Annotated in this window: 63 protein-coding genes, 3 tRNA genes and 1 other RNA gene; 21 read left to right on the forward strand and 46 right to left on the reverse strand. The window is 66.1% G+C overall.

Annotated elements, in window-relative coordinates; translation table 11 throughout:
- Positions 1 to 86: 86 nt before the first annotated feature.
- From O3932_RS06135 to O3932_RS06150, 4 genes are all read right to left on the reverse strand, one after another.
- The gene (locus tag O3932_RS06135) at positions 87 to 1,436 is read right to left on the reverse strand and encodes an MFS transporter (RefSeq protein ID WP_371536971.1); all 1,350 of its coding nucleotides are present in this window, start codon (positions 1,434 to 1,436) and stop codon (positions 87 to 89) included.
- 237 nt (positions 1,437 to 1,673) lie between these two features.
- Positions 1,674 to 2,390 carry a 2-C-methyl-D-erythritol 4-phosphate cytidylyltransferase gene (ispD, locus tag O3932_RS06140; RefSeq protein WP_371537083.1) on the reverse strand — a complete coding sequence of 239 codons (717 nt, stop codon included), beginning with the start codon at positions 2,388 to 2,390 and terminating at the stop codon, positions 1,674 to 1,676.
- Positions 2,374 to 2,892, reverse strand: coding sequence for a CarD family transcriptional regulator (locus O3932_RS06145; RefSeq protein WP_009647929.1), 519 nt, complete (start codon positions 2,890 to 2,892; stop codon positions 2,374 to 2,376). Before O3932_RS06145 ends, ispD begins: the two co-directional genes overlap by 17 nt.
- Positions 2,893 to 3,257: 365 nt before the next feature.
- On the reverse strand, positions 3,258 to 3,995 hold the full coding sequence (locus O3932_RS06150) for a phosphoglyceromutase (RefSeq protein ID WP_021612715.1): 738 nt from the start codon (positions 3,993 to 3,995) through the stop codon (positions 3,258 to 3,260).
- 257 nt (positions 3,996 to 4,252) lie between these two features.
- Between O3932_RS06150 and O3932_RS06155 the strand changes: the two genes are divergently transcribed.
- Together O3932_RS06155 and O3932_RS06160 are read left to right on the forward strand one after the other, a co-directional pair.
- Positions 4,253 to 5,479, forward strand: a complete 1,227-nt coding sequence (locus O3932_RS06155; RefSeq protein ID WP_371536975.1) for an OmpA family protein — start codon at positions 4,253 to 4,255, stop codon at positions 5,477 to 5,479.
- 45 nt (positions 5,480 to 5,524) lie between these two features.
- On the forward strand, positions 5,525 to 6,013 hold the full coding sequence (locus tag O3932_RS06160; RefSeq protein WP_371536977.1) for a hypothetical protein: 489 nt from the start codon (positions 5,525 to 5,527) through the stop codon (positions 6,011 to 6,013).
- Positions 6,014 to 6,072: 59 nt separating this feature from the next.
- Here the strand turns inward: O3932_RS06160 and O3932_RS06165 are convergent, their stop codons facing one another.
- Positions 6,073 to 6,402: an Lsr2 family protein gene (locus tag O3932_RS06165; RefSeq protein ID WP_291452611.1), complete on the reverse strand. Its 330-nt coding sequence runs from the start codon at positions 6,400 to 6,402 to the stop codon at positions 6,073 to 6,075.
- Between the two features lie 228 nt (positions 6,403 to 6,630).
- Here O3932_RS06165 and O3932_RS06170 point away from each other — a divergent pair, with 228 nt between their 5' ends.
- Both O3932_RS06170 and O3932_RS06175 read left to right on the forward strand, forming a co-directional pair.
- Positions 6,631 to 7,092, forward strand: coding sequence for a MarR family winged helix-turn-helix transcriptional regulator (locus O3932_RS06170; protein WP_009647919.1), 462 nt, complete (start codon positions 6,631 to 6,633; stop codon positions 7,090 to 7,092).
- Positions 7,083 to 8,315, forward strand: a complete 1,233-nt coding sequence (locus tag O3932_RS06175; protein ID WP_371536980.1) for a chloride channel protein — start codon at positions 7,083 to 7,085, stop codon at positions 8,313 to 8,315. The genes O3932_RS06170 and O3932_RS06175 overlap by 10 nt, the downstream gene beginning before the upstream one ends.
- 346 nt (positions 8,316 to 8,661) lie before the next feature.
- On the opposite strand, the gene O3932_RS06180 is transcribed toward O3932_RS06175, so the two are convergent.
- The 8 genes from O3932_RS06180 to topA form a co-directional block, all read right to left on the reverse strand.
- Positions 8,662 to 9,864, reverse strand: a complete 1,203-nt coding sequence (locus O3932_RS06180) for a PLP-dependent transferase (protein WP_371536983.1) — start codon at positions 9,862 to 9,864, stop codon at positions 8,662 to 8,664.
- A 305-nt stretch (positions 9,865 to 10,169) separates the two neighbouring features.
- Positions 10,170 to 11,213: a ferrochelatase gene (hemH, locus tag O3932_RS06185; protein ID WP_371536985.1), complete on the reverse strand. Its 1,044-nt coding sequence runs from the start codon at positions 11,211 to 11,213 to the stop codon at positions 10,170 to 10,172.
- A gap of 323 nt (positions 11,214 to 11,536) precedes the next feature.
- Positions 11,537 to 12,007 carry a Dps family protein gene (locus tag O3932_RS06190; protein ID WP_009647448.1) on the reverse strand — a complete coding sequence of 157 codons (471 nt, stop codon included), beginning with the start codon at positions 12,005 to 12,007 and terminating at the stop codon, positions 11,537 to 11,539.
- 2,086 nt (positions 12,008 to 14,093) lie between these two features.
- Positions 14,094 to 14,166 (reverse strand) — tRNA-Thr (locus O3932_RS06195).
- Positions 14,167 to 14,352: 186 nt separating this feature from the next.
- The gene (locus O3932_RS06200) at positions 14,353 to 15,966 is read right to left on the reverse strand and encodes an alpha/beta hydrolase (protein WP_314570165.1); all 1,614 of its coding nucleotides are present in this window, start codon (positions 15,964 to 15,966) and stop codon (positions 14,353 to 14,355) included.
- 35 nt (positions 15,967 to 16,001) lie between these two features.
- Positions 16,002 to 17,195 carry a DNA polymerase III subunit delta' gene (locus tag O3932_RS06205; RefSeq protein ID WP_371536987.1) on the reverse strand — a complete coding sequence of 398 codons (1,194 nt, stop codon included), beginning with the start codon at positions 17,193 to 17,195 and terminating at the stop codon, positions 16,002 to 16,004.
- Positions 17,192 to 18,187 carry a dTMP kinase gene (tmk, locus tag O3932_RS06210; protein ID WP_371536989.1) on the reverse strand — a complete coding sequence of 332 codons (996 nt, stop codon included), beginning with the start codon at positions 18,185 to 18,187 and terminating at the stop codon, positions 17,192 to 17,194. Before tmk ends, O3932_RS06205 begins: the two co-directional genes overlap by 4 nt.
- On the reverse strand, positions 18,187 to 20,970 hold the full coding sequence (gene topA / locus O3932_RS06215; RefSeq protein WP_371536992.1) for a type I DNA topoisomerase: 2,784 nt from the start codon (positions 20,968 to 20,970) through the stop codon (positions 18,187 to 18,189). Before topA ends, tmk begins: the two co-directional genes overlap by 1 nt.
- A 398-nt stretch (positions 20,971 to 21,368) precedes the next feature.
- Here topA and O3932_RS06220 point away from each other — a divergent pair, with 398 nt between their 5' ends.
- The 3 genes from O3932_RS06220 (at position 21,369) to O3932_RS06230 (ending at position 24,235) form a co-directional block, all read left to right on the forward strand.
- Positions 21,369 to 22,403: a DUF1266 domain-containing protein gene (locus O3932_RS06220; RefSeq protein WP_371536995.1), complete on the forward strand. Its 1,035-nt coding sequence runs from the start codon at positions 21,369 to 21,371 to the stop codon at positions 22,401 to 22,403.
- Positions 22,404 to 22,595: 192 nt separating this feature from the next.
- On the forward strand, positions 22,596 to 23,654 hold the full coding sequence (locus tag O3932_RS06225) for a DUF1266 domain-containing protein (RefSeq protein ID WP_371536997.1): 1,059 nt from the start codon (positions 22,596 to 22,598) through the stop codon (positions 23,652 to 23,654).
- Positions 23,655 to 23,809: 155 nt separating this feature from the next.
- Positions 23,810 to 24,235: a YjdF family protein gene (locus tag O3932_RS06230; RefSeq protein WP_371537000.1), complete on the forward strand. Its 426-nt coding sequence runs from the start codon at positions 23,810 to 23,812 to the stop codon at positions 24,233 to 24,235.
- A 383-nt stretch (positions 24,236 to 24,618) separates the two neighbouring features.
- Here O3932_RS06230 and O3932_RS06235 read toward each other — a convergent pair whose 3' ends face one another.
- The 4 genes from O3932_RS06235 to O3932_RS06250 form a co-directional block, all read right to left on the reverse strand.
- Complete coding sequence (locus tag O3932_RS06235; RefSeq protein WP_371537003.1) at positions 24,619 to 27,240, reverse strand: DUF6493 family protein; 2,622 nt, start codon at positions 27,238 to 27,240, stop codon at positions 24,619 to 24,621.
- Positions 27,237 to 29,690 (reverse strand): DUF6493 family protein, encoded by a 2,454-nt coding sequence (locus O3932_RS06240; RefSeq protein ID WP_371537006.1) that lies wholly within the window; start codon positions 29,688 to 29,690, stop codon positions 27,237 to 27,239. Before O3932_RS06240 ends, O3932_RS06235 begins: the two co-directional genes overlap by 4 nt.
- Positions 29,687 to 31,081: an SWIM zinc finger family protein gene (locus O3932_RS06245; RefSeq protein WP_371537008.1), complete on the reverse strand. Its 1,395-nt coding sequence runs from the start codon at positions 31,079 to 31,081 to the stop codon at positions 29,687 to 29,689. Before O3932_RS06245 ends, O3932_RS06240 begins: the two co-directional genes overlap by 4 nt.
- Positions 31,082 to 31,259: 178 nt before the next feature.
- A complete protein-coding gene (locus O3932_RS06250) occupies positions 31,260 to 32,960 on the reverse strand; it encodes a methyltransferase (protein ID WP_371537011.1) in 1,701 nt (566 codons plus the stop codon).
- Between the two features lie 66 nt (positions 32,961 to 33,026).
- On the opposite strand from O3932_RS06250, the gene O3932_RS06255 reads away from it, so the two are divergent.
- Positions 33,027 to 33,995 (forward strand): DUF808 domain-containing protein, encoded by a 969-nt coding sequence (locus tag O3932_RS06255; RefSeq protein ID WP_009647411.1) that lies wholly within the window; start codon positions 33,027 to 33,029, stop codon positions 33,993 to 33,995.
- Between the two features lie 174 nt (positions 33,996 to 34,169).
- On the forward strand, positions 34,170 to 34,853 hold the full coding sequence (locus O3932_RS06260; RefSeq protein ID WP_009647407.1) for a superoxide dismutase: 684 nt from the start codon (positions 34,170 to 34,172) through the stop codon (positions 34,851 to 34,853).
- A gap of 1,209 nt (positions 34,854 to 36,062) precedes the next feature.
- On the opposite strand, the gene O3932_RS06265 is transcribed toward O3932_RS06260, so the two are convergent.
- Positions 36,063 to 36,152 (reverse strand) — tRNA-Ser (locus O3932_RS06265).
- 228 nt (positions 36,153 to 36,380) lie between these two features.
- On the opposite strand from O3932_RS06265, the gene O3932_RS06270 reads away from it, so the two are divergent.
- A complete protein-coding gene (locus O3932_RS06270; RefSeq protein ID WP_371537014.1) occupies positions 36,381 to 38,390 on the forward strand; it encodes an OPT family oligopeptide transporter in 2,010 nt (669 codons plus the stop codon).
- Between the two features lie 253 nt (positions 38,391 to 38,643).
- The gene (locus O3932_RS06275) at positions 38,644 to 40,254 is read left to right on the forward strand and encodes a glycoside hydrolase family 2 TIM barrel-domain containing protein (RefSeq protein WP_371537016.1); all 1,611 of its coding nucleotides are present in this window, start codon (positions 38,644 to 38,646) and stop codon (positions 40,252 to 40,254) included.
- Positions 40,255 to 40,415: 161 nt separating this feature from the next.
- Here the strand turns inward: O3932_RS06275 and O3932_RS06280 are convergent, their stop codons facing one another.
- Positions 40,416 to 44,990, reverse strand: coding sequence for an acyl-CoA dehydratase activase-related protein (locus tag O3932_RS06280; RefSeq protein ID WP_371537019.1), 4,575 nt, complete (start codon positions 44,988 to 44,990; stop codon positions 40,416 to 40,418).
- Between the two features lie 424 nt (positions 44,991 to 45,414).
- Between O3932_RS06280 and O3932_RS06285 the strand changes: the two genes are divergently transcribed.
- Both O3932_RS06285 and O3932_RS06290 read left to right on the forward strand, forming a co-directional pair.
- Positions 45,415 to 45,771: a hypothetical protein gene (locus O3932_RS06285; protein ID WP_314735947.1), complete on the forward strand. Its 357-nt coding sequence runs from the start codon at positions 45,415 to 45,417 to the stop codon at positions 45,769 to 45,771.
- On the forward strand, positions 45,735 to 46,385 hold the full coding sequence (locus O3932_RS06290) for a nucleotidyl transferase AbiEii/AbiGii toxin family protein (protein WP_371537021.1): 651 nt from the start codon (positions 45,735 to 45,737) through the stop codon (positions 46,383 to 46,385). Before O3932_RS06285 ends, O3932_RS06290 begins: the two co-directional genes overlap by 37 nt.
- A gap of 308 nt (positions 46,386 to 46,693) precedes the next feature.
- Here the strand turns inward: O3932_RS06290 and O3932_RS06295 are convergent, their stop codons facing one another.
- Together O3932_RS06295 and modA are read right to left on the reverse strand one after the other, a co-directional pair.
- Positions 46,694 to 48,715: an ABC transporter permease gene (locus tag O3932_RS06295; RefSeq protein WP_371537024.1), complete on the reverse strand. Its 2,022-nt coding sequence runs from the start codon at positions 48,713 to 48,715 to the stop codon at positions 46,694 to 46,696.
- Between the two features lie 9 nt (positions 48,716 to 48,724).
- Positions 48,725 to 49,525 (reverse strand): molybdate ABC transporter substrate-binding protein, encoded by an 801-nt coding sequence (gene modA, locus O3932_RS06300; RefSeq protein ID WP_371537026.1) that lies wholly within the window; start codon positions 49,523 to 49,525, stop codon positions 48,725 to 48,727.
- Positions 49,526 to 49,867: 342 nt separating this feature from the next.
- Between modA and O3932_RS06305 the strand changes: the two genes are divergently transcribed.
- Positions 49,868 to 50,380, forward strand: coding sequence for a molybdopterin-binding protein (locus O3932_RS06305; protein ID WP_009649162.1), 513 nt, complete (start codon positions 49,868 to 49,870; stop codon positions 50,378 to 50,380).
- A 209-nt stretch (positions 50,381 to 50,589) separates the two neighbouring features.
- Here O3932_RS06305 and O3932_RS06310 read toward each other — a convergent pair whose 3' ends face one another.
- The 16 genes from O3932_RS06310 to moaA all read right to left on the reverse strand — a co-directional run bounded on the left by O3932_RS06310 (position 50,590) and on the right by moaA (position 70,607).
- Complete coding sequence (locus O3932_RS06310; RefSeq protein WP_371537028.1) at positions 50,590 to 50,814, reverse strand: hypothetical protein; 225 nt, start codon at positions 50,812 to 50,814, stop codon at positions 50,590 to 50,592.
- Positions 50,815 to 50,984: 170 nt separating this feature from the next.
- Positions 50,985 to 51,515 carry a choline-binding protein E gene (locus O3932_RS06315; RefSeq protein ID WP_371537031.1) on the reverse strand — a complete coding sequence of 177 codons (531 nt, stop codon included), beginning with the start codon at positions 51,513 to 51,515 and terminating at the stop codon, positions 50,985 to 50,987.
- Positions 51,516 to 51,657: 142 nt separating this feature from the next.
- Positions 51,658 to 52,314, reverse strand: coding sequence for an RloB family protein (locus O3932_RS06320; protein WP_371537033.1), 657 nt, complete (start codon positions 52,312 to 52,314; stop codon positions 51,658 to 51,660).
- 8 nt (positions 52,315 to 52,322) lie between these two features.
- Positions 52,323 to 53,639 carry an AAA family ATPase gene (locus O3932_RS06325; protein WP_347716136.1) on the reverse strand — a complete coding sequence of 439 codons (1,317 nt, stop codon included), beginning with the start codon at positions 53,637 to 53,639 and terminating at the stop codon, positions 52,323 to 52,325.
- A 193-nt stretch (positions 53,640 to 53,832) separates the two neighbouring features.
- A complete protein-coding gene (locus O3932_RS06330; protein ID WP_371537036.1) occupies positions 53,833 to 55,446 on the reverse strand; it encodes an MBL fold metallo-hydrolase in 1,614 nt (537 codons plus the stop codon).
- Positions 55,447 to 55,611: 165 nt separating this feature from the next.
- A complete protein-coding gene (locus O3932_RS06335) occupies positions 55,612 to 57,642 on the reverse strand; it encodes an MBL fold metallo-hydrolase (protein ID WP_371537038.1) in 2,031 nt (676 codons plus the stop codon).
- Between the two features lie 78 nt (positions 57,643 to 57,720).
- Positions 57,721 to 58,335, reverse strand: a complete 615-nt coding sequence (locus O3932_RS06340) for a molybdenum cofactor guanylyltransferase (protein WP_371537040.1) — start codon at positions 58,333 to 58,335, stop codon at positions 57,721 to 57,723.
- A gap of 23 nt (positions 58,336 to 58,358) precedes the next feature.
- Positions 58,359 to 59,183: a HesA/MoeB/ThiF family protein gene (locus O3932_RS06345; RefSeq protein ID WP_315293576.1), complete on the reverse strand. Its 825-nt coding sequence runs from the start codon at positions 59,181 to 59,183 to the stop codon at positions 58,359 to 58,361.
- A gap of 3 nt (positions 59,184 to 59,186) precedes the next feature.
- Entirely contained in the window at positions 59,187 to 59,606 is a 420-nt protein-coding gene (locus tag O3932_RS06350; RefSeq protein ID WP_371537043.1) for a molybdenum cofactor biosynthesis protein MoaE, read from the reverse strand.
- Between the two features lie 100 nt (positions 59,607 to 59,706).
- Complete coding sequence (locus O3932_RS06355; protein ID WP_315293575.1) at positions 59,707 to 60,699, reverse strand: MoaD/ThiS family protein; 993 nt, start codon at positions 60,697 to 60,699, stop codon at positions 59,707 to 59,709.
- 408 nt (positions 60,700 to 61,107) lie between these two features.
- Complete coding sequence (narI, locus tag O3932_RS06360; protein WP_371537045.1) at positions 61,108 to 61,884, reverse strand: respiratory nitrate reductase subunit gamma; 777 nt, start codon at positions 61,882 to 61,884, stop codon at positions 61,108 to 61,110.
- Positions 61,885 to 61,889: 5 nt separating this feature from the next.
- A complete protein-coding gene (narJ, locus tag O3932_RS06365; RefSeq protein WP_371537047.1) occupies positions 61,890 to 62,579 on the reverse strand; it encodes a nitrate reductase molybdenum cofactor assembly chaperone in 690 nt (229 codons plus the stop codon).
- Positions 62,576 to 64,126, reverse strand: coding sequence for a nitrate reductase subunit beta (gene narH / locus O3932_RS06370; RefSeq protein WP_009648489.1), 1,551 nt, complete (start codon positions 64,124 to 64,126; stop codon positions 62,576 to 62,578). Before narH ends, narJ begins: the two co-directional genes overlap by 4 nt.
- On the reverse strand, positions 64,126 to 67,896 hold the full coding sequence (locus tag O3932_RS06375; RefSeq protein ID WP_371537050.1) for a nitrate reductase subunit alpha: 3,771 nt from the start codon (positions 67,894 to 67,896) through the stop codon (positions 64,126 to 64,128). Before O3932_RS06375 ends, narH begins: the two co-directional genes overlap by 1 nt.
- 69 nt (positions 67,897 to 67,965) lie before the next feature.
- Positions 67,966 to 69,318 carry an MFS transporter gene (locus tag O3932_RS06380; RefSeq protein ID WP_371537052.1) on the reverse strand — a complete coding sequence of 451 codons (1,353 nt, stop codon included), beginning with the start codon at positions 69,316 to 69,318 and terminating at the stop codon, positions 67,966 to 67,968.
- A gap of 224 nt (positions 69,319 to 69,542) precedes the next feature.
- Complete coding sequence (moaA, locus tag O3932_RS06385; protein WP_371537054.1) at positions 69,543 to 70,607, reverse strand: GTP 3',8-cyclase MoaA; 1,065 nt, start codon at positions 70,605 to 70,607, stop codon at positions 69,543 to 69,545.
- 169 nt (positions 70,608 to 70,776) lie between these two features.
- Here moaA and O3932_RS06390 point away from each other — a divergent pair, with 169 nt between their 5' ends.
- The 3 genes from O3932_RS06390 (at position 70,777) to moaC (ending at position 74,010) form a co-directional block, all read left to right on the forward strand.
- Positions 70,777 to 71,817 (forward strand): zinc-dependent alcohol dehydrogenase family protein, encoded by a 1,041-nt coding sequence (locus O3932_RS06390; protein WP_371537057.1) that lies wholly within the window; start codon positions 70,777 to 70,779, stop codon positions 71,815 to 71,817.
- 310 nt (positions 71,818 to 72,127) lie between these two features.
- The gene (gene glp, locus O3932_RS06395) at positions 72,128 to 73,417 is read left to right on the forward strand and encodes a gephyrin-like molybdotransferase Glp (protein ID WP_371537060.1); all 1,290 of its coding nucleotides are present in this window, start codon (positions 72,128 to 72,130) and stop codon (positions 73,415 to 73,417) included.
- Positions 73,418 to 73,536: 119 nt separating this feature from the next.
- Complete coding sequence (gene moaC, locus O3932_RS06400) at positions 73,537 to 74,010, forward strand: cyclic pyranopterin monophosphate synthase MoaC (RefSeq protein ID WP_371537063.1); 474 nt, start codon at positions 73,537 to 73,539, stop codon at positions 74,008 to 74,010.
- A gap of 159 nt (positions 74,011 to 74,169) precedes the next feature.
- On the opposite strand, the gene O3932_RS06405 is transcribed toward moaC, so the two are convergent.
- Positions 74,170 to 74,661 (reverse strand): molybdenum cofactor biosynthesis protein B, encoded by a 492-nt coding sequence (locus tag O3932_RS06405; RefSeq protein ID WP_009648501.1) that lies wholly within the window; start codon positions 74,659 to 74,661, stop codon positions 74,170 to 74,172.
- Between the two features lies 1 nt (position 74,662).
- On the reverse strand, positions 74,663 to 76,021 hold the full coding sequence (gene tadA / locus O3932_RS06410) for a tRNA adenosine(34) deaminase TadA (RefSeq protein WP_371537067.1): 1,359 nt from the start codon (positions 76,019 to 76,021) through the stop codon (positions 74,663 to 74,665).
- A gap of 182 nt (positions 76,022 to 76,203) precedes the next feature.
- Between tadA and upp the strand changes: the two genes are divergently transcribed.
- Together upp and O3932_RS06420 are read left to right on the forward strand one after the other, a co-directional pair.
- Positions 76,204 to 76,842 carry a uracil phosphoribosyltransferase gene (upp, locus tag O3932_RS06415; protein ID WP_009647279.1) on the forward strand — a complete coding sequence of 213 codons (639 nt, stop codon included), beginning with the start codon at positions 76,204 to 76,206 and terminating at the stop codon, positions 76,840 to 76,842.
- 230 nt (positions 76,843 to 77,072) lie between these two features.
- Positions 77,073 to 77,627 carry a YagU family protein gene (locus tag O3932_RS06420; protein ID WP_009647280.1) on the forward strand — a complete coding sequence of 185 codons (555 nt, stop codon included), beginning with the start codon at positions 77,073 to 77,075 and terminating at the stop codon, positions 77,625 to 77,627.
- Positions 77,628 to 77,761: 134 nt separating this feature from the next.
- Here O3932_RS06420 and O3932_RS06425 read toward each other — a convergent pair whose 3' ends face one another.
- The 5 genes from O3932_RS06425 to O3932_RS06445 all read right to left on the reverse strand — a co-directional run bounded on the left by O3932_RS06425 (position 77,762) and on the right by O3932_RS06445 (position 81,439).
- Entirely contained in the window at positions 77,762 to 78,583 is an 822-nt protein-coding gene (locus O3932_RS06425; protein ID WP_009648263.1) for a MetQ/NlpA family ABC transporter substrate-binding protein, read from the reverse strand.
- Positions 78,584 to 78,674: 91 nt separating this feature from the next.
- On the reverse strand, positions 78,675 to 79,421 hold the full coding sequence (locus tag O3932_RS06430) for a methionine ABC transporter permease (RefSeq protein ID WP_296502859.1): 747 nt from the start codon (positions 79,419 to 79,421) through the stop codon (positions 78,675 to 78,677).
- Entirely contained in the window at positions 79,418 to 80,440 is a 1,023-nt protein-coding gene (locus tag O3932_RS06435; RefSeq protein ID WP_371537071.1) for a methionine ABC transporter ATP-binding protein, read from the reverse strand. Before O3932_RS06435 ends, O3932_RS06430 begins: the two co-directional genes overlap by 4 nt.
- Before the next feature lie 151 nt (positions 80,441 to 80,591).
- A complete protein-coding gene (locus O3932_RS06440; protein WP_299240644.1) occupies positions 80,592 to 80,963 on the reverse strand; it encodes a CrcB family protein in 372 nt (123 codons plus the stop codon).
- On the reverse strand, positions 80,960 to 81,439 hold the full coding sequence (locus O3932_RS06445) for a CrcB family protein (protein WP_371537074.1): 480 nt from the start codon (positions 81,437 to 81,439) through the stop codon (positions 80,960 to 80,962). Before O3932_RS06445 ends, O3932_RS06440 begins: the two co-directional genes overlap by 4 nt.
- A gap of 81 nt (positions 81,440 to 81,520) precedes the next feature.
- Between O3932_RS06445 and gluQRS the strand changes: the two genes are divergently transcribed.
- On the forward strand, positions 81,521 to 82,435 hold the full coding sequence (gluQRS, locus tag O3932_RS06450) for a tRNA glutamyl-Q(34) synthetase GluQRS (RefSeq protein ID WP_371537077.1): 915 nt from the start codon (positions 81,521 to 81,523) through the stop codon (positions 82,433 to 82,435).
- Between the two features lie 134 nt (positions 82,436 to 82,569).
- Here gluQRS and O3932_RS06455 read toward each other — a convergent pair.
- Both O3932_RS06455 and ffs read right to left on the reverse strand, forming a co-directional pair.
- Positions 82,570 to 82,642 (reverse strand) — tRNA-Arg (locus tag O3932_RS06455).
- A 118-nt stretch (positions 82,643 to 82,760) separates the two neighbouring features.
- Positions 82,761 to 82,856: signal recognition particle sRNA small type (gene ffs, locus O3932_RS06460), an RNA gene on the reverse strand.
- Positions 82,857 to 83,066: 210 nt separating this feature from the next.
- On the opposite strand from ffs, the gene O3932_RS06465 reads away from it, so the two are divergent.
- Complete coding sequence (locus O3932_RS06465; RefSeq protein WP_371537080.1) at positions 83,067 to 83,630, forward strand: YbaK/EbsC family protein; 564 nt, start codon at positions 83,067 to 83,069, stop codon at positions 83,628 to 83,630.
- The last annotated feature ends 389 nt before the right edge of the window (positions 83,631 to 84,019 follow it).

Here is an 84,019-nt window from a genome sequence, read left to right on the forward strand (position 1 = left end):
CAATAGACGACACGTCCCCGACGCCCGAGACTCACTCGGTCGCATCGGGGACGTGTCACGTGTGGGCGTGGGGCCTCGCCGAGGCCTCAGTCCGCCATGTGGTCGAGCGTGGCACGCTCAGCTTTGACGGGAGCGGTCAGGGCCAGGCCCACGCCGAGGATCAGCATGATGCCGAGGATGCCCCAGTAGGTGTAGTCCGCGCCCGCGGGGGTCATCCGCTTACCGATCATGAGGAAGAGGCCGTACATGGCGGGGGCCATGAAGGACACGGCGCGGCCGGTCGTGGCGTAGAGGCCGAAGACCTCACCCTCGCGACCTGCGGGGATGATGCGCGACAGGAAGGAGCGCGACGCAGACTGGGTGGGGCCAACAAAAACACACAGGATCAGGCCGAGGCTCCAGAACACGATGGGTCCGTGGGCGTGCAGGAAGAAGACGCCGAACCCGGCGACAACCATTGCGGTCAGGGACAGCATGATGACGTTCTTCGGGCCGATCTTGTCGTCCACCCACCCGAACGCCACGGTCGCCAGGCCTGCAACGATGTTCGCGGCGATCGCGAAGATCATGACATCGCTGGCGCTGAAGCCGAACGCCGTCTTGGCCAGGACCGCGCCGAACGTGAAGACGCCTGCCAGGCCGTCGCGGAAGACGGCTGAGGCGATGAGGAAAAACAGGGTGTGCGGGGCTTCGCGCTTGAGGGTGACGACCGTGCGCCACAGGAGCTTATAGGAGTCGAGGATCGTCTCATGGTCGTCCGCCGTCGACACCTTCTGAGGCAGCGGCGGGTTCTTCAGGACGGGGATCGCGAAACCGCCCAGCCACAGGGCGGCGATCACCATGGAGATGCGGATGTTGAGGTGATCGTCGGCGGGCACGCCCAGCACGTTCACGCCAATCAGGCCGACGTAGAGGATCAGCAGCAAGACGATGCCGCCGATGTAGCCGGCCGCCCAGCCGAAGCCCGAAATCTTGCCGCGGTCTTCCTTCTCACCCAGGTGGTTGAGCATCGCGTTGTAGTTCACGGAGGCGAACTCGAAGAACACGTTACCCAGGCCCAGCAGCGCAATACCCAGCATGAGCGCGCCCTTAGGGCCGAGGACCGACGCCGGGTGCACGAAGTACATGGCGAGCATGCAGACCACGACCGCCCCCGTGAACCATCCGAGCCAGACCCCGCCACGGCCTCGTCGATCAGCGCGCTGACCGGTGATCGGGGCGAGCAGCGCAATGAACAGGCCCGCGATCGTCATGCCGTTGCTCAGCCACGTCGCGGCCGTCCCCGCGTCCGTGAAAACGCCGTCGCTGGTCAGGTACGTCGTGAAGACAAAGGTCGTGGCAACCGCATTGAAGGCGGCGCTGCCCCAGTCCCAAGCCGCCCAATCGACGACTTTGCGCGTGATGACGCGGCGATGGGTGGCGGGCGTGGTGCTCATGGAATCGGGCTCCTTCGCTCGGGAGTGCTCGGTGGCGCTGGTGCGCCCAGGGCGAAACTACCACGTTTCGCGGCGCACCCCCTCTTCGGACCGCAGTGGGGACGAGGCCGTGGACACCTCGCGGGGAACACCTGGCTGCGCGGGCGGGCGCGAATGCGGAGGTCAGAGCCATCGCAGGCCACCATCAACGGTATGACAGGCGCGACGGCCTTCCGTCAGACAAGATCCGCCGCGCCGCTAGGCGCTCGGCTCCTCGGCTGCGAGAAGCTGGGCGAGGGCGAGGTCCAGGGGGCGTGTCACCTTCAGGGAGCGTTCATCACCGGCAACGGTCTGAACGGAGCCTCCAACGGCCTCGACGAGGCCCGCGTCATCCGTGGCTGCCACGGCCTCGTCGGCGCTTCGGGAGGCACCCGCCTCGTGGGCGCGGGTGAGCACGTCCCATCGGAAGCCCTGCGGGGTCTGCACGGCCACCATGTCAGCGCGCCGGGGCGTGCCCGTGACGAGGCCCGAGGCGTCCACAGTCTTGAGCGTGTCCGTGACGGGCAGGACCGGGATGACGGCACTAGCGCCGCCGCGCACCGCGTCGATGACGCGCGCGCTCACCTCCGGGGGTGTCAGGGGACGAGCCGCGTCATGCACGAGGACGACCGCGTCCGCATCGCGGTGCCCGAGGGCAGCCAAGCCCAGGGCGACGGATGCCTGGCGGGAGCGGTCAGAGCCAGTGACCACGAGGACGTCCTCGATGTCGGCCAGGGCGGCGCGGAAATCCTCGATGGACGAGGCCGGGGCAGTCACGACGATCATTCCCACTCCCCCGGCGCGTAGGCCGCGGGCCGCCCACCAGACCAGGGGGCGACCCGAGAGGGAAACGAGAGCCTTGGGCAGCTCGCAGCCGAGGCGCGAACCCGAACCGGCGGCCGTCAGGACCGCGCAGGCTTCACTCAGCTGCGGCATTGTCATCGATCTCGATGCGCCCCTCAGCCAGGACGGCGTCGAGACGCGCGGCGGCCTCCGACTTCTCAATGTTGCGAGCCAGGGCCAGCTCGGAGGTGAGGATAGAACGTGCCTTCGTCAGCATGCGCTTCTCGCCCGTGGACAGCTTCTTCAGGTCATCGCGGCGCGTCAGGTCGCGCACGACCTCGGCGACCTTAACAATATCGCCGGTCGCGATCTTCTCCTGGTTCGCCTTGAAACGGCGCGACCAGTTGGTGGGTTCCTCAAGGTAGGGGGCGCGCAGGACGGTGAGGACTTCCTCAAGCCCATCCTCGTCAACGATGTCACGGACGCCGACCAGGTCGACATTCTCGGCGGGGACCTGGATTTCAAGATCACCCTGGTTCACGCGCAGCTTGAGGTATGTTCGCTCTTCACCACGGATGGTGCGCGTCATGACCTCTTCGATCGTTGCTGCGCCGTGGTGCGGGTAGACGACCGTCTGACCGATTTCGAACGACATGGAAAGACTCCTGAATGCTCGCGTGGATAGCACGGCCTATTCTACCAGTTGCCTGACGAATATCCCCGAGACAGCATGAAAAGCCTACGTTACACGCACTAGAGGAACGGCACAAACCAGCTTCAAGTACGACCACAATGCGACCATGCTTGCGGCCCCGGTCACGATCACATGGTCAGGTTTAGGGAATGCGCCACAATGCTCATTAGCCCCCGAAACACGGCATTTTTCAGGTATCCGCACGCCGTCCATGCCACGGCAGACACGCCTCCACCGGGTCCTCGCTGACCATCCACACGCCGCGACCGAGGGCATGACGAAACCCCGGCCTCGTCCACGCAGACGATGCCGGGGCCCCGCGTTGCTCACTTACCCTGGTTGGCGACCGCGGCGATCTTCGCCTCGGCCTCAGGATCCAGGTAAGTGCCACCCTTCTTGATGGGCTTGAGGGTCTCCTCGTCGAGCTCGTACACCAGCGGAATGCCGGTGGGGATGTTGACGCCGGCGATATCCTCGTCGGAGATCTCATCCAGGTGCTTGACGATGGCGCGCAGCGAGTTGCCGTGCGCGGCGATCATGACGGTCTTGCCGGTCTTGATCGCGGGAACGATGGCCTCGTCCCAGTAGGGCAGCAGACGCGCGATGACATCCTTGAGGCACTCGCTCATGGGAACGGGCTCGCCGGCGTAGCGGGGATCCTGATCCTGCGAGAACTCAGAGCCGGCCTCAATGGCGGGCGGAGCCACGTCGAAGGAACGGCGCCAGAGCATGAACTGCTCCTCGCCGTACTCATCGCGAATTTCCTTCTTGTTCTTGCCCTGAAGCGCACCGTAGTGGCGCTCGTTGAGACGCCAATTGCGCTCAACGGGGATCCAATGGCGATCAGCGGCGTCGAGAGCCAGGTTCGCAGTCATGATGGCGCGACGCAGCATCGACGTGAACAGGAGGTCCGGGAGAACGCCGGATTCCTTGAGGAGCTCACCACCGTGGGTAGCCTCCGCGCGGCCCTTGTCCGACAGCGGAACATCCACCCAACCGGTAAAGAGGTTCTTTGCATTCCATTCGCTCTCGCCGTGGCGGAGCAGCACCAGTTTGTAGCTCATGTCTCTATTGTCCCACAGACAACGCCCAGCTCCTACATTCCATGTCGTTGATCACGACACAGGTTGAGCAGTTCCCCCACGTCAGGGACGAGGCCGGGGCCGTTTCCCCGGTTTCCCACCCCCTGGCGCACCCCGGGGTCCCCCTGATTAACCCCTGAACGCTCTTTCCTTTTTCCCCTGAGATCGTTGAAGACCTGCAGCTTGACATGATTACCGGAACAGTATGCGCCCCCCGTTTTGTCCCGTACGGTTAAACCATGACCATCACACGACGCACTCTGACAGCGGCCGCGCTCATCACCGCGGCCACCCTCGCTCTGGGCGCCTGCGGTTCTTCCAAGCCGAAGACCACCGAGACCACCACCCCCACCGCGGAGGCCACCACCGCCGAGCCGACACAGTCCCCGACTGCCTCAGCCACGGCCTCGTCCACCCCGACGGTGCCCGGATACCGTCCCGGAGAAATCCCCCCAATCCCCCTGTTCTCCCTGCCCGCTATCGATGTGTTCGCCTCCAACGCCGACAAGGCCGTCATCGATTCCGCTTCCTCGCAGCTCTCCTCCGTCGAAGGCGTGACCGTCTCGCCCGCCAAGTGCGACGGATCATCCCTGATCTCCGGTTCCACGATCTTCGGCGGCGACGGATCGGCCGTCTCCTCCTCTGCCAATGGCACCGTCGTTAACGCCGGTGACGGCTCCGGCGTCATCACCGAAGGCTCGACCACGATCACCTACGCGGGCGACGGCTCGGGCACCTACACGAACATGGCGACCATGCTCACGATCACCGTCGACGCTGACGGCTCCGGCACCTACACCACCCCGGACACCACCTTCACGCTCGACGGCAAGGGATCGGGCACCTACACGAACACCAGCTCCGACGAGACCATCACCAACGACGGCAACGGCTCCGGCACGCACACCACGCGCACCGTCACCGTCATCAACAACGGAGACGGCACCGGCAGCTACACGAGCCCGAGCCTGACCATCATCAACAACGGTGACGGCACCGCCCAAGTCAACGGCCAGAAGGTCACCGACGCGCCGAAGGTCGACAAGGCCGCCAAGCTCGGCAAGTTCCCGGCCGTCGAATCCCTCAAGCCCGTCGAATCCTGTGGCACGCTCATCACCCTGGAGGACGGCGTTCTCTTCGACTTCGGCAAGTCTGAGATCCGCTCCGACGCCTCGCAGACCCTCAAGAAGCTCGCGGACGTGCTCAACAACGCGAAGGTCCCCGCCGCCCACATCTACGGTCACACCGACTCCATCTCGGACGAAGCCTTCAACCAGCAGCTCTCCGAGGCACGCGCGAACGCCGTGTCCGGCGAACTGAAGAAGGACGGCGTCACCGCGACGATGGACGCCACCGGTTACGGCGAGTCCAAGCCCGTGGCCCCCAACGAGAACGCGGACGGCTCCGACAACCCCGCCGGTCGTGCGCTCAACCGCCGCGTCGAAATCTTCATCCCCGCTTTCTAGTACCCTGACCAAGGTGTAACTTCGATCCAACGAAAGGGAGACGCCATGTCTATCAAGTCCCTCCTCCCCGCCGCTGCCGCCGTGGCCGTGGCAGCCCTGGCCCTGACCGGCTGCACCCAGAACAACGCCGCCCCGGCCGAATCCTCCTCATCTTCTGCCGCGCCGGCCGCCTCCGCGCCCGCTTCCTCCGCTCCCGCAGGTTCCGCCGATTCCTCGGCCACCCCGGCTCCCGCCGCGCCGTCGGCTGGCGCTGCGGACACCTCCGCACCCATCACCTTCGACGAATCCAACCAGCACCTGACGATCCCCGCTGGCGTCACGAAGGTCATCGTCAACGGCTCCAACAACGCGATTGAGGGCGGCTCGGTCGCCGACATCACGGTGAACGGCTCCAACAACGACATCCACGTCGAGGCCCTCACCGCCACGGCAGCTTTCACGGGATCCAACAACACAATCACGTTCGAGAAGGCCACCAACTTCAAGGTCACCAGCGACACCGGTGCGAATAACACCATCGAAGGCGTCGAGTGACACCGACTAAATAATCGGGGGGTGCAGGTTGTCCTGCACCCCCCGATGACATGTATCGATCAGGCATGCGCCTTACGGTACGCCTCGACAATCGGAGCGGGAATGCGACCACGATCAGAAACATCGAGGCCCTCCCCCTGCGCCCACGCACGGATCTTCGCGTTCTCCAGGCGCTGGTTCGGGTTGCCCGCATTGCCGCGGCGGCGAGTCGAGCCAACCTTACGGCCAGCCTTAATGTACGGCTGAATAGCCTCGGCGAATTCCTCGAAATGCGCGCGGTTCAGATCAATTTCGTACGAAGCGCCGTTAAAGGCGAAACGCACCGTCTGATCGGCAGGCGAGCCATCGAGATCGTCAACAACTTCCACGACCTTCGTCGTCTTCTTCATATTCTATTCCTCCTGAGGGATCAAGAATTCCACATTCCAACCATCAGCGGAATTCATATTAATTAGAATAACGCAATACCCACTCCCTTTCTCATTATTCACATTCCATGTCAAACGTGACTTATATAGCACCGATTGATAGCTACCGGTAATTGAAAGTTATACTCGTCATCAGACGCACGAGGCTGGGGAGGCCACGCGACTCACCCAACGAGACGAGGAGACACAGTGAGCGGAGCACACCACCACCGAGCGGCGGCATGGGAGCTCTACTTCACCACCACCGCTCGCCTGACCGAACGCATCGAAGCCGCCCTCAAATGCCAGTCGGGCCTGTCGATGCCCGAATACTCAGTCCTCCTCATGACCGACCGCGCCGGCGAAGCAGGCATCCGCCCCTCCGTCCTCGCACACAAGGTCGTCTTCTCCCGCTCACGCCTCACCCACACCATGAAGCGCCTCGAATCACGCAACCTCATCTCCCGCCGCCCCTGCCAGGGCGACGGCCGCGGAGGCCTTGTCTTCCTCACCGACGCCGGCAAGCGCCTCTTCGATGAGGCCGCCATCGTCCAGCGCGACGTCATCCGCCGCCTCTTCCTCAACGAGATCACACCCGAGGAAATCGACATGCTCACCGGCCTCTTCAGCCGTGTCAGCGAGCGCATCAACAACGACACGCCATGTCCGTAACAACCCGGCGATTCGCAGTCGCCACCCTGTTCACCGGAGTCATCGCCGGCCTCGTCGGCCTGGCGTGCATCCACCTGCTGCACTGGATTCAGGCCCTCGCCTGGGACATGCACTCCGGGACTCTCCTGGAGGCCGTCAGCGCAGTCTCCCCGGCCCGCCGTGTTCTTAACCTGGTGCTCGGCGGCATCTTCGGTGCCGCGTCGTGGTTTTTTCTCTTCCGGCGCTCCCGCGCAATCACGTCCGTATCGGCGGCCGTGGGCGGCACCCCCATGCCGCCCCTGCGCGCCACCTGGCACGCCCTGACCCAGGTGCTCATCGTCGGCCTCGGCGCATCCGTCGGACGCGAAGTCGCCCCGCGCGAAATGGCCGCCGCGTTTTCTGCGGCCGCCGCCGACCGCCTGAAACTCACCCCCGGAGACCGACGCATCATCGTCGCGTGCGGCGCAGGTGCGGGCCTGGCCGCCGTCTATTCGATTCCCATATCCGGGGCGATTTACACGCTCGAAATCCTGCTCGTGTCGCGTTCGAGGCGCGCTGTCGCCGCCGCGTTCTGCACGTCGGCCATCGCCGTCCTCATCTCCACGGGATTCACGAGGCCCACACCCTTTTACTCTGTCCCCACCCTCACGCCATCACTCTCCCTGACCGTGTTCGCGGCCCTCGTCGGGCCGCTACTGGGGGCCGCCGGGTGGGCCTTCAAGCAGGCAGTCGCCCGCGTCGGTGCCGCCCGCCCGCGCGACTGGCGGCTGCTCGCGTCACTTCCCACCGCCTCGTTCGTCGTCGGCGTCATCGCCGTGTGGGTGCCCTCCGTGCTCGGCAACGGGCAGGCCAGCGCGCAGACCCAGTTCGACGCCGTCTGGGCGACCGGTGCTGGCCTGGGCATCGCCGCACTGGTACTCGCCGCCAAGACGGTCACGACCTTCCTCACGATCCGCGCCGGCGGCTGGGGCGGCGTCCTCACCCCCGCCGTCGCCCTCGGCGCTGGCATCGGGGCCGTCATCGGCCTGCCCTGGGCAGCCGCATGGCCAGGCTCGCAGGTTGCCGCCTTCGCCTTCATCGGGGCCGCCGCATTCCTCGGCGCGTCCATGAACGCACCCTTCACCGGCCTCATCCTGGTCATCGAGTTCACCGCTCAGGGACCCACAATCCTCGTCCCCGCAACCCTCGCTGTCGGCGGTGCCACCGCCGCGACCGCTTGGCTCAGCCGCCGCTCCAAGGCCTAGAGACTAGTTCCCAACCGATTAACAGCGCCTGGGCGGCAGCCCGCCCGCCATCCCCACTCAACGATGCCCGGGGGCAGCGGCCCGCCCGCTCGCCGTCCGCGCTGCGAGCCTTCGGCTCGGCGCGTCGGCTCGAAGCCCGTCCAGGCCCCGCCGCCGCCCCCGGGCACCACAGTCATACTCCCCAACCATGCCGCACGTAACTCGATCCCAAGTGCTTCAATTTTGAAATCGCATGCCCGGAATTTCAACGTTCTGGGTATAACCACAAACTGACCCGAGTCAATCACGTGCGAGTTTTGGTGATGCACCCGGGCTGCCCCTGCCTCGTGCCTGCCCCACGCACCCCTCAGATACCGGCGAGCGCCTGCTCCAGATCCGCGATCAGGTCACCCACGTCCTCCAGGCCAACCGCCAGGCGCAGGAGCGTGCCAGGTACGCCGCCGACCCCGCCAACACGCGTCGAATGCGTCATGATCGCCGGGTGCTCAATGAGGGACTCCGGCGCACCCAGCGACGCGGCCAGCGCGAAGATGCGCGTGCGCGTCGTCAGCTCAAGGGCCGCCTCCTCCGTGGCAACCTGGAAGGACAAAACCCCGCCAATGCCTCGTGGATTCTGACGCTGGGCCAGCTCGTAGCCCGGGTCCGAGGCCAGCCCCGGATAGTGGACCGCGCTCACCTTCGGGTGGGAGGCCAGGAACTCGGCGATCCTCTGTGCGTTCTCGCAGTGGCGCTCCACGCGCAGAGCCAGAGTCTTCAGGCCGCGGTGCGCCAGGTACGTGTCGCGCGGGGACGGCACGTGACCGAGAGCCATCTGAAGCTTCACGGCCTCGGCCGCCGCGTCGCGCTCGCCGAAAAAAGGCTCGACGTGCGCGGGCAGCTCCAGGCCATCGCGCAGGATGAAAGCTCCGCCGATCACGTCGGAGTGGCCGCCCACATACTTGGTCGTCGAGTGCACGACGACGTCCGCACCCAGCTCGAGGGGCCGCTGCAACACCGGCGTCGCAAACGTGTTGTCCACGATCAGCAAGCCGCCCACCTCGTGCGTGAGGGCCGCAATCGCGGCGATGTCAGTAACCAGCAGGAACGGGTTCGAGGGCGTCTCGACCCACACGATCTGGGGGCGCTGCGCGCGAATCACACGTTCGGCCTCGGCCAGGTCAGTCAGATCCACGGCCTCGGAAGTGATGCCCTCGGCGGGCTTGATGACGCTCAGGAGCTTGTGCGTTCCCCCGTACACGTCAGTCGAGTGCACGACGTGGTCGCCGGGGCGCGCCAGCAGACGGATCACCGTGTCCTCGGCGCTCATGCCCGACGGGAACGCGAAGCCGTGCGTCGCCCCCTCCAGCGCGGCGAGCGCCCCCGCGAAGGCGTTGGTCGTCGGGTTGCCACAACGCCCGTACTCGTATCCGCTGCGCAGCTGGCCCGGCCGGTCTTGCACGTACGTCGACGCGACGTGCATCGGCGGTACCACGTCCCCCGTCACGGGGTCCGGGTCAAACCCGGTGTGGATGGCCAGCGTCGCGAAGTCGGTACAGTCAGTCGTGCTCATACCGTCACGGTACGAGGCCGTGGCTGACCACGCCGGAGGGGTTCGACCGCCGGTCGTTTGTGACAGCATCCGAGGGCAGCGCCGGGCGCTGCTCACACATCCACGTTGCCAACCGGATCGCCACGCTCGCGGATAGGAAAAGAGCTGACGGATAGGTTATGAACACGCGGATAGCTTAGTAACCTATCCGCAAGTGAATAACCTATCCGCATAGGCACAACCTATTCGCGATACGCACACAAACTCTCTCTCATGTGCACGCGGTCGGATCAGCCCCGCGTCTCCTCTCGGATTGACGTGCGCTTCTACACCCAGCCGGCGAGCGCGATGCGCGCTTGCTCTTCCAAGGCAGCAACCGCGCCATCGGAGTCGTTCGCCCACGGCACGTAGTGGAAGTCCCCGCCCCCGGCCTCGACGAACGTCTCACGGTTCAGCTGATCAATCTCCTCGAGCGTCTCCAGGCAATCCGCCATGAAGCCCGGGCAAATGACGTCCACGCGCGGGCACTTCGCGGCGCCCAACTCAGCCATTTCCTCGATCGTCTGCGGGCCGAGCCACTGCGCGCGCCCAAACACAGACTGGAAGGTGGCCGTCAGGGAACCCATCGCCAGGCCGAGGCGCGACTCAAGGGCCGCGACCGTGTGGCGGCACTCGGCGCGGTAGGGGTCCCCGGCCTCGTCCATGGCGACCGGGATCGAGTGGAAGGACACGACGACGCGGTCCCCTATCAGGAAGTTCGGGCGACCCACCCGCTCCCAGTGGCGCTCGAGCGCGATCGCAAGCGCCTCGATGTACGCGGGGGCCGCGGGGAAGGAACGATGCAGGCGCATCTCGAAGCCATCGCGGTTGCGGCCGATCCACTGGGCGACCGCGTCGTTGATCGTCGTCACCGTCGAGGCCGCATACTGCGGATACGCGGGAAGAATCGCGACCCGGCGCACCCCGTCGGCATGCAGGCAGTCCAGGACCGAACCGATAGAGGGCTGCCCGTAGCGCATCGCGACCTCGACGCGCACGCCCGGCAAGCGCTCGCCGAGGCGGCGGGCCTGCTCACGGGTGTAGTGCATGAGGGGCGAACCCTCCTCCATCCAAATGCTGCGGTACTTGGCGGCGACCTCGCGGGGGCGCACGCGCAGAATGATGCCCTCGAGGATGGGCTTCCACAGGAGCGGACTCATCTCGATGACGCGACGGTCGGACAGGAACTCGCGCAGGAACGCGCGCACCGGACCAGGCTCGGGGGCGGTCGGCGTCCCCAGGTTGACTAGAACCAGGGCGGGCTGTGCCTCACCCTGTTGCGCATGGATCGACGTCGAGGTGGTCGCTGCTACGTCCTGGGAATTCGTCACTCCACCAGCCTAATGTTCACGCTTCCCCATGTCGCTGACGCTGTGTCACCTTCCGGAGAGAGCGTTCGCGCCGTTCCCCTTCCTCGTCGCGTTCCTCCCGGGCACAGACGAGGCCTCGGCAGCCTAGCGCGATACCTGCAGCCCACACCGCGCTCACATACCACAGAACGCCAACCGCATTCGGCTCGGGGCACCATCACCCCATCCACCGCGATGGGCGAACTCACGCACACACAAGGGTGCCCCACCTGTGACAGGCGGGGCACCCGATGTTATTCACGCGAGCCTACGCGACCCGCTCCCTCCTCACGGAGGTGTCAGGCTCAGGCCTGGCCGTTCTGGGAACGGATGAACCACGCCTGCTGCTCGAAGCGACGGATGTAGTCGTTGAGAATGTCGGCGGAGGCGGAATCCTCGGCGTCAACCTTCTCGTGGACGTCGCGCATGGTGCCGACGGTCGCGTTGATGGCGGCGACGGCGAGTTCCTCGGCGTCATCGGTCTTGATGATCGTCTCGGGGACGGTCGGGAGGGTGTTGCGCTGGGCGACGACCTCGGGCAGGCCATTGGGGACGACCTGGAGGGCGCGCATGCGCTCGGCGATCTCGTCGGAGGCCTCGCGGGCGATGTCAACGACATCGTCGAGGTACAGGTGCAGCGAGCGGAAGCCCTCGCCGGTGATGTTCCAGTGCAGCTGCTTGCCCACGAGGGACAGCGCCGTCACGTCGGTGAGGACCTTCTGCAGGTTGCCTGCGAGAACGTCGGAAGCCTTGAAACCAGTGGACTCAACGGTCATGATGAATCTCCTCTACGTATCATTTCGGTGCGGGGTTGGCCCTTGTGAGGCCGTGCCCTTCAGACACATCCATGATGGTCCCTTGGTCCCACAATTTCTAGCGCTGTCCACTGTTTAGTCAAATGTTTCACGATACTGTCAAACTTGGGAATAGAGCCGTCGTTTTAGGCGTTTTTACGTCATTAGGACCTTTGCCCTATGGGATAGGATCGCCTTACCAATCTTCGCCGAGGTCACGGTTGCTTCATGCGGTCGGGCATCGCCTCGGGTCTGTGGGCGGCGGCAGGTATTACTCACGCCGTCAGGTCGAGCGCGCATGCCTCATGCCCATATGGATGGCGTTGGGGGACGACGCCGTTGCAGAGCATCGCAGGCACATCCCATGCCCGTGCGGGCGGAAAGCATCGACAAACCGGAGAAGAACCGTCAATCTGGATAGGTTACGGCGTTCTGGATAGGAAAATAACCTATCCAAAAGAGCAGTTCCCATCCAGAACGCAACTTCCCATCCAGAACACGCGAACCAACCTAATGCGAGGCCACGGATCGAACCAGTTCCGTTCTTTCACGGATAGGTTACGACGATGCGGATAGGTTATCGCCATGCGGATAGGTTAATAAGCTATCCGCATGCTCATAACCTATCCATGAGGCAACAACCTATCCGCGTACGCAACGACCCCCGGCCGGCAGGCACCGCGAAGGCTTGACCGAACCGCTTCTGACGCGCACGTTAACCCGATAGGTGACTGCCTGGGCGAGCTACCCACCATGCCTCAATAGGGTTTATCTGCGTATTGAATGGTTAATACTGCCAATAGATGAGCCCAGCTGCAACCACTGACCCGCACGATCTATTTCACCGCAACGTGATCAGTCCTCGCGAAGCAACTCAGCCCCACCCGGGTTCCCTAACCCTCACGTGGACCCCACGTTATATCCGAACCCACCATTTCGCACGTGACCCCTCTAATCCGCACGTTAACCCGCTAATGCGTGCGTGGGAAGTCCCGCCCACGCACGGAATAGCGGGTTTGTATGCGACGTAGCGGGTTACCGCTCGCAACATCGGGTTCGCGCGCGAACAACACACCATGACCGACACAGTTTTGCCCAAAACGCAGACCGCCTCGCCCACAACAGCCCATTTTCAGCATTTTTCACCGAGGTGGTCTGCACTTTGGGCACCACACCAGCACGAACCGCGACCTCACCACCACCAAACGCGAGGAATTTCGCTACACGAGGGTCCGACACGTCGGCGACACGCGCCATACACCACAAAACAGCTCGGACATGCAGTGAGACGCTCGCGCACGGGGCGTCGCTACACCCGGGTTATAGGACATGTCGTGTTGCTGGGTTTGCACCTTGCATACCTTGGCATGCCCTTCTCGTCCGCACGTGGGCCTGCTATTCCGAGCCTGGGCAACCCCGCCCACGTACGGAACAGACGGCCCACGTGCGAAACAGCGGGTTCACATGCGGGACACGTTGGAACCCAGGTCACTGTCGCACACAGCCAATCCATGACGGATCACGGGACAGCCACACACAGGCCCGCGATGCAGCATTCACAGGAACGAGGCAAACACGACCACCTACAACAGCGACTTTCCCGCGCCGCACAGCCGACAAGTCACCACCCCAGCAACACGATTTGTCCATCCTCCAAGTTGGCTCACACCAGCTACAACACCAACTTTCCCGCATCAACAAGCCAAAAAGTCACCACAAAACCAACACGATTTGTCCTGTAACCCAAAACCCCACCAGCACCAGTGCGCAGGCTGCCGGAGGGCCAGACTGCGATGCCCGCGGGCGGCGGCAGGGCCTGGCCGGACAACGAGCCGACGCGCCGAGCGAAGCTCGCGGCGCGGACGGCGAGCGGGCGGGCCGCCGCCCACGGGCACACCAAGCAGCCCAGCCGCGATAGTGGCAGGGTGCGAAGCCCATCCCGGGGCACCCGCAGCCACGTGCGCCCGCAGCTCGGGACACCCAGACCCACCGCACGCTCGCCCGCGCACTCAGCCCAGGCCTCGTACATAGACGAAAGCGCCCACCCCTGTAGGGGTGGACGCTTCTGAGCCGCCTGTGGGAATCGAACCCACGACCTATTCATTACGAGTGAATCGCTCTGCCGACTGAGCTAAGGCGGCCGTGCCTGCCGTTCCGCCGTTTCCGGGGCGCGCAGGCAACGGCACAACTCTACTGGACGAACGGGTCGTTACGCAAACCAGGACGACCAACCAAGCAATGTCGTGGGTCACTACCTACCGGGCCGAATGGACCTACCGGACCAGCTGGACCTACCGGACCGACTGGGTCTACCGGACCGATTGGACCTACTGGCAGGTGAGTCCGTTCTGGGGCACGTTGCCCTTGACCAGGTAGTCTTCGACGGCCCTCACGACGCACTGGTCGGCACCGCGACGGTACGCGGTGTGGTTCCAGCCCTCGACGGTGATGAGGACACCGGAGTCGAGCTGTTCGGCCAGGCGCTGCGCCATCGGGTAGGGAGTGGCGGGGTCGTGCGTGGTGCCGATGACGAGGATGGGGGCGGCACCGGTCGCGTGAATGGGCTGACGGTCGGCGTGCTCGGTCGGCCAGGCGGACAGGCCGGCGGAGGGGTAGCCGACGTAGCGGCCCAGAATCGGCAGTTCGCTCTTGAGCCCATTGACGCGCTCGATCCACTGGTCGGTCGTGCCTTCGGGCTCGTAGTCCAGGTTGTTGATCGCGTTGATCGCATCGGCTGAGTTGTCGGCATAGGTGCCGTCAGGGTTGCGCGAGTTCATGAGGTCGGCGATGTCGAGCAGCGCACTGCCGTCGCCTCGGCGCACCGCGTCGGCGTACGCGTCAGAGAGTTGGGGCCACCACTGGGTGTTGTACATGGCACCGATCATGGCGGTGATGGCGAGGCTCTCGGTGAGCGGGCGGTCGGGGTCGCTGGTGGGAAGCGGGGCCTTGTCGAGGGATTCGAGGAAGGCTCGCACGTTCGAGATGCCTTCGTCCTTGGTGCGTCCCATCGGGCACGTGGACTGGGTGGCGCAGTCGGCGATCCACTGCTGGAGGGAGGCGTCGAGGCCGCGCATCTGCATGGCGGAGACGTCTTCGATGCTGAGCGAGGGGTCGAGGGCCCCGTCGAGGACGAAGCGTCCGACGTTTTCGGGGAAGAGGCCCGCGTAGGTGGCACCGAGGAAGGTGCCGTAGGAGTAGCCCAGCAGGTTGAGCTTGTCCTGGCCGATGACGGCGCGCACCATGTCGAAGTCGCGCGCGGCGCTGACCGTGTCGATGTGTTCGAAGATAGAGCCGGAGTGGTCGCGGCACCCGTCGGCGAGGTCGCGCGAGCCTTCTTCGGCCTCGGCAATCGCGGATTGCGGGCTGTCGTCGACGCCGTCGGTTTCGGCACCGGCGTTGTATTCGTCCTTTTCCTCGTCGGTCATGCAGAAGACGGGGGTGGAGTCGCCGACGCCGCGCGGGTCGAGCGCGACGATGTCGTAGGCCTTGACGACGGATTCGCCGAGGCCCTGGGCCGAGTAGTACGGCAGCGCTGAGACGACGGGGCCGCCGGGGCCGCCGGGGTTGATGAAGAGCGCGGGTGCATCCTTGGCCCCGGAGCGGTGGATGGCGAGGGCGAGGGTGATCTGGTCACCGTCGGGGTTGTCCCAGTCCAGGGGCGCTTTGAGGAACGCGCACTGGTACTCGTTCGGGTCGGAGCTGTTGACGCCTCGGTAGCTGTCGAAGGTGCCTTGCGCGCACTTGCCCCACGTGATGCCCTGGTTGTAGTACGCCTGGATGTCTCCGCCTTGGACGTCGATGGGCGCGGACGAGGCCGTGGCGGTTTTGGTGGGTGCGGGTGTCTTGAAGCGTTGGATCCCGTAGTAGCCGACGATGGCCAGGATGATCGCGACAACTGCGAGGATCGCGACGGCTGCGGCCGCGATTGAGCGTGTTTTCATGGCCCCGATTGTAACGGAGTTTGTGCGGGCGGAACTTAGGCCTGGGGGCGCAGCGAAATCGCCATGTCTTCGAGGACGAGGAGGGGGTTGCCGTTGGCGACGAGGCGCTTGCGCGCGGTTTCGATGTGGTCGACGCGCGCGAGGGTCTGGTGGGGCGTGGAGTCGTGTGCGATCTGGTGTACGAGGTCGGACAGGTCCGTGTTGATGAGTTCGCCGTCTCCCCCGACTTGGACCATGAGGACGTCGCGGTAGATGGCGAGCAGGTCGATGAGGGCGCGGTCGATGGCGTCGGTGAGGGCACGTTTGGAGCGGCGTTTCTGGTCTTCTTCGAGCTGACGGAGCATCGCGCGCGAGGCTTTGGTGGCGCTTTCGCCTTCCTCCATGCCGAGTTGGCGCAGCAGGTCGGCTTTTTCACGGACGTTGCGGTCGCTGACCTGCGCGTCGGCCTGGGCTTTCGCTGTTTCGAGGAGTCGGTCGGCGGCCATGACGGCCTCGCCGACGCTGCGCACGGAGGCGGGCGCGGTGATGATATTGCGTCGGCGCTCGCGCATCTGGGGGTCGCGGGCGAGCGCGCGGGCTAGTCCGATGTGGGATTGGGCGGCGCGCGCGGCTTCGAGGGCGACCTCGGGGGTGGCGACGCCCTCGTGCACGAGTAGGTCGGCGACCGCGGTCGCGGTGGGGATGCGCAGGCCGAGGTGGCGGCAGCGCGAGCGGATCGTGGCGATCATATCCTCGGGGCTGGGGGCGCACAGCAACCACACGGTGTGTTCGGGCGGCTCCTCGATGGCCTTGAGCAGGGCGTTCGCGCCGGATTCGCCAAGACGGTCGGCGTCTTCGACGACGATGACGCGCCACAGACCTTGGGAGGGCGAAGACTGCGCCTGCAAGACGAGTGAGCGGGCGGTGTCCACGTTGATGATCGAGGTCTCGGTGGCCGCGAAGAGCACGTCCGCGTTCGTGCGTCCCATGGTCGTGCGGCAGCCGGGGCACTGCCCGCAGCCGGGTGTCGCTCCGGTGCACTGAAGGGCGGCCGCGAAGGCGCGGGCTGCGACCGAGCGGCCGGATCCGGGCGGGCCGGTGATGAGCCACGCGTGGCTCATGGAGCGGGCTTCGTCGGAGGCACGCCCGCTGCCTCGGGAGGCGACGATTGCGCGGGCGGACGCCGCGGCCTCGCTGAGCTTAGCGACCGCCGCGTCCTGACCGACCAGCGAGGACCAGACGCTCATCATTCATCCCACAGCGCGCCCTGGGACTCGCCCAGGGCACCCACCATGGTCGCGGGCTTACGCGAGGACCGTTTCTCGGTGCTGTCCTTGTGCGAGGCCTTGGCGGCGCGACGCTTCCGGGTGGCGGTGGGCGCGGGGGCGTCAACGAGGACGGGGGCTGCCTCGTCGGTGGCGGTTTCCTCGTCCGTGGTGTCGGGGGCCGAGGCCTCGGGGGCGTCGGCGGGAGGGGCTTCGTCGGTCGACGCCTCGGGGGAGGCAACCTCGGGAGCGGCATCCTCGGACTCAGCGGGAGCCTCAGCCGGAGCCTCAGCACCAGCGTCCGGCGCGGTCACCGATCCGGCGGAGCCGTCCACGGCCTCGTCGATGGTGCTGGAACCGCCGTCGAAGCGCTCGACGAGGACGCCGCGGATCTCGGAGAAGACCTCGTCGACCGTGCCGACCGCGTCGATGACGACGATGCGCTCGGGCTCGGCGTCGGCGAGGCGCAGGTATTCGTGGCGCACGCGCTCGTGGAAGTCCATGGACTCGCGTTCCATGCGGTCTGGGGCGTCGGTGCGGCGGCGCGCGCCGACCTCCGGAGGCAGGTCCAGGAGGAAGGTCAGGGACGGGTAGAGGCCCTGGGTCGCCCACGCGCTCAGGGAGGCGATTTCGTCGACGCCGAGGGAGCGGGCCGCGCCCTGGTAGGCCAGCGAGGAGTCGATGTAGCGGTCCCCCAGCACGACCGCTCCGCGCTCGAGGGCGGGGCGGATGACCGTGGCGACGTGGTAGGCGCGGTCGGCCGCGTACAGGAGGGCCTCCGTGCGCGCATCCACGTCCTCGGGGCCGTTCTGCACGAGACGGCGGATCTCCGTTCCCAGCTCGGTGCCGCCCGGCTCGCGGGTGACGATGACCTCGCGGCCACGGCTCTCGAACCAGTCGCGCACGGACTGGATCTGCGTGGACTTCCCCGAGCCGTCGCCACCCTCGAAGGTGATGAACATTCCTCGCGCCGCCATCAGCTGTCCTTCTTCGTCGCGGCCTTCTTGGTGGCCGTCTTCTTCGCCGTGGTCGTCTTCTTGGCCGCGGTGGTTTTCTTCGTGGTCGTTTTCTTCGCCGTGGTCGTCTTCTTGGTCGTTGTCTTCTTCGCGGTCGTCTTGCGCGTGCGCTTGGGGGCGGGTCCCTTGGCTCGCTTGTCGGCGAGGAGCTCGTAGGCGCGCTCGGCCGTCAGGTCCTCGACCGTCTCGGCGCGCGGCACGGTCACGTTGGTCTCGCCGTCCGTCACGTAGGGCCCGAAGCGGCCGTCCTTGACGGTGACCTTCTTGCCCGAGATCGGGTCCTCACCGAACTCGCGCAACGGCGGGCGGGCGGTGCCACGGCCGCGGGTCTTGGGCTGGGCGTAGATGGCCAGGGCCTCGTCCAGGGTGATCGTGAGCAGCTGGTCCTCGGAGGCCAGCGTGCGCGAGTCCGTTCCCTTCTTCAGGTAAGGGCCGTAACGGCCATTCTGCGCGGTGATGACGTCGCCCGAGGCCGGGTCGGTGCCCACTTCGCGGGGCAGGGACAGCAGATTCAGCGCGTCCTCAAGGGTGACGGTGGCGATGTCCATGGTCTTGAACAGGGAGGCGGTGCGAGGCTTGGCGGCCGTCTTCTTCGTCTTCTTCGCGCCTTCCTCGGCGTCCTCGGCTGGCTCGGGCAGGACCTCGGTGACGTAGGGGCCGTAGCGGCCGTCCTTGACGATGATCGTGTGGCCGGTTGCGGGGTCGACGCCCAGCTCGCGCCCGTCGTCGGCGGCGCGGGCGAAGAGCTGGTCGATAAGTTCGTCCGTCAGCTCGTCGGGGGCGACCTCCGGCGGCACGTTCGCGCGCGTCCCATCGGACTTTTCCATGTAGGGCCCGTAGCGGCCCACGCGCAGCGTCACCCCGCGGCCCAGGTCGATGGAGTTGACGGCGCGCGCATCAATGTCGTCGCCCAGGGAAGCGACGTCGTGGCGCAGGCCGCCGTGCTCGCCCGTACCGTCGGGTCCGAAGAAGAATCCGGTCAGGAAGTCCGTTCCGTTCTCCTGGCCTGCGGCGATGCGGTCCAGGTCACCCTCCATGGAGGCCGTGAAGTCGTAGTCGACCAGGTTCGCCAGGTTCTCCTCGAGCAGGCGCGTCACGGAGAACGCCAGCCACGTGGGCACCAGGTACTGGCCGCGGTGCGTCACGTACCCGCGATCCCCGATCGTCTGGATCGTAGCCGCATAGGTGGAGGGACGGCCGATGCCGAGCTCCTCCATGGTCTTGACCAGCGTGGCCTCCGTGTAGCGGCCCGGGGGCTGAGTCTCGTGGCCGTCGGGGGTGGCCTCGGTCAGCGTCGCGGCGTCGCCCTCGGCAACGTCCGGCAGGGTCTTCTCCGCATCGTTCTTTTCCGCGTCGTAACGCCCCTGGTCACGCCCCTCCTGGTAGGCCAGGCGGAAGCCTGGGGAGGTGATGACCGTGCCCGAGGCCGAGGACAGCACGTCGTGACGCTTACCGTCGACCTCGATGCCGGTGAGCACGCGGATCGTCGCCGTGTAGCCAACCGCGTCAGCCATCTGCGAGGCGACCGTGCGCTTCCAAATCAGGTCGTACAGCGCCAGCTGCTGCTTCGACAGGGAACCCGCCACCTCGCCCGGCGTGCGGAAGTGGTCGCCGGCGGGACGGATCGCCTCGTGCGCCTCCTGCGCGCCCTTCGACGTGGTGCCGTACAGGCGCGGGGACTCGGCCACGGCCTCGGCCCCATAAAGCTGGGTGGCCTGCTCGCGGGCGGCGTGAATCGCCTGGCTGGACAGGGCCGTAGAGTCGGTACGCATGTAGGTGATGTAACCGGACTCGTAGAGGGACTGGGCGGTGCGCATCGTCGAGGACGCGTTCCAGTGCAGCTTGCGCGACGCCTCCTGCTGGAGGGTCGACGTCGTGAAGGGGGCTGCCGGGCGGCGGCGGTAGGGCTTGCGGGTCACCGAGTCGATGACCGAGGCAGGGGCAGCCTCCAGCGCCTGCGCATAAGCCCGGGCCGTGGCCTCGTCCAGATGCAGGACGCCAGCCTTGACGGCCTTCGCGCTCAGCTCGCCCTTCTCGCTGAAGTCGGAACCGGTCGCGATGGCGTGGCCGTCCACGGAGGCCACGCGCGCGCCGAAGGCCTGGCCCGCCGACGTGAAGGCCGTGTCGATCGACCAGTACTGGGCGCTCACGTGCGCCATGCGGTCGCGTTCCTTGGCGACCACGAGGCGCGTGGCCACCGACTGCACGCGGCCGGCCGACAGGGACGGGCGGATCTTGCGCCACAGGAGGGGCGAGACCTCGTAGCCGTAGAGGCGGTCGAGGATGCGGCGAGTCTCCTGCGCATCCACGAGGTCGGTGTCCAGATCGCGCGTGTTTTCCAGGGCGCGCTGGATCGCTTCCTTCGTGATTTCGTGGAAGACCATGCGGCGCACGGGAACCTTCGGCTTCAAGACCTGCAGGAGGTGCCACGCGATAGCCTCACCCTCGCGGTCCTCATCAGTTGCCAGGAAGAGTTCGTCGGATTCCTTGAGGAGCTTCTTGAGTTCGGTGACCTTTTTCTTCTTATCCGGGTTCACCACGTAGTACGGCTTGAAGCCCTCGTCCACGTTGACAGCGAAGCGGCCGAATGGCCCCTTCTTCATATCCTTGGGCAGCTCGGAGGGCTGCGGGAGGTCACGGATGTGGCCGATGGAAGCGGTTACGTGGTAGTCGGGACCCAGGTATCCCTCAATGGTGGCGGCCTTCGCAGGAGACTCCACGATCACGAGCTTCGTCGCTGACATTCCCTGTCCCTTCCCCGTTACTTCCCCAGTATTTGTAGCACCTCACCGGCGGGTCTACGCGCCGAGGCATCTGGGAGGACCTTACCGCGTCCCACCCACATCTGGGTACCTGGGCCGCCTCCGCGCGTCTCACGCCTGTCGCGTTTGACATGGACGAGGCGGGGGCTGATTCTCGCGCGCGCGTATTGCGCTACGACGGCAACAAACGCATCGCGGTCGGCTTGTCGTGGCTGGACCACCCCCATCGGTTCCTCCGATCACGCTCACCCCTCGCAGGCCCCTCTGCCGATTTTTCCTCCGGATTCTCCGTCACCTGAGAAAACAAGCAAGGACCTGGGTGCCAAGGGTCCGGTCGTCATCTCCTATGATTGTGGCGAATTCTCCTGCCGTCGGGCACAATGCGAGACGTGATCCTACGCTTCCTGTCTCAGATTCCAGCCCCCGTGTGGTTCGCCCTCGGCGTCTTCGCCCTGTGGTGTTTGCACGGCCCGCTCGACGATCTTGTCGCCATCGCGCGGGGCAGGATTCCCACGCCCTCCGACCTGCGAAAGGCCGGCAAGACGAAGGAATGGAAGAAGGCCAGCGCGGAGCACGTGCCGGTCGTGAGCGGGTCGCGCGCCTCGATGGCGTCCGATCCGCACGCGAGGCTGCTTGCTCCCTCGTTCCCTAACGCGCTGTGCAACGACAACCCGGTCAACGTCCTAGAGGTCGCCAGCGTCGAGGATACCCGGAAGATGCTCGAAGACAGCTGGGGGATCATGAACCGCGCCGACCTCGTCACGCGCATCTATCGGCTCCTGTGCGGCGACCATAGCAAGGGGTACGCGGCCCTGCGCAGCAGGTGTGCCGATCCCGAGTGGGTGGAGCGCGTCCTCGAGGACCTGGACAAAACCGTTGACAAGTCCACGATGGACGTGGAGATGTGCTGGCGCATCCATCGTTTCCTGAATAATGATCGGGGCATCCAGGACGTGGAGTTCGCGGCCTGGGATTTGATGCGCGCGGCGATGCTGACACGGTCGGGCTTCGCGCTCGGCTGGCTCAGTGAGGACGAGGCATGGGACACTCTCGCGCTCATCAACCACGCGCTGCAGATGCACTATTCCTCGTGGGACGAGGCCTGGGAGGCCTACCGTCTCGGCCGCTGGCTGTGGGCGGCCGAAGGGCCGGAAGAGGAGGCGGCCGACGACATGCATGATCGCGCCCGGGGCGCGTACCTGCTGGGCAAGCGCGGCCTGTGGAAGTCCCTCCCGTGGGATGCCCCGATCCCTGAGTCCCGCTTCCTCCTGCTCGACGCAGTCGCCGCCACCGGTCGCCTGCAGGTGCTCTCCGTCAGCAACTGGCGGAAAGCCTCGGCCTGGGAGCGGGAGCTGGACGCGCAGGCGCGCTGGCGCACTCCCCTGGCGATGGGCGGAAAGCCCATCGTCCACTGACGCGCCGCGAGCGCGCCCGGTCCGGCCTGCCCCAGCCACGGCCTCGTCCCACGATGAAGCCCACGGGTTCGCGCAAAGCCCTGAGCACCGACATCCGCACACGGACCCCGACTGTGCGCCACCACCGGCAGAACGGTCGGGGTCCGCGCACGTCACCCAGGCCTCGTCCATACCCGCGCGCATAACGTTTGTGTGAGCGAGTCTCCATCGGGCACAATCGTGACCGTGATTCCTAATGTCGTCTCTGAGATGCCCATCCCCGTGATGTTGGCGGTCATCGTGGTGCTCGTCGGCCTGCCGATCATCTTCATCAAGGACGCTCTGACCCGATCCAAGGGGGCCATGCCCGCGCCGACGGACGTGCGCAAGGCCGGCAAAGGCAACGAGTGGGACAAACTCAACAAGCATCACACACCCAAGTTGCGCGGATCGCGCAAGGCCCTGGCGACCGACGTCCATGCGCGCTTGCTCGCACCGTCCTTCCCCTACGCGCTGTGCCACGGCAACCCAGTCGACGCGCTCGCTGTGTCCGAACCCAGCTCCACTAAGGAGATGCTGTCGCGCGACTGGGAAGTCACAAACCGCCTAGAGCTGCTCCGCCAACTCTATTGGCTCCTCCAGGAGGGACACCGCAAAGACTTTGGACACACGCGCGAGCAGTGCGGCAACCCCTCGTGGGTGAAGAACCGCCTCGCGCGCCTCAACGAGGTCGCCGACGAGCAGACGGACGCGTGGGAGGAACGCTGGCGCATCCACCGCTTCCTCAACAACGACCGCGGCATCAACGACGTGGACTTTGGCGCGTGGGACTTCATCCGCGCGGCCATGCTGATCCGCGCGGGCGCTGCCCTCGGGTTCATCACGGACGAGGAAGCCTGGGACACCCTCGCGATCATCAACCACGCGCTTCACATGTCCTACTCTTCATGGGACGAGGCCTGGGATGCCTTCCGCCTCACCCGCTGGCTGTGGGCTGCCAAAGGGCAGGCACAGGAGGCCGAGAACGACCTGCACGACCGCAACCGCGGAGAGTTCCTTATCGGAAAGAACGGCCTGTGGACTGCGATCCCCTGGGACCTCCCCTCCCCCACGTCTCGTTTCCTCCTGCTCGACGTGCTCGCAACCGAGGGCGGCCTGCACCTGCTGTCCCCCTCGGGCTGGGAGGACGCCTCGGCCTGGGAGAGGGAATTCGACACCCAGACGCGCACCCGCGCCCCCATGTCCATCGGCGGCAAGCCGATCGTCCAGTAGCCACGCCGCCGCGCACAGGACGTAGAATAAGTCGTCAGTCCTGATACGCGAACCGCACAGTCCAGTAGGAAGTCTGGACGATGCCTCGCATCCGTCGCTGCCCCGAGCAGAATCCAGCGTCATCGGGTCCACCGTGGTGTACCTGGAGACGAGTAATGAAGACGGAGTCCACACTATATTTCAATGGTCAGTTCTGGGTCGGTGTCATTGAGCGCCACGAGGCCGACCGTGTTCGCGCCATTAGAATCGTGTTCGGCGCGCAGCCCTCAGACGCGGAGTTCTACGAGTTCCTTCTCGCTCACGCTAACGCGCTTCTGTGCCGCCTCGACGAGGCCGCTTGGACGCCCGATATAGCCCAACGCCAGACGACACACCACAACACTAAGCGCGCACAGCGCCAAGCGTCTCGCCTCGCTCGCCGTGCGCTTCCTTCCACTGCGTCACAGGCATCGATTCAAGCGGAACGCGAACGCACGGCACGAGAACGAGCTTCCACGACCAGGCAGGAGAAACGAGAGAAAGCTGAAGAGAAACGCCGACTCGCCCGCCTGAAAGCGAAAGCTCGCCACCGCGGCCACTAACGACTGCGCGTTAACCCCTTGATACGCACGTAAACCCCATTACCTGCGCGTGGGCGGCGCTGCCCACGCGCATATCATCGGGCCCACGTGCGGATCATCGGGCCCACATGCGGAAGTGGGCGAACACGTACGGCCATGAAGTGGATAGGAAAGCACGAACTGGATAGCTTACGACGTTGTGGATAGGAAAATAACCTATCCAGAATCGCGGTTCCTATCCAAATCGGCATTTCCTATCCAGAACGCGCAGCCCGCTCCCTCCCTGGTGGAGGACGCCGCGATGCAGGCCCCGCGCCAGCAATCCCGCAGTAGCAGGCGCCCGCGCACACAACGACGCTCAGTACGTCAGGAACCCCCAGCGGATCAGGTCGCGCAGGGGCACCTCAATCTCGGCGCGGACGCGCCGCGCTGAGTGTTTCCGCCGCCTCGCGCGCGAGGTCAGTCGGGGCATCAGGCAGCGCGTCGAGCGCCCGCAGCGCCTTGGCCAGGGCACTCGATCCCTTCATCTTGGAGCGCAGCTCATCGGGCACGCACACCCTCATGCCGTAGTCGCCCGCGAGCGCCACCAGGGCCTCGACCATACGATTCGCACCCCTGACGCCGACCAAGGAGGGCAGCAGTGCGGCGATGGTCTGGGCGACGCGGTAGCCGGCCAGCGCCGAGATGGACGCGCAGTCGGTGAGCGTCTGGGTGACCCTCCCGGGTCCGAACCACCCGTTGCGCAGCAGGTAGCCGAACTCACCAGCCATGGCCGCCGGGTCGTATCGCCCGGTGTCGGCGAGGCGCGCGATGGCCTCGGCGGCGATGGCCCGATAGTGTGCCTGCGCGGCGGTGGACGCCCACGCCAGGGCCGAGTAGGTGGGCGCGCCCGGCGCCCGCCACCCCTCTCCCAGCGCGCGAACGATCACCTCGAAGGCAGTGATGACCTGCGGGAATTTGACAAACGTGCCCTGGAGGACGGGCATCGCGTGGGCGGCCAGAATATCCGGGTTGTGCTGGAGGGCCCAGGCAGCCCACGCGTAGGCGACGCCGCTCGACCGGTAGTCCCCGGATTCCAGGAGCCGCCCGGTGAACTCGGGAGCCACCCCCGCGACGTTTGCGAGGGCGCCCGCCAGCGAGTCCTCGCCCGTGGCTGGAGTTTGCCCGGGGATCGCCCACGTCTCGCGCATGTCATCGGTCTTGGTGTACTCGCCGCGCACGACGCTCACCGGCTTTTGATAGGGGGCGCGGATAATCTGGCGCTCCCACTGCACCTCCATGGGTTCCAGCGGCTCGGTCAGGATCGGGTCGAAGCGGTACATGTCCTGACCGTTCGGCTTGTCGTAGGGCTTGTCCCCCAATGCGACGCGCAGCTGCTCGTGCAGGAGGCGGACCGGGCCGCGGTGCTGCTCCCACTGGCTGCCCTTGCGCCGGTAGCCGCGGAAGTGGCCGGCCTCGGGCGCGTCCTTCACCTCCACGTCGCGCAGGAGCCGCGAGGCCAGGTAGGACAGCTGGTTGGCTCCCTTCCAGTTGGGGGCGCTGCGCCAGTACTTGGCGAGCAGCGCCTTGTCGGCCTCCGCCAGCTCGATGCCCTCGCTGCTGATGCGCGTCAGGAGCGCGGGCAGGGCGGCGCCCGCGGCCGCGTCCTCGAAGAGGGCGTGCAGCGCCGCGACGGCCGCGTCGTTATTGGCGGGAAGCTCGGCGGTGTGCGTCGTGCGCGGCAGGTCCGCTGCGGGGGCGTCTGGGAACGTCCACGAGGCCTGGGTTCCTTCCCCGGTTTCGCTTCCCTGGGTGCTGGCGCGTGGGGCGGCCGTCCCCGCAGGCCCAGCCCCGGCCTCGTCCGCAGGATCACCGGAACCGTCAGAGTCCCCGGAACCAGTGGGGGCCGCGACGAGCGCGGCGGCGCGGTCTCGTAGGTCGAGGGGGAACTCGGCCCCAGCGACCACGTCACTGACGGCGGCCGCGCACCCGGGATGGGCCTTGACGAGGGCGGCGAGCAGGCGCAAGTGCGCGCGCAGCAGCTTCTTCTCGGAGCGCGCGAGGACCCGGGCGCTGACCTGCACGAGCGCGTCCACCTGCTCCACCGACAGCTCCCCGACGAGGCCCACGAGGGCCTTGTGCGCCAGGGACACCGTCGGCGAGGGACCGGCCCCGAGCAGGGCGATGAGGTCCGAGGCCGCCTCGAGCTTTTCCTCGTGCGTCGGTTCGAGCGCCTCCCAGGCCCGCGAGAAGACGCGGGCGTTGTATGCGGAAAAGTCACGCCGCTGCGCCGCCAGACACTCGGAGAGGATGCGAGGCCGCAGCTGCGGGAGGCGCGTCGCCATGTAGTGGACGAGGTCGTGGCTGTGCAGGCGCTCGAAGTCGCCGCCGGGCGCGGAGGGGTCCTCGCGGTACATCCACACGAAGAGGGCGGAACCCGGCAGGGCGCCCTCGACGCGGAAGAACTGCCAGAACTCGTGGTCCAGGAAGGTCGGGTTCTCCTCGAAGAAGCGCTGCGTTTCATCCGAGGTGGGGTGAGGCGCGGGAACGATCCTGCGCGCGAAGTACTCCAGGGAGGGCGCGGAGGTCAGGTGCGCTCCACGCTCAGCCAAAATGGTGCGGTAGGTGTGCCAGAAGGCAACGCCGCCGGGGCTGCCGGCGGCCTCCTCGAGCCACTCGCCGCTGCGCTGAGCCGCGCCGCGCCTGTGGGCGGCGAGCAGACGCTCCAGGTCTGCTCCCTCGCGCGGGTCACCGCCGCGGCGGCCCGACCACCGGGCACCGTAGTCGTCGCCGGCGTCATCGCTCCCAGCCAGGGCGGCGCGCAGGAACGCACACATGCACACCGTGTCCTCGGGGACCGCGTCCCACTCCCACTCGACGGCTGGCGGAATGAGTCGCGCGAAGGACACGGACTTGAACAGGGAACGCCGGTCCTTCTCCGAGACCCCCTCCAGCACCCGCTCGTAGGCGTCGATGGCGCTCTCCCCAGAGGCGAGGAGGCGCTTGAGAGCCGCGCGGCGCTCGGCCAGAGTCGCAGGCGCGGTCATTGTCCCTTCTCTTTCAGCGTGCGAGCATACCTGGCCGTCTGGGAGGTCCCTCGGAAAAGGGCGAGCCAGCCAACAAGTTCCTCGCCCAGCAGCGGCGCCCACCCCTCGGCCTGCGCCCGCGCGTACTGCGCGGTCACGGCACCCAGCAGCTGTCCGATGCCCGTGCGCCCACGCTCAAGCCCGGGGAGCAGCGCGAGCGCCAGATCCAGTGCAAGGCGGGGGTCCACGTTCCCCAAATCCTTGAACGCCTGCGCCCACCGGTTCAGTTTCACGGTGTGCGCCACAGCCGTGAAGCCGACCACGGCCTCGTCGAAGGAGAGGTCCCCGCGCGCCACCAGGGAGGCCAGGGCCTCGACGCCAAGCGCACGCGACTCGACCTCGCGTTCGCCCATCGCCTGGCCAAGAAGCCCCGCGGACAGCGAATCCCAGCGTCCGCCGTGCTCACACAGGGCCCGGTAGCACTCACAGGTCAGCTGGGTGTTGTCAAGCACGTACCACTGCGAGGCGAGCAGGCAGACGGCGAAGTGGCGTACCAACGCGGGGTAGATGTAGCGGTGGGCAGTAAAATCGCCCGAAGCACTCGCAATATCCGCAAGCGCGCTCAGCTCCGCTCCCGCCGCGCCCGTCTGCGCACCGACGATACGCGGGGTAAAGAACGCATAGACGGGCGAGCCGTCACGCGCGACCTTCGGCTTCCCGCTGCGCGACTCGTAGGCGGGGTGCCCCTCCCACGCAACGGAGAGGGAGGACAGGTAGCCCTCGGCACGTCTGCGCACCACCCCCTCAAGGGCGAGGCGAATGCGGGCAACGGCGGAGGACGGCAGGTCCTCCTCCCGCTCCTCCACGAACGCGAGTGCGGCCACGCAGTCCGGGTGCTCAGTGTCTACGCGCAGCAGCGCCTGGGTGAGGTCGGCTGGAAGGGGTGTGGCGTTCCCATTGTCCAGGGCACGGCGCACGAGCGTCAGGGGATTCACGGCTCCCCGATCATCGGTCGGCGTCGCCAGGAGGCGGTACCGCTGCCCGCGTGCGAGCAGGCCCGCGACCTCGATGATGCGCTCTCGCATGAGGGTGGGCATGTTCTCCGATTCCAACCACGTGGTGGCTGTGGCCAGCGGGTTGCGCGCGCCCTCCTCTCCCCCATCGAGGGCTATCTGCAGGAGACGTCCGAGCATACGCTCGTACCCAAATCTGCGCGTGGTCAGGCGCCGCACGAGCGGGCGCAACGGTTCCAGCGCACTCGGCTCGAACTCGAGGGATGTCAGGAACGCGAGCAGCAGCTCGTATTCGAGCCCCATCTGTGCCTTCTCGGCCAGGACGCCGACCCGCCCGCTCGCGTCCTCCGCGCTCATCGGTACCAGGTCGGCCACCTCCCGGAGAGGCGGCAGGAAGGCTTCAGGCTCGACCTGAGTCCGCGCCTCGTGGACGAGGCCGGGGCCGGGCCGGTCGCCCACCGTTCCGGCGGACACGAACTCTCGTGCCTCGGGGGTAACCAGCGGGTCCAGGTCAGCCTGGCTCACGATGGCTGCGACGCTCTCGCGCGTCAAGAGGCTGGCGGTCACGTAGTCGCGTGCGAGGCCCAGCGCCGCCCGCTGCACTTGCGCGTCCGGGAAGGAGAACGCAACGCCGAGCAGGGGTTCGGCCTCGGTGCTTTCCACGGCCCCGAGGCCGTCACGCAAGACCCCCAGCACTCGCAGGGCATTCGCCTTCGACCCCATGAGCGCGCCCTCGCAGCTGCGCGCAAACAGCTCCAAGTCGAGGCGACCGGCCTTGGCGAGGGTGGTCAGTTGTCCAACCGCCAGGGTCACGGTCGGCCCAACGGGAGAGGACATGAGGGTACAGAGGACCACCTGGCGGGACTCGACCTCGTCAAGGGTCATGGCGAGCAGGCGCAGGGTGCGCGAGTACCACCCGGCGCGCGCGGAGGGCAGGTCGGCGACGAGCATATCGAGGAGAGCATCGATGAGGCGATCCCGGTCGACGAGTCCCTCGTTAACACTGGCTTCAAGCGTGCGCGACCAACCGGGCGACAACCTCGAACCCATGGTGGCAGAACGGTCGGAGGAGGACAGCGACACGCCGCTGTTGCCTTCCTGACGGAGTATCCCCCACACCAGCTCCTCGCGCAGCTCCTGATCGGCGCGCATGAGGGGTAGTTGCAGCCCGGGTTCGAGGCCGATGAGCGCCGTCAGGTACCGCTCGTCATGCTCGAGGGCCAGGTCGCCGTTCAACTCAGCCAGGCGCAGGAAGCCGATGCCGTCCAACCACGGGCCGGACAGCCGGGAACTCATGCTTAGGTCACTATCCGTGGGCGGGCCCCCGTTGATCTCCAGCATGCGCGCGTAGACCTCGTCGAGCGTCCACTGGTCCGGGTGCTGCCGGACCCACAGATGCAGCCTCCAAAAGTCCATGCATTCATCCAGGGTGTCGGGCAGCCAACGGATGTTGCTCACGATTCCTCCTTCAAGACCAGACAGACGGCGAGGACGTGCTTGCAGGGACCGCGCCCGCCCCTGTGTTTCATCCACCACGGACAGGTACAGCTGTACTCGCCGATGGCATAGGGGCCGGCGGGCACCTCCACCCGGTAGCGGTTCGCGCCCGAGGCGACGCGGAAGCGTGCCCCCTCCTCGCGGGTGATCGCGCCGCGTTCAATCAGCGTGCGTGCGCCCGACAGGCGCGGGTGCATCGCGGTGAGCGCGTCGGGGCGGACGGGCAGGGGGCGGTGAAAGTAGGCACCCTCGGTAACGTCGAAGCCGACCTGCCCGCTCGATGCGAGGAGCGCCAGGCCGCCAGCCACCCGGTCGGGGGCCAGGCCGGAGCGGGCCGCCATGAGCTGCGTATCAATGCGCGGCTCGAAGGAGAGTAGGGCGGAGAGCGCGTCCGCGTCTTCCTCAACACGCGGGTTACCGAGGGACGCCAGGACCGCACCCTCCCCCGAGAAGCCGCGCGACTTGGCGGGGCTGAGTCCCACGCTCAGCCGCGCACCGGGCAAGCGGGCGACCCACAGGGAGGCGACCGGCTCGCTGTCCGCGTCCACGTCAGGCCCATAGGCTTCGAGCGAGGTGATCACGTGCAGGAGCGGCTCGAACACGCGCAGCCGCTCGGGTCCTGCGACGCACGCGGCCCCCGGCGCGGGCCTGGTCCCCAGGCGCAGGCCGCGCACGGCCCGCCCCGCCCACATGACCGTGCCCGTCGCGCTGGACTTGGGCAGGCCTCGGATAAACGCGCGGGCCTGCGCGGCGTTCAACGCGTGGAGCGGCATCATTGCGGAGGAGAGCATCTGCGTCTCCGCGAAGCCCTTGAGCCAGCGCAAGGACAACGGCACCTTCTCCTCCGTGACCTCCTCGTCCAGGGTCGTGGCCGTCAGCCCCTCCTCACCCACGCTCAAGTGCAGGGGTTCCCCCGCTCGCAGCGACGCCAGGGCGGCGCGCAGCGGCTGGTTCACGTCCACGTTGGTCACGCCGACCGCACAGTGAGCGGCGTCCAGGGCCGAGGCCTCCACGTCGAGCCTGGCGTACACGCCGCAGCACACGCTAAAAGACTCGAAGCGCAGGCCCTCGGCCGTGTTGGTCACGACCGGGTCGAGCATCCCGATGCGGGTGAGGCCACCGCCTGGAGCAACGACCATGCCGGGCGGCACGTAGAAGCGGGTGCGCGCCACGCGTGCGACCGCGAGCAGGCCAGCGGCCACCACGTCGGGGCGCTCCATAAATCCCGAGAAGAAATAGGGGCACGCGGCTTCCCCCTCGGGGGTGGACCCTCCCGAGGTCGCCAGCGCAAGTCCCGCATATTCGTCCAAGCGCGAGGGGACACCGTAGCGGTAGGCCAGCTCGTAGTCCATGTCGCTCCTTCGCGTCATTGTGGCGCCAGGCTAACACAGGGTCCCCACGTCTGGAGTCGACTTCGCGCCCACCCGCGTTCACAACACGCCCGAAATGACGCTACACATTTCACCTGATACGGCACGTGCGGGCGCGACCGCCTCGCGCAGCCGCGCCCGCACGCACTCGTAACAACGCTCAGTACGTCAAGAACCCCCAGCGGATCAGGTCGCGCAGGGGTGCCTCGACCTCGGCGCGGACGTCGTCGGCCTCGACGGAAGTCAGCATCGCGACGGCCGCCACGATCTGGCCGACCGTCAGCTCACCATCCGAGGCACCCACGACCGCAGACACCGCCGACGAGACGGGCACAGACCGGCCCAAGCCCCCGCCCTGATGCAGAATCAGCAGCTCCGGATCCGGGCTGCCTGGCACATAGTGGCGCTCCTCGCGCACGTCCGAGGCGCGCGTCAGCACCGTGTCCCACAGCTCCGGGCCGCGCAGGGAGGCCAGCGCCCACGACACGTCCCGCCCACGCGGGGCGTGCCCATCGAGGGACAGGTCGAAGGCGTGCCTGCCGCCCGAGGCTGCCTCGGCCTCGTCGAGCCTGCGCAGCGCCACGAAGCCCATGCCGATCGCGCCCGTGCCCGCGCGACGGAAATCCACCAGCCACGACGTGTAGGCGCGCTCGTAGTCGGCGCGCGCCATGAGCGGGCCGCCCGAATCGCGGATCCACATGTCCACGTAGCGCGCCGGGTCGAGCACGTCACGCTGGACCACCCACGCATCCACGGGCAGGCCGTCCAGCCACTCGTCGACGCGCTGGGACCACTGCGTGTCCGGGTTGCGGCTCTCGGGAATCTCCCAGTTCGCGAGCATCTGGAGCGTGCCGCCGGGTGCCATGCAAGAGGGGGCACCGCGCAGGACTGCGGCAATCAGGTTGTCGCGATCCATGCCGCCGTCACGATACTCGTGCATGCCCGACGCGCAGCGCACGGTATCTGGCGTGATCACGAAGGGGGGATTCGTGACGATCAGGTCGAAGGTCTCACCTTCGACCGGCTCGAACAGGGAGCCTTCGCGCACGTCAATCTTCGTCTCGTTAAGGGCGGCGTTGAACTGGGTGAGCGCGCACGCACGCGCCGACAGGTCAGTCGCGACGACGCGGCGCGCGTGCGTGGCCAGGTAGAGAGCCTGAATGCCGCAGCCGCAGCCCACATCCAGGGCCGAGTCGACCTGATCGCGCACGGTCATCTCCAGCAGCGTCCGGGTCGCCCCGCCGATGCCCATCACGTGGTGATCGGCCAGCGGCTTGCCGGTCTGTCCCTCCCCCAGGTCCGAGGTCACCCACCACTCGTGCTCGCCGCCAGGCAGGGCCGCCGCGTGAGGACGCAGATCGTACAGGGCGCGCATCCACGGGTCAGCCACGGCCTCGGGCTCGGGTTCCTCATCGGGATCGCGCATCGTCGGCAGGGCGGGTGCCGTCGGGAACGAGGCCTCCTCCCCCTCGCTCGCCTGCGCGCGCTCACGCTTGGGCGCGGACTTGGAGCACGGGCGGGGCATGACGAGAGCGGAGGCGGCTTCGTCCTCGTCGATGGTGGCCGCGAGGCCGAGGGTCTCCAGGCCGGCCGCGCCCAGCGTCGGCAGGGCCGCGTCCAGGGCCGAGGCACGCTCGGGCTGTCCGCCGATAAAAAAACGTGTCAAGGTCGCTGCGGGGGCGTCGACGCCCGCGAGTTCGACCAGTGCGGGTAGGCGCGAATCGCGCATGAGGGCGGACAGAGCGCCATCGCTGAGCAGCTCATCAAGGGTGTCGGTCGTCCAGCTCGACGCGATGATGTCGGCGCGCAGGCGCGCAATCATGTCACGGTCGAGGGCGGGAACGGGTGCGGAAGTTGTCATGACTCTAGACTATCCCCGCACGTACAATGCGCGGGTACCCACACGAGGGCCATAGGAGGAAACCCCATGTCCGGAGGACTTGTCGCCCTGCTCGACGATATCGCGACCCTCGCGAAGGTCACGGCCTCATCCATCGACGATGTGGCGGCTAACGCTGTCAAGGCCTCGTCCAAGGCGGTCGGCGTCGTTATCGACGACACGGCCGTCACTCCCCAGTACGTGTCGGGCCTGAGTCCGGAACGCGAGCTGCCCATCATCGCCAAGATCGCGCGCGGCTCCCTTATTAATAAGCTCTTTATCATCCTACCGATTGCCCTGCTGCTCACGTGGCTGGCACCGCAGGTCTTGCCATTCCTGCTCGTCGTGGGCGGCGCGTACCTGTGCTTCGAGGGCGGTGAGAAGGTCCTGGAGAAGCTCGGATGGCTGCCCGGCCATCACGAGGACCACGAGGAGAGGGGTGCTGCCTCCGCCGAGGAACTCGAAAAGAGCATCGTGTCCTCCGCGACCCGCACCGACCTGATCCTCAGCGCGGAAATCATGCTCGTCTCCATGGCCAACCTGTCGAATGAGCACGGGGTGATGCGCGTCGCCGTCCTCATCGCGGTCGCATTCTTCATGACCTTCTTCGTGTACGGCCTGGTCGCCCTGCTGGTCAAGGCCGACGACTTCGGCGTCCACCTGGCTCGCGGCGCGCTCGACCCCGAGGATAACCGTCCCGGTCCCGTCGACAACATGGGCCGCACCATCGTGCGCATCATGCCCCACGTCTTCAACGTCATCGGCGTCGTCGGCACGGTCGCGATGCTGTGGGTCGGCGGCCACCTCGTCATCGTGAACCTCGCCGAGGTCGGCGTGGGCGTCTTCCACCACATCCTCGAGACCGCCGAGCACGCGGTGTCCGCAGCGGGCGGCTTCGTGACCTGGCTTGTCGAGACCGTCCTGTCCGGCGTCTTCGGTGTCATTCTCGGTGCCGTCGTCGCATGGATTGTCGTCGGGGCTTCCGCGCTCGTGCGTCGCGTGCGCGCCAAGGCCTGATTTTTCCCCTCTTTTTCACGAGGCCGGGGCGGAGGATGCGTGATCGCGTTCCCCTGCCCCGGCCTCGTCGTTGATCGCGATCCGCGAAAGGTGACACACAACCTCTTCGCAAGCCGGGACTAAAGTACTACCCTTGGAGTCAACAGCTATATGACGACGCCCAGGAGGAGCATCATGACCGTCTACACCCTGCCCGACCTGCCCTACGACTACTCCGCTCTCGAACCCCACATCTCCGGGCGCATCATGGAGCTGCACCACGACAAGCACCACGCGAACTACGTGGCCGGCGCGAACACCGCGCTGGAGAAGCTTGCCGCCGCCCGTGAGGCCGGCGACTTCGCCGCAATCAACCTGTGGGAGAAGAACCTGGCCTTCAACCTTGGCGGCCACACCAACCACTCCATCTTCTGGACCAACATGACCGGCGAAGGCGCGTCGCGCCCCGAAGGCGAGCTCGGCGCTGCCATCGACGAGTTCTTCGGCTCGTTTGAGTCCTTCCAGGCTCAGTTCGCCGCGGCCGCCCTGGGCCTGCAGGGCTCCGGCTGGGCCGTCCTCGCGTGGGACACCGTCGGCAAGCGTCTCGTGACCTACCAGATGACCGACCAGCAGGGCAACATCCCGGTCGCGACCGTGCCGTTGCTCTTGATCGACATGTGGGAGCACGCCTTCTACCTGGATTACCTCAACGTCAAGGCCGACTACGTCAAGGCCTGGTGGAACCTGGTGAACTGGGAGAACGTCGCGTCCCGCTTCCAGGCCGCCCGCCTGTCTTCCGGCCTGGTGAACGCCCACTCCGCGCTGTCCGACCTGGGTGCCCACGCGGTCGACACCGTCAAGGGCTGGTGGAAGAACTAAGCATTCTTCGTGACGCGGCCGTGGCCGCTGTGCGTGTCACTCGCCGCGGCGAGATCGGGGATCTTGCACCATTAGAGGCCTCGCGACGGCGTGTCGCCTGCGTATCGTGGCTCTCATGCCGCAAGTCCCCATGCCCCGGCGCGAGGCCCGGGCGCTGGTGGCGCTGACGACGCGACCACCACGACTACACACGCAGCAGAGGCGGGATCCTTCGGGATCCCGCCTCTTTCGTCACATTCCGGGCAAAGATTACGGAGCGGGCGGTGCACACAAACCCCGCCACAGTGACGGTTCCGGCTCTTCCGCGCCAACTCAGCCACACGCGGGCCCACTAATTCGCGCGCGGGTCCGCCTGCCATCACTGCCCGCGCAATCTCTTCCAGAGCAGCAAAGGGAGCCGTTGCGAATCAGCTCAGTCACATGTGCCCCCAACATGTCGCACGTGGGACCGCTCATGCGCGCGCCGGCCCTCCAATCCGCACGCGGACCCTCCAATCCGCACACCGGCCCTCCAATCCGCACGTCGGCCCTCCAATCCGCACGCGGACCCGCTAATACGAGCTTGGGCAGACCCGCCCACACTCCAGATAGCGGGTTTACGTGCGACATAGCGGGTTACCGCTCGCAATAGCAGGCTCACGTGCGAGCGACGCGCTATGACAGGTACCGATGCGCCCAAAACGCAGACCACTTCGCCCATAACAGCCCGTTTTCAGCGTTTTTCGCCGAGGTGGTCTGCACTTTGGGCATGACACCACCTCGAACCGTGATCTCACCGCCCCCGAAGGGGGTTTGCACGACCAGCATGGAGGGTACCGCAAGACCTGCTGGGCCAGGCTATGGAACCCATGGGCTGCGGTGCCCGTGGGGGGCGGCGAGGCCTGGCCGGGCTTCGAGGCGACGCGCCCAGCCACGCACAGCGACACAAGCGCCGCCGGTATGGAGGGTGCCGACAGGACCAGAGGGTTGCGGTGCCAGGCTGCGGGGCCCGTGGGCGGCGGCAGGGCCTGGCCGGGCTTCGAGACGACGCGCCGAGCGAAGCTCGCGGCGCGGACGGCTCGCGGGCGGGCCGCCGCCCACGGGCACACCATCAGCCAAGTAGCCCGCCGCCCACGGGCACACCAAGCAGCCCGGCCCCAGCACGCACACACGCGCACGCGCCATTCAGGCATAACAAAACCGCCCGGCCCCATTGGGGCCGGGCGGCAGTGGCGGTAGCGCTGGGATTTGAACCCAGGGTGGCTGTGACACCACACAGCATTTCGAGTGCTGCACCTTCGGCCGCTCGGACACGCTACCTTACCCGGATACTCTACTACACGGACCCCCGCAGCGCGCAAATCGACCGGGCAGGTTGGGATCAGGGCCACACAACGTCACAAGATCACACTGCGGCACGCAACACGGGCGCCACCTCAGCACTTAGAACGGTTGAAAACAAAATTAAGTAGCCGCATAGCATTCACGACAACGCATACATGCTCTACTCTTGCAGGGTATCTATTCAACGCAGCGAAAGGATTTTTCGTGTCTGCGCCAACTGCGGCGAAGCAAACGTCGCTCAAAGAACTGACCCTGCGCGGCATCATCATCGGCGGCATTATCACGCTGGTGTTCACAGCCGCGAACGTGTACCTGGGCCTGAAGGTTGGTCTGACCTTCGCGACCTCGATCCCGGCAGCCGTCATTTCGATGGCAGTTCTGCGCTTCTGGGGAGATCACACGGTCCAGGAGAACAACATCGTTCAGACGATTGCGTCGGCAGCGGGCACGCTGTCGGCAGTCATCTTCGTTCTCCCCGGCCTCGTGATTGTGGGCTGGTGGAGCGGTTTCCCGTACTGGGAGACCATGTTCGTGTGCGCGGTCGGCGGTTCGTTGGGCGTCATGTACTCGATTCCTTTGCGTCGCGCGCTCGTGACGGGTTCGGACCTGCCATACCCCGAGGGTGTGGCCGGCGCTGAGATCCTCAAGGTCGGCGATTCGAAGGATGCCGGTGAGGACAATAAGCGCGGCCTGCTCGCGATCACGTGGGGTGCCCTGGCCTCGGCGGCGATGGCCCTGTTCGGCTATCTGAAGGTGACGGCCTCCGAGGTCGGTGCCGCCTTCAGGATCGGGTCGACGGGTACGATGCTCTCGACTTCCCTGTCGCTCGCTCTCATCGGCGTTGGCCACCTGGTCGGAATGACGGTGGGCGTCGCGATGCTCATCGGCATGCTGACTTCCTACGGTGTCCTGTTGCCCCTGTACGCGAATGGCCAGCTGGAGGGTGCTGAGGACCTGACCGATGCTCTGTCGACAGTCTTTAAGACGGATGTGCGCTTCATCGGCGCGGGCGTCATGGCGGTCGCCGCCATCTGGACGCTCATCAAGATCATGGGCCCGATCGCCCGCGGCATGTCCGAGTCGCTGCGCGCCTCGCGCGGCGCCAAGGAGGACGGCGCGCAGATCGACCGCACCGAGCAGGACATCCCCGGCAAGTGGGTCATCGTTTCCATCTTCGTGGCCATGATTCCGATCGCGGGCCTGCTGTGGTGGTTCATGCGCGGCACGCAGATCGAGCACAACACGGCGGTCCTGATCGCCGTGTCGGTTATTTTCATTCTGCTTGCAGGCCTGCTGGTCGCGGCTGTCTGCGGTTACATGGCGGGCCTGATCGGTTCGTCGAACTCGCCGGTGTCGGGCGTTGGCCTGCTGGTTGTCGTCATCACGGCGGTCGTTATCCTGGCGGTGCACGGTCGCGGTTCGACCACGGAAGAGAACACGGCGCTCATCGCCTACACGCTGTTCACCTCCGCGATCGTGTTCTGCATTGCGACGATCGCGAACGATAACCTGCAGGACCTCAAGACCGGCCAGCTGGTGGGTGCGACCCCGTGGAAGCAGCAGGTTGCCCTGGTCATCGGCGTCGTCTTCGGTTCGCTGATCATTCCCCCGGTCCTGGAGCTGATGCAGAACTCCTTCGGCTTCCAGGGTGCGCCGGGCGCTGGCCCGGACGCGCTGGCGGCCCCGCAGGCCTCGCTGATTTCTTCGCTCGCGAAGGGCGTGCTCGGCGGCGGCATCGACTGGAAGCTCCTGGGTATCGGCGCGGCGATCGGCGTCGTTGTCATCGTCATTGACGAGGTCCTGCGCCCCGCGTCGAAGGGCAAGCTGGCCCTGCCCCCGCTCGCGGTCGGCATGGGCATCTACCTGCCTGCGTCGCTGACGATCCTGATCCCGATCGGCGGCCTGATTGGCTTCCTGTACAACCGATGGGCTGACAAGCAGGCGGACGTGGAGCGCGCGAAGCGTTTCGGCACACTGGCTGCGACGGGCCTGATCGTGGGCGAGTCCCTGTTCGGCGTCGTTTACGCGGGCATCGCAGGCGCGACGGGTTCGGAATCCCCGCTGGCGCTGCCGTTCATTCACGATGGCTTTACTCCCATCGCGAACGTGCTCGGTATTGTGTTCTTCGCGGGTGCGACGTGGCTGCTGTACGGCTTTGCCCGTAAGATCACGCGCGACGCGGATCGCGACTCGGCGGCGAAGGCAGCGGAGTAGACCGCTCTGGGCTGACCTGATCGCTCATCTTTCCCCGGCCTCGTTCATTCACATGGACGAGGCCGGGGTTGCTTATGTGCTCATCTGCCCCCAGTGGGTGGGAACTTACGCCCACTGGGACGGACATAAATCCCACGATGTGACCACCGAATCGCTTGACACCTGGGGATTAAGCCCATGTCAAGGCACATTTGACTGCAATTCAGTAAAATTTAGGCTTCCATGACTAACAAAAGAATGATACTTTTATAACATGAGTCACATCCTGGAACCGGACGTCACGTGGCTGCGGGACCCAGGGGCGTCGGTGAACCGTTTGACGGTGCACGCGACGTGGAGGTCACGCAGGCCACTTCAGCTGCTCTCAAGCACCTGGCAGGTTACCGGTGTCACTGGCACCGCCTCGGAGTTCATTGAAAGGGCCCCTTCTTACCAACATTTCGGCGCGACATCCGTGCCCGGCATCCTGGAGCTGGATGGCACGTGGATGCGCAGTGAGGTCCAGGCCCGCGAGGGGGATGCCTCCCGTTCCGACGACACAGAGGACTGCGACCTGGCGCGCGCCTCGATTCTGCGTCGCGAGTTCATTTTCGATGCTCCCTTGAAGGAGGCGGTTGAGCGCGGTTGGATGATGACCTTGACCTTCGGCGGGTTCTCGGGTCCTCTCTACGCGTGGGTTGATGGAGCGTTCGTTGGTTTCTGTGCGGATGGTTTCATTCCCGCGGCCTTTGACGTAACCCGCGCGCTACAGCCCACCCACACGCATACGCTCGCTGTTTTGCTGATGGATTCGCCGGTGTGCTGCCACGGCCTGTTCCGCGAGGTGTCGCTGGAGGCGCGTCCCCCGGCACACATTGTGGATCTTGTGCCGGTGGTGTCCCACGACGGGCGCGCGGGCGCTCTGACGCTGCGCGTTGAAACCACAGGCGGCGTCGAGGTGCACGCCACCTTAGTGAACGAGGCCGAGCAGGCGGAGCTATGGTCTGCCTTCGGGTCGCCCGACGAGGTCTTCGAGGCTCGTGGACTCGAGGTGCTCCCGTGGAGCGCGGAGGAACCCGCGCTGTACCGGTTGATCGTGACGCTGCGCGACGAGGAGGGGATCAAGGACACGGTGTCCCTTGACCTTGGTTTCCGCAGCATTGAGGCAACGTCCCAGGGGGTGACTCTGGGCGGTAAGGCCTTGATCTTGCGGGGTGTCACCCGCAACGAGTGTGACGGGCGCACGGGCTTGGCGGTCAACTTGCCGGAGATGCTCGACGACATCGTGTGGTGTAAGCAGCACGGCGTCAACACGGTTGTGATCGCCGACGCACCCGGGCACGCGCGTTTCCTGGAGTTGGCCGACGAGTACGGCCTGTACGTCATCGACTGCACGTCAGCCCTGTATGGTCCGGGGGCCGCACGCAACGAGGCAATCGAAGCGGCGATCCGCCGCGACCGCGCCCACCCGAGCGTCATCGCCTGGGCGCTGGGTGATGAAGAGGACGAGGTCCGCGCCGCCCGTTCGCTCGATCCGACGCGCCCGGAGTACTCCCAAGCGTGCTTCCCTAACCTGCACAAGGTGCGCGGCGAGGAGCTGCACTACGCGCCGGTGACGGTTGCGCCCTCGTATTCGGGGGTGACGGTGCGGAACCACATGACGTTTACGTCAACGGCGGACCTGGAGTTCTTGTGCCGCGTCGTCAACGAGGGTCGCGTGACGTGGGAGTACTCGGCGTCCTTGGATGTGGCACCCGGAGAGACGGGGTTCCTCTCGGTGCCGTGGCCTTCGCCGGGGCTGCGCGAGGTCTCGGTACGCCTGTCCTACAGCACGGGGTGGGCACCGGCGGGCTTTGAGATCGCGCACGGAGACTTGTCGATGTAGCCGTGTAAACAGTCGGATAGATGCGTGGGGGGTGACTCGCTCGAGTCGCCCCCCACGTCTGTCTGTGCGCGACGAGGCCGTGGCCGGGAACCGGGAAGGGCCGCCTCAGGCGACAAGGCCCGGGAGGGAACCCAGGCCTCGTCAACGAAGGAACGAAACGGTCAGCGGAAGGCTGCGCGCCTCGTCGGGATGGTCGGCATACCGAGCATGACGGAGCCGGACCCGCCGCACGAGGCCGGCTCTTCGACGTCCACGAGCTGCAACACGTCGCCATCGCGCGCCTCGGGGTCCTGTAGGGCGGTGGCGAGCATGAGCTTGATGCGGTTGAGCTGGTTGACCTCGGAGGCACCCGGGTCGTAGTCGACGGCCACAATGTTGGCCTCGGGGTAGCGGGTGCGCAACGCCCGGAACATGCCCTTGCCGACGATGTGGTTAGGCAGGCACGCGAAGGGCTGGGCACAGATGATGTTCGGGCAGCCGTGTTCGATCATGTCGACCATTTCGGCGGTCAGGTACCAGCCTTCACCCGCCTGGTTGCCCAGGCGCGCGATGTCCTGGGAGCGCTCGATCATTTCTTCGATGGGTCGGTGCGCCTCGAACTTGCCGTTCGTGGCCGCGAACGCGCGGTGCACGGGCTTCTCGTACTTCTTGAGCGCCCACAAAACGATCGGCATGATGTAGCGCTGCTTGCCGTCGATGCCCAGGTTCTCCTTGTCCCACGCGGCGGTTGCCACTGAGTTGTGGAAGAACTGCATGAGGCCGGGTAGTTCGGCCTCGCAGCCCTCGGCCTCGATGACGTCGACGGCGTGGTTGTTGGCGTCCGGGTGGAACTTCACGAGGATCTCGCCGACCAGGCCGACGCGCGGCTTACGCGGGATGTCGCGCAGCGGCAGGGCGTCGAAGGCGCGCACGCATTCGCGGATGAGCTTCCCATAGGAGACGCGTCCGCCGAGGGCACCGACGCGTCCCGAGGTGATCCACTCTTGGACGTAGCCGTCCCACGTGCGGTACAGGTCCATCGCGGAGCCGGGCTCGGCCTCGTAGGGGCGCACGCGCAGCAGCATCGACTGGATGGCATCACCGATGACGAAGGCCTGGATGGCCTTATGGATGTGGGTGACGCCCAGACGGAAGCCGGGGTTGTCCTCAAAGCCCTGGACGGACAGCGCGATGACGGGGACCTGCGGATATCCGGCGTCGCGCAGGCCCTTGCGCAGCAGGGCCGCGTAGTTACTGGCGCGGCACATGCCGCCCGTCTGCGTGATGCCCACGGCGGTGCGGTCCGGGTCGGCGCGCCCGGAGATGAACTCGTCGAGGAGCTGACCGATGACCACGATCGCCGGGTAGCACGAGTCGTTGTTGACGTATTTCAGGCCGACCTCCATGGAGGTGCGGCTCGTGTGCTCGAGGACGCGCACTTTCAGCCCAGCGCTCGCGAACAGCGGGGTGAGGAAGCGGAAGTGGATCGGGGACATCTGGGGGGCCAGGATCTCGTAGCCGGCCTCGCGCATCTCCTCGGTGAAGACCGCGCGCGGCTGGATGTGGCCGGCTGCCTCCTCGCGGGCGGCGTCGCCGGAGGGGTCACGCAGGGTGGCGGTGTCGACGGAACCCGACACCAGGCCCACGGACGAGGCGGGGGCCAGTTCCGCTCCATCCGTTCCGTTTTCGCCGTCCCCGGCCCCGGCCTCGTCGATGGTGGAGGCGAGGGAAGCGCGCTCGGTGATCGCCGCGTCGAGGGAACGCAGGCGGATCTTCGCGGCGCCCAGGTTGGAGACCTCGTCGATCTTGAGGACGGTGTGTACGTCGCCGCGGCCCTCGAGGATCTCCTGGACCTGGTCGGCAGTGATCGCGTCGACGCCGCAGCCGAAGGAGTTGAGCTGGACCATCTCGAGGTCGGGTTCGTCGCCGACGCGGGCGGCGGCCTCGTAGAGGCGCGAGTGGTAGGACCACTGGTCGAGGACGCGCAGGGGTCGCTCGAGGCGCGCGTCGATGATGGAGTCCTCGGTGAGGACAGCCATGCCGAGGCCGACGATGACCTCGGGGATGCCGTGGTTGATCTCGGGGTCGAGGTGGTAGGGGCGGCCCGCCAGCACGATGCCGCGCACGCCGTGCTCACGCATCCACTCGATCGTTTCGACGCCCTTCGCGCGGATTTCGGCCTTGACGGCGGCGTCCTCCTCCCACGCCTTGTCCAGGGCGGCTTTCATCTCCTCGACCGGGATGTCGTAGCCGTATTCCTTGAAAGTCTTGGACAGGTGGGCGGGCAGGTACTCGCGGTTACCGAAGTTGACAAAGGGACTGATGAACTGGGTGCCCGGCTCCAAGAGGCGCTCCATGTTGTTGCGGATGACCTCGGGGTAGGTCGCCACAATGGGGCAGTTGAAGGAGTTCTCGGACTCGGTGAGCTTCTGCTCGAAATCGACGCAGGGGTAGAAGATCGTCGTGATGCCCTTGTTCAGCAGGGACTCGATGTGCCCGTGGACGAGCTTGGCCGGGTAACACACGTTCTCCGAGGGGATGGACTCCATGCCGGTCTCGAAGAGGTCGTGGTTGGAGCGTCCCGAGATCATGACGCGGAAGCCCAGCGCGGTGAGCATCGTGAACCAGAACGGGTAGTTCTCGTACATGCCGAGCACGCGCGGGATGCCAATGTCGCCGCGGAACGCCTTCTTCTCGGTGAGGCGGCGATAGCCGAAGATCCGCTTGTACTTCCAGTCGTAGAGGTTGGGTAACTCGGACTTCTTGGGCACGCGCTCCAGGGACGCGCCGCGCTCGCAGCGGTTGCCGGACACGTGACGCTCGCCGTTGGAGAACGTCGAGATCGTCATCTGGCAGTGGTTCTGGCACAGGCGGCAGGTCTTGCGGGTCGTGTCAACGCTGAAGCCCTCGAGGGCCTCGATCGTGGCCAGGGACGAGGTCCCCTCCCCCGTGTCGTGCATGCGCGCGGTGAGAGCCGCGCCGTACGCGCCCATGAGGCCCGCGATGTCGGGGCGCACGACCTCGCGGCCGGTGAGCAGCTCGAAGGCGCGCAGCACCGAGTCGTTGAGGAAAGTGCCGCCCTGGACGACGACGCGTTCACCCAGGTCCGAGGGCTCCTTGAGCTTGATGACCTTGTAGAGGGCGTTACGCACGACGGAGTAGGACAGGCCGGCGCTGATGTCGCGTACGTCCGCGCCTTCCTTCTGCGCCTGCTTAACGGAGGAGTTCATGAACACCGTGCAGCGGGTGCCCAGATCCACGGGGGACTCGGACTCCATAGCCATGCGCGCGAAGGACCGCACGTCTGTGCCCATCGTCTGCGCGAAGGTCTGCAGGAAGGAGCCGCAGCCCGAGGAGCAGGCCTCGTTGACGGAGATGGAGTCCACCGCGTGGTCGCGGATGCGCAGGTACTTCATGTCCTGGCCGCCGATGTCGATGACGGAGGTGACGCCGGGGCAAATGAATTCGGCGGCGCGGTAGTGGGCCATCGTCTCGATCTCGCCCTCGTCCATGGTGAGGGCGGCCTTGACCAGGCCTTCGCCGTAGCCGGTCGCGCACGAGCGGCCGATCTCGCAGCCCTCGGGCAGCGCACTACGCACAGCGCGCACGATGTCGACGGCCGCGGCCACGGGATCGCCCTCGTTGGAGGCGTAGTGGGTGAAGACGATGCGGTCCTGGGAGTCGATGACGACGGCCTTGATCGTCGTCGAACCCGCGTCGATGCCGAGCCAACAGCGGCCCTCGGCCTCGTCGAGGCTGGCCTTGGGGATGACGTCGAGGCTGTGGCGGGCGATGAATTCCTCGCGGTCCTCGGGGGTCGCAAAGAGGGGGTCCATGCGCGGGGATTCGACCTGAACGGGGGCGGCGGCGAGGCGCTCCATGAGGGTCGTGAGCTTCTCGCCGCGGGTGTCGACGGAGGTTGCGCCCGTTTCCTCGGCCTGACGTTGTTTTTTGGCGGCCTCCTTCTCGGCGAGGAGGGCCGCGCCAATCGCGACATAGAGCTGGGCGTCGTCGGGGGTGACGAAGGCATCGGCCTTGGGCAGGAGGGCTTTGTAGGCCTCGCGCAGGGCGGGCAGGAAGTGCAAGGGGCCGCCGAGGAACATGACAGTTCCGCGGATCGGGCGGCCGCACGCCAGGCCCGCGATGGTCTGGGTGGCGACGGCGTTGAAGATGGAGGCGGCCAGATCCTCGTGGGCGGCACCCTGGTTGATGAGGGGCTGGATGTCGGACTTGGCGAAGACGCCGCAGCGCGAGGCGATCGGGTAGAGCTGGGTGTGGCGGGTCGCCAGCTCGCCGAGGCCGGAGGCATCCGTGTGCAGGAGGGTCGCCATCTGGTCGATGAAGGCGCCGGTGCCGCCCGCGCACGTGCCGTTCATGCGCTGCTCAGGGGTGGGGTGCAGGTAGGTGAGCTTGGCGTCCTCGCCGCCCAGCTCGATGACGACGTCGACCTCGGGGTGGAGGCGCTGGGTGGCCTCGGTGCCGGCGATGACCTCCTGGACGAAGGGGATTCCCATGGCCCGGGCGGTCGTCAGGCCGCCGGAGCCGGTGATGGCCGCGTGGACGCGGGCGCCGGGCAGGGCGCGCTCGACGTCGGCGAGGAGGGCCCCGAGCGATGCGCGCACGTCGGCGTTGTGACGACGGTAGTCAGAGAAGAGGCGACGGTTTCCATCCAGGACGACAGCCTTGACCGTCGTGGAGCCGACGTCGATGCCGAGCTGGTAGGGGCGCGTGGCCTCGTGGTGACGCTGCGTTGTCATGGGACCTCCTTGGATCACCCAACAACATAGGTCGCGGGTGTTGTCCAGTCAAAGGTATGGATTGCCTTCCTTAGGAATCCCAGCAAAACGGCATAGGACCAGGGAAAACCCCCTGTCCGACAGCGAGGGGCACGGAGGGGAAGCACAACACGTCCGACAAGAATTACAACATGTGAAGGGTTCCAAAATTAGACTCTTCGACAAGATAGCGGTCCGCCCAGTTTGTCTGTACCCACGCGGCACCGCGCTGCCTGCGCACCCACCGCGCCATGGCCTCGGCGTCAAATCCCCAACGAACACCATCAGCACCAAGCGGCTGAATCGTAGCTACCTTGAACTTGCAGACAAGCCCGCCTCATCGCACGCTAAGCTAGTCATACGATACGAGCAGGCCGCCACGTCACAGGCCCGGGAGGGGATCAGTATGAGTGGACGTATCACGTACCGCGACACGAAACCCTTTTGTGTTCCCGCATCGCTTGATGAACTCGCGGGTCCATCCACGGGCATCGTGCATCTCCCCGTGCGCTTGAGCTGGGCACCGGGGGATGGTTCCTTTAGCCTTGATGACGACGGCGAACGAACGACGGTCTACCAATGCGTCATCGGTGAGGGCAGCGTGGAAGACCAACGACGCTACCTCAACTGCGACATCCTCAGCGACATGTGGCCAACACTGCGCCTTGACCTGGCGATCACAGCCGCATGGGAAAACCGCTTCAAGGCACTGTGTGGGAGGAACAGATGGCTCACTCTGTACAAGAGACGCAGCGCCAGCTAATCGCATGTGCACTCGAGGTCCTCGCAGATGCGGGCTTCGCCCTCGCTGGTTCAGGCGCGATCCGTGAACACGGGATGACGCAGCGACCCACCAACGACATTAACCTCTTCACAGTCATGCAAGCCTCCACGCGGTTCCCTCACGCAGTAAACAGCCTCATTGAACACCTCACTGCCAACGACTACGACGTCACCATCGAACGCGTAAGCCCCTCTTTCGCCCAGCTCTCAGTCACACCACTGCACGGGGTTCCACTCAGCGTTGATCTCGCTATCGACTGGCGCGCCCACACACCTGTTCGCCTCGACGTTGGCCCCGTTCTTGACATTGAGGACGCCGTGGGCAACAAACTGAGCGCCCTGTACTCCAGGAGCTACCCCCGCGACTATCTCGACGTCGATGCGATCCGCTCCACCGGAACGATCAGCGATGCGCGCCTCATCGAGCTCCTTCAGGAACGCGACGCAGGATTCTTTACAGAGTGTCTGCGCGGAGCACACAGCATCAGCCTGACACAAGTTGCGGCCTACGGTATCAATGCCTCACAGCTCCATACAATCCAACAACGTTTCCACGCCTGGGCCGACGACATCGACAATCAATGCAACGAATAGCCGCAAAGACGGCGTGACGTCCTCCGACGTGAATCCCCACCACTCACAGATGAGGCATGCAACCTCGTCACGCCTGCCGTGCCTGCCCCGCCATGGCCTCGTCATGCCTTCAGCGCACGCCGTGTCTCACTCTTCCGCCCGCTAACCTTCTATTCCGCACGTAAACCCTCTTACCTGCACGTGGGCGAGGCCGCCCACGTACGGAATAGCGGGTTAGCGTGCGGATCAGAGGTCCCACACGCGGAAATAGCGGGTGAACGCGCGCCGCTTAGGAATCATCCGCCAAGAGACGACACGTACACCCCGACTCACACACGGGCGGCGACGGGGATTGCACGGACCTGGGTAGCCTTGACGCTCGCCCACAGGGAATCACCGACGCCAAGGCCCAGGTCGGCCCATGCGGACGCCGTGACCCTGGCGGTCACCGAGACTCCGCCCGCGAGCGCGACGCACACGCTGACAAGGGAGCCGTTGACCTCGATGCCCGCGACGACGCCGGGTAGGACGCTTCGCGGCGAGGCGTGGGATTCTTCGCGGGAGAGGGCGATGGCCTCGGGTGGGAAGGTGAGGGCGACGCGCATTGGCTCTTCTCCGGAGGTGGTGCCGTCGGAGGCCGCCCACAGTATCCCCTCGCCGACGCGCACGCCGACGAGGCCGGGGCGGGCAACGGCGGGGCCGGTGACGATGTTGAGTCCGGCCAGGCGGGCCGCGAACACCGACGTGGGCGAGGCGAGCACGCGGGCGGGTTCGCCTTCCTCGACGATGCGCCCCTCCCCCATGACGATCATGTGGGAAGCGAGGGCCAGGACTTCGGCGATGTCGTGCGAGACAAGCAGGGTCGTGATGCCCGCGCCCGTAAGACGCTCGCGCAGGACAGCGGAGACCTGGGCGGTGGCTTCAACGTCGAGGGCAGCGGTCGGCTCGTCGAGGATGAGCACATCGGGGCGGAACACGAGCGCGCGGGCGATGGCGACGCGCGCCGCCTGCCCGCCGGACAGGTCGGAGGCACGCCGGTGGGCAAGGTCGGCGATACCCACGGCGCGCAACTGCTTGAGGGCGACTGCCCGGGCCTCAGCTCGCCCGACGCCGCGCACGCGTAGCGGGAACGCGACATTGCTGAGGACGCTCATGTGCGTGAAGATGCGCGGCGCCTGGGAAACCATGGCAACGCCGCGCCGCCGCGCAGGCACGAAGGTGGCGGCGTCGTCGACGAGGCGCTCGCCGATCTGCGCGCGACCGGAGTCGAGCCGCAGAGTCCCGGCGACAACTTGGGCGAGCGTGGACTTGCCAGCACCGTTATGCCCGACGACGGCCGTCACGAGGCCTGGGCTCAGACGCGCGTCCACGTCCCAGCCGCGCTCACTCACCGTCCCGGCGACGTGGACAGCGGCGGCAGAAGCGTCGTCACCGGAATCACCGATGCCGGATTCTCGGTGAGCCGCCAGAGATCCATCGGCGCGTGCACCCGAGGCAATCCCAGACGCAGAACCGCACCCCGACCTCGTCGATGACAGACGTGAACGCACGAGGGAGGCGACGCTCCCCCACGGGGTTTCCGTCAGCGCGACGACGAGTGCCGCGACGCCGAGGAGTACGACGCCGAGCGCGAGGGCCAGGTCGGCGTCAGACTCGCGTGCCAAGTAGATCTGGAGCGGCATCGTGCGGGTCACACCCTGCATGGACCCCGCGAACGTGAGGGTCGCGCCGAACTCGCCGAGGCATCGGGCCAGCGCGAGTGCTGCACCGCGCCCCAGACCGGGCAGAACGGTCGGCAACGTGACCTGCCACAAGACGCGCGAGGGCGAAGCCCCCAGGGAGGAGGCCATCTCGTCGAGACCGCGCTCGCGGGCGCGCAGCGCGGATTCGAGGGTGACGATGAGGAAGGGCAGGGAGACGAAGACCTGCGCGATGACGACGGCTGTCGTCGTAAAAGCGATGTCGAGGCCGGCACCGCTCAGCAGGGCACCCAGCGTCGAGCGTCTGCCGAAGGCCGAGAGCAGCGCGATGCCGGCAACGACGGGCGGTAGCGAGAGCGGCAGGGCGACGAGGATGCGGGCGGCGCGCACGCCCCGCCACGAGCGCGAGAGGATAAGTGCGGCGGGAACACCGAGGAGGAGGTCGACGCCGAGGGCCACAGCGCACGTGCGCAGCGACAAACTGAGTGCGGCGGCGGCCTCGGGCGTCGTGAGCGTGGTCCCCAAGCTGGCCCAGTTGACGCGCCCCAGCATGAAGGCGAGGGGCAGCATCAGGAAGCAGAGGGCGAGCGCGCCGAGGCCCCCCGCCCAGACGGGCAGGGGGCTGACAGCGGGCGTCCTGCGTGAGGTCATGCGTCGACGCTACTTGACGGCAGGAGTGAAGCCAGCCTCACTGAGGAGGGCCTGTCCTTCCTCGGAGAGGACCAGGTCGATCCACTTCTGCCCGTAGTCCTTCTTCGTGGAGGTACTCACGAGGGCGATCGGGTACTTGTTGACGGCCTCGTCGGCCCCCTGGATCTCGACGGTGTCGACGGCGTCACCCTCGGCGAGGGCATCGGACTTGTAGACGATGCCGGCGTCGGCCTGGCCGGAGGACACCTTGCCGCGCACGTCGGTGACGGCCTGTTCCTCGGAGACGGGGTGCAGGGTCACGCCGAGCTGCTCGGTGAGGGTCTTGGTGAGCTTACCGCAGGGAACCTCGGGCGCGCAGATGACCAGCTTAACGCCGTCGAGCGAGGAGTCGAGACCGGTGATGCCCGCCGGGTTACCGGGCGTCGTAATGAGGGTGAGGCTGTTAGACGCGAAGAGGGTCTGGTCGTCGACCTGGGAGGCGTCGGCGGCCTTCTTCATGGTGGACTCGTTCGCGGTGGCCAAGACATCGACGTCTGCACCCTCGCCGAGCTGGGTGACCAGGTCCTGCGACCCGGCGAAGTTGAAACGGACATCGACGTCCGGGTAGGCGGCCTCAAAAGAGGATTCGAGTTCTTCGAAGGTCTCGGTCAGCGAGGCGGCAGCGTAGACGTTGAGAACGACCTCGCGGGAGGGGACCGTTGCGTTGTCGGACGAGGCCGTGGAATCAGCAGCAGGGGTAGAGCCGGCGGTGCAGGCGGCGAGGGCCAGGGCGGCAGCACCCACGAGGGGGAGAAAGCGGAGGGAACGCACAGAGATCTCCTTTTGAGAGGGGATTGAACGCGATAAATCTAACAAGTGCGATGCGGCCAGGCAACAGGCCGCCACGACAACAATCTGCCGACGCTGGACGCCTTCATTCTCAAGGAAAATACCCCTACCTGTTTGATTTGCTCTCACCCCACTTAAAAAAATTCACGGGAGATCACCGACCTCCGATCCACCACACGAACCGCACCCGGAGCACGCAAGCCAGCAATTGCCTCGGCCCCTCCGGACATAAAACGCACCCACACCCCGTGCCCTCACAGCCCTCTCACACCCACGAAAGGGACTAGGATCACACTCATACGTAACCACTTCTCGGAGGACACCATGCCCAAATCCGTCGACTACGACCTGAGCCAGATCAACGCCCACATCATCGCCTACTCGGACCGCATCCAGCGCGGCACAAAGGAGGATCGGGCGACCCCCGCATGCGTCGGAGCGCTGACTACGGCAGGCCTGGACCAGGTGACGATGGCCGCGATCCCCGAGAGCGCCGACGTCCTCGACACGGAAATCCGCGAGGCACTCGCCGCTGGCGCGCGTTTCATCCTGATCCTGGGGGGCTCGGGCTTCGGCGTGGGCAACTATGCGCCCGAAGTCGTCCGCTCGATCATCGAGGTCGAGATCCCCGGCATCGCCGAGCAGATCCGCGCCCACGGCCTGACCAACACCCCCCTGTCAGGCCTGTCCCGCGAGGTCGTCGGCGTGACCGCGCGAGACTCCTCGGGGGCGCTCATCATCTCCTCCCCCGGCTCGCGTGGCGGCGCGCTCGACACCCTCGAGGTGGTCACGCCCCTACTGCCCGCTATCTTCCACCAGCTCGACGAGCAGCGCTGACTCTCCCAAGCAACAAGAAACGAGGCCACGGCTCGTTAGTGTCCGGGGGCGGCGGCGAGGCCTGGCCGGGCTTCGGGATCGATCACTCCGAGCCGTAGGCTCGAGTGTGGCGATCTCGCGGGCGGGCCGCCGCGGGCCGCCGCCCCCGGACACCGGAAACGAACGAGGCCGCGGCGCACGCACGCCACGGCCTCGTCGTTGTCGGAAGGTCAGCCCTTGCGTCGACGCAGGAACATGGCACCACCCGCGAGGACGACGAGCACACCGCCTCCGGCGATGAACCACCACAGGCTGGGGATGGGCGTCGCCGAGGAACCCGAAGACGCGGTCGTGATGACCGTGACGTTGCCGTCCGCGTCCTTCTGCTCGATGAGGGCGCCGGTGGCGTCGAAGTGGTACGAGATGCCGTCAACATCAAGCCACTGGTCGACCACGGCTGAGGCGGAATTGTTGAAGTAGTAGAGGTTGCCGGAGGGGCCGTCCCACCAGCCGGTTGTCGCAGCGGGGCGGCCCGCCTTGAACCACCACGCGCGCGGGGTCTCAGATTCGTATTCGTGGCCCCACTCGGAGTTGAAGACGCCGTCGTAGGTAATGCCGTCCTCATTTACTTGTAGATGATTTCGTCTGCGTTGGCGATGTGGTCGGAGTGGGCGTGGGTACCCAGATAGAACGCGACGTTGGTGTCATTGACGCCCTGGTCGTCGAGGTATTGCAACAGCCAGTCAGTGGTGGAGGCGGCGGCCACCGCGATACCGGTGCGCGCGGGGTAGCGTGGGTCGGAGCCGTCGGGCAGGTCGGCGTCTTCGCCGCCGTCGATGATGCCGTACCAGCCGCCGCTCTCGATGAGGATCGCGTCGGAGGATCCGGAGGAGAGGATAAAGATCTTCGTCTTCTCGTCGGCGCTGGGCGCGAAGGTGAGGGTGGAGGCGCTCACGGTCGAGGCCTCGACGGACTTCGCGTTCGCCAGCGGGATCGTGGTGCCGGGCACCCACGAGCCGGACTGGGTGCCGCTCTGAGCGTCGCTCTGGGTATCGTCGGCGCGGGCGGCCGGGGCGCTCGCCAGGGTCAGGGACGAGGCCGTGGCCGCCACTGTGGCAAGCGCGAGGAGGGCTGTGCGGCGGGTGCGTGACGACATCGGGGGACCTTTCGCGCGGGATTTATGTTTGTAGAATATCGCGCAAAGCGCCGCCCACCTGCGTCAATGCGCGGCGCTTCATGAGAGTCCTTTGCAAGCCCTGCGGGGAAAGTCAGGAAGCGTAGCCGGCCCAGCGGCCGTTTTATTCAGAGTGTCGTGGCGACAACTGGTCGAGCCATGCGATCAATTCGGGCATGTCGGTCCAGGGTGCCTCATCCCACACCGTGGTCCCCTTCTCAAAGCTTGCCCGTCGATGCTTTACCCGCGAGCAAGCCGCGTCAGTTCCCTCGATAAACCACTGAGGAATCTCCATTGCTTTCTCATAAGCTCCCCGTTCCCACTTACTGAGGAGTTCCTCAACGACAGCACTTGCGGTCCGACTCGAACAGACGTCCGCGCAGTGGTAGACGAACCACGCCTCAATACAGGGATTCGACAGTGCCACTGCGCGGAGATACCCACTGACCCCAGCCAACCAGTTCTCCAGATCATGAATATGGGGGGCGTTATCATCCACGTCGCAGACGATCCAGGCTCCAGCAGCACCATCACGCCCAACATCATCAGCCTTCCGCTTGATACTGACGATGAGATTCTTCAGCGACGACTTGTCTCGATTGCGACAGAAATCAAAGGCGAAAGCTCCCCGATAGCGCCACTGGTTGAGCGCCTTCAGGTATTCCCTCTCCGTTGCCCCCTCGACAGCGAGAATAACAACTGGCCGAGGGGCCTTATCGAAGGATTTCCCTCGTTTTCCCCGAGAGGAGTGCCTCGTCGGCGCCTGCTTCTTCTTACCCATGACGCCCCCTAGATCCGTGGGACGCCACCGAGGCGACCCGACATGTATATCCGTGGTAGGTCACTGCCCTTTCGAAGCACGTCGGAAGGAAAGTCAGTCAGCCGCGTCAATTCAGACCGGTGTTCGTTCTTCTCGACCAGCCAAATCTCATCGCGCCGCAGCAGGTCGGCACGCAGGAGGTGGAGCTCGTGCGTCGTAAAGATCAGCTGACGCTTCTCGCCCGGCCCCGATGAGTCAAGGAACAGCCGAAGCAGCTCCTCCGTCAGCTTAGGATGAAGAGAATCTTCGAGTTCGTCGATCAGGTAAACCCCCGAGTGCTGGCTTTTTCCCGCCCAGTACAGGATGGGCAATAGATTCAGGTAACGAATGCTCCCGTCGGATTCCTGCTCGAGAGGAAGACGAAACTCGTGAGCACCGTCCTTATGGACGGTCACGAGGCGCTCGTACACGACGTCACCATCATCACCGAGCCGAGCACGAAAAACAGCCCCGCTTTCAGCAGTAAGGTATGCTTCGGAGGTCTTGTCGGTCAGCTGATCTTCGATCTCTTCGAGAACCTTGTCTTGTGCCGGAACCTTGTCCCGAGGAACGCTCGTGTAGCAAATACCTGAAATACCGGTGTCGGCAACCGTCAACCCCTGCCCGACGGCAGCACGAAATGCATCATCGTGGGCAATCTGCTGAGGCATGAGGATGTAGCGCGCGCCTCTCCCCACAATGGTGAGGCGTTTAAACCAGTCGATGACAGAACCCAGCAGGCTGCTCTCATCATCGACCAAAGCCGCATTGAAGCAGGTCTCGAGGAACAGACGATTGGGCTGGACTGTCTTCGAGGCAGCATCGAGCGACGAATCATCTTCCAGATCACCATAAAGAGCGATGTCCTGCCCCTGGCGCACGAAGACCGCCTCCTCGTCTTCCGAACGCAGGCGGTAGAGGACTTCCTCGACGATTGCATCCGCATTGAAGGCTACCTCGTAGTAGACGATGGCCTTTCGATCCGAGGTCGCGTCCTGCACATCCAGGACGATTTCGACCCCAATGACGCTGGGCCGATCCGTCCCGAAGAGCTGATGCGGGTGATAGTGCAGGCGCTGCCCGCGCTTGCGTGGCTCGCGCAGCATGACCTGCAGGTGAGCCAGAGCATCGAGCAGGGTCGACTTTCCCGCTGCGTTTGCACCGTAGATTGCCGCAACGGGCAGGACACGGGACTTTCCGTCACGATAGAGAGTCCCACCGTAGCGACTCTCCTTCCCCGCAATCATCGTAAAATCAACCGGCTCAGAAAAGGACTTCCAGTTGTCAAGGTGCAGGACTCGCAGCATCGCACTCTCACTTTCCCACTTAGATGTAAAAATTCTACATCTTCCCAGGAATGAATTCCAGGTGCTCTACACCACCCAGCCCGTTGAACAACCGAAACACCGCGAAAAACACCACGCATAAAAGCCGCCCGGCCGCTTCCATGTGCGGCCGGGCGGCCCCCAGGCAGGATATTCGCGAAGAGTCCCTCACTCGTCAGGAAGCGTAGCCGGCCCAGCGACCCGAGGAATCGAAGGTCGAGCGACGCCCGTCGACAACCTGCGTGCCAGTCACCATGGCACCGGAGCCACCCATGTAGTACCAGGAGCTACCCAAGCGCAGCCAGCCGGTGGCCATCGCGCCGTTGGCGTCCATGTAGTACCAACTGCCATCGATCTGAACCCAGCCGGTAACCATCTGGCCGCTGGTGCCCATGTAGTACCAGCTGCCGTCGACCTGGACCCAGCCGGTGACCATCTCACCGGTCGCGCCGACCCGATACCAGCTGCCGCCGCTATTCACCCAGCCGTCGGTGACCATCGCGCCAGTCTGATCCACCCAGTACCATTGGCCGCTACTGCTGACCCACGCCGAGGCCTCGGCGATGGGCGCGTCCGCGAAGTAGTACCAGGCACCGGTTCGCCCCTGCCACCAGCCGGTTGTCGCTGCGGGGCGACCTCCCTTGAACCACCGGGCGCGCGGGGTCTGCGCGTCGTACTCGTGCCCCCACTGGGCGGTGGACACGTCATTGGAGGAGATGCCGGTCGGGTCGAAGGTCGTCATCAGGGAGGGGATGCGCGCGCTCAGCCACAGTTCCTCCATGGGGACCCAGGTCGCCGAGCCGTGGATGACGGGATCGGTGAGGTTGTCGGGACTCAGCTTTTCCGATCCGGTCTGCACGATCATGGAGGGACTCAGTGCCTCCATGAAGGGGGCGAAGTTGGAGCTGCGCTGGCCGTGGTGGCCAGCCTTAAGCAGGTCGACGTGGCCAACGGCGCTGGCAACGCGCCCCTCGAAGCCGTTGTGCGTCACCCAGTCGGCCTCGGTGTCCATCAGGTCCGAGGCCAGGAACGCGCTGTGCCCGTAGGCGCTGACCTTCGCGCCCCACCCCATGAGGTTCGCGTCCGTGGTTCCCTTCTTCTTGTAATTCTCTTCGGGGTCGAAGGGGATGATCTGGACATCCATGTCACCCAGTTGCACGTGCGTGTTATAGCCGTCGGCGTGCTGGATGAGCTGCGCTCCGTAGGTATTGTGCGCCCACTTCGCGGCGTTGATCATGTTGTCGTAGATCCACTGGTTATCCCACAGCCCGTTCGGGTTCGTGATCCACTTGTCGGAGTATTCGGGGCTGAGGATCACCTTGGGGTGGAACTTTTTGATGATGTCGTCGGCGTTGTCGATGTGGTCGGAGTGAGCGTGCGTGCCCAGGTAGAACGCCAGGTTTGAGGAGGTGACGCCGTGGTCCGCCATATATCCGAGGACCCAGTCGGTGTCACCCTGCTCAGCCGGGGTAATTCCGAGGCGCTTCGGGTAGCGCGGGTCGGATCCATTGGGGGCACCAACGCCTTCGCCGCCGTCGATCATGCCGAAGACGCCGCGCGATTCAAGGAGGATCGCGTCAGCCGTGCCCGTCGTGGTAATGAAGTGGATGCGGGTGGGGCCGTCGCTGCCGGGGTAGCTGAGGATCGTGGCACTGACCTGGGTTTCGGATTTTGTGCCCTGAGAGTCGCTGGGGGCCGCGAACGAGGCCGGGGCGAGGCTTGTTGCAACAAGTCCTGACAGGGCGGTCATGCCGATAAAACGCTGCAATTTGCGGTGATAAATGTTCACGCGCACACCTTGAAGACGTGTTTAGACCAAAAGTTGACCACCTCAATCTACACCCGTTGGTACATTACTGACAAATCATTGGTTGCATGACAGCGCTGCCCGACCGCTTCCAGGTGCGGACGGGCAGCGCTCAGTCAGTGTGCTTGCGATGAGTTTTCGGCAGAATTACGAGGCGTAACCGGCCCAGCGGCCCGAGGAATCGAAGGTCGAGCGACGCCCGTCTACAACCTGCGTGCCAGTCACCATGGCGCCAGTTGCGTCCATGTAGTACCAGCCGCCGCTTTCGTTGACCCAGCCGGTGCTCATCGCACCATTTCCACCCATGTAGTACCAGTTACGTCCGGAGTTCAACCAGCCGGTGTGCATGACGCCTGAGGCGGAGGAGAAGTACCAGGAGGAGCCATCCTGGAACCATCCGGTGGTCATTGCGCCGCTACCGGAGAGGTAGTACCAGTCTCCGCCGCTACGCAGCCACCCCGTTACCATAGCTCCACTGCCTGACAGGTAGTACCAGGCCCCGTCACTGTGCAGCCACCCGGTGGACATGGCTCCGGAGGATCCAAGGTAGTACCAGCGATCATCGATGCGAACCCAGCCCGTGCGCATCGCGCCCGTGTGCAGATCCATGTAATACCAGGTGCCGTGATCGAGCAGCCATCCGGTGGTCATTCGTCCGTTGCTCAGGTAGTACCAGGAGCCGGATTTCCACATCCAGCCGCTTCCGGCGAGATGACCGGACGCCTCAATGTAGTACCAGTCAGTTCCGTCATGAATCCACTCGGAGCTTGCCATCGCGCCGGTGGCACCCATCCAGTACCAGGAACCACGGTCGTACACCCACGCCGAAGCTTCGGCGGAGGGTTTGCCTGCGAAGTAGTACCAGTATCCGGAGCGCCCTTGCCACCATCCGGTCGTCGCCGAGGGGCGCGCCCCCTTGAACCACCAAGCACGCGGAGTGACCCCGCCATATTCATGCCCCCAGGACGCGGCAGAGAGGTCGTTGTAGGAAATTCCGGAGGAGGTGAAGGTGGCGACGATAGCGGGGATAGAACCCGCCGACCACAGATCCAGGGTCGGCGCCCACGACGCATCTCCATGAATAACACTGTCCGTGAGACTGTCGGGAGTGAACCACTTGGGACCCGTCTGGACGATCATGGAGGGGCTGAGCGCCTCCATGAATGGCGGGAAGTTCGAGCTCGCCATTCCATGGTGCCCGGCTTTCAGCAGGTCAACGTGCCCTACGATGGGGGCGATGCGGTCCTCGTAGCCGCCGCGAGCCTCGAGGTCCGCAGCCAGGTACGCGGAGTGACCGAACGCGGTCACCTTCGCGGTGTAGGCGATCAGATTTGCGTCGCGGACGCCGACTTTCTTGTAGTTTTCGTCCGGGTCCACGGGGATCAGTTGGACATCCATGTCGCCCAGCTGGATGTGTGTGTTGTCGTCGTTGACGTGCTGAATGATGGTTGCACCGTACGCGGATGCGGCCCACCGCGCGGCGGTCATCATGTTGTCGTAGCACCACTGGTTGTCCCACAGACGCGACTTGTCGGTGATCCAGTCATCGGAGTATTCGGGGGTGAGGATCGCCTGGGGATGAAACGCGTAGATGATGTCGTCTGCGTTGTCGATATGGTCGGAGTGCGCGTGCGTGCCCAGGTAGAACGCCAGGTTTGATGAGGTGACGCCGTTGCGCCTCAGATAGCCGAGGACCCAGTCGGTGTCGCCCTTGGCCGCGCCTTCGATTCCGTCCCGCCACGGGTAGCGCGGGTCGGAGCCGTCGGGTGCGCCGACGCCTTCGCCGCCGTCGATCATGGCGAAGACGCCGCGCGATTCGAGGAGGATCGCATCCGCTGCCCCCGCCGTTGAGAGGATATGAATGCGTGTCGGCCCGCTCGTGCCGGGGAACGTCAGGACCTGGGCGCTTCCCCCTTCCTCCGCCCTCTCCTCGGACGAGGCCGTGGCCTCCTCAGCAGTATCGGCGTCGCGAGCACTCGCCTGGTCTACGGCAGCAGAGCCGCTCTGGGCTTCCTCCTCGGATCTTGACACCTGCGAGTCGGTAATGCCGGAATCGCTCTGCGCACCCTGCTCGTCGACAGGGGCCGCGAGGGCGGCCGGGGCAAGACAAGTGGCAACAATTTCTGACACTATGGTCAGTCCGAGTCGCTGCCACAGATGACCGTGGCGAAGATTCATGAGCGCACCTGGATGGGATGAGAGACCTTGACACTTACTCTCTAAACCTATACCCACTCAGGCATTACTGACAAATCATCAGCCGAGGCGAGACTCCCACCAAGCCAGGTCCTCGGGCGTATCGACATCCCGGCAGACGTCGGCGCTCACATCCACCCGCTCGAGTGCCAGGGCGCGCAAAACCCGGCGCACCCCCATACCGCGCACGCTCCCATGACGCGCCACGGCCTCATCGATAGCGCGGCGCAGCGCCCCGGCACGGTAGACACCCATGAGGTACTGGTCGAACGGCTCAGGGTCGCCGCCGCGCAGGATGCGCCCGTCGCACGCGATACCCAGGGGTTCGGCCAGGAGGCAGCGCAGAACGTCCGAAATGCCGGGGCAGTCCACGGACACGACGATCACCCAGCAATCCGCCCCCACGGACAGCGCCGCTAGGCCCGCGTCGATCCCCGCCAGAGGACCACCGCCCGGCGGATCCTCAAGGGCGCGCGTCACACCAGAGGGGACGCGCACAGAAGGCGGAACGATAGCAACGACGCCAGCGCCAGTAACTTCACCCAGAGCACAACACACGCGGTCGACGAGTCGCACCCCACCGAACACAAGGTCCGGCTTCGAGACGCCTCCCAGGCGCTCACCGCCCCCACCGCCAACAACCATCGCCGCCAGACGCGCGCACGGCACGCTCACGCCACACGATGAACCTACGCCACTCACTCCCACGGCGCGAAGGTCAGCACGTCCGTGCGCTGCGTCGTCGCGTCGACCATCAGGACGCGACCAATGAGAGGCTCACCGAAGCCCACCAGCATCTTGATGGCCTCGGTCGCCATGGCAGTGCCCGCCTGGCCGACGACCGGCCCCAAAACACCCACCTGAGTCGAGGCCGGAGTCGTTCCCGGGGCAGGCTGCACCGGGTGCAGACTCCGCAGCGTCAGGGACGGCACGGGAGCAGGAGCCGCGGACCAGAAGACGCTAACCTGATAGGCCATGCGCACGACCGTCCCCCACACGAGGGGCACGCCCGAATCCGCGCAGTAGTCCGCCACCAGATACTTCGCGTCGAAATTATCCGTGCACTCCACGATCAAGTCCCACTCGTGGCCATGCTCGTCCAGCCACTGACGCGTCACATGCCCAAAGCGCTCGAATTGAACCGACGAGTTGAGTCCACTGAGATGACGCACGGCTGAATTCGGCTTCGGAACCCCCACGTCACCCTCACCATGCAACAGCTGACGCTGCAGGTTCGACACCTCAACGACGTCGGAGTCACAGATGCCAATCGTACCGACGCCCGCCGCCGTCAGGTACAGCAGGACGGGCGAACCCAGGCCTCCCGCACCCACGACAAGCACACGAGAAGCAGCCAAGCGCGCCTGGCCCGCCTCGCCGATACCTGATACCAGCCAATTACGCCGGAAACGTTCCAGCGCCGGATCCCCAGCCTCGTACCTCACAGGCGCACAGTGCAGCGGAACCGCGACAGAACGCCCCGAGACCGCAGCATCACGCGCGTACGGATCACCGATCGTCATCGCTTACAAACCCGACCAATTATGAGAACCGTCACTGAGTTCCTGCTTCTTCCAGATCGGCAACTTCGCCTTGACATCCTCGACAATGCCCTCCACCGCTCGGAAGGCCTGCGCGCGGTGCTCGGCGGCCACCGCCACGACCATCGCATCCTCGCCAATTTCGAGGTGACCGACACGGTGCCACGCAACAATGCGATGCACCCCGGGGCGATCCGCGAACTCGGAGACAATCTCGCGCAAAATCTGAGGCGACGACGGATGCGACGAATACTCGATCGCTTCCACGCTCTCTCCCCCGTCGTGGTTGCGCACGACGCCGATAAAAGACGCCACCGCGCCGCACGTGTCGCGGCGCGCGCTATTGATCAGTGAACTCGAGTCGAGAGGGTCATCAGTAATACCTGTTGCAATCTCTGCTGACATGAGATCCTCCAAAAACGGGAGATAATTACTTTTATTTTACACGGGATCGGCCAGGACTTTATAAAACTCCTGGCCGATCCACACAAATGACTCGAAACTCTCACCCACCGGCAAAAGGCGGCAGCACGTCGACGCGCACTCCGGGCATGAGTTCGGTATCCAAACGAGCCGAACGCTCGTTCACCAGGAAGCTCGACACATCGAGGATGCGGCCCAGAGCCGGGTTCTCCTCGCCGAGGTGCGCAATCAGCTCACCGAGCGTCGCAGGCGTCTCTGTGGCGGGAAGCTCGCACATATAGCCGCCAGCGGCCTCCGCCGCGCCACCGAAGAAGTGCACGGTCGTCGACAGCGGTTTCGGATTCGGCTCGTTGACCGGACGGAGATACACCGTCAGACGCAGCGGGTTCATCGGGTCAACCTCCACCGACCAGCTCGCCACGCCCGTCGCCGTGCGCTCAAAAATGCGCTCGACGATGCCACGGCGCAGCTCGAGGGCCAGGTCATCGGGGGCACCGGGTTCCGTGAACGGGCAGGCCGTCAACACGACCGCCATTGGATCGCTCTCGTGCGGCACCGACGCAAAACCCATCGCGTTCATGAACAGACGCACCTTACCCAGGTGTCCCGCGATGTTGAAGCTGTCGCGCGCGACGCGGCGGGTAGCATGGCTATGATCCGGCACCGACATGGTCTCCAGTGCGGCGTCCGCCCAGCGCGCGCCGATTTCGCGCACCGAAGCCGCCGGATCCACAGCGTCCGCGCGCAACCACGCCAGCAGCGATGAAGTCAGCTGGTGGAGCATCTGCGCCGCAAACGACGGGTCGGCGGGGGTCGTCGTCGAATAGCCGAGCGCCGGACGACCGCGCCCCGACGAGGGAAGCTGCCGCTTCTCCACAAGGCCCACGCCAAACAGGCCCTCCAGGGTTTCGCGCACACTCGACACGTGCAGGCCGGCCTCCTGAGCTAGCTCGGCGACAGTCACGGGTGCCGCGTGCTGCGAAATGCGCTCCAACAGCGCGTGCTGGGCGGGCGTCAGGGCAGCCATCGCCTCAAGCGTTTCTGCCAGCGTCCGAGAATGGGAGGTGTCAGTCATGCCTATCCTCTCTCCCTTTTAATCAGCGGAAATCCGCTCTGCGTGAATCTCCGTACGGCATTAGCGGCATTACATTACTTACAAACTGGAAGTAATTTTACCCAGCTTGTCGCCGTATCCGCACGGTCAATTCCAATGAACGGGACCATTTGAAGGGTTCCTTGCACACAATTGGCTCGCGGGCACCGACACCCGCGATATACAGCGCGGGGCGAGCCATCGCCCGCCCCACGCTACCGCCTGACCCGCCGCGGCCTCGTCATTCGAGGCCACGGTAGGAAAGCGCGAACTCAGTCCGACATACCGCCACGCGTGATCGCGTGCGTGGGGCGAGCCATCGCCCGCCCCACGCTACCGCCTGACCCGCCGCGGCCTCGTCATTCGAGGCCACGGTAGGAAAGCGCGAACTCAGTCCGACATACCGCCACGCGTGATCGCGTGCGTGCGGCGTTCGTCACGCGACCGGTAGACCACCGGGGGACGCGCCACGTAGCCGACCGGCACACTCACCGCGTGCACGAGGCGGGTGAACGGCCACACGCAGAACAGCAGCAGGCCGGCGACGATGTGCAGCTTGAAGCTCAGGGGCACGTCAACCATCAGGTGCGCCTGCGGGTGGAGGTAGAAGATCGAGCGGAACCAGACGGAGATCGTCTCGCGGTAGTCATAGCCCTCGTGCCCGCCGAGCACCTGGTTCAGCAGCGTCGCCGCGCCGCCCAGGAGCACCGGGATACAGAGCATGACATAGGTGACGATGTCCATGCGGGTCGTCGCCACGCGCACCGACTTGTACACCACTCGACGGTAGATCAGCATCGCGAGGCCGAGGATCGTCATGATTCCGGCGATCGTGCCGGGGATGGTGGCCATCAGGTGGTAAACGTGCTGGGGTACGCCTGCTGCCTCGGTCCAGGTCTTCGGGACCACGAGGCCGAGGATGTGGCCCATGAACACGAAGAGAACACCGAAGTGGAACAGCGGCGATGCCCAGCGCAGAATGGTCGGCTCATTCCACTGCGAGGAACGAGATGTCCAGCCGTACTGGTCGGTCTTGTAGCGCCACGCGAGACCCACGATGAGGATCGCGAAGGACACGTAGGGCAGGACCACCCACAGGGCAATGTCCAGGAAGGACAGCGACTGCGTCTCGGGTGCGGACGCGGCATGCAAAAGTGCGGATTCCATGAACGTTACCGTCCCATCGTTGTTTCGGAAGTCGGGGAGGGCGTGGCAGACAGATCGCCCACGCCCACCAGCTCGGTGGGCGGCCCCTGGCTAATGAGCTTACGGAAGCCCTCAATGGTCTTTTCGTCCGGCTCGGGCAGCGTCGCGACCAGCGCATCCAGCAGCGGCGCGTACGGGGAGTCCGCGGCGCGCAGCGCCGTGCGGATCACCTCGATGCCCTCGCGGTTCGAGCGCAGCAGGCCCTCGGCCGTACCCGTCTCGTCGAAGGCCGCGAACTCCAGGACCACGGGCAGGTGATCGGGCAGCTCCTCGCGGTCCATCTCGAAGCCGGCTCGGCGCAGGACCTCCTTAAACGCGAGAATTGCCTGGCCGCGTCCGCGGGTGTCGCCGTGCGTGTAGTACGTCAGGCCGAGCGCGCAGCGGCGGCGCTGGTCGAATGTCTCGACGTAGGTGGTCTGCATGGTACGCAGGCCCGCGGCGCGCGCGTAGCTCACGAACGAGGCCAGGGCCGACGAGGCCGGCTCCGGCAGGTCCGCCAGAGCCTCCTCGACGGCGTTCAGCTTGGTTTCGAAGTCATCCCCCGGGTAGTCCAGGAGGACCGAGACCGCCATGCGCACGCCGCGCGCGTCCTGCGGATCCATCTCCGTGTCCGGAGCGGCCGTAGGAATGCGCGGAATGCCGACGAAAGTACTCATCGAACGACCTCAAGGGGGAGCATCTGGCGTCCCTCCGGCGACGAGCCACCCATCGGGCGATTCGACGTGGCGGGGGCCAGGCCGTGGAAGGCCTCGACGTCGTAGGACACCGGGCAGCCCTCAAGCTCCTTGATGCCGCGCGGCATCTCGGGGTGGGCGGTCGGGATGACGAAGCGGTCGTCGTACTTGGCGATCGACAGCAGTCGGTACATCTCCTTGACCTTCTCAGGGGTCATGCCCACGGAGGCCGGGATCTCCTCGTTCGTCGGGTTGTCGACGAAGACGTCGCGCATGTAGGAACGCATCGCGGCGAGGCGACGCAGCGCCAGCTCCACGGGAGCCGTATCTCCGGCCGTGAACAGGCCGGCCAGGTACTCCAGCGGGATGCGCATCTGCGAGATGGCGGACAGCAGGACCTTGTGGTCCTCGCCGTCACTGCCGGACGCGGTCACCTGGTCGACGACCGGAGAGAGCGGCGGCACGTACCAGACCATCGGCAGGGTGCGGAACTCGGGGTGCAGCGGCAGGGCGACCTCGTACTCGGTGATGAGCTTCCAGATCGGGGACTGCTGGGCGGCCTTAATCCACGAGTGGGGAACGCCGTTGGCCTGGGCCTGGGCGACCACCTGCGGGTCGTTCGGGTCGAGCAGGATCTCGCGCTGGGCGCGGTACAGGTCACGCTCGTCCTCCTGGGACGCGGCCCAGGTGACGCGGTCCGCGTCGTAGAGCAGCACGCCCATGTAGCGCAGGCGGCCCACGCAGGTCTCCGAGCAGATGGTCGGCTGACCGACCTCGAGGCGCGGGTAGCACAGCGTGCACTTCTCGGCCTTGCCCGTGTTGTGGTTGAAGTAGACCTTCTTGTAGGGGCAGGCCGACACGCACATACGCCAGCCGCGGCACTGATCCTGGTCGACCAGGACGATGCCGTCCTCGGTGCGCTTATACATCGCGCCCGAGGGGCACGCCGACACGCAGGTCGGGTTCAGGCAGTGCTCGCAGATGCGAGGCAGGTAGAACATGTACGCGTCCTCGATGGTCTTCGCGACCTGGAGGTTCATCTGGTGCAGGACCGGGTCCTGATCCAGGGTCTCCATGGAGCCGCCGAGGTCATCGTCCCAGTTCGGGCCCCACTCGGGCTTGTCGATGTGCTCGCCCGTGATTGCGGACTTCGCGCGGGCCGTCGGGATCGCGCGGGAGTTCGCGGGCGCCTGGAGCAGCTTGTCGTACTCGTACGTCCACGGCTCGTAGTAGTCCTTCATGGTCGGCTGCGTCGGGTTCGCGAAGATCTTCGCGAGCGAGGCGACGCGTCCACCCTGACGGGGAACGAGGCGGCCCGTGGCGGTACGCTTCCAGCCGCCCTTCCACTTCTTCTGGTCCTCCCAGCCGCGGGGGTAGCCCACGCCGGGACGGGTTTCGACGTTGTTGAACCAGATGTACTCGGTGCCCTCACGGTTCGTCCACACCTGCTTACAGGTGACGGAACAGGTGTGGCAGCCGATGCACTTGTCGAGGTTCATCACCATCGCGATCTGAGCCATGACCTTCATCAGAACTGCACCTCCTGGGAGCGGCGGCGGATAACCGTGACTTCGTCGCGGTTATTGCCGGTGGGACCGTAGTAGTTGAACGCGTAGGCGAACTGCGCGTATCCGCCGGCCAGGTGGGTCGGCTTAATAAAGATTCGTGTCAGCGAGTTGTGCGTACCGCCGCGCTTGCCGGATTCCTCGTTCAGCGGGGTGTTGATCTGGCGATCCTGGGCGTGGTGCATGAACACCGTGCCCTCCGGGATGCGGTGGGAGACAACAGCGCGAGCCGACACGGTACCGTTACGGTTCTTCGCCTCGATCCACTCGTTGTCGCGCACGCCGATCTTCTCAGCGTCCTGCGGACTCATCCACACCGTCTGGCCACCACGACCCAGCGTCAGCATGTACGGGTTGTCGTAGTACTGGGAGTGGATGGCCCACTTGTTGTGGATCGTCAGGTAGCGCACCGCGACCTCGGCCTGGCCCGGCTGACCGGGACGGTGGTCGCCGACGGGGCGCTCACCGTAGATGTGCGCCAGGTCGAGCGGCGGACGGAAGATCGGCAGGGACTCGCCCATGTCCATCATCCAGTCGTGGTCGACGTAGAACTGCGGGCGACCCGTGAGCGTGTGCCACGGCTTGCGGCACTCGACGTTCTGCACGAAGGCGCTGTAGCGGCGGCCGCCGTGCTCGGAACCCGACCACTCGGGGCTGGTGATGACGCTGCGCGGCTGCAGGACGGTGTCCTGGTAGGTGATCTTCTTTTCCTCGTCACCCTCAGCCAGGAATGCCATGGGGTTACCGACGCGCTTTTCGAGCGTGCGGAAGCCCTGAACGGCCAGGGAGCCGTTCGTGGTGCCCGAGAAACGCATCGCCATGTTCGCCGCCTTGATTGCGGTGTCACACAGGGGCGCACCCTCTCCGGCGTTGCCGTCCATGGGGGCGCGGCCGTTGAGGTCGCCGAGTTCCTCGAAAGCCTCCTGGACGTTGAACGCAACGCCCTTGGCAGCCAGGCCAGCCTTTTCCAGGAGCGGGCCCATGCGGTCGAACTTGTAGCCGACCTGCGTGTAGTCACGCTCGATCGGAACCAGCTTCGGCATAGTCTTGCCGGGCGTCCACGTCTGCTCGGGAACGACGCCGCTCGCCATGGTCATGGCGTCCGGGGAGTCGTGACCCAGCGGGACCGCGACGACGTCCGTCTGCGTCCCCAGGTGGTCGGCGGCCAGGCGTCCCACGAGGTGTGCCAGCGTCTGGAACACCTCGAAGTCGGTGCGCGCCTCCCACGGCGGGTTCACGGCCTCGTCGAAGCAGTGCATGAAGGGGTGCATGTCCGTGGAGGACAGGTCGTGCTTCTCGTACCACGTGGCGGCGGGCAGCACGACGTCGGAGTGCAGCGTCGTCGACGTGTTACGGAAGTCCGCGACCCACATGAGGTCGAGCTTGCCGGGGTGCGCGTCGCGCCAGTTGACGGTCGCGGGACGGGAACCCTCGGGCAGCTCTTCCGCGTTGACCTCGTTGCCGGTACCCAGCATGTGGCGCAGGAAGAACTCGGTGCCCTTCGCGGACGAACCAAGCAGGTTCGTACGCCAGTTCGCGAGGATCTTCGGGACGTTGTGGTGAGCGTCCGGGTCCTCGATCGCGAACTGCAGGCGGCCCTCCCGCAGCTCCCGGGACACGTACTGCGCCGGGGCAATGCCCGCCTCGGCGGCCTCGCGACCCAGCTGGGTCGAACCCTTGGAGAACGTCGGGTAGCAGGGCATCCAGCCGCGCTGGACGGACTCGACGAGCGTATCGACCAGCTGCTTGCCGTCCAGGTGCGAGGACTTGATCGGGTTCGCCATGGCCGAAGCCGGGGCACCGTCGTAGCGCCACTGGTCGGTGGTCATGTAGTACCAGCCGGTGGAGATCATCTGGCGCGGCGGGCGCGCCCAGTCCAGGGCGAAGGTGAAGGAACCCCAGCCCATGATCGGGCGGACCTTCTCCTGACCCACGTAGTGGGCCCAGCCGCCACCGTTGCGGCCCTGGGTGCCACACATTTCCGTGAGCGCCAGGAACGTCCGGTACATCTGGTCGGAGTGGTAGTAGTGGTTCGTGCCGGCACCCATGAGGATCATGGAACGGCCCTGCGTCTCGACCGCGTTCTGCGCGAACTCGCGACCGATCTTGATGGCTGCTCCGGCGGGAACCGACGTGAACTCCTCCTGCCACGCGGGGGTGCCCGGCGTGGAGGCGTCCATGTAGTCGGTGGGCCACTGGCCCGGCAGACCCTCGCGCTCAACCGCGTAGTGAGCCAGCATGATGTCGTACACGGTCGTCACGAGGCGACCGTTGACGCGGCGCGCGGGGACGCCACGCAGGACGTAGCCGCCGCCGACCGAAGCCTGACCGTCGGCTGCCGGCAGGTCGAAGCGCGGCAGGGCGATCTCGACAGGCTCCCACTCGTTCGTGTCCATGATGGACAGGACCGGCTCGACGCCATCGAGGTTGAGGTTCCAGTGGCCGGCACCCTCCTCGCCGAAGCGATCAGCGAGCGTGCCGCCCGGGTCCTTGACCGTGCCGTCGGACTCGATGACGAGGGGACGGAACTCGTTGTTCTCGGTGCGCTCGGTCGTGCCTGCGGGCATCTTCGCGGCCGTGAGGAACTTGCCGGGGACCAGCGTCGTCGCCTCGATGCCCTCGTGGGCGCCCTCGCCGACCTCGCCGATCTCCACGAGGAACGGGCCGTCAGTGTAGCGCGTCATGTAATCGAGGAACATGGGTTCGCGCTTGCCGACGTGGAATTCCTTGAGGATGACGTGACCCATGGCCTGCGCCAGGGCACCGTCCGTGCCGGGCTGGACGCGCAACCAGTCGTCCGCAAACTTCGTGTTGTCCGCGAAGTCCGGGGACACGACGACGACCTTCTGGCCGTGGTAGCGGGCCTCGGCCATGAAGTGCGCGTCGGGGGTACGGGTCAGCGGCAGGTTCGTGCCCCACATGATGAGGTACTGAGAGTTGAACCAGTCGCCGGCCTCGGGCACGTCGGTCTGGTCACCGAACACCTGAGGCGAGGCCGGGGGCAGGTCCGCGTACCAGTCGTAGAAGGACAGCATGGTCGCGCCGATGAGTTCGTGGAAGCGGGCACCCGCGCCGTAGGAGATCATCGACATGGCGGGGATGACCGAGAAGCCGGCGATGCGGTCGGGACCGTACTGCTTGATCGTGTGCACGTAGGCGGCGGCGACGATCTCCATCGCCTCTTCCCAGGACACGCGGACCATGCCGCCGCGACCGCGCTGCGACTTGTAGGCGCGAGCCTTCTCCGGGTCCTCAACGACCGCGGCCCACGCGTCGACGGGATCCCCGAGGCGCTTCTTGGCCTCGCGGAACATGTCGAGGAGGACGCCGCGCACGTAGGGGTACTTGATGCGGGTCGGCGAGTACTCGTACCACGAGAACGCCGCGCCACGCGGGCAGCCGCGAGGCTCGTACTCGGGCATGTCAGCGCCGGTCGACGGATAGTCAGTCTGCTGGGTTTCCCAGGTGATGACGCCGTCCTTGACGTAGATCTTCCACGAGCAGGAGCCCGTGCAGTTCACGCCGTGGGTGGAGCGCACGATCTTGTCGTAGCTCCAGCGGTCGCGGTAGAAGGAGTCGCCGTCGCGGCCGCCCTCGAGGAAGAGCTGGCGCGCGTCGGCGGACGCCTTGCCGCGACGCAGCCACGAGCCGAGCGCAAACAGGGTCGCGCCGGTCGCGGGCTTGACCTCACCGCCGTAGGTCGGGAAGGTCATATCGGAATCGAGATTCGTCATGGGGTGCTCCTAAGAGTCGAGTGACGAGGCAGTGGCAGGTCCGGTCGGCACCGCGCAGTGCCGGGTGGATCAGCCGGGGAACGGGGCGTTCTTGCGCGCGTACATGACCCAGCACAGGACCGAGCACAGGGCGCAGAAGATGGCGCATCCGAGGAAGAAGGCCCAGGCGCCGCCGGTGCCGACCGCGGAGAGGGCGACGCCGACCAGGAAGGGGCCGAGGGATGCGATGGCGGAGGTGAAGCCGATGGCACCACCAGCCTGGCGGGCCGGCATGATCATCGGCATCTGCTTGAAGGTACCGGCGTTACCGAAGCCGGAGAACAGGAACATGGTGAGCATGAGCGCCATGAAGATGTAGAAGTCGGTCCAACCGGTGGGGTTGTAGAGGACCCAGGCGATACCGGCCAGGGTGATGGCCATGCCGACGCCGGAGATGAAGGTCCAGATGGCGCCGCCCATGCGGTCGCAGAAGATGCCCCAGGACATGCGGATGAGCGAGCCGATGAGGGGGCCAAGGAAGGCGAAGGTCGCGCCCAGGACCGGCAGAGCGAGGGAGGACTCGCGGCCGAACTGGTTGTTGATGAGCAAGCCGAAGACGGCGGAGAAGCCAGAGAACAGGCCGAAGGTCATGACGTAGAGGATGGTCATGTACCAGGTGTTGGGGTTGGAGAAGATGTCCAGCTGCTGCTTGATGTTGGCCTTGACGGGCACGTCGCGCAGCCAGATGAAGGCGAGGATCGCGGCGACGAGGCACCACGGAATGAAGAAGACCGCAGCGTTGTAGACCCAGATGTGCTCACCGGCGTGGTCGCCGGACACCTGCTGCTGCGGGGCCAGCCAGGTCATGCCGAAGAGTCCGAAGCCCATGAGGATGGGGCCGACCAGCTGAATAATGGACATGCCGAGGTTGCCGATGCCGCCCTGCAGGCCGAGCGCCGTGCCGGACAGACGCTTGGGGAAGAAGTAGCCGGTGGAGGGCATGTAGCCGGAGAATGCACCGCCGCCGACGCCACACATGAAGGCCAGGGTCAGCAGAACCCAGTAGGGGGTCGTGTTGTCCTGGACGACGTAGAACCAACCGGCCATAGGCAGGATGCACAGCAGGGAGGTGATGCCCACGAGCTTGCGGGTGCCGATGAGCGGGGGCAGGAACATGTAGATGAGGCGCAGGATGCCGGCCGCGAGGCCGGGCAGAGCGGTGAGCCAGTACAGCTGCGACTTGTCCAGATTGAAGCCGAGGAGCGTCAGCTTCGGCGCGATGGCGCTGGGCAGGAACCACACGCAGAAGGCCAGGATCAGCGAGTAGGTCGTGATCCACAGCGTGCGCCACGCGAGCTTCGAGTCCCACGTGGACTCATCGTTGGGGTTCCAGTCAGTGAGCAGGTAGCGGCTCTTTTTGGCCGCAGGTTCGGTCGCGCTCATGGCTCTCCTCATCCGTGAAGGGAAATCCGGGCGCGGGCACGCCTCGGACATTATTTAACACGGAGGCTACCAAGTGAAATAACAACCATCGCATCATCGTTTTGTAACCTGCATCACCCCTGTGACAACAAGGAAAAGTAGGGTTACCGCGCGGAATCCCCGGCCTACCAAGACTCCTATCAACCACCGTTACAAAACACCGGCGTTATCAAATTAGCGGGAGGTTACCCACCAATACGGCTCATGGTGCGCGACGGGCGCGCAAAAGCATCAGTGTTGAGGCCGTGCGCGGCCGGCTTGACCCACATGGCATCGGCCCATCGCGCGGCAATCTGCGTATCGGAGCCACCCCCGCGCAGCAGATCGCGCAGCGATGTTTCCTCCGTGGAAAACAGGCAGGAACGCACCATGCCATCCGACGTCAGGCGCGTGCGATCACAGGCATTGCAGAAAGGATCAGACACGGAGGCGATGACGCCGAGCCTCTTGGTCGGATCACCGTCAACGATCCAGCGCCCAGCCGGCGAGTGCGGATCCTCGCGCTGCGCGGGATCCAACGTGTGGCGAGTCCCCATGATGTGCAGAATCTCGTCCGCCGTCAGAATGCTCTGGCGATCCCAGGTGTCCACCGGACCAATCGGCATCTGCTCGATCACACGCAGCTCGATGCCCCGATCCAGGCAGTAGTCAACCAGGTCGGGCAGGTCGGCCTCGTTCATGCCACGCAGCACGAGGGTGTTGACCTTGATCGGACTCAGGCCCGCACGCGCGGCGGCCTCGATGCCCTCCAAGACGTCACCCAAGCGATCACGCCTCGTGATCGCCGCGTAGTGCTCACGGTCCAGCGAATCCAAGGAAATATTGACGCGGTCCAGACCCGCATCCCTCAATCCCTGGGCGCGCTTAGCCAGGCCCAGCGCATTCGTCGTCAGCGCCAGGTCAGGAGCCTGCCCTTCGTCGGTCCGAAGCTGGGAACACTCCGCGATAATCCCTTCGAGGCCTCGGCGCAACAGCGGTTCGCCGCCCGTGAATCGAACCTGACGGATACCCAGCCGCTCGACACCGATGCGCACGATGCGCACAACCTCCGCGTCGGTCAGCGTTTCCTCAGTGGGCAGCCAGTCCAAACCCTCGGGGGGCATGCAGTACGAGCAGCGCAGATTACAGCGATCCGTCAAGGAAACGCGCAGGTCACGGGCCACTCGACCGAAGGTGTCGACGAGCCGCAGCGGCGCCTCACATGCGGCCGCGTGTGCCACCTGATCGGCGGATACAAACTCGACAGACATGGCGACACCCTACCGCTTTTTACCCGGTCTTCGCCCTTCGAAATAGGTCACGTCGCCCCGAAACTGCCCCCGACCTCGTCGCCTGAGAGAAAACGAACAGTGGACAGCTCATACGAAAACACCGCCGCCAGGATAGCGTGAGTGCACGAGAACCCGAGCGAGGAGCACCATGCGCGCCGTCGTCATGCACGAACCCGGCAACGTCACCGTCGAAGAGACGCCGATGCCCACCATCCTGGAACCCACGGACGCCATCATCAAGCTGGCCGCCACGTGCATCTGCGGATCAGACCTGTGGCCCTACCGCGGTGCCCAGCCCGTCCACGAGCAGTACATGGGCCACGAGTACGTCGGCACCGTCGTCGAGGTCGGATCCGCCGTCACCACCGTGCGCCCCGGCGATTTCGTCGTCGGTTCCTTCTGTATCTCCTGCGGCGAATGCCTCATCTGCCGTACCGGCTACCCCTCGCGCTGCGCGACCGCGGCCGCCCAGGGCGACGCTTTCGTTGGCATGCGCGCCGGCGGCACACAGGCCGAGTACGCCCGCATCGCCCTCGCAGACGGCACGCTCGTCAAGACACCCGGCACGCCCACGCGCGAGCAGATCCCCTCACTCCTGGCAGCTTCCGACGTGCTCGGCACCGGCTGGTTCGCCGCCGACGAGGCCGGGGCAGGTCCCGGCACAACCATCGTCGTCGTGGGTGACGGCGCAGTGGGCCTGGGCGCAATCATCGGTGCCCGCCAGCTGGGTGCCTCCCGCATCATCGCCATGTCGCGTCACGCGGACCGACAGGCACTGGCCTACGAGTTCGGCGCGACCGACATCGTGGAGGAGCGCGGCGAGGAAGGCATCGCCCGCGTGAAGGCACTGACCGGCGGCCTGGGGGCCGATGGCGTCGTGGAGGCCGTCGGCAACGAAGCATCGTTCGACCAGGCGCTGGGCTGCGTGCGCCCCGGTGGGCACCTGTCCTTCGTGGGCGTTCCCCACGGCGTCTCCCTCGACATGAGCCGCATGTTCGCCGCCGAGGTGCATATGTTCGGCGGACCCGCGCCCGTACGCAAGTACCTGCCGACCCTCATCAATCTGATCATTCGCGATGTCATTAACCCAGGTGCCGTCTTCGACATGGTCCTGCCCCTCGACCAGGCCGCCGAGGGCTACGCCGCCATGGACGAGCGCCGCGCCACGAAGGTTTTGCTGACCATCTGACGCTGCGCGCGTTACAGGCGCTGCTGGCGTGCCTAGCCTTGCTGGTGCTGCGGCCCTGATCCGCACGCAAACCCGCTATTCCGAGTCCCGGCCCCCTGATCCGCACGCAAACCCGCTATTCCGAACGTGGGCACCCCCGCCCACATGCGGATCAGGGGGTTTGCGTGCGGGACAGCGGGCTAATGGGTGGAATAGCGAGTTCCCGTACCTCAACCGCCCCAGCTCAGCCACGGCCTCGACCGCTACCAGCGACAGCCCGCCCGGCCCGCAGCGGCCCGCCAACGGCCACCCGCGCCCGTACACTGGTGTCATGCATGATCCGACGCTGTCCACGATGGAGCACCGCGACCTGATTGAGGCGCTGGCGCTCAGCCGCCTCCTGCCGCACGACACGCTGTCGGCTGAGGAGTGCCTGGGCCGTCGACTGGCCACCGACCTCCACTCGCTGATCCCCCTGCCGCCGTTCACGAACTCGGCGATGGACGGCTTCGCCCTGCGCCGCGAGGATCTGGCGGGCGAAGGCCCGTGGTCGCTGCCGGTCGTGGCTGACATCCCGGCGGGCGATACGCGCGAGCACCGCCTCGAGGCCGGTCAGGCGATGCGTATCATGACGGGCGCTCCCCTCCCCCAGGGCGCGGACACGGTCGTCAAGGTTGAGCACACGGACCACGCGGCCGGGGTTGCTCAGGCCCCCGCTTCCGTGGAGATTCGTGTCGCCCCGAAGCTGGGCGCGAACGTACGCGTCAAGGGTGAGGCCCTCGAAGCGGGTTCCCCGGTCCTCGAGGCGGGCTGCCTCCTGGATGGGACTGCGCTGGCGGCCGCGATTTCGGTGGGCCACGGGACCCTCGCGGTCCTGCCGCGCCCTCGCGTCCTCGTGGTGACGACGGGAACGGAACTCAGGCGCGCGGGCGAGGCACTGGAACGCGGCCAGATCCCCGACTCGAACGGCATCCTGCTGCGCGGCCTGGTGGAGGACGCGGGCGGGCGGGTTGTCGCCAACCTGCGCACGGGTGACACGCCGGAGGAGCTGCGCCGCGCCCTCGACGAGGCGCCCGACGCTGACCTGGTGATCACCGCGGGCGGTATTTCGGCGGGTGCCTACGAGGTGGTACGCCTGACGCTGGGCACGGACGCGGGCTTCCATCATGTCGCCCAGCAGCCGGGCGGCCCGCAGGGCGTGGGGGCGACGCCGGTGGGCACACGCGGCCGCGAGACTCCGGTCATTTGTCTGCCTGGCAATCCGGTGTCGGTGTTCACGACGTTCCACATGTATGTGGCGGGTGCGCTGGCGGTCATGTCGGGCCTCGTGCGCCCCGAGCGCGGCGCGACCGTCCCCTCCGCCGTCGTGGCCCGCGCGCGCGTGGGGTGGGAGTCGCCGGAGGGCAAGACTCAGTTCATCCCGGTTCGTTTCGTCGACGAGGCTGGGACCTGTTCCGGGGACGAGGCCGGGGTCCGTTGGGTGGAGCCCGTGCACCCCCTGGGATCGAAGTCGCACCTGGTGGCGTCCCTGGCGCACGCGCAGGGTATTGGCGTGGTGGCCCCGGAGTTCGGCGAGGTCGTGGCTGGCCAGGAGCTGGCCGTCGTCGCGCTGGTGGGTTGACGCGGCAGGCGACGAAGGGGCTACAGTCCCACAACGTGCGTGCTCCGATTGCCCCGCAATCGACGACGCACAACCCGCAATCTACATCTGGCAGTTGTCGCCATCGTGAAAGGAAACCTGTGAAGTTTACGCATTTGAACGACGAGGGTGCCGCCTACATGGTGGACGTGACCGCGAAGAGTCCAACGGTGCGCCAGGCGAGCGCCGTGTGCCGCGTGGATTGTTCCCCCGAGGTCATGCAGGCGCTGCGCGACGGTACTGTCCCGAAGGGTGACGTGCTGGCGGTGGCTCGTGTGGCCGGTATTTCCGCGGCGAAGCGCGTCCCGGAGCTGCTGCCCCTCGCGCACACGATTGGCGTGCACGGCTGCGCGGTGGACCTGAGCTTGGAGGACGATCACGTGGCGATCCGCGCGACCGTGCGTACGGCTGATCGAACGGGCGTGGAGATGGAGGCGTTGACCTCAGTGACGGTCGCGGCTCTCGCGATCGTGGACATGGTCAAGGGCGTGGATCGCTCCGCCCGCATCGCCGAGGCAAAGATCGTCGCGAAGTCGGGTGGCCGCAGCGGCGACTGGGTACGCCCGGAGGACTGATCGCTGGATTCTCACCGACGAGGCGTGGGCCGCCCGGGGCGTTCGCGCTCGCCGGGCGGTCGCCTCGTACGAGGGGCGTGCGGTTACGATCCCGCGCGGGCGCGGGTTCACGCACGCGCGAATTCCCCGCACGCGAAGAAGTACGTGGAAGGGGTGCGCTCACGCGCGCGGGTGGTCTCCGCCGGCGAGCTGGTCGATGATGTGGGCGACGAGCGGCCCGATGACAGCAACGGCATCGGTGACGCCGCCGCGGGAGCCGGGGGCGTTGACGACGAGCGCGCCCTCGTCAGATCGCGCCGTGACGCCGACGAGGCCTCGTGACAGGGCGGCTGAGGCGACGTTTTCTTCGCCGCGGCGTCGGATAGCGTCGGCGAGGCCGTCGATGCGGGTGGCCAGGAGAGGCTCGGTGGCCTCGGGGGTGACGTCGCGAGGAGAGAGGCCGGTGCCGCCGGTCGTGAATACGAGGCGTGCGCCGGATGCGGCTGCGGACGTGATCGCGGCGCGGATGGCCTCGGCCTCGTCGGGGATGACGGTGACGGAGGCTTCCACGCCGTGCTCCGCGAGAAGGCGTGCGGCGAGGGGGCCGGAGAGGTCTTCAGCGGTGCCCGCGTGGCACCGGTCGGAGACAGTGATGACGCGCGCGGGGATCATGTCAGTGTCGGGCACTGCCGTCGCGGCGTGAGGAGCGGCGCGCGCGGATCCCGGAGATGACGGCGTCAACGTCGCTGAATTGGCGCGACGCGAGCTCGTAGTCGACGCGGCGTGCCTCTGGTTCGAAGGCCTGTGGCAGGGGGCGCTGCGTGCGCGTGGCGCTGCGCTGCTGGGCGCGCTGGGGGAACTGCGGCGGCGCGGGCGGCATGGATTCGGCGACGACCTCGACGACCGGGGATGGGGGTTCGGGCAGGGCCGCGGCGTCGGGTCGCTTGGGCTGGGCGGGCGTGTAGGTCCCGGAGGGCGCGACCGCGGTAGGGCGCACGTGCACGGGGCGGATCTTGGGCACGGACTTGGTGATGGGGCCGCGCGTGGCCTGGGGTGCCACGGCGGGCATGACGGGGGCGGCGCTGCGGTAGGGCGGCTGCGTCGTGGCGGCGGCAGAGGCGGCTGCGGCGGCGCTGCGGTAGGGCGGCTGCGTCGTGGCGGCGGCAGCGGAGGCTGCGACTGCGGCTGCTGCGGCTGCTGCTGCAGCGGAGGCCGCGGCTGCGGCGGCTGCCTCGCCTGCGGCGATGTCGGCAGGAGTGTCGCCGTTGCCGGAGACGCGCTCGGAGAAGGGGCGACCGGCGCGGCGCGGGAACGGTGAAGCCGCGACTGCACGGCGGCCGGTGGCCGCGGGGGAAAGGACGGCGACGGGCGCGCTCGGGTAGACCGTGGCCTGCTTGTCGGAGTTCTTCGGGGACGAGGCCGGGGCGGGCTCGTTGGCGCGCGTGTCCCTGGCGCGGACCGGGGCAGGGACGGACTTGTTGGCGCGCGCATCCTCAGCGGGAGGTAGGGCGGGGGCCGGGGCAGGCAGGTCGCCGGGCTCGTGGACGGGGGCCTCAACGACGGGCATTTCGTTGGCGGCGCGCTGTCCGAGGAAGAAGGAGCGCAGCTGCATGGCTGCTTCCTGGGCGAGGACACCGCCGATGACCTCGGTCGGGTGGGGCATACGGGCGTCGCGTAAGACGTCACGCAGGGAGCCGGCGGCACCGGCCTTGGGGTCCCAGGCACCGAAGACGACGCGGTCGACGCGCGAGGCCAGGATGGCTCCCGCGCACATGGTGCAGGGTTCGAGAGTAACGATGAGGGTGCAACCGGTCAGGCGCCATGTGCCCAGGGCGCGGGCTGCTTCGCGCAGGGCGACGATCTCGGCGTGGCCCGTGGGATCGTGATGAGCCTCGCGGCAGTTCCACCCTCGACCGATGATGTGTCCGTCGGCGTCGACGACGACGGCACCGACGGGGACGTCTCCCGTTTCGCGGGCGCGATTGGCCAAGAAAAGGGCTTTGCCCATGGCTTCGCGATACTGCTCATTCACTGACACCCTATTAGCTTACCGGCCAAATCATCATTGAGGTAACCGGAGGTCGGGATCTCTGTGGGGCACGAGTGGCCCCTGAGTTTGACAGATGGTCAGCACCTGCTGCGCGCGGGCAGCCACGGCCTCGTGCCCGAAGCACCGGGGTGCGCACGCACACGCGTACGAGGTAGCCTATAACCATGCGCCTCCACGTAGCTAATCACCCCCTGATCGCTCACAAGCTCACTGTTCTACGCGATCGCAACACGCCATCGGCGACGTTCCGCCAGCTCGTTGACGAGCTGGTCACTCTGCTCGCCTACGAGGCGACCCGCGAGGTCGCCGTGTCCGATACCCCAATCGAGACCCCCGTTGCGCCGACCACCGGCCTGACGCTGTCGGAGCCTCGTCCGATCGTCGTGCCTGTTCTGCGTGCTGGCCTGGGTATGCTCGAGGGCATGACCCGCCTGCTGCCCACCGCCGAGGTTGGTTTCCTGGGCATGCGTCGCGACGATAACACCCTCGAGATCGAGACCTACGCGAACCGTCTGCCGGACGACCTGTCGGGTCGCCAGTGTTTCGTGCTCGATCCGATGCTGGCCACGGGCCACACGATGGTCGCGGCGACGAACTACCTGTTCGAGCGCGGCGCGAAGGATGTTACCTGCGTGTGCATCCTGGCTGCCCCCGAGGGTGTCGCGACGCTCGAGGCCGCGATTGGTGATCGCGCCGACGTCAACGTCGTCGTCGCCGCTGTCGACGAGTGTCTCAACGATAAGTCTTACATCGTGCCCGGCTTGGGCGACGCGGGTGACCGCCTGTACGGGATCGTCGACTGACAAGGCGCGCGTCGGCCACCATTCAAGCCGATACGATTGGCCAACAACTCCGGGTGGGGGGAGGGACTTGGGTCCCTCCCCCACCCGCATAATTCCGAGGTATCCCCTCCAAAAATCCGACCAGATTGGCTAGTTTTTGGGTGTTGTCGCAGGTGACGCACGACTGTGACCTTGAGCGCTAAGTCACCAAAGCCCTCGAAACTTCAACAATCACATCGGATGCTTGACATATGGCACTAATTCAGACCAATCCGAAGCGCCGCCGCTACGGCGTCGCAGCGCTCGCAGGTGTTCTCGGCGGCATCGTCTCCGCCATCGTAAAGTTCGGCTGGGAGGTGCCGCTACCTCCGCGCACGCCCGTCCGCAACGCGACCAACCCGCCGCAGCAGCTGCTCCAGCAGCTGGGCGTCCCGGAGAGCGTCACCCACCTGTCCTACACCTACAACGGCAACGAGGGACTCCCCTGGGTCTCCTTCATCGTCCACTTCGCCTTCTCGATCGGCTTCGCGGTCATCTACTGCGTGCTGGCCGAACGCTTCCCCCAGATCAAGCTCTGGCAGGGCGCGGCCTTCGGAATTGTCGTCTACGTGGGATTCCACGTCATCCTTATGCCACTGATGGGCACCGTCCCGGCACCCTGGAACCAGCCCTTCGCGGAACATTTCTCCGAGTTCTTCGGCCACATCATCTGGCTATGGGTCATCGAAGTCTTCCGCCGTGACCTGCGCAATCGCATCACGCACGAGCCGGACGCCGAGTTCCCGCTCGACACGCGCACCAAGTGAAGTACTTATAACAAACGGGTGGGCCCCGGAACCGTGAGGTTCCGGGGCCCACCCGTTAACGCCACGACCACGCGCGGTATTCGCTGGACGGTCCACCCGCCGCACGCGCACCACTGCGTGCCCCGGCCTCGTTCTCAGAACGCCGGGATAACCGAGCCGTCGGGCCAGGTCTGCTCAATGTACTGCTTGACCTCGGGAGAGTGCAGGAGCTCCTCGAGCTTGGCGATGGCCTCGGCCTTGTTCGACCCGTTCTTCCACACGAGGACGTTCACGGCCGGGTTATCGACCGGAGACTCCACAACGAGCGCGTCAGAGGAGATGGACTTGCCGCCCTCCTGGGCGAAGTTGCCGTTGATGACCGCGTAGTCGAAGTCATCGAGCGAGCGAACCAGCTGCGGACCCTCAACCTCACGGAAATCGAAGTTCTTCAGCTTGGTGACGGTGTTGATGTTGACGTCGCCGTCACCCTCAGGGATGGACACGAGGCCCTGCGTGGCCAGGAGCTGAAGCGCACGCGACTGGTTGGAGGTGTCCGAGATGATGCCGATCGTGCCGCCATCGGGCAGCTCGTCGAGCGACTGGTGCTTGTTGGAGAAGATACCGAGCGGCTCCAGGTGGATGCCCGCTCCCGCCTCGAAGTCGTAGCCGGCCTGCTTCTCCGCGTTCTCCAGGTAGGGGACGGTCTGGTAGAAGTTAGCGTCGAGTTCGCCGTCGTTGAGGGCCGTATTGGGCTGGACGTAGTCGGTGTACTCGACGACCTCGAGCTTAATACCCGCATCCGCGGCCAGGTTGTCGTTGATGTAGTTCAGGATCTTCGCGTGCGGCGAGGGAGTTGCGCCGACCTTCAGGGTGTTGACGTCGGAGGGTGTGGAGGAGGTGGAGCCGCCGGAACAGGCCGCCAGGCCCAGGGAGGCAACGGCCGCCAGCGCGAGGGCCGCGACAGAGCGATGACGCATGACGCTTCTCTTTTCTGTGTTCTTCGATGGGATGGGACGAGGCCGGGGTGGCCCCAGGTGGATGAGATGGTGTCCGCGGTTTCTCAGCTTCTCAGCGCGCGCGGTGGTCGAGACGACGCGAGATGAAGTCGCCGATCAGCTGGATGACCTGGACGATCACGATGATCGCGACGACGGTTGAGATCATGACGTCGTCCTGCCACCGGTTGTAGCCGTAGTTGATGGCCATCTGGCCCAGGCCGCCGCCGCCGACGGCACCCGCCATCGCGGAGTAGCCGATGAGGGTGATCGCCAGGGTCGTGATCGACTGGACGAGGGCGGGCATGGCCTCGCGGATGAGGACACCCCAGCGGATCTGGCGGTTCGAGGCACCCATCATCTGGGCGGCCTCGACTTTGCCGGGGTCAACGGCCAGGAGGTTCGTCTCCACGAGTCGGGCGAAGAAGGGCGCGGAGAGGATGACGAGGGGCACGACGGTGGCCAGCGATCCCGTGGACTTGCCGACGATCGCCTTCGTGACCGGAATCAGCATGATGATGCCGATGATGAAGGGCAAGGAGCGCACGATGTTGACGACGAAGGACACGGCCTGGTAGACGCCCTTATTGGGGGTCAGGCCGCCCTTGCCGGTCTGGACCAGGAGGAGGCCCAGCAGCGTGCCGATGATGACCGCGAAGAGCGTGGACAGGCCCGTCATCATGAGGGTTTCAAGGATCGCGGGGACAAACTTTTGGGTCAGTGCAGGGTTGTCGAACCACGTCGGGTCGCCCTTGCCTGTGGGCACGAGCGCCTGCGCGGCGGCCTGCGCGGTCGCACTCGCGAGATGTGCGGTGATCATTGGTCCCTCACTTCCGCGTGGACGTTGTTCTTACGCAGCTGCTCGATGATCTTGTCAGCGTGGTAGGCGGGGACGGTCAGGGCCAGGCGGCCGACCTGCACGGATCCGAGGGATTCGAAGGTTCCCGCGGTCACGTCCGCGCCCATGGACGAGGCGAGGTGCAGCACGGTCGCACCCGTGGGCACGCCCGGGTGCGAGGTGAAGACGACGTCGAGGAGGACGCTGTTCTTCGTGTGGCCGTCAAGGGTGGCAGCACCCTCGGCGGTCGACTCCGATTCAACGAGCGGCATGGGAACCAGCTCGCGAGCAAGCGGGGTCCCCGGGTCGGCGACGACCTCTTCGAGGGTGCCTGTCTGCAGGACCTTGCCGTGGCCGAGAAGAGTCACGGAGTCGCAGATCTCTCGCACGACGGACATCTCGTGGGTGATGATGACGACGGTGACGCCGGCGACATCGCGGATCTCGCGCAGCAGCGAGAGGACCTGCGCGGTGGACTCGGTGTCAAGTGCGCTGGTCGGCTCGTCGCACAGGAGCACGGCGGGTTCATCGGCCAGGGCGCGGGCGATACCGACGCGCTGACGCTGACCGCCGGACAGCTGGGATGGATAGGAGTCGCCGCGGCCCTCAAGGCCGACGAGCGCGAGGAGTTCCTCGACGCGCGCGCGGCGCTGTGCAGCGGGGATGCCCGCCAGCTTGAGGGGGTAGCCGATGTTCTCGGCGGCGGTGCGCGCGTCCAGAAGGTTCGCGGCCTGGAACACCATGCCGATACGGCGACGCGCGGCGCGTAGCGGCTTACCGGATAGGGCGGCCAGGTCGTGGCCGTCGACGACGATGTGTCCCTCGGTGGGCTTCTCGAGGGCTGTCAAACACCGGATGAGGGTGGACTTGCCCGCGCCGGATCGACCGACGATGCCGTGGATCGAGCCGCGGTCAACGTGCAGGTTCACCCCATCGAGTGCGACGACTTGGCCGCCGTTTTTCACGGGGTAGACCTTGGACACCCCGGTGAGGTCAATCATGAGCTTCTCCGTTACTGGGCCGTTTGGCCCGCACAATCAGCATATGGGGGCGTTGTACAGGCGCGCGCGGCATGCCGTTACAAAACTCCGTATCGTGGTTAAACCCTCACTGATCGGCCCACATAGTGGCTGTAGTTACGCAGAAAACTCCCTATCCGGCGCAAGCAATGCCCGCGAGGGCCGCCGCCCACGAGGCCGCCCACGTTCCCAGCGCGAGGGCCAGTGCTCGGCCCCGGAAGCCGTCACCCCACAGGGTCACCGCGTCCAGGAGCGCCGTCGAAAACGTCGTGAAACCACCCAGAAAACCCGTGGACACAGCGGGCATGAGCGCGCCCGGCACCAACTGGGTAGCCGCGCCAGCCAGGAAGCAGCCGATCACGTTCACGACGAAGATACCGAGCTTCGCGGCCGCTGGGTCACCCCAAGCGTCCAGTATCTTTTGCACGCCCCGGTCCAGCCAGAAGCGGGCGCACGCGCCCACACCACCCGCCAGGGCCACACCCAGGAACGTCCCTCCCGTCATGCTCGGTCCTCCTCGTCATTGACGGATGCCGCGGAGACCGTTGAGGCCTCTGACAGTCCGCACAGCCACTCCCCCACGCGTACACCCGCCCACGCGGAGGCTGCACCCAGCGCGAGGAGACCAAGGGACTGAGAGACGGCCTCGACAATTCCATTGAGCGACGCGTAGCCAACCGACGCGACGATGTACGTCCCGTACGTCGTGAACGCGCCCGCAAAACCGGTGCCGATCAGGAGCTTCCACGTCTTGAGCGACACCGGATCGCCCACGCCGCGCGCCAGGCGTCCCACCACCCACGCGGAGAGCGCGCCCAGCAGGAACGCGCCCACCACATTAACCGTCAGCGTCGACCACGACAGGAAGAGGCCACGCACGGGAGACGCCTTCGCGACCTCATCCAGTCCCGCGCGTGCAGCCGTCCCAGCGACCCCGCCCACGAAGACCGCCAACCAGTCGGGCACTCGAAATCTCGTCATGTCCCCCACTGTACGCCCGTCGAGCTACCCGCCCGGGGAGGCGGATCCCGGGAGGCGGCCACGGCCTCGTACACTGGGCGCATGACGAACACCGGACGATTCGCGCCCTCCCCCACGGGCGACTTCCACCTGGGCAACCTGCGCACCGCGATCCTCGCGTGGGCGTGGGCGCGCACAACCGGGCGGCGTTTTGTCCTGCGTATCGAGGACATCGACCGGGAACGCGCGGGGTCCGCTCAGCGTCAGATCGAGGACCTGGAGGCGATCGGCGTCGACTGGGATGGCGAGCCGCTCATCCAGACGGCTCGGGCCGGTGCGCACGAGGCCGCCCTGGCGTCGCTGGACGCGCGCGGCCTCATCTTCGAGTGCTACTGCACCCGCCGCGACATCCGCGAGGCCGCCTCCGCACCGCACGTGCCGCCCGGCCACTACCCGGGGACGTGCCTGTCGTTGAGCGAATCAGAGCGCGACGCGAAGCGCGCAGCTCTGGCCGCATTGGGGCGCAAGCCCGCGCTGCGACTGGCCGCCCCCTCACCCGAGTGGACTGTGTTCGACGAGCTGCACGGCTCCTACACCGGACCCGTCGACCACTTCGTCGTGCGCCGCGCGGACGGCGTGCCCGCGTACAACCTGGCGGCCGTCGTCGACGACGCCTACCAGGGGGTCGACCAGGTCGTGCGCGGCTTCGACCTGCTCTCCCAGGCACCCGCGCAGGCCCAGCTCGCGCACCTGCTGGGCGCTCCCGAGCCGACCTACGCGCACGTGCCCCTCGCGCTCGCGCCCTCAGGGGCGCGCCTGGCCAAGCGCGACGGCGCGGTCACTCTCTCGAATTTACGAGGCCTGGGCTGGTCCACCGCGGACGTCGTGACCTTCATTGGGTCTTCCCTGGGAGTGCCCGGGGCGCGTTGCGCCTCCGATATCGCAGATGCGCTGGGGATTGAGGGGCTGCGTGCGCTGCCGACCGAGCCGTGGGTCGTGACGCCGCCAAGCGCGTGACGCGTCGCAGCGCGCTATCCCACCGGTCACGACTGTCGCCGCAGTGTTCGGCGGATATAGAAAAAGCACCCCCACAGGAGTGCTTTCTAAAATGCAGAACCCCCACCGGTGGATCGCACCGAGGGGGGCCGCTGCGCGCCCGAAGGGACTCGAACCCCCAACCTTCTGAACCGTAATCAGATGCTCTATCCATTGAGCTACGGGCGCTTTGCCGTTTGGCTGAGCATAAGCTTACACGCTTCTCGCCGAGATGCAAAATCAAATGATATGGCTTGAAGCACACTCTAGTTTTGCATCCTGTGGCCGACCGAAAACGAGCAGCATATACAGAGATCCTCCGCGCACCCGGCAGCGCACCCTTATCCTTGCTGCATTCCTGCCCTGGGGAGGTTCGGATGATACCGTCACGCGGAGGACCGGCCACCAGCATACACGTTTTCCGCCCCCGCGCGCAGCCGCTCCGCCACAAACACACACAAGCGCGCGACATCATGGCAGAATCAGCCACCCTCAGGACGCCGCCGACTCGAGATCACACGCCCACCTGGCATTCACGTAGCCTCGCTGTCACGTCGACTCACGCAGCGACCCCCGACCGCGCGGCTGCGACGCGCGTCTTACGCTGGGAGGCATGAGCGACATCATCATTCCCGGCGTCGGCTCGCTGCAGCCGGTGCCCGCCTTGGATCATCTGGACCTGCTCGCGCCTCCGGTCGCGCGCGCACTCACCGCACTGGCCGAGCGCGGGGTTGCCACGGCCTCGTCGGCCCTCGTCGTCGCGATTGACCCGGAGTTGGCGGACACGGAGGTCATGACCCGCGAGTTCGGCATGGACCTGGCGCTGTCGTCGAACTGCATCCTGGTGGCGGGCAAGCGCGTCGGCGAGGAACGGATCGCGGCGTGCGTCGTGCGCGCGACGACGAACGCGGACGTCAATCACGTCGTGAGGAAGCGCCTCGACGTGCGCAAGGCGCGCTTCTGGCCGCAGGACCGCGCCGTCGAGGCGTCGGGCATGGAATACGGCGGGATCACGCCGGTGGGCGTGCCGAGTTCATGGCGGCTCCTCATCGATTCGGCGTGCGCGTCGGGCTGGAGCTGCATCGGCTCGGGCCTACGGCGTTCGAAGCTCTTCGTGACGGGCGAGGTCCTTGCCGCGCTCCCGGGAGCGGAGATCGTCGAGGGTCTCGGGGTCTAAGCGCGTCGGGTCGAGGCCTGGGGTCCACTCCACTCTCCCCGCCGTTTCACGCACGTTTCACGGGGGACGAGGCTGGGGCGCGGCAAGGCAATAGCCGCACGATTGATGCCCGCCAGGGAACCCCCAAGGCCTGGCAGCAGTGCCCGCGGGCGGCGGCAAGGCCTGGCCGCTCACAGCAATAAGCGCCGCCCGATTGGAGGCCGCCGCGAGGCCTGCGGGGCCTGGCCAGTGCACACAGCACGACAACCGCCGCCGGTGTGACGGGCGCCGGAGGGTCCGGAGGGCACGGGCGGGCTTCGAGATCGACCACTCCGAGCGAAGCTCGCGTGTGGCGATCTCGCGGGCGGCCGGGCCCGAAGGCGCCCGGGAACACCAGCAGCGCCACAAGC

Origin of the sequence: Pauljensenia sp. 20925_1_25, from assembly GCF_041433955.1 — a bacterium.
Classification (GTDB): domain Bacteria; phylum Actinomycetota; class Actinomycetes; order Actinomycetales; family Actinomycetaceae; genus Pauljensenia.

Coding starts and splice junctions, on each gene's coding strand:
- O3932_RS06135 (WP_371536971.1), bottom strand. CDS start 1,436: ATGAGCACCACGCCCGCCACCCATCGCCGCGTCATCACGCGCAAAGTC.
- ispD (WP_371537083.1), bottom strand. CDS start 2,390: ATGCCGCAGCTGAGTGAAGCCTGCGCGGTCCTGACGGCCGCCGGTTCG.
- O3932_RS06145 (WP_009647929.1), bottom strand. CDS start 2,892: ATGTCGTTCGAAATCGGTCAGACGGTCGTCTACCCGCACCACGGCGCA.
- O3932_RS06150 (WP_021612715.1), bottom strand. CDS start 3,995: ATGAGCTACAAACTGGTGCTGCTCCGCCACGGCGAGAGCGAATGGAAT.
- O3932_RS06155 (WP_371536975.1), top strand. CDS start 4,253: ATGACCATCACACGACGCACTCTGACAGCGGCCGCGCTCATCACCGCG.
- O3932_RS06160 (WP_371536977.1), top strand. CDS start 5,525: ATGTCTATCAAGTCCCTCCTCCCCGCCGCTGCCGCCGTGGCCGTGGCA.
- O3932_RS06165 (WP_291452611.1), bottom strand. CDS start 6,402: ATGAAGAAGACGACGAAGGTCGTGGAAGTTGTTGACGATCTCGATGGC.
- O3932_RS06175 (WP_371536980.1), top strand. CDS start 7,083: ATGTCCGTAACAACCCGGCGATTCGCAGTCGCCACCCTGTTCACCGGA.
- O3932_RS06180 (WP_371536983.1), bottom strand. CDS start 9,864: ATGAGCACGACTGACTGTACCGACTTCGCGACGCTGGCCATCCACACC.
- O3932_RS06190 (WP_009647448.1), bottom strand. CDS start 12,007: ATGACCGTTGAGTCCACTGGTTTCAAGGCTTCCGACGTTCTCGCAGGC.
- O3932_RS06200 (WP_314570165.1), bottom strand. CDS start 15,966: ATGAAAACACGCTCAATCGCGGCCGCAGCCGTCGCGATCCTCGCAGTT.
- O3932_RS06205 (WP_371536987.1), bottom strand. CDS start 17,195: ATGATGAGCGTCTGGTCCTCGCTGGTCGGTCAGGACGCGGCGGTCGCT.
- tmk (WP_371536989.1), bottom strand. CDS start 18,187: ATGGCGGCGCGAGGAATGTTCATCACCTTCGAGGGTGGCGACGGCTCG.
- topA (WP_371536992.1), bottom strand. CDS start 20,970: ATGTCAGCGACGAAGCTCGTGATCGTGGAGTCTCCTGCGAAGGCCGCC.
- O3932_RS06220 (WP_371536995.1), top strand. CDS start 21,369: ATGCGAGACGTGATCCTACGCTTCCTGTCTCAGATTCCAGCCCCCGTG.
- O3932_RS06230 (WP_371537000.1), top strand. CDS start 23,810: ATGAAGACGGAGTCCACACTATATTTCAATGGTCAGTTCTGGGTCGGT.
- O3932_RS06235 (WP_371537003.1), bottom strand. CDS start 27,240: ATGACCGCGCCTGCGACTCTGGCCGAGCGCCGCGCGGCTCTCAAGCGC.
- O3932_RS06245 (WP_371537008.1), bottom strand. CDS start 31,081: ATGGACTACGAGCTGGCCTACCGCTACGGTGTCCCCTCGCGCTTGGAC.
- O3932_RS06250 (WP_371537011.1), bottom strand. CDS start 32,960: ATGACAACTTCCGCACCCGTTCCCGCCCTCGACCGTGACATGATTGCG.
- O3932_RS06255 (WP_009647411.1), top strand. CDS start 33,027: ATGTCCGGAGGACTTGTCGCCCTGCTCGACGATATCGCGACCCTCGCG.
- O3932_RS06260 (WP_009647407.1), top strand. CDS start 34,170: ATGACCGTCTACACCCTGCCCGACCTGCCCTACGACTACTCCGCTCTC.
- O3932_RS06275 (WP_371537016.1), top strand. CDS start 38,644: ATGAGTCACATCCTGGAACCGGACGTCACGTGGCTGCGGGACCCAGGG.
- O3932_RS06280 (WP_371537019.1), bottom strand. CDS start 44,990: ATGACAACGCAGCGTCACCACGAGGCCACGCGCCCCTACCAGCTCGGC.
- O3932_RS06285 (WP_314735947.1), top strand. CDS start 45,415: ATGAGTGGACGTATCACGTACCGCGACACGAAACCCTTTTGTGTTCCC.
- O3932_RS06290 (WP_371537021.1), top strand. CDS start 45,735: ATGGCTCACTCTGTACAAGAGACGCAGCGCCAGCTAATCGCATGTGCA.
- O3932_RS06295 (WP_371537024.1), bottom strand. CDS start 48,715: ATGACCTCACGCAGGACGCCCGCTGTCAGCCCCCTGCCCGTCTGGGCG.
- O3932_RS06305 (WP_009649162.1), top strand. CDS start 49,868: ATGCCCAAATCCGTCGACTACGACCTGAGCCAGATCAACGCCCACATC.
- O3932_RS06315 (WP_371537031.1), bottom strand. CDS start 51,515: ATGTCGTCACGCACCCGCCGCACAGCCCTCCTCGCGCTTGCCACAGTG.
- O3932_RS06320 (WP_371537033.1), bottom strand. CDS start 52,314: ATGGGTAAGAAGAAGCAGGCGCCGACGAGGCACTCCTCTCGGGGAAAA.
- O3932_RS06325 (WP_347716136.1), bottom strand. CDS start 53,639: ATGCTGCGAGTCCTGCACCTTGACAACTGGAAGTCCTTTTCTGAGCCG.
- O3932_RS06335 (WP_371537038.1), bottom strand. CDS start 57,642: ATGAATCTTCGCCACGGTCATCTGTGGCAGCGACTCGGACTGACCATA.
- O3932_RS06345 (WP_315293576.1), bottom strand. CDS start 59,183: ATGACGATCGGTGATCCGTACGCGCGTGATGCTGCGGTCTCGGGGCGT.
- O3932_RS06350 (WP_371537043.1), bottom strand. CDS start 59,606: ATGTCAGCAGAGATTGCAACAGGTATTACTGATGACCCTCTCGACTCG.
- O3932_RS06355 (WP_315293575.1), bottom strand. CDS start 60,699: ATGACTGACACCTCCCATTCTCGGACGCTGGCAGAAACGCTTGAGGCG.
- narI (WP_371537045.1), bottom strand. CDS start 61,884: ATGGAATCCGCACTTTTGCATGCCGCGTCCGCACCCGAGACGCAGTCG.
- narJ (WP_371537047.1), bottom strand. CDS start 62,579: ATGAGTACTTTCGTCGGCATTCCGCGCATTCCTACGGCCGCTCCGGAC.
- narH (WP_009648489.1), bottom strand. CDS start 64,126: ATGAAGGTCATGGCTCAGATCGCGATGGTGATGAACCTCGACAAGTGC.
- O3932_RS06375 (WP_371537050.1), bottom strand. CDS start 67,896: ATGACGAATCTCGATTCCGATATGACCTTCCCGACCTACGGCGGTGAG.
- O3932_RS06380 (WP_371537052.1), bottom strand. CDS start 69,318: ATGAGCGCGACCGAACCTGCGGCCAAAAAGAGCCGCTACCTGCTCACT.
- moaA (WP_371537054.1), bottom strand. CDS start 70,607: ATGTCTGTCGAGTTTGTATCCGCCGATCAGGTGGCACACGCGGCCGCA.
- O3932_RS06390 (WP_371537057.1), top strand. CDS start 70,777: ATGCGCGCCGTCGTCATGCACGAACCCGGCAACGTCACCGTCGAAGAG.
- glp (WP_371537060.1), top strand. CDS start 72,128: ATGCATGATCCGACGCTGTCCACGATGGAGCACCGCGACCTGATTGAG.
- O3932_RS06405 (WP_009648501.1), bottom strand. CDS start 74,661: ATGATCCCCGCGCGCGTCATCACTGTCTCCGACCGGTGCCACGCGGGC.
- upp (WP_009647279.1), top strand. CDS start 76,204: ATGCGCCTCCACGTAGCTAATCACCCCCTGATCGCTCACAAGCTCACT.
- O3932_RS06420 (WP_009647280.1), top strand. CDS start 77,073: ATGGCACTAATTCAGACCAATCCGAAGCGCCGCCGCTACGGCGTCGCA.
- O3932_RS06425 (WP_009648263.1), bottom strand. CDS start 78,583: ATGCGTCATCGCTCTGTCGCGGCCCTCGCGCTGGCGGCCGTTGCCTCC.
- O3932_RS06430 (WP_296502859.1), bottom strand. CDS start 79,421: ATGATCACCGCACATCTCGCGAGTGCGACCGCGCAGGCCGCCGCGCAG.
- O3932_RS06435 (WP_371537071.1), bottom strand. CDS start 80,440: ATGATTGACCTCACCGGGGTGTCCAAGGTCTACCCCGTGAAAAACGGC.
- O3932_RS06440 (WP_299240644.1), bottom strand. CDS start 80,963: ATGACGGGAGGGACGTTCCTGGGTGTGGCCCTGGCGGGTGGTGTGGGC.
- O3932_RS06445 (WP_371537074.1), bottom strand. CDS start 81,439: ATGACGAGATTTCGAGTGCCCGACTGGTTGGCGGTCTTCGTGGGCGGG.
- gluQRS (WP_371537077.1), top strand. CDS start 81,521: ATGACGAACACCGGACGATTCGCGCCCTCCCCCACGGGCGACTTCCAC.
- O3932_RS06465 (WP_371537080.1), top strand. CDS start 83,067: ATGAGCGACATCATCATTCCCGGCGTCGGCTCGCTGCAGCCGGTGCCC.